Raw genomic sequence first — 113847 nt, forward strand, 5'->3', positions numbered from 1 at the left:
CCCGTCGACGAACCCGCCCAGCCCGATCCCGAGGACGAGACCGGCCCGGACGAGCGGTTTCACCCGTTCGTGCAGTCCGAACCACGTGTTGCCGTCGCTGGCCATACCGAACCCTCGCGGGTGAGCAAAAAGCGTACACTGCTGTCTGGTGCAAGCGTTTATCGGACGCGAAGAAATCGCGCTCTCGAGTTCCGATCACCGGTCACCGGGTGACCGAAGTCCCGTATCGGATCGCGACAGTGCCTGCTCGGGCCTCGACGTCACCCTCGAGGGCGGCGCTATCCCCCGGCGGGAATCTCGGTGCCAGCGTCGGCGTCTTCGTACTTGTCCTCGAACTCCTGGATGAGCTGGCCCATCTTCGCGTACCAGTCGTTGAGCTTGCGCTGCATGTCGTCGGCGATCTGGGACGGGTCCGTCGGGTAGTAGACGTGGTAGTAGCCGCCCTTGTCGTAGTTGATCTGTTCCTTCTGGATGAAGCCGCTCTGGAGCAGTCGCTGGATCGAGCGATACGCGGTCGAGCGTTCGCGGTCGACCCGCTCGGCGACCTCGTCGATCGTCAGGGCCTCGTCGCTCTCGACCATCACCCGGAAACACTCCTTGTCCAGTTGTTTCAATCCGTGGATACACTCCAGCAGACCCTCACACTCCATGTCTTGCTGAAGCTGTTCCGCCATCGAACTAGCCATCTTACCCGAGGTAGGGGCCGAGCCGGTATAAGGGTTGTGCGAATATTGTACAACCTCGAGAAACCGCTTAAATAGCGGTGAACGACGTCGAATCGGATCAGTCCGCGGAGGCCGCGGACGTCTCTGCCTGGCGCCGCATCGTCGCGACCGTGCTGTAGATCACGGCACCGCTGACCATGAACGCCGAGAGCAGGATCAGGGCGAAGCCGACCGTGTTGAACAGCTCGATCCCGAAGTAGTCACCGGCCTGCTGGAACGCAACGGCGACCGCGCCGCCCAGCAGCATCAGCCCGAAGTAGATCTTGATGTCGTCCTCGTTGACGATGCTGGTCGCGGCCGAGCCGATCCGTGCGCCGAGCGCGCTCCCTGCGAGCAGCGGCGCGACGATCGAGAGGTCGACGCCACCGTTGAGCCCGTAGGTGAACGCCCCGAACCCGCCCGAGAAGACGATCTCGAACAGGTCGGTCCCGACGGCCACGGGCACCGGCACCCCGATGAGGTAGAACATCGCGGGCATCCGGATGAATCCGCCGCCGACGCCGAGGAAGCCAGACAGCAGTCCCGTGGCGAACGCGACGCCGAGCACCATCCACAGCGAGACCTGGATGCCGCCCGCGATCGTCATCATCGGCGGCACGCGGTACGACTGGATCTTCTTCGCGATGTCGGGGATCGCGTCCGGATCGATCTCGTCGTTCGCGGCTTCGTGGTGGCCGCCGCCGGAGTCGTCACTACCGTCGTTTTTGAGTGCGTTCCGGGTGACGAACAGTCCGATCGTCCCCAGCAGCCCGACGTAGGTGATGCCGATGACCCCGCCGGCGAGCCCGAGATCCTCGAGCCGGTAGACGAGGAGGCTGCCGACCTCGATGCCGGCGGTCGTCCCGAGGATCATCAGCCCGCCGAGCTTGTAGTCGACCTGCCCGAGGTCGTGGTGTTTCAGCGTCGCGATCACGGCCGTCCCGAAGACGAAGGCCATGCCGCTCCCGACGGCGACACGGGCGGGATACCCCATCACGAGCAACGCGGGCGTGACGAGGAACGAGCCGCCCATGCCGAAGAAGCCAAACAGCACGCCGACCATGAACCCGAAGCTCACGAACAGTGCGAGCGTCGTCAGTGCGATTCCAAACGGTTCCATCTATGCGTGCTTGAGTCGGTCGACGACTGGCATTGCGACCCGCTCGAGCGCGCCGTACCCCACGTAGAGGACGATCGCCTCGAGGAGGACGGCACCCACGAGAGCGCCTGCCTGTACCGGTTCCGAATACGTTGCGAGATCGATCATCGGTCTCGACCTCCGCGACTTAGTTGTGTGCGGATCATGGTTTTCTGCTCAGTTCCGTCTACCCGTGGGATGCCTATAACGCTTTTGGGCTAAGCGCACAATATTACTGCCATCAATCACACGGCTATCCAACGGAGATATTCGGATAAGTTATGGAGATACCGGGGGTCGACTTTCGCCGGCACCTGACCGTCGCGCGCGCCACCCAGGGAAAGGGTATCGAGCCGCGGAAAAAAACCAGTCGAGTTACAAACCAGTTCGCCGTCGTCCGGTCGGACTGAACGGCTGTCGTGGCGAATTGCTGCACCAGTATTGACCTACCGAAACAATATTGTTACGTCGTCACGTACTACGCGTATGAAAGCGCTCTGTGCAACCGACCTCTCGGCCGCCAGCGAGGCGACGATCGAGAACGAAACCTGCCTCGAGTGTCTCGGCCGGATCGGCGTCGAAGAGATCCATCTCGTGACCGTCATCCCGTCGAACGTTCACGTGGGGATGCCCGGGATGGACTTCGAGAACCGGCGCGAGCGGGCGCTCGAACGGTACCGACGCGTCGTCGAGGACGCCGGCTTCGACGTCGAAACGCACGTCGTCCGGGGAACGCCCCACCGGCGGATTACCGGCATCGCCGAGACGATCGGTGCGACCATGACCATCGTGGGCTCGCGGGGGAAGAGCCCGCTCGAGAACCGGGTGATCGGCTCGACGGCCCGCAACCTCGCCCGGACGACGGTGACGCCGCTGCTCGTCAACCGGGTCGAACGCGAGGCCGACGACCCGGACGTCGTTCGCCAGCACCTCTTCCAGCGGATGCTGTACGCGACGGACTTCTCGGAGAACGCCGATCGGGCGTTCGAGGCGTTCTCGTACCTCCGTCACGCGACCGAGGAGGCGACCCTCGTTCACGTCGACACGCCGAAGGATCCCGGCCTCCCCGAGGACCAGGAGCCGGCGGACCGGCTCACGGAACTCGCCGGTCAGCTCGAGGACTGGGGGATCGAGACGCGAACGGACGTGCGGACGGGGGATCCAGCGGACGAGATCCTCGCCGCCGAAACCGAATACGACCCGACGACGATCCTCGTCGGCTCCCGCGGACACAGTCGGCTCCGACGCCTGCTGCTCGGCAGCGTCTCCGAGGACATCGTGGCTCGAGCCGACGGCAACGTGTTGCTCGTGCCGCCGGAGCGGACGGCCTGAAGGCCGTCAGCGGCGGCCGACGACCGCAAGCGTCTCCGGCCGGTCGTGGACCCGCTCGACCGTGAACCCCGCCCGCTCGAGTTGTGCCACCACCTCGTCGGGACCGAACCGCTCCTCGACCGGCGGCCCGTCCTCGCCGTCCCCCGTCGCGGACCAGTCGACCGTGACGAGTCGCCCGCCCGGACGGATCGCCCGGGCGAGTTCCGCGAGCGTCTCGTCGTCGGCGTACTCGTGGTGGGTCATCGTCGAAAACGCGCCGTCGAGTTCGTCGTCGTCGAACGGTAGCGTGGCGACCCCCGCGGCGACGAGTTCCACGTTTTCCGCCAGTCCAGCCTCGCGGTGGTACTCGTGCATCTCCTCCTGGACGTCGACCGCGTACAGCGTCCCGACGAAGGGAGCGACGTCCCGCGAGTAAAAGCCCGTCCCCGATCCCAGGTCGGCGACGACGTCGTCGGCCTCCGGATCGAGCATCTCGAGCAGTTCCTCCCGCGAGCAAAAACGGTACCGCGACGGGTCCTCGAGCGCGTCGGCACGATCGACGGGGAACGTGTGAAAGCCCATGCGTGGTAGTCGAGGGCCGAGTGCAATACGGTACCGATACCTGGTGGGACCGAACGGTCTCACCGTCACTCGGGAGCGCGGGTGCTCGAGGCGCGAAGCCATCCCTTGACGAGCTCGTTTACGTTGTGGAGGACGATACCGACGGTGAGCAGCGACGCCGCCAGGTAGATCACGAACCCGGGCGGTCCCTCGACCGCGGCCCCGAGAAATCCGCCGGCGAGGCCGACGAGGGTGAGTTCGAACCAGGTCATCAGGATCCGGGAACTCAGCCGCGGAGGTGTGGCGACGGACTCGAGCGACGATCCGTCCTCGGGGCCAGTGGGGGCGTCACCGCGGTCGGTGTCGGGACACATCAGTACGACTCACCCGCTTCGATCGGGCCGCTGAACGCCGAGTAGAGGACCGCGAAGTAAACGAACACGAGCGGAAGCAGGACGGCCGCCCCGATCGACATGAGGTTGAGCGGCAGCGTCGAGACGACGGCCGACTCGACAGTCAGCCCCGCGACCGGATCGATCGTCGGATACAGCAGGCCGGCGACGAGCGCAACCAGGGCGAAGACGAGCCCTGCGACGGCGCCGAACGCGACGTAGTAGCGATCCGTTCGGGTCGCCGCCGCGTACACCCCGGCGAGCGCGAGCGTAACGGCGACGAGTGCGGCGATCGGAACGGAAAGCAGGTCAGGGCGCAACGCGGGTGCCGTCCAGTAGACGGCACCCAACGTCACCACGACCAGCGCGAGGTACGCCGCGAGCGCGTAGTAGCCGTCCGGCTCGAGATCGTCGCGGAGCTCACCTCGCGTCTTCAGCCGGAGGAACGCGACGCCGTCGACGACGGTCAGCGCGACGACGGTGAGGCCGACGACGATTCCGGGGAGTGTGACGATCGTCGTCGCGCCGAACAGCCAGTTCGCGGTGAACATGCCCAGGAAAAACGGAGCCGTGAGACTGCCGGCGACGAAGGCTCGGCCCCACCAGCGTTGCCAGGCCTCGTCGTGGCGCTGCTCGTACATCTCGGGGGCGAGTCCCCGGAGGATGAGCGCCCCCAGGATGGCGAACATCAGCAGGTAGTGGCGGCTGAACAGGTTGGCATAGACCGCCGGGAAGGCCGCGAACATGGCGCCGCCGAAGACGACGAGCCACACCTCGTTGCCGTCCCAGAACGGCCCGATCGCGGCCAGCAACCGCTCCCGCTCCTCCTCGTCGTCGCGGGTCGCGAACAGGACGCCGACGCCGAAGTCGAACCCGTCGAGAAACAGGAACAGAGCGAAGATGAAAAACAACAGTCCGAACCAGAGGTCGGGGAGGGGGAGCCCGAACAGCGGCTCACTCGAGAGCGACGCCGGATCAGTCATCGCCGCTCACCTCCGGCGCGGTCGCGTCCGATCCCTCGGTGGGGGTCACCGACGCCACGTCCGGCGGACCGGCCCGGACGATACGGACGACGACGTACGTATACAGCGCGAGCAGTCCGAGGTAGACGACGGCGAAGCCGACGAGTGTCACCGTCGCTTCGGTCCCGCTCAAGCCTGACGAGACGCCCTCGCTCGTCCGCAGCACGTCCTGAATGACCCACGGCTGGCGGCCGACCTCCGTGACGATCCACCCCAGTTCGACCGCGACGATTCCGAGCAGCGTCGATCCCATCAGCGCCTTGTGGAGCAGGTCGTCCTCGAGCAGTTCGCCACGCCACCAGCGGTAGCCGCCCCAGACGGCGAGCAGGACGAACCAGAACCCGAGCGCGACCATGAGCCGAAACGCCCAGAAGACGAGTGCGACCGGCGGCTGCGGACCTTCGAACTCGTTCAGTCCCTGGATCGTCGCCTGCGGATCGCCGCCGCTGGCGAGCCACGACGCGCCGCCGGGGATGCCGATGCCGAAGATATCCTTGGCTCGCGGATCGAGCAGGTCCTGAAGGCTCGTCGGAAAGGCGACGATATACTCCGGAACGTACGCATCGGTCTCCCAGACGGCCTCCATCGCGGCGAACTTCTGGGGCTGGGTCTCGAAGATGTGTCGTGCGTAGAGGTCGCCGTGTAGCACCTGCAACGGCGCGGTGATGAGCAACGCGACGATCCCGATTTTGAGCGTCACTTCCCAGAACTCGACGTCCTCGATGGGGTAGCCCCAGACGTGGTGGCGGAAGACGAAGTAGGCACCGAGTCCCGCCATGAACAGCGCGACCGACTCGACGGCCGCGTTCTGCATGTGAACGAACATCCACGGGAACCTGGGGTTTGCGTAGGCGGCGATCGGATCGACCAGATGAACGATCGTCTGCCCGTTCTCCGTCGCCAGTTCGTAGCCCCTCGGCGTCTGCATCCAGGAGTTGGCGATCAGGATCCAGACGGCCGAGAGCCACGTTCCGACGCCGACCGCGACTGCCGAAATCATATACAGGACGTTACCCACCCGGTCACGTCCGAACACGAAGATGCCGAGGAACGTCGCCTCGAGCATAAACGCCATCATCCCCTCGAGAGCGAGCGGACCGCCGAACAGTTCCCCGGCGGTCGTCGAGAACGCCGCGAAGTTGGTTCCGAACTCGAACTCGAGGACGATGCCGGTTACCGTGCCGACGACGAAACTGACGGCAAAGATCCGCGTCCAGAACCTGCGCAACTGCTCGTAGATCGGCTTCCCGGTTCGAATGTCTTTCCACGTGAAGTAAACGAGGAACGGGGCAAGCCCCATGCTCATCACGGGAAAGATGATGTGCACGATGGTCGTGAGCGCGAACTGCAGCCGACTGCCGGTGACTGGATCGATCATGTCGTGAGTGTGAACCTTGGCCGGAAACGATGCGATTGGAATCGGAACTGCCGACGGCTAACGGTAGGGATCGGCCGGGAGTAGCGTTTGGGGTTCGAACGTCGAAATAGGCAGTTCTGACGCCCTACACGGGAGGTTTGTCCGACGGCCGTCAACGAGTGGTGGGTGAAATCAGGAGAACTGGCGGAATAGCGGGTAGTGGCCCAACCGCTGAACTATCGACTGAGCCGTTTCCCGATCCCGCGGGCGACAGCAATCGCGAACCCGAGGCCCCGGCGGACGTTCAGATCCCGGAGGGCGCTCACCAGCCCGCGGAACCCGACCGGTTCCGGTGGGTCGGCACTCGCCTCGCCGACGGCCTCGAGCAGCGACTCGAGCGTTCGAACCGTGTCTTCGTCGCTCGCGGTGTCCGCCAGTTCGCCGAGTCGCGTCCCGGTCGCCGCGAGGTCGGTCACCATCCCGTCGTCCATCGCGTTCGAGGCCAGCGCGGCGAGGTCCGCCAAGGCGACGAGGTCGTCGAGCGTCCCCGATCGCTGTAGCCGGGCGAGCGTCTCGAGTGCGTCCGCGAGGTCGTCGGCGTTCTCGCCGGTCGCCTCGCCGAGCCGTGCGACCTCGTCGGTCGCCAGCCCGTCCGCCGCGGCACCGAGGTTCGTCGCGGTACCGGACAGCTCCTGAACCATGCGGTCGTCCATCGCGGCCGTCGCCAGGTCCGCCGTGTCGAGCAGGTCGTTGACGACGTCGAGTCGCTCGAGGAACCGCGCGACTTCGTCGGGGTTCTCGGCGACCAGTTCCTCGAGTTCCGCCGGCGGTTCGTTCCCGGCGTCGGTCCCGGGTTCGGGTTCGGATTCGGGTTCGGACTCGGGTTCGGACTCGGTCTCGGACATCAGAGTAACCCCCGTGCGGTCAGCCAGTAGGACTCGTTGTACCCCAGTTTCGCCCAGTGCAGCGGCTTCGACGGCTCGCGGACGTACGGCTCTTTGCCGTACTCGAACTCGACGAACGTCGCCTCGTCCATCCCGGCCTCGAGGAAGCAGACGGTCTTCCCGTCGTAGGTCGCCGTCGGAACCGTCCCGCGGACGCGGCTGGCGATCCGGTCGGCGACGACGCCCGCCTCGTAGTGGGCGACGCTACCGGCCTTGCTCGTCGGGACGTCCGCGGTGTCGCCGATCGCGTAGACGTCCTCGGCCCCCGTGGCCTCGAGCGTGTGCCTGTCGACGTCGACCCACCCGTCCTCGCCGAGGCCGGCCGCGGTCACGAGGTCGCTCCCCCGGTGGGGCGGGATCGCTACGAGCAGGTCGTACTCGAGTTCCTTGCCTTCGACGGTCTCGACGACCTCGGCGTCGGGATCGACCTCGTCGACGTTGAAGAACGTCTCGAGGTTCACGTCGCGGTCCTCGAACAGGTCGCTCGCCCAGTCGGCGATCGACTCGAGGCCGTGGGCGCGGTTGATGGGGTAGGTGTAGGTGAGTTCGACGTCCTCCCGGAGACCGCGCTCGCGGAGCCAGTCGTCGACCATCAGGACGAACTCGACGGGCGCGGCCGGACACATGTGCGGGACGCCGACGACGCTCAACACGAGGTGGCCCTCGGTGAACGCGGCCAGTTCGTCCCGCAGCGCCTCGGCACCGTCGGGGCCGTAGAAGTGGTGACCACCCTCCGCCAGGCCGGGAACGGCCTCGGGCTCGAGGGTCGCACCGGTCGCCAGCACGAGGTGATCGTAGGATAGCTCGGTCGCCCTCTCGGCAAGCGATAGCCGCTTGCGCTCCGTGTCGACGTCGGTGACTTCGTCGATCGTCAGCGTCACGCGGCGGTCGACAAGCTCCTCGATCGGCCGTTTCGCGTCGTCCACCGTCTTCTTCCCGAACGGGACGTACAGGAAGGTCGGCTTGTAGACGTGGTTCTCGTCGGCCGTGATCAGCCGGACGTCGACCTCGCCGGCCTCGATCTCCGACCGAAGTTCGTCGGCGAGGCGGTTCGCGAGCACGGTGCCGCCGGTTCCGCCGCCGACGATGGCGACTCGGTGCATCTCAGTTCACCTCCAGGTAGATGCGCCACTCGTCGTCCAGTTCCTCGATCTCGAGCAGGTCGTGGCCTGCCTCCTCGAGCCACTCCGGAACGTCGGTCGTGGAGTTGCGGGCCGTCGTTTGCAGTTCGACCACGGTGCCCGGCTCGAGCGTTTTCACCTTCCCGATGAGGTCCATCAGCGGGCCGGGACACGTCGCACCACGCGAGTCGATCGTCACGTCAGGGGATATTGCGTCGGACATCGTCGATCACGTTTACATCTATAGTTTTGTGCAATATAAACAAATCCAGTAACCCCTGGCGACTGGAATCGTCGAAGGGTATATGAGGCCCCACCCGGGTAGCAGGAACAGCCACGGATACGGTGGGCTGGATGGGGCGGCTGCATCCCCGGTCCGTTTCCGCGCCATGTATTGTTTTATTTGTACACAACCGTTATGGTGGTCGAGTGCGAACGACTGCGTGATGGCTGACTCCAAGGACGGAAACCTCGACGACGAACGACAGCGGATTCGCGAAAAGAAAAAGCGCGAACTCCAGAAGCGCCTCGAGGACGGCGAGAAGTCGCTCGAGGACGCCGACGGGGCACCCGAGGAGCCGATCCACATCGAGGGGAGCGACCACCTCGACGAGGTCGTCGACGAGTACGACGTCGTGCTCGTGGACTGTTACGCCGACTGGTGTGGCCCCTGTCAGATGCTCGAGCCGACGATCGAGGCGCTGGCCGCGGAGACCGACGCCGCGGTCGCGAAAGTCGACGTCGACGCTCACCAGCGACTGGCCCAGCAACTCGGCGCGCGCGGGGTCCCGACGCTGGTCCTCTACGCCGACGGCGAGCCCGTCGAGCGGATGGTCGGGGCACAGAACCGCGGGACGCTCGAGGGCCTGATCGAACAGCACACGTAACGGCGAGGGCTCGAAGCGGCCCGAGGAACGAATCGGACGGACGACCGACGATACGACCACTCCACCACCATGACCGACGACTGGCGACGGGCGCTCGAGACGCAACGCGAGGAGAAAGACCAGTACTTCGGCGAGAGCCGTCACTCGCCGCTTCCGCCCGACGAGCGCGAGTCGTTCGACGGCCTCGAGTACTACCCGATCGACGGCGACTACCGGTTCGAACTCCCCCTCGAGGAGTACGACGATCCCGAACGGGTCACCGTCGGGACGAGCACCGACGGCGAACGGGAGTACCTGCGATGGGGCCAGTTCCGGTTCACTGTCGACGGCGAGGACGTCTCGTTGCAGGCTTACAAGGCCGATCCCGACGACGACCGGCTCTGGGTCCCCTTCCGGGACGCGACGAGCGGGGACGAGACCTACGGCGCAGGTCGATATCTGGACCTCGAGGCCGACCGCCACCGCACCGACGACGGGACCTGGATCCTCGATTTCAACGAGGCGTACAACCCGACCTGTGCCTACTCGGACCGGTACGAGTGTCCGCTCCCGCCGACGGAAAACTGGCTCGAGGTGGCGATCGAGGCCGGCGAGAAGGCCTACTGATTCAGCCCGGGAGGAACAGGTTGAGAATCGCGACGACGATACCGGCCAGCCCCATCCTGACCCCGGCGACGATCCAGTTCTGCTTCGAGATCGAGCCGAGGTAGGCCCCGAACGTAAAGAGGAGGGCGACGCCGACCCCGACGGCGACGAGCGTCGCCTCGAGCAACGAGAAGACGACGCCGTGGCCGAGAAACGGCACTAGCGGGAGGACGATCCCGATCAGGGGGCCGATGCCGCTGGCGACCGCGTTGATCTTGCGTGCACCCTTGCGGCGTTCCTGTACTTCCGTCCCCTCGAGGTCGGTCAACATCGCGCGCTCGATCCGCATCAGTTCCGCCTGCTTCTCGGCGCGTTCGATCTCCCAGACGCTCCAGACGCCGGAGGTTCCGAGCCCGACGGCCGCCCCGAGTCCGATCGTAACGACGGTGAGCCCCTCGTCGACGCCCGAGAGATACGCGCCGACGACGACCCCGATGCTCGTCAGCGTCCCGTCGAACCCGTTGGAGATGAAGTACCGCCGCGAGATGGATCTGACGTCGTCGTCCTCGAGGAGGGTGCGGATGGCGTCCATGCGGTGGCCTCACCGATCCTGCGGCGTGCCGCTTTGCTCGACGAGCCGATCGCCACAGACCACCTGATCGATCGAGTGGACGCTCCCGCCGACGGTCTCGACGGTCCCTTCGACCACGTCCGTATCGACGTCGTCGCCTTCGATCGTCAGCTTGAGCGTCTGGACCTCGCGGTCGGTCTCGACGAGCACGGCGTTGACACCGTCGACGCTCTCGCAATCGGCGACGGCGGCCGTGAACTCGAGAATGTCGGGCTCGTACGGTTTCAGGACGTCGAGGACGACTCGCCGGATCGGCGGTGTCATGCGCGTGAGGTTCGCGCCGGACGACCTTAGTGGCGGGGGACGGGTTCACCCCCGGTCCCGACCGTCCCGTGAGGAGGAGGGGGCGGTTACCGCTCCAGTCGCCTCGCGACCGACGCGACCCCGAGGTAGCCCGGCAGCGCGACCGCGAGGACGACGGCGAGGATTCCCCAGTCCGTCGGCTCGAGCGGTACCGTCCCGAAGTAGCGGTTCAGCGGCGTGTAAAGCACGGCGAGCTGGAGGGCGATCGAGGCCGCGACGGCCGCCCCGAGCCAGCGGTTCGACAGCGTCGGCGTCTCCCGCAGCCAGCGGATCACGTAGAGGCCGACGAACTCGAGGAAGACGAAACCCGTGAACACCATCGTCATCGCGTACGGCGTCGTTTCCGGCGCGCCCTCGAGCGTCGCGAACATGAGCACGAGCAGGACGACGGTCGTGACGGCTCCCATCCCACCGATCAGGGTGACCATCTGCCGGCCGATGATCCCGCCCTCCGGATCGCGGGGCGGCCTGTCCATCACGTCCTCTCCCTCGGGGTCGGCACCCAGTGCCAGCGCCGGCAGCCCGTCGGTCAGCAGGTTGATCCACAGCAACTGGACGGCAGGGAGGATGAGGTAGCCGTACAGCGAGGCGACGAAGACGATCGCCACCTCCGCGACGTTCGCGCTCAGGAGGTAGGCGACGAACTTCCAGACGTTGTCGAAGATCGCCCGCCCGCGTTCGATCGCCCGCTCGATCGTCGCGTAGTTGTCGTCCAGCAGGACCACGTCCGACGCCTGCCGCGCGACGTCAGTCCCGCGGATTCCCATGGCGACGCCGACGTCGGCGTTTTTCAGCGCCGGGGCGTCGTTGACGCCGTCACCTGTCATCGCGACGTCGTGGCCACGGTCCTGCAGCGCCCGGAGGATGCGGACCTTGTGCTCCGGCGACGTTCGCGCGTAGACGTCGACCTCGGCGACCCGCTCGCGGAGCGTCTCGTCGTCCATCCCCTCGATTTCCCGCCCCTCGAGCACCTCGGTGCCGATCCCGAGCGAGTCGGCGATCGCCCGCGCGGTCCGGACGTTGTCGCCGGTCACCATGTTGACGGCGATGCCGGCCCGTTTCGTCGCCGCGATCGCGTCGGCGACCTCCGTCCGCGGCGGGTCGATCATCCCGACCAGCCCGACGAACGTGAGCCCGTCCCCGAGGTCGTCGGCCCCCTCTGGGTCCTCGCGGTAGGCCGTCGCCAGCACCCGGAGCGCGTCGTCCCCGAACCGACGGACCGCGGCCTCGATCCGGTCCCGGCGCTCGTCCGTCAACGCCGCCGGCCCGTCGTGGGTCAGGACTCGATCGCTGTGCTCGAGGACGACCTCGGGAGCGCCCTTGACGTAGCCGACGGTCCCCTCGTCCGTGCGGTGGACCGTCCCCATCCACTTGCGCTCGGAGGAGAACGGCACCTCGTCGGTCCGCGGGTAGTCCGCCGCGAGACGATCCTGCTCGAGGTCGGCCCGATCGGCGGCCTCGAGCAGCGCCCGCTCGGTGGGGTCCCCCTCCTCGAGGGTCGCGTCGTTACAGAGCGCCCCGATCCGCAGGAGCAGTCGCTCGCGCTCCTCGAGATCGGCCGGGGCGGGCGAGTCGTCGAACTCACGAACGGCGTCGTTCACCCAGAGTCTGCTGACCGTCATCCGCCCCTCGGTGAGCGTGCCGGTCTTGTCCGTACAGACGACGTCGACGGCACCGAGCGCCTCGACGGCCGGTAGCCGTCGGACGAGCGCGTTCTCGGCCGACATCGTCCGGACACCCAGCGCGAGCGTCAGCGTGACCACCGCCGGCAACCCCTCCGGGATGGCGGCGACGGCGAGCGACACGGCTGTCAGTGCCGCCTGAACCGGTTCCGTTCCCCGCAGGATCAAAAGCGGCGCGACGAGCGCCGAGAGCACGAGGATGCCGAGTCCGAGGGTCCGCCCCAGTCGATCGAGATCCGTCTGCAACGGCGTCTGCGTCTCCTTCGTCGCAGCGAGTTCCCGGGCGATCTCTCCGACCTCGGTTTCCATCCCGGTCCCGGTGACCACTGCCTCGCCCTTGCCGCGGGTGACGTTCGTCCCCTTGTAGACCAGGTTCGTCCGATCGGCCAGCGGCGCGTCCGTCTCGACCGCTTCGGTCGACTTCCCGACGGGAACGCTCTCGCCGGTCAGAGCCGCCTCGTCGACCTCGAGTTCGGTCGCCTCGAGTAGTCGCCCGTCGGCGGGCACGACGTCACCGCCCCGGAAGACGATCACGTCCCCGGGGACGAGTTCCGTCGCCCCGATTTGGACCTCCTCGCCGTCCCGTCGAACGGTCGCCGTCGGCGCTGCCAGCTCCCGCAGCGACTCGAGGCTTCGTTCGGCCCGGTAGTCCTGGACGAAGCCGAAGATCCCGTTGGCCACGACGATGATAGTGATCAACACGGCGTCGACGGCCTGACCCGCCCAGACCGACAGGACGGCCGCAACGAGCAGGACCCAGATCAGCACGCTGTCGAACTGCGCGACGAGGATCGTCGACGGCGACCGGCCGCCGCCCCGGACGATCTCGTTCTCCCCGTACTCCTCGAGCCGTCGCCGGGCCTCGGCGTCGGAGAGACCCTCCGGACGAGAGTCGAGGGTTTCGAGCACCGCTTCCGGAGAAGCGTCGTGTGGCGACCTCATCCAGTGGACGTTTCTCCCGGAAACCCATAGTGGTACGCCGGTCGGGCCGGTGAAGGCGAGCCACACCGTGAACACGAAGTCGTGGCGCGCAGTAGCCAACGGCAAGCGGTCGATACGGTTCCCGGTTGCGCGGCGATCCGCTGTGCAGCGATCCGTTCGACCGAACGGGCGACCCAGAGGGGACCACGATACCCATGAGTCAGGAACAAGTCACGGTCGATACCGAGGAAACGGGGCCGATAGACACGTTCAGGCAGTTCTTCGCGCTCGAGCGGGACGTGCTGGTGCTCTCGTTGGCGATGTTCGCGTTCAGCCTCGGCTTCCAGATGACAAACCGGTTCATCCCGGAGTACATGGTCGCGCTCGGCGCATCCGGCTTCGTCGTCGGGCTCTTCGGGACGTTCGGCAATATCATCTCCGCGCTGTACCCGTACCCGGGCGGCGCGATTTCGGATCGCATCGGCTCCCGGTACGCGCTGACGCTGTTCGGGCTGGTCTCGACGGTCGGGTTCGCCGTCTGGCTGTTCGCGCCGACGATCGGCGCGTTCACCGTCGCGGGCGTGACGATCGAGCCGTGGCTCTGGATCTTCGTCGGGCTGGTGCTCGCGCAAGCGTGGAAATCGTTCGGCCTCGGCGCGACCTTCGCCGTCGTCAAACAGGCGACCGATCCCTCGCGGCTGGCGGCCGGGTTCGCCAGCACCGAGACGTTCCGCAGGACCGCGTTCCTGATCGGCCCGGTGCTCGCCGCCGTCCTCATCGACCTCCACCCCGAGTTCACGGTGAGTTTTCGGTACGTGCTGGCGGTAGCGGTCGTCTTCGGGATCGTCGGGACCGTCGTCCAGCACCTCCTCTACGACGTCGACGAGTGGAACTCGTCGGGCAATCAGAACGCGGAGAGTTCTGATGACGCCAGCGAGGATACGTTCGGCGGCGCGTTCGAGGGAATCGGCCGGATCCGCCGGGACCTCCGGGAGATGCCCGCGGAACTCCGGCCGCTCCTGGTCGGCGATACGCTCGTACGCTTCGCCAACGGGATGGTCTACGTCTTCTTCGTGCTCGTCGTCACCCAGTTCCTCGAGGTCGGCCTCGAGACGACGATCGCAGTCGGCGGGTTCTCCTATGCGGTCGACCTCTCGCCGGCGGCGTTCTTCGGCTACCTGCTGGGCGTCGAGATGTTCATCGCGCTGTTGATCATGGCACCCGCCGCGAAAGCCGCCGAGTACGTCGGGCTCAAGCCCGTCGTCGCCGTCGGGTTCGCGGTCTATGCGATCTTCCCGGTCGTGCTCATCAACACGCCGGCAAGCGCCGCCGCGCTCGTCGCGGTGTTCGCGTTCTCCGGGCTCCGGTTCGCCGGCCTCCCCTCGCACAAGGCGCTGATCGTCGGCCCGGCCGAACGGGGGGCAGGCGGGCGCGTCACCGGGACCTACTACCTGCTGCGGAACACGATCGTCATCCCGAGCGCGGCGCTCGGCGGCTACCTCTGGGACTTCGTGAGCCCGGAGGTCGCCTTTACCATCGCCGCCGCGATCGGCGTCGTCGGCACCGCCTACTTCCTGGTCTTCGGGAAGGAGTTCGAGGCCTACGCCTGATCACGGCTCCGACCTGCCCCGCTCGACGGGGATAGGCGTATACGACCGGCGGCCGAAGGATGAGGTATGTACGACCTCGTTCTGGTCCCCGTCGACGGCAGCGACGCGGCGATGGCGGCGCTCGAGCACGCCCTCGAGATCGCGACCGACCACGGGGCGACGGTTCATCTCCTCTACGTCGCCGACACGAACCGACCCAGCCTCGCCCGCCAGGGACGGACGGTCGTCGACGCCCTCGAGCGGGAGGGTGCGGACGTCATCGCCGACGCCCGGGAAGTGGCCGACGGATACGACGCCGCCGTCGTCGACGACATCGTGCAGGGCGATCCGCGATCGGTCATCCTCGAGTTCGCCGACTCGGAGCCCGCCGACCTCGTCGTGATGGGAACTCACGGGCACCGACCCGGGAAGTACGTTCTCGGCAGTGTCACGGAGGGTGTCGTCCACGAAACCGAAACGCCAGTGCTCGCGGTCCGCGCCGACGACGAGGTCCCCGGAACGTATCCCTACGGCGGCGTATTGGTGCCCACCGACGGCAGCGACCTGGCCCTGGCGGCGGTTCGCCGCGGGGGCGAACTCGCGGCCCGACACGACGCGTCGGTCACCCTGCTCTCGGTCGTCGACGAACCCGCGCTGGGGATCGCCAGCGGCGTCGATTCGATCGCCGATCGACTGGCCGACGACGCGCGGGATCACCTCGCGGAGGCGGCGACCGTCGCGAGCGACGCGGGGGCAGACGAGGTCGAGACCGAAGTCGAGTTCGGTTCGCCCTCGCAAGAAATCCGCTCGCGCGCGGCCGAATCGGACGTCGATCTCGTCGTCATGGGAACCCACGGCCGGACCGGCCTCGAGCAGCGTCTGCTCGGTTCGGTCACCGAGCGAGTGCTCAGGACCGCGCCGGTCCCCGTCCTCGTGGCGAAGCCGAAGATTACCGAGGAATAACCGGCTTCGCTGGTGATTTATACGTCCCGTTCGAGGGTCGAGGTACCGATGGGACTACTGGAGAACCTCGGGTTCGTCTTCGTCGCCGGATTCATCACCGCCCTCGCGACCGGCGTCGGCGCGCTGCCGTTTTTCTTCTTCGACGACATCAGCGACAGGGGAAACGTCGTATTGTGGGGGCTCTCGTCGGGGATCATGGTCTCGGCGTCGGTGTTCGGCCTCATCGAGGAGGGGCTGGCCGAGGGAACGCCGCCCCAGATCCTCGCCGGAATGGCCGTCGGCGTCGTGCTGGTCGTCGTCGCCCACGACGTCCTCATGGACGCCGACATCGACCCCCGCGAGTACGAGGAGGCCGACTTCAAGAAACTCGTGCTCATCCTCGGTATCCTGACCGTCCACAGCTTTCCCGAGGGGATCGCCGTCGGGGTCTCGTTCGCCGACCTCGGTCTCGAGGGCGGGACCCAGATCCTCGGCTTTACGGTCCCGGTGCTGGCGATCTTCATGACGATCGCGATCTCGATCCACAACGTCCCCGAGGGGACCGCCATCTCGATCCCGCTGAAGGCCATGGGGGTCTCCAAGTGGAAGATGGTCTGGTGGGCGGTCTTCTCGAGCCTCCCACAGCCGATCGGAGCGGTCATCGCCTTCGCGTTCGTCCGCGTCGCACGGGAACTGCTCCCCTACGGCTTCGGCTTCGCGGCGGGGGCGATGATCTATCTGGTCCTTTCGGAGTTCATCCCCGAGGCGCTCGAGATCGGCGATCGGCTCCCCAACGGCGGGAAGCCGGAACTCGTCGCGGGGATCGTCCTCGGCGTGGCCGTGATGGTGCCGCTTGCGTTCGTCTGATCAGCCGACGACCGCCATCGAGGCGTAGCCGAGCCCGAACGCCAGGACGAACGACGCGATCCAGGCCCCGACCGTGACCGCGAGCTTTCGCGGGCTGACGCCGGCCCCGCCGACGGCGAGCCCCGCGCCGACGATCGCGCTGACGACGATCTCGTTGAACGAGACCGGAACCCCCAGCAGGACCGCCGTCTGGGCGATGAGAAACGAGGGGGTAAGCGTCGCGATCGACCGACGCGGACCGAGCGAGGCGTACTCCTGGGAGATCGCCTTGATCATCCGTGGCGCGCCAGTCCAGGAGCCGACCAGGATGCCGACGCCGCCGCCGAACAGGATGGCAAGCGGCGACACCACGGCGGCGTCGAACAGCGGCAACAGCGGGCCGACCGCGAGGCCGACCTGGCTCGCACCCGCGGAGAAAGCCACGAGTCCGCCGAGTACGAGCAGGAACCGGCGTAACCCGCCGGCTTCGTCCCGGGAGACGTCCCAGCGGACGATGCCCGCGGCGAGCACGCCGGCAGCTACCGTCACGACGGCTGTGCCGGTCGTCCCCTCGAGCGGCAGGACGCCGGTACCGGCGGCCGCGAGTGTCCCGCCGACGCCCGCGAAGAACGCGAACTCGAGGTTCGCGACGACGGCCCCGACCAGCCCCGCGAGGAGGGGGACGCTGACACGTTCGGGGACGTCGGGTCGCGGGAGGAGACTCGCAATGCCGTAGGCGACACCACCGCCGATAAACGGCGTCAGGAGCCACACCGCGCCGATCTCGGCGTACTTTCCCCAGGCCGGATCGCCGCCGAGAGCGAACCCGACGCCGACGACCGACCCGGTGACCGTGAACGCGGTCGCGATCGGGTAGCCGGTGACGATCCCGATCGCCATCAGGCCCGCGCCGATCAGCAACACGACGATGACGGCGGTCGGCGGGAGCGAGACACCGGCGATCAGATCGCGGCCGACGGCCTTGGAGACGCTCGCGCCCTGCGTGACCGCGCCGGCGAATCCGAGTATGCCGACGAAAAAGGCGGCCCGCATCGTCGAGACGGCGTTCGCGCCGACCGCCGGGGCGAACGGGGTCGCGCCGCTCGAGCCAGCGCCGATGGCCCAGGCCATGAACAGACTCGAGAGCGCGGCGACGACGAACGTCAGTAGTGTTAGGGGTTCCATTGGAGGGGCGAAAATACGGTTGTCGGTTCGGGGGGAATCAGTCGGCGCCCGCGGGAGCGGTCTCGCTCCCGGTCCGGTGACTGCGCCAGTACCCCTGGAGGTACGCGCCGACGAACATGCCGGCGAGCGCCCAGAGGATGGTGACGTTGCCGATGCCGAGGCTGGCGTAGGCTGCGCCGGGGCAGATCCCCGACAGCCCCCAGCCGACGCCGAAGATCGCGCCGCCGATCAGGACGTTGCGATCGAACGGCTTCAGCCGGCGGCCGTAGGTGTTGCCGGTCAGGGGTGCGCGGTCGAACAGCCGCGGCATCACCGCGAAGGCGATGCCGGAGACGATCGCTGCACCGAACATGACGAACACCAGCCCGAAGTCCTGGAACTGCAGGAAGTTCAGGACCACTTCCGGCTGGGCCATGTGGCTGAACCCGAGGCCGAACCCGAAGATCAGGCCGCCGACGAAGATCAGCGGCATGAACAGGGGATGTCGGTCCTCGCTCATGGTTCGTCACCCCAGTGATCATCTCGATCGGTTCGTCCGGGAATTACGTCCGTCATGGACTCACCCCCAGTGCCATCACCGTCTGGGCCGTCAGGATCGCCACGAGCATGAACGTCACCACGCCGACGATCGACGTCTTCGAGGCAGAGCCGACGCCACAGACGCCGTGGCCCGACGTACAGCCCTTGCCGATCCGGGTGCCGATGCCGACCAGCACCCCCCCGAGGAACAGCCGCCAGGGCTGGACCTCGGTCAGCCAGATCGTGAAGCCGCCGATCTCGCGCAACTGGCCGGTCGTCCCGGGCTCGTAGAGGCCGCTCGAGACCAGCCCCGACTGGAACGACATCGCGTACGCCGCCGCGCCCGCGATGATCCCGAGCGTGAAGACGACGCGCCAGTCCCGGGAGCCGCGGTACCGCTGGAACCGCGGCTGGTCCGAGACGTACGACAGCGTCGACTCGAGGAACGTACTCGCCCCCGCCGGGATGCCGGTGCCGAGGTAGATGACGACGGCTCCGAGGCCGACGAGCAGCCCCCCGACGGCGTAGCGGCTGATCCCTTCGGGGAAGAGGGTCTCGAACAGCGCCGGGTCGATGAGTTCGGTTACCATTCGGGTAGGGCGGCGTTAGTCACCGGCCAGCGACTCCTGGCTGGCGGCACAGTTGTTCGGGCCGAGCTCGAGTTCGAACGCCTCCTCGTCGTCGGCCTCCTGCTGGCCGAGGTTCGTCGGGATGATGTCCTCGTAGTTGGCCGGACGGGGCGGCATGTCCGAGAGGATCAGCTCGACGAAGTCGTCTTCGTCCATCGTCAGCGCGTCCATCTCTTCCTCGAGCTGGCCGATCGGTGCGGTGTAGGTGCCGTCCTCGGCTGGCTCTGCGGCGTCGCTGAAGTGTGCGCCGCCGATCAACGTGTCGTCGGGCAGCGTGAGCACGCGTTCCTGCAGCGACTCGTAGAGCTGTGCAGCGGCCTCGGGCGCGCCGTCGTCGCCTTCCTCTAGGTCGGGGCGAGCGACGCTCTCGACGAACAGGCCGTCGCCCGTCGCGAGCAGCGAGCCGTCGATCAGGTACGAGGTCATCCCGGAGGTGTGTCCGGGCGTGTAGACGGTCTCGATGGTGGCGTCGCCGACTTCGAACTCGTCGCCGTCCGCCGCAAGGGTCATCTCGTCGGCGTAGGTCACGCCGCGGTCGACCGACGCCTCGGGAATGACGCCCTCGACGCCGACCGCATCAAGCGCGCGGACGCCCGAGATGTGGTCCGCGTGAATGTGCGTGTCGATCGCGTAGGTCAGGTCGACGTCGAGGTCGTCCACGTCGTCGAGGTATCGATCCGTGAACGCACGCAGCGGGTCGATCACGGCTGCCTCGTCGCCGTCGACGACGAGGTAGCCGAGACAGCCGCTCGAGGGGCGCTGGTACTGGTACAGCGTCCCCGAGCCGTCGTAGCGGTCGACCTCGACGCGCTCGTAGATGCGCGCCCAGCCGTTCATCCCGTCCTCGAGGTGTTCGACCTCGTAACCGCGCTCTTTCAGCGTGCCCGCGACGTACTCGCTGGCGCCGCCTTTCGCACAGAGGACTGTGATTTCGCGGTCGTCCGGAATCCGTCCAAGAACGTCGTCGTCGATCTCGTCCTCGAGGAATTCGAAGTACGGGACGTTGATCGACTCGACGTTCTCGCCGTCGATCCGCCACTCCTCGTAGTCGCTTTGCATCCGCGCGTCGAGGATCGTCAGTTCCTCGCCGGCGTCGATTCGGGCCTTCAACTCTTCCGGCGTCACGGAGTCGACCGTCACGTCCGGAGTCGGGAAGTCCATTTCGTCCATGTTGTACAGTTCCCCGTATCGGCCGCTTCCACTTAAGAGTTTGTATAGTATTTCGTTTACTGCACAATACAAGCAACGGGCGTGCATGCATAAACAGCCCTCAAACGACCCTCATGTGCCGATGTTCCTTCAAAATAGTTTTCCGTCGAATAGCGGCTATTCACATACTAAACAATAACCGATACGCTTTTATGGGCACAGTCAATATTGTGTGATAGCTCCAATACAGAGCAACAGATCACACATGAGTTCGGAATACGAATCCACCGAGACCCTAGACGTGAAAGGACAGTCCTGCCCGATGCCCGTCGTCAAGACCAAGCAAGCGATCGACGACCTCGAGGCCGACGAGGTGCTCGAGGTCGTCGCCACCGACTCGGGAAGCATGAGCGACATCCAGGGCTGGGCGAAAGGAACCGACGGCGTCGAACTCCTCGACCAGGTCGAGGGGGACGGCACGTACACGCACTACGTGAAAAAGACCAACTAAAATGAGCACGGACACCCAGCCGTCATCGATCGACGGCGACGAGGATGCCGCCGCCGAACTCGAGGCCCTCCGCGAGCGCGTCGCGGAACTCGAGGAGTCGGTCGCCGACGCGGCCGACGACGACGGCGGAAAGAAGATGACGATCATCGCCACCCAGGGGACCTTCGACATGGCCTACCCGCCGCTGATCCTCGCGAGCACGGCGGCGGCCTTCGACTGGGACGTCGTCGTCTTCCACACCTTCTGGGGGCTGGACATCCTCCACGAGGAGAACTCGAAGAACCTCAAGCTGAGCGCCGTCGGTAACCCGAACATGCCGATGCCGAACGCCCTCGCGGCCCTGCCCGGGATGGACGCCATGGCGACGAAGATGATGCGAAAGCGCATCGACGAGAACGACACGGCGACCATCGAAGAACTGATCGACCTCTCGCTGGACCAGGGCGTCGAACTGCAGGCCTGCCAGATGACGATCGAGTTGATGGACTACGACGAGGACGACTTCTACGACGGCGTCACCACCGGCGTCGGCGCGGCGACCGCACTCCAGCACATGGCCGAATCCGACGTCCAGTTGCTCGTCTAACGCGCCGACACCACTTCCCAGTATGACCGACAGTTCCCATCGGCTCTCCCTGCGGGTCGTCGAGACCGTCGCCGACGCCGAGGACGTCGCCCCCGCGGAGTTGCAACCACCGATCAACGACGCCGTCGACGCGTCCGCGCTGAACCGACTGTTCGACGGAACCGCCTCCGGGGACTCGAGTCCCGCTGATTGCGTCACCTTTCGGTACTGCGGCTACGACGTGACGGTCCACGCGGACGGACGCGTCGACCTCTCTTGAAGCCCCGAAACGGATTTCTCGTCGCGGAGACGATGCGACCGTCTCTACGGACGGACCTTATTTGTTTTTAATATTGGGGAATCTGCGAAATACTTTACTCGTCCGCCGTGCTAGTCCCGGGTATGACCGATCCGTTCGTCATCGTCGGCGGCGACGCAGCAGGAATGAGCGCCGCGAGCAAAGCCAAGCGCGAGGACCCCGACCGTGAGGTCGTCGTCTTCGAGAAGGGCGAGTGGGTCTCGTATGCGGCCTGTGGCATGCCTTACTACGTCAAAGGAGAGGTCGACGACCTCGAGGACCTCGTGGCAGTCACGCCCGAGGAGTTCCGCGAGGAGCGCGACGTCGACCTGCGGACGAACCACGAGGTCGTCGCGATCGATCCCGAGGCCAAGACGGTCACCGTCGAGGCCGACGGCGAGCGGTTCGACCAGCCCTACGGCGACCTGCTGATCGCCACCGGCGCGCGGGCGGTCGAGCCGCCGTTCGAGGGGTTCGACCTCGAGGGCGTGTTCACGCTCCGGAGCATGAACGAGGCGGACGCGATCGAGGACTACGTCGACGAGCGGGAGCCCCGGACGGCGGCCATCGTCGGCGGCGGCTACGTCGGCGTCGAGATGGCCGAGGCGCTCGTCGAACGGGGGATCGACGTCTCCGTCTTCGAGATGCTGCCACGAATCCTCCAGCCCTTCGGCGAGACGACCGCCAGCACCGTCGCTGACCACCTCCGCGAACAGGGGGTCGATCTCCACCTCGAGACGGCGGTCGAGGGGTTCGGCGGCGTCGACCGGGTCGAGACGGTCGAACTCGAGGACGACGCCGTGTCGGCCGACCTGGTCGTCGTCGGCGTCGGCGTCGCCCCCAACGTCGAACTCGCCGAGGAGGCGGGGATCGACCTCGGACCGACGGGGGCCATCGCGACCGACGAGTACGGCCGCACGAACTACGAGGACGTCTACGCGGCGGGCGACTGCGCGGAGGACGACCACGTCGTCACCGGCGACCCCGATCACGTCCCGCTCGCGCTCACGGCCAACCGCGCGGGACGGGCGATCGGGACGACGGTCGCGGGCGATCCCACGCCGACCGGCGGCACCGCCGGCACGGCGATCGTCAAGGCCTTCGACCTGGGCGCGGCCCGAACGGGCATCCTCGAGGACGACCGGGCGCGCGAGGCCGGCTTCGACCCCGTCTCCGTGACGATCAATGCCCCGACGCGACCCCACTACTACCCCGGGGCGACCGAACTCACGGTGACGCTGGTCGCCGACGGCGAGAGCGGGCGCGTCCTCGGCGCGAGCGTCGTCGGCGAGGACGGAGTCAAGCGGATCGACACGGTCGCGACGGCGGTACACGCGGAGCTGACCGTCGCCGAACTCCGGAACCTCGACCTGGCGTACGCGCCGCCCTTTAGCCCCGTGTGGGACCCGATCCTCACCGCGGCGAAGGTCCTCGAGGGGAAAGTCGACGGGTAACGGCGAGGTGACTTCAGGCTGTGAGAACAGTCGCAACATATGACCTGACTCGGTGCCAAAGGGCGACTATCAGGAGACGACGATGAGCGAACAGGACACAACCGAACCGAAGCAGTCGGACCCGTACTGCAACCGGGACGACCTCGAGCGACTCGAGGAAGCGACGGACTCGGACGTCGCGGACGCGATCGCCGAACTCGAGGGCGCGGAGTCGGACGACGAGTAGGCGTTTCGCCGCTGCCGCCCCGTCTCCTTTCTCCTCCGACCCCGCCTCGCCCCCGTCGACCTCGTTCCCGTTCCGCCGCTCAGAACAACTCGACGCGTATCCCCGCGTCCTCTACGTCAGACGCGAACGCCTCCGGATCGGTCTCGATCGGGTCGAACGTATCGTAGTGTACCGGCAACACCAGCTCCGGGTCCACGCTGCGTGCGAAGTCCGCGGCCTCGTGACGGTCCATCGTGAAGTGGCCCCCGATCGGCGGGACGAACACGTCGGCCCCGATCCCCTCGTGATGCGGAAGGAAGTCCGTATCCGAGGGGACGTAGACGCTCGTCCCCTCGAGATCCAGGAGCAGGCCGATCACTTCCCCGTCGGCGTGGAACGGCTCGCCGTCGTCGTCGACGTGGTCCCCGCCGGGGTCGTTGTACGCCGGGACGGTTCTGACGTCGATCCCGTCGACGGTTACCTCGCCCTCGTAGGGGAGGTCGACGACGTCGAACGGGAGGTCGGCGGTGTCGACGTCTTCGTAGACGGCGACCGTCGCATCCTCGCCGGCGACGGCCTCGATGGCGTCGGGATCGTAGTGATCGAAGTCGTCGTGGGTGACGAAGACGACGTCGCCGTCACCGGGTTCGCCCTCGAGTACGTCGCCCCACGGATCGACGTAGACGACGGTGCCGTCGTCGGTTTCGATGCGGACGCTGGCGTGGCCGAGTCGCTCGAACGCGAGCGAGTCGTAGTCGACGGACATCAGTGGTAGCTGCACCGCGCTAGGTCTTAGTACCGCCGCCCGGCCGACGCCCGGCGTCGTTAAGCCGGAAAAACGGGAGCGAGGGCGGGCCGATTACGCCGGAACGATCCAGGCCAGCGTCGCCCCGCGTTCTACCTCGTCGTCCTCCTCGAGGACGATTTCGGCGAGTTCCCCCGCGACGGGCGCGGGCACGTCGACGCTGACTTTCTCGACCTGGTACTCGCAGATCGTCTCGCCCTCCCTGACGTGGCTCCCCTCGCGGGCGAACCAGTTGACGACGACGCCCTCGTCCTCCTCGGCGTCGTCCGGCCAGACGGCGTCCGTATCGACTGCGACGCGGTCCTCGCCCGCGCTCATTCTGCCCCCGATTCGGTCGATCGAACGCTCCTGACCGCCGCCGCGACGTCCTCGACGCTCGGGATCACTTCGTTCTCCATCGGCCGTGAGTACGGCAGGGGCACGTCCGGCACCGCGACCCGCTCGACGCCCTCGAGGTCGGCCAGCCGGTCCTCCGCGACGGACGCGATGATCTCGCCGGTGACGCCGTAGGAGCGGTAGTCCTCGTCGACGACCACGAGATGGCCGGTCTTCGCTACCGACTCGCGGACGGTCTCCGTGTCCAGCGGCACCAGCGTCCGCAGGTCGATCACCTCGGCGTCGATGCCGTCGTCGGCGAGCTCCGCCGCGGCCTCGAGCGCGCGGTGGACGTGCAATCCGAGCGTGACGACCGTGACGTCCTCGCCCTCGCGTTTCACGTCGGCGCTGCCGAAGGGGATCGTGTACGCCTCCTCGGGTACGGGGGTCTTCGGCCCGTCGGGAGCGGGCATCCAGCCGATCCCCATCAGGCGTTTGTGGAACATGTAGACGACGGGGTCGTCGTCCCGGATGGCGTTGTGCATCAGTCCCTTCGCGTCGTACGCCGTCGAGGGGACCACGACCTTCATCCCCGGCAGGTGGGCGAAGGTGCCGTACAGCGTCTGGGAGTGCTGGGCGGCGTCGTTGTAGGTCCCGCCGACGGCGGTGGTCAGGACCATCGGAACCGACACGCTCGCTCCGCTCATGTACGTGTTCTTCGCCATCTGGTTGTAGATCTGGTCCATACAGACGCCGAAGAAGTCGACGAACATCAGCTCCGCAATCGGACGCATCCCCTCCTGTGCGGCCCCGACGGCGGCCCCGATGTAGGCCGTCTCGCTGATCGGCACGTCCATGATCCGGTCGTGGCCGAACTCCTCGAGCAGCCCCTCGGTGCTGTCGAAGATGCCGCCGTAGTCGGCGACGTCCTCGCCCATGTAGAAGACCTCCTCGTCCTCGCGCATCTCGTGGGCGATCGCCTCGACCATCGCGCGGCTCATCGTCAGGTCGCGTTCGACGACCTGTGGTTCGGCGTCGTCTTCGGTCTCTGGTTCGGGCTCTTGTTCGGGTTCGGGTTCGGATTCCGCCATCAGTCATCACCCCCGCTTTCCGCGCCGGCTCTCGCGTCGGTCCCCAGGTCGTACGCCGGTTCCTCGTCGGTCACGCCCGACGGCGGGTTCGCGAACACGTCCTCGTAGGCGTCCTCGGGCGACGGTTCGGGCTGGTCCTTGGCCCACTCGATCGCCTCGTCGACCCGCTCGTGGGCGTCCTCCCGGATCGACTCGAGAGTCTCGTCCTCGACGCCGCGTCGGCGCAGTTCCGCCGCGAGCCGTTCGATCGAGTCGCGGTCGGCCGCCGCCTCCTGGTCGGCCTCGGGGCGGTAGGTCTGGGGATCCCCCATGAAGTGACCCATCCGCCGGTGGACCTGTACCTCGAGCAGCGACGGGCCGTTGCGGTCCCGGGCGCGGCCGATCGCCTCCTTCGCGGCGTCGGAGACGGCGATAGCGTCGTCGCTGTCGACGCGGGTGCCGGGCATGTCGAACCCCTCGGCCCGCCGGGAGCCGTCCGCGACGTCCGAGACGCGCTCTTTGGGCATGCTGATCGCCCAGTCGTTGTCCTCGATCACGAAGACCACCGGGAGTTCGCGGACCGCCGCGAGGTTCAGCGACTCGAGGAAGCCGCCCTGGCTGATCGCGCCCTCCCCGAGGAAGGCGACGGCGACGCTGTCCTCGTTTCGCTTGCTCGCGGCGAGTCCGGCCCCGACCGCGGGCGGACACCCCTCGGCGATGATCCCGCTGCAGGCAAAGCCCGCGTCGGGATCGAACAGGTGCATGTGCCCGCCCTTGCCGCCACAGAGGCCGGTCTCGCGGCCGAATATCTCCGCGGTCATGCGCTTCAGGTCGACCCCCTTCGCGATGGCGACGTGGTGTGGCCGGTGGGGCGCGGTCACCGTGTCGTCGTCCCGTAGGTGCCGGCAGACCCCCGCGGCCGCGGCTTCCTGGCCGGCGGCCAGGTGCAGCTCCCCCGGGATCGGGCCGGCCGAGATGTCGAAAGCCGGCTGTTTCCCCTCCAGGTACTCCTCCTGGAGTCGTTCCTCGTAGTATCGGGCCGTGACCATGTCCTCGAACATGGCTTGTAGTTCGGTAACTCCTCCCATGGATACCCGAGCGGGGGTTCCACACGAGGGTAGTTATAGGTATCTCGCGGGGCCCGACGCCCGCCTCCGAGGAACGCTTTTGTGCCGGCCGTCGCTTGTCCCCGTATGAGCGAGTCGGAGCCGGAGTCGGGCACGGACCGCGGCGCCGACGGACCAGGCGACCGCGAGGGCGAGTCCCGCGGAGAGTACGCGCTCGAGGAGGACGACCGGGACGCCGTCGACGTCGACGACGTCCTCGAGCGTCTCGACGAACTCGAGCGGTCGGTCTCGAGCCCCTCCGAGCGGGCCGACGTCCGCAGCGTCCGGCGGATGCTCGAGCGGGTCCCGGGTGGTCGGTCGGTCAGCAACGGCATCCAGCGGTACACGACCCGGGACGTCGCCGAGGGGTTCGTCGGCGGCGTCCTGCTGTCGCTGCCGATGGTCGTCGAGGACGGCGTCTTCGAGATCGCCGCGTGGTTCCTCGAGGCGACCGTCGCCGGGGTTCCAGTCGCACTGGTCGCGAACGTGACGTTCATCGTACTCCTGACCCACGGGTTACTCTACTGGACCGATTTCCGGGACGTGGAGGTATCGAAACCCTTGCTGGGGATCGTCCCGCGGCGACTCCTGGGGGTCCTCTCGGTGTCGTTTCTCACTGCCGTGTTCCTGCTGGTACTGTGGGGCCGTCACGAGGCGGGCAACCCGACGACCCTCGAGTTCGTCGCGCGGGTCACGGTCGTCTGGGCCGCGGCCGCCATCGGTGCGTCCCTCGGAGACATTCTCCCGGGGGAGAGCCAGGGGACCGAAATGACGATCGACTCGATCGACGACCTGACCGGACAGGGCGACGGTGACGACTGAGACGGATTGCTGTACGCATACACCGGCGCAATCGCCGCCCGGCGGCGGTTGGATCGGAACTGACGGACAGGAACCCGTACGAGGGGTAAGGAAGAGCCAACCGACACGCACCGGCGGTCGCAGTCCTATTCGTCCGGAAGCGGCGAGATCGCGACGACGGCCTCGCCGTCGATTACCGTCCGACCGTCGTCGTTCTCGTCGCCGTCGTCGCTGGCCGCCGAAACCGTCGTTCGAACCCGATACCGATCGTCACCCAGGTCCTCGAGGAGTTCACACTCCGCGGTGACCGCGTCGCCGATCTCGACCGGCGCGAGGAACTCGAGGTCCTGAGACAGGTAGACCGTCGTCCCCGGGAACCGGGCCAGCGCGGCGCTGATCGTCCCGGCGACGAGCGTGCCGTGGGCGATGCGCCCGCCGAACTGCGTCGTCTCGGCGAACCCGTCCTCGAGGTGGAGGCGATTGGTGTCGCCGGAGGCGGTCGCGAACGCCGAGACGTCGGACTCGGAGATCCGTTTGGTGAACCGCACGTACTCGCCGACGCCGAGTTCGTCGTGTTCCTCGACGGAGCGTTCGGTCAGCCACGCCTCGTCGGCGAACGCGAGTTCGGCGAGCGGCGACTCGACGGTCGTCGAGGCCCCGCAGTCGCGATCCGCGTCGGTCGTCTTGGACGCCGTCGGCGGCTGGACGCCCATCGACGCGAGGAACGCGTTGTTCGCCTCGAGGTAGCTGTTGAAGACGTGTTTCGAGATGCTGGACCACTGCTCGCGTACCGGTGTGGCGGTAGGCGTCTCGGAGTCCGGACTGTGAGTGCTCATGGTGAGTACGTGGCTGGCTCGCTCGAGAGCGGTGCCAGCGAAGCGACGGCGACTAGTTTGCGATAGGGTCCCTTGGCGTCGTTGCCAAATCGTATTGTCCCTGCGATCGTGACCGTTCACGTTCCGAACCGGTCGAACGGGGGCTGCCAGCTAAAGCGCCGCGATCCCACCCAGGAATTTGGCACTCACGTCGTTGAACGCCCGCGGCCGGTCCTGGTTGACCAGATGGCCCGACCGGTCCAGCGTGAGGTGCCGGCCGTCGTCGACGGTCGCTGCGATGCGCTCACCCTGGCGAACGACCGGCGGGGCCTCCTGTTCGCCGTGGACGACGAGCGTCGGCGTCGAGACGCCCGACAGCGACGGGGGATCGTACCGGAAGAGCGCGTCGAAGACCTTCCGGAACTCCGCACTCGAGACCTCGCTGACCGCCTCCATGGCCGCCGACTGGATCGCCGGATCGACGGAGAGCCACCGCTGGCCAGTCGTCGCGCGGATCGAGTACAGCAACGAGCGAAAGGTCGTCCGCGGGCCGGCCACGGACAGGGAGGTCGACACCGCCGGCAGCGGCGAGGCGAACCCCTTGACGCCGGACGGCAGGTCGACCGGCGGCATCGAACGCAACGCGCCCGCGAGGATCGCACCGGCCGCCCGGTCGGGATTACGGTGGAGATACTCCTGGACGACCATCGATCCGAGCGAGAGACCACAGAGGACCGGCGCGCCGTCGCTGTTCCCGCCGTCACCATCGGCCGCCAGATGCGAAAGCAGCGCCTCGAGGTCGTCGGCGAAGAGTTCGATCGAGTACCGATCGCGGTCGGTCGCGCCAGTGTTGCCGTGGCCCCGGACGTCCATCGTGACGACCCGGTAGTCGTCGGCGAAGTGTTCGACCTGTGGCTTCCAGGAGCGGCCGTTCATCCAGCCGCCGTGGACGAACACGAGCGGCCTGCCGTCGCCGCGGACGTCGTACCAGAGGGAACCGGAACCGTCGTCGAGCGGGAGGGTTGCCATCGACATCGTCTGTGTGCCGAGCACATATATACTGTCTGCCGGACCTACCGCGAGTCGTCGTCACCGCCGCCCTCGAGCCAGCGGTCCCAGAACGGTTCGAACTCGGAGTCGTCCTCCGCGATCCGGCTCCACTCCGCGAGGCCGCGCTCCTCGCGGCTCCCGGGGATCGTGTTGTCGAGCACGAGCGCCGCCAGCCCGCCGACGGCCATCCCCGTCGATCCGACGATGAAGACGGTGTCGACGACGGCGAGCGCCGCGGCCTCGAGCCAGGCCGCGAGGGCCGTACCGGCGACGGGGCCCGCCTCGAGCAGCGGCGCGAGCGTCGCCTCGGGGGCGACCGCGGCGCGGAACGCGAGCGTGCTCTCGAAGTTCGCCATGTACTCGGGAATCGCGAGTCCGACGAAGAGAGCGAAGCCGACGACGAAGACGTTTCTCGAGGAGTCGAGGTCCACGTGTCGCAGGTTCGAGACGCCGACGGCGACGATCTGGGCGAACATCGCGACGAAGAGCCCGCCGATGATCGGGTCGGGGATCGTCGCGATGAGCTGGCCGAAGTAACCGACGAAGCCGGCAAGGAGCATGACGACGGCCCCGATCTGGACGACGTACCGCGAGGCGACGCCGGTGAGCCCGATCGCGCCGATGTTCTCGGAGTAGGAGGTCGAGCCCCCGGTTCCCATCAGGCCGGAGAACACGTTCATCAATCCCTCCATCCCGATCCCGTGGTTGATCCGCTTCTCGCTGGGCGCGGCCGATCCGGTCAGGTTCGCGACCGCGTAGTAGTCGCCGATGCTCTCGACCATCGAGGCGAGCACCCCCGCGAACATGCCGACGACGAACGGGGTCGTCACCTGCGGGGTCCCCCACTGGAGCGGGTGGATGGGCAAAAGCAGCGACGCGTCGGTCACCACGCCGAGCGGGACGTATCCCGGGTGACCGGTGCTCAGGACGCCGAGCCAGGACAGCGTCGCGGCGACGATCCAGGCGATGCCGATCGCGAGCAAGACCGGATACAGTCTGAACGCCCGGTGCTGGAACTCGAGGTACTGGGAGAAAAGCAGGATGAGCCCGAGGGTGAGCCCGAGCAGCCACCAGCTCTGGTCCGGGCCGGTCACCTGCGGCGCGTCGAACAGCGCCAGACCGATCAGCGCGATGGTCGGCGCGATGACGACCGGCGAGAGGTACCGTCTGAGCTTGCCCACCAGCCCCAGATAGCCCATCGCGACCTGGACGAGCGCGGCGACGACGATCGCCCCCTGTAACTGGAGCAGGGCCGCTTGCCAGGCCGGTTGCCCCTCGAGACCCCCGAGGTCGCCGGCCGTGACGACCGCGACGATGGCGAGGGCCGGTGCGAGCATCGAGAACGGCGCGCCCTGGACGATCGGGTACCGGTTCCCGAACGTCGTCTGGGCGAGCGTCGCGATCCCCGAGACGACGAAGAACGTGCCGATGAACTGGGCGCGGATCCCGTCGGGCATGCCCATCGCCTCAGCCAGGATCAGCGGGACCGCGATGTTGGCCCCGACCATCGTCAGGTAGTGCTGGATCCCGAGCACCGCCGATTCGCCGAGGGGCGGTTCGTCCTCGATTCCGTACGCGATCTCGTCCGTGGTTCCGGTGGCCGCCTCCTTTTCCTCAGCCGCCGCTGGATCGTCCTCCTTCATGCTCGATGTGATCTCGTCGGAGAAGGGAAGGGGGCCCTCAAGTCAGTGTTGATATGCGTCCGAACCCTGCCGCCGTCCGTCGGTATCGTGGCCCGTTCGACTCAGTCTCTTTCGACCGCCGCGTTCGCCGCCGTTCGGACCGCGTCGGGCGACAGCGCCGACAGGTCCACCAGCCGACCGTCGGTCTCCTCGGCGATCACGTCCGTCAGATCGGCACGACGGTCTTCTCCCCCGGCGTCGACGACGAGCACACGCGCGTCGCTCTCGGCCAGTCCGCGGGCGGCCTGCCGGGTCGCCGCCGTGGGACTGCCGTCCGCGACGTTCGCCCGGCCGTCGGTAACGAGGACGACCACCGAGGCCTCGGTCTCAGCCCGCTCGAGGACGCGCCGCGAGGTCTCGAGGCCCGCCGGAAGCGGCGTCCGGTCGCCGGTCGGGAGCTCCTTGAGGTGGCGCGCGGCGAGGGAGACGCTGTCCGTCGGCGGCAGCAGGACCTCCGCGTCGTCGCCCGCGAACGCGACGAACGCGACCCGGTCACGCTGCCGATAGCTATCGCGGAGCAGTTCGAGCACGACGCCTTTCGCGGTCCGCATCGCCGGCCGCATCGAGGCGCTGGCGTCGACCGCGAAGACGACCGTCGCCGCCGCGTCGCCGGCCCGGACCGACTGCCGGAGGTCCCGCTCGCGGACGCTCGAGTCACCTCGAGCGGCCGCTGCGCGAACGGACGGCGCCGCGTCGACGGGGCCGTCACCCGAGGCGCGTTCGGTCCTGACGCGTGCACCCCGGTTGTCCGGGCTCGGGGTCGCGGCCCCCCTGTCGCCGGCCCCGGCGGCCGCCGCGTCGGGCGAGTCCTCGAGGTCGGTCGACTCGAGGTCCGGAGCCGCGGCGTCCCCGATCTCGGCGCGCCGCTGGCCCGGGACGATGGGGGTCGCGTCCTCCGCGTCTTCGCTCCGGTCGGTTTCGTCGTCCCCGCTCGAGTCGCTCGAGTCCGACGGGTCACTCGAGTCCGAGCCATCCTCGAGCGTCGTGGGCGCAGGGTCGGCCTCTCCACCCCCCTCACCCTGTTCGTCCCCGCCCGGATCGCCGTCACCGGGCCGCTCGGAGCGGTCTTCGGATCCATCGTCCGCATCCGTATCGCTATCGTCGGGGTCGGCGTCGTCGGGCGGGCCGGAGCCGTCACTGCCGTCGCTCCCGTCGCGATCGCCGGTCGCCCCGTCCTCGTCGTCCGATCGTTCCTCGCCGTCGGCGTCGTCCTCCGGGTCACCGTCCTCCCGCTCGTCGAACCGCTCCTCGAGCAACTCCTCGAGATCCGGGGGCTCCTCGAACGGATCGCTGCGGAGCCGATGCGGGAGCGCGTACCGGGCCGCCTCGCGGACGTCCGACTCGATGACCGTCGTCCGGCCCTCGAGCGCGGCCAGCGTCGTCGCGGTTCGGGCGATGGCCACGTCGCCGCGATGGCCGTCGACGCCCGCCTCGAGACAGAGGCGGGCGATTTCCTCCTTGAACTCCCTCGGGAGGGTAACCTCGGGAAGTCGCTCGCGGGCCTCGCGGAGGTCAGTCCGGAGCGTGACGACCTCGGCCGCGAACGCGGTCGACGGGTCGCCGCCGTCCCCCTCGTCGCCGTCCTCGAGCACGCGGTCCATGACCTCGACGCGGTCCGCCACGTCCCGACACCCCTCGACGGCCGCCCGGAGGGCGAACCGGTCGCGCAACTGCGGCCGGAGGTCGCCCTCCTCGGGGTTCATCGTCCCGATCAGCGTGAACTCGGCCGGATGCGAGACGCTCACGCCGTCGCGTTCGACCGTGTTGACGCCGGTCGCGGCGGCGTCGAGGAGCACGTCCACGAGGTGGTCCTCGAGCAGGTTCACCTCGTCGACGTAGAGGATCCCCCGGTGGGCGCGGGCCAGCAGGCCGGGATCGAAGTCGGCCTCGCCGGCGAGCGCGTCCTCGACCGAGAGGGTGCCGACGACCCGATCCCGCGTCGCGCCGAGCGGGAGCGTCACGAGCGGCACCGAACGGGTTTCGACCGGGAGTTCGTCCGGCTCCCGGTCACGGCAGTCCGCACACTGCAGGGCGGGCTCGGTGGGATCGCAGCCGTACGGACAGTCCGCGACCGCCCGCTGTTCCGGCAGCAAGTCCGCGAGCCCGCGGACCGCCGTCGACTTCGCGGTCCCCTTCTCGCCGGCGATCAACGCCCCGTCCAGGTCGTCGTTGACCGCGACGGCGAGCAACACTCGCTTGAGCTCCCGCTGGCCGACGATCGCCGGAAAGGGGAGCGACGATAGCTTTTTGTCCCCGGCGTTTGCAACCATGCTTGAGCTAATACAATAGAGGTTTAAAAACTCGATGACACGGATCGGGATCTACACGGCGACGGAGAACGAACTCGGATCGATCGGGCGGGCCGCCCAGCGGCTCGCCGACGAACGAACGGACGTCGAGTTGGTCGTCCGCTCGGAGAGCGACCTCGAGGAAGAGGCCGACGTCGAGGCGTTCGTCGACGACCTCCGGGACGCCGCGGCGGCGATCTTCTGGCTGCACGGGGCCGAGGACAGCATGCCCGGCTACGAGTACGCGACGGGGACCCTCGAGGAGGCCAGCGTTCCGCTGATCGTCAAGGCGACCGGCGACGCGTTCGCCCTCGAGGACACGACGGTCTCGACCGAACATCGGGACCGCGTCTACGACTACCTCGAGCGCGGCGGGACGATCAACGTCGAGAACCTGTGTCGGTTCCTCGCGGCCGAGTACGAGGGCCGGGACCTCGAGTACGACGAACCCGCCGACCTCCCCACGGAGGGCGTCTACCATCCCGATCACCCCGGAATCGGGTACGAGGAGTTGCTCGAGACCCACGACCCCGGGAAGCCGACGGTCGCGATCTGGTTCTACGAGTCCCACTGGACCCACGAGAACACCCGCTACGTCGACCGGCAGGTTCGGGCGCTCGAGGAGCAGGGCGCGAACGCGCTGCCGATCTTCTGTAACCCCGCTACGGACACCGACGAGCAGGAAGACGCCGAGTGGGTGACGGACAACTGGCTGCTAGACGATGCGGATCAGCCGGTCGTCGACGCCGTGCTCTCCTCCTTTATGTTCTCCCTCTCGATGGACGAACGCGGCCGATCGGCCAGCGACGAGGGCGAGTCGGCCGAGGACGTCTTCCTCGACCGCCTCGGGGTGCCCGTCCTGCAGACGGTGACGACGATGCGGTCCCGGTCGCGGTACCAGTCCAGCGATACGGGCGTAATGGGCTTCGAACTCGCTCTCTCCGTGGCGCTGCCGGAGTTCGACGGGAACGTCATTACCCACCCCATCTCGGGGAAAGAACGCACCGACGACGAGGCCGGCATCGGCAGCGCGCCGAAACACCACTTCCCGATCGAGGACCGGATCGACCACGCGACCCGTCTCGCGGTCAACTGGGCCCAACTCCGCCACACGCCAAACGAGGAGAAGAACGTCGCCGTCGTCCTGCACAACTACCCGCCGAGCGACGACGGGATCGGGACCGCGTTCGGCCTCGACAGCCCCGAGTCGACCGTGAAGCTGCTCGAGGAACTCGAGGCCCGCGGCTACGACCTGGGCGACGACATGCCCGAGGACGGCGGGACGCTGGTCGAAAAACTGACCTCGCAGTTGACCCTCGATGACCGCTGGGTCGCGCCGGAGGACGTCCGCGACCTCTCGGTCGACACCGTCGCGCCGGACACGTACGAGGAGTGGTTCAGCGAGGCCGACGAGCGGTTCCGGGAGAACGTCGTCGAGGAGTGGGGCGACGTACCGGACCGCCCGTTCGCGATTCCCGGCGTCGAGTTCGGCAACGTCCTCGTCACCGTCCAGCCTCCGCGCGGGTTCGGGATGGACCCCTCGAAGGTCTACCACGACTCGGATCTGCAGCCGCCCCACGACTACTACGCGTTCTACGGCTGGCTCCGCAACGAGTTCGGGGCCGACGCGGTGGTCCACCTCGGGACACACGGCAGCCTCGAGTGGCTGCCCGGCAAGACGGTCGGCCTCGACGGGGAGAGCGCGCCCGATCAGCTGATCGACGATGTCCCGAACGTCTACCCCTACATCGTGAACAACCCCGGCGAGGGCACCCAGGCCAAACGGCGTTCCTACGCCGCCGTCGTCGACTACCTGACCCCCGTGATGCGGTCGGCCGGCACCTACGACGAACTCTCGGAACTCGAGGACCTCGCGAACCAGTACCGCGAGGCGGGGATGGAAGACGCCCGGGCGGACGACGGCGAGCACCTCGAGACGCTGATCCGCGAAACGGTCGAGGAACTAGATCTCGCAGTCGAACTCGGCATTGCGGGCACCGTCGACGAGAAAGCCGACGTCCGCGGCCCCGACGAGGCCGGTTCGACCCTCGCCGAGGGCGACGTCGCAGGTGACGAGGTCGACATCGACGAACTCGTCGAACGCGTCCACGAGTACCTCACCGACGTCAAGACGACCCAGATCCGGCTCGGGCTCCACACCATGTCCGAGCCGCCGGAAGGCGAGCGCCTCGTGGAGTACCTCGTCGCGCTCACCAGACTCGAGAACCCCGGCGCGCCGAGCCTGCGCGAGAGCGTCGCCGGCGCGCTGGGCGTCGATTACGACAAGATGCTGAACGCGCCCGGCGAGTACGACGAGGCGCTGGGCATGACCTACGCCGAGGCCGCCGACAGGGTCCGCGAGACCAGCGTCGACCTGATCGAGACGCTGGCGGCGAACGACTTCGACGTACCCGTGTCGGAACTCGAGAGCGGTCCCGATGCTGAGGTCAATATCAACCTCATGATCGTCGACCTCGAGACGATCGGCGATGCGAAGGCGAAACCGGGTGCTCACGACGACCTCCGCGAGGTGCTGGCGTACGTCTGCGAGGAGGCCCAGCCCCGCGTGCAGGGGGCCGAAGACGAGATTCCCCGGACGGCGGACGCGCTCTCGGGCGAGTACGTCCCGCCGGGCGGTTCCGGCGCGCCGACCCGCGGTGGCGTCGACCTGCTGCCGACGGCGCGGAACTTCTACACGCTCGATCCCCGCAAGGTACCCGCGAAGCCGGCCTGGCAGGTCGGAACGGAGGTCGCCGAGGGCGTGCTCGAGCGCCATCGCGACGAGGAGGGCGACTATCCGGAGGAGATCGGTGTCGTGGCGTGGGGCACCCCGACGGTCCGCACCCGCGGCGAGACTATCGCGCAGGTGCTCGCCACGATGGGCGTCGAACCCGTCTGGACCGACGCCGGCCGGATCGACGACGTCGAGCCGATCCCGCTCGAGGAGCTCGGTCGACCGCGGATCGACGTGACCACGCGCGTCTCGGGCCTGTTCCGCGACGCGTTCCCGGCCGCGGCGGGCGTGATCCACGACGCGGTGGACGCGGTGGTCGACCTCGACGAGCCGCCGGAGTTGAACTACGTCAAGAAACACGTCGAGGAGGAGGCCGAAGAACTGCAGGACGAGGACGGGCTGGACGAGTCGGACGCCAGGAAGGCGGCGAAACGCCGCGTCTTCACGACCAGGCCCGGCGGCTACGGTGCCGGGACGAACAAGGCCGTCGACGAGGGCAACTGGGACGACCGCGCGGACCTCGCCTCCGTCTACGTCCAGTGGGGCGGCTACGCGATGGGCTCCAGGGGACGGGTCTCGGACGCCCACGACGCCTTCGAGCGGCGGCTCTCGAACGTCGATGCCACCGTGAAGATCGAGGACACGATGGAACAGGACGAGTTCGACTCCTCGGACTGGTACGCGTTCCACGGCGGGTTCATCTCCGCGGTGAGCGAGGTTTCGGGCGAGGAGCCCGCGTCCTACGTCGGCGACTCCTCGGACCCGGACAACGTCGACGTCTACACGAACGAGGAGAAAGTCCGCAAGGCGATGCGCTCGCGGGTGCTCAACCCCGACTGGCTCGAGTCCATGGAGGACCACGGCTACAAGGGCGCTGGCGACCTCTCGACGACGGTCGACGTGACGCTTGGCTGGGACGCGACGGCCGGCGTCGTGAGCGATACGCTGTGGGCGGAGGTCGCCGAGAAGTACGCCTTCGACGAGGACCGCCAGGAGTGGCTGCGCGACGTCAACCCGTGGGCGCTCGAGTCCATCACGGACACCCTGCTCGAGGCGGTCGAGCGCGACCTCTGGGATGCCGACGACGGGACGGTCGACCGACTACGGGACCTGAACCTCTCGGTCGAGGGCGACCTCGAGGCGCGGACGAGCAACGAGGCGGTGAGCGCGGAGGTATCGGACGATGACTGACGAAGACGTTCGCCCGCCGACCCGTATGGAGCGTGATACCCGATGAGCGATAGCGACGACGATCAGGAGTTCGAGGAGGAGTACGCCGACCTCGGCGCGACCACCCAGAACGCGATGGACATCGCCGAGACGAGCATGGACATCGTCCGGGAGTTCGTGCCCGACGAGACGCTCGCGGACCGGATCCGCCAGAAATCGGTTCACTCGATGGGCGACATCGAGTTCCAGCACCTGATCCGCTTTACCGGCACGGACGGCCTCGGCGACGACGAGGACGCACCCGTCCGGGCCGGCGCTCGAGCCGTTCTCGAGGAGGCGGACGTGATCACCGATATCACGATGGTGAAAGCCGGCGTCACCGGCCGCGGCCACGACTGCGAGGTCTCGAAGGCTATCGGCCACGGGAAGGAACTCGCGGAACGGACCGGGATGACCCGTACGGCAGCGGCGATGCTCGAACTCGACAGGGAGGACGCCTTCGAGGGAGCGATCGTCACGATCGGCAACGCGCCGACGGCGGCCCTGACCCTCGCGGACTGCATCGAGCAGGGGACCCGGCCGGCCGTCGTCGTCGCGAACCCGGTCGGGTTCGTCAAGGCCGAGGAGAGCCGGGAACGGATCCGCGAGGTCAGCGATGAGTACGGCGTCCCGGCGATCACCCACGTCGGCCGTCGCGGCGGCAGCGGCCTGGCCGCCGCGCTGACGAACGAACTGATCCACGTCGCGACGGACGTCCGGGCCGAGGGCCTCGAGTTGGACCGCGAGACAGCGGCTCGAGCAGCGGGGGGTCGGGCCGGCGACGGCGGCCGCGCCGATGAGGACGAGGACGAGGACGAGGACGGGGACGGCACATGAGCGACGACTACGACCTCGAGTCCGGCCCGGACCCGACGACGTTCGCGGCCGCCGAACCGGAACCCGACGTCGACGAGAGCAGCACGGACCCCGTCTACGTCGTCGGTATCGGCCCCGGGAACCGCGAGTACCTGACCCCGAGGGGCGAGCGGGCGCTCCGCGAGGCGGACGTCGTCGTCGGGTTCACGACCGTCGTCGAGTTCGTCGAGGACGTGACCGACGGGAGCACCGACCGCCTGACCTGTGGCTACAGGGACGAAGCCGACGCCCTCGAGGCGTTCGGCCAGCGCGTCGCGGCCGGCGAGTCGGGTGTCGCCGTCGCGATGGGCGATCCGAACCACTCGGGGTACCAGTTCGTCGGGAAGGTCCAGAACGCCGTCGCGAGCGCGGCCCCCGAAACCCCGGTTCGCGTCGTGCCCGGCATCTCCTCGCTCCAGGTGGCCGCCAGCCGCGCCCGGACGCCCATGGAGGAAACCGAGTTCGTCACGCTCCACAAGAGCGGCGACCTCGAGTCCGAGATGGAACGGCTGGCCGACGCCGTCGGCGACCGGCACCTGCTCGTGCTCCCACGGCCCTACGACCGGATGCCCGGCGACGTCGCCGCGTTCCTGCTCGAGCGCGGGGCCGATCCGGATCTCGAGGCGCTGGTGCTCGAGAAGTTGACCCACGCCGACGAGACCGTACACCGGACGACGCTGGCGGAGCTATCGGAGCACGCCGGCGGCGACGGGAAAGAAGACACGCCGTTTTCGGATCTGGTCGTTCTCGCGGTTCGCCGGTCGTAAGAAGAGTCGGCATCGCGCCCGACCGGACGGGCCATCACTGCCCGTCCTGGTCGTACTCGTTGAGGACGGACGCGACCGTGTCGGAGACTTCCTCGAGCGCGACGTCGTTCGTCTTCCGGAGATCGCCCGTCTCCCGCGCCTCGTTGAGGTGGCGAAGCGCCTCTCGGAGGTGGTACTCCGCTCCGTGATCGGCGTCGTCTCCGGTCATAGTGATCGGAACCGGAGTACGTGATCGAAACGGGTAAGCGCGTCGGTGGTCGGCCCGGTCGTTCCCGTTTCCCTTCCGGGTCCCGGGCCAGTGACGTAATCACGGACCCTCGGTCGAGCGAGCTGTCAGCGTCGAAGACATTATACCGATGCCCGTGCAATCGAACCGTAACAGCGGTCGATCCATGACCAACTAACTTCTCGGTCGGCGCTCGATTGCGCCCGCCACCGTCGCCGTCGTTTCGCTTCCCCGAACGTAGCTACCGACGTATCCAGAGAGACGAATGAATCTACCATCCCGAACCGAGATCGACCCGAAGTATCGCTTCGACCTGACCGAAATCTTCGACGCGCCGGCGGACTGGAGTACCGCCCGCGAGGACCTCCATGACCGACTCGAGCGACTGGAGTCGCTGGCGGCCGACACCCCGGAGACAGCCGCGGAACTCGAGGAACTGCTCGCCGAAACGGAGGCGTGTTACGAGCGCCGACAGCGGTTAGAGCTCTACGCCCAGTTGTCGAAGAACGTGAACACCGACTCGGAGTCGGCAGCGGACCGCGAACGCGCGCTGCGTGAGACGATGGCCGCCTTCGAGCCCGTGGCCGCGACCGTCCGCCGAGCCCTCGGAGACCTTTCCGAGGAGACGTTCGAGGACCTCGGAGGATCGCTCGAGGAGTATCGCTACTACGCCACCAACCTGCGGCGACAGGCGTCACACGTTCGATCGCCGGCCGTCGAGGACGTGATCGCGGACCACGAGGAAGCGCGCTCGGGCTCCGATCGAATCCTCAGGGAGATCACGACCACGGACTTCGACCCGCCGACCCTCGAGCGTCCCGACGGCGAGACGGTCGACGTTCGGATGGGGAACTACCGGACGGAACTCTCCAACCCCGACCGGGACTACCGACGGCGAGTGTACGAGGCCTACCACGCGGAGCGAAACCGGTTCGCCGCGACGATCGTCCGGGCCTCCGCGGAGAAACTCGCCGCGGCGGCGACGGAGGCCGACCTCCGCGGCTACGAGTCGATCCGGGATCGGGACCTCCGCGGGACCTATCCGGAGTCGGGACTCGAGCCGGCGCTCCCGGAATCGGTCCACGATACGATCCTCGAGGCCGTTCGGGCGAACCTCGAGCCCTACCACCGCGCCCAGCGCGTTCGACGCGAGAAGCTCGGCCTCGAGACCCTTCGACCGTGGGACCGCCGTGTCTCGCTGGCCGACTCGCCCGCTCCCGACCTCGACTACGAGGAGGCGCGGGAGCTGATCCTCGAGTCGCTTGCGCCCCTCGGCGAGGAGTACGTCGCTCGAGCGCGGACGTTCCTGGACGACCGTCGGATCGACGTCTATCCGACGCAGGACAAGCGGACCGACATCCCCGCGTACTGCCCCTCGTCGGCGGTGGACGGCGCGTTCGTCCTCGCGAACTTCCGTGAGGACGTCAGGACGACGTTCTTCGTCGCCCACGAACTGGGACACGCCCTCGCCGTGGCGTACAACCGCGAGGGGCCGACGCGGTACGCGACGTGTCCGACCGCGGTCTGTGAGATCCCCTCGATCCTGCACGAACTGCTGCTCGCGGAGCACTGCCTGAAGCGAGGTGGCCCCCTCGCCGCCCACGCCCGGAACCGCCTGATCGAGTGTCTCGCTGGGAACCTCTATCGGAACGCCCGCACCGCGGCGTACAACCACGCACTGGCGACGACGGTCGAGTCCGGCGAGGAGCTAACCGTCGAACGCGCCCGGAGCGCCTACGCCGACCTGCTCGAGGAGTTCGACCCGGTGTACGACCGCGACGGCGTCCCAGAGCGGACCGAGGGGACCGGACTGCGGATCCCCTACTCGAGTTATCAGTACGTCCTCGGCGCGACGGGGGCGCTCGCGGTCCGCGACCGGCTTCGCGATGGAACGCTCGCGGCGGACGAGTATCGAGGATTCCTCGGTCGAACGGGTCAGCGGCCGCCGCTCGAGTCGTTCGCGGCGCTGGATCTCGACGTTCGATCGCACGAACCGTTCGAACGCGCCGCGGCGACGTTCGACGGCTACCTCGACGAACTGGAATCGATATAGCGCATATCGATTTACTCCGACGAATACTCGAGAAACCCCCCACGAGAGACGGAAAGCGACCGCGAGCGGACTGCTTCGGCCCGGCACGCTACGCCTCCGGCAGCCGTGCCCACCGACGGATTCAAGTCTACTTGTCGTAACGCAAGCGACAACGATGGAAGACGCTACGCCGGCCGTGTGCGGACGCATCGCCTCGCACGACAGGGAACGAGCGCCGACTGGGGGCAGTGTCCGATGAAGGGGTTCGTCCTGGGAGGCGTCAGCTCCGGCGTCGGCAAGACGGTCGGGACGCTGGCGATCATCCAGGCCCTCGAGGACGCCGGCTACGGCGTCCAGCCCGCGAAGGCCGGCCCCGACTTCATCGATCCGAGCCACCACGAGGCGATCGCGGGCCGACCCTCCCGGACGCTCGACCTGTGGCTCGAGGGCGAGGACGGGCTGCGGCGCAACTACGCCCGCGGCGAGGGCGGCGTCGACGGGTCACACCCGTCTGCCCGGGGGACGTCGTCCCCCGCTATCTGCGTCGTCGAAGGAGTCATGGGGCTGTACGACGGCGACGGCTCGAGCACGGCGATGGTCGCCGAGGCGCTCGATCTCCCCGTCGTCCTGGTCGTCGACGCCGCGGCGGGGATGGAAAGCGTCGCCGCGACCGCGCTGGGGTTCCGGGAGTACGCCGAGCGGATCGGCCGCGAGATCGAGGTCGCCGGGGTCGTCGCCCAGCGCGCCCACGGCGGCCGACACGAGGAGGGAATCCGCGACGCTCTCCCGGCAGAACTCGAGTACTTCGGGCGGATTCCGCCGAACGACGACCTCGAGATCCCCGATCGCCACCTCGGCCTCGAGATGGGCGACGAGGCGGCGCTGCCCCGGGAGGCGCTTCGGGAGGCCGCCGAGTCGATCGCGGTCGAACGGCTCGTGGCGGCGGCGAGCGAAGCCGCACAGCCGGACGCGTCGGCGGCGCAGCCCGACCCCGTCGATGCGACGGTCGCGGTCGCCAGCGACGCCGCCTTCGCCTTCCGGTATCCGGCGACGATCGAACGGTTCCGCGAACGGGCGGCAGTCCGGACGTTCTCCCCCGTCGCGGGCGATCCCGTCCCCGACTGCGACGGGGTCTACCTCCCCGGCGGCTACCCCGAACTCCAGGCCGACGCGCTCGAGTCTGCCGGCACGCTCGCCGAACTGGGAGAACTCGCGAGCGAGGGGCTGCCGGTCTTCGGCGAGTGTGGCGGGCTCATGGCTATGAGCCGTTCGCTGACGACCGCGGACGGCGACCGCCACGAGATGGCCGGAATCCTGCCGGCGGACGTGACCATGCACGACCGCTACCGGGCGCTCGATCACGTCGAACTACAGGCCCGCGAGGGGACGCTCACGGCGACGGCCGGCGACCGGCTCCGCGGCCACGAGTTCCACTATTCGAGCGCGGCCGTCGACGGCGACGCCCGGTTCGCCTTCGAGACGGTCCGGGGCGACGGAATCGACGGGGACCACGACGGCCTCCTCGAGTACGAGTCGCTCGGGACGTACGCCCACGTTCACCCGGAGAGCGGGGCGTTCGATCGGTTCCTCGAGGTACTCGAGTCGGGCGCTGGCCACCGGTAGCGCTGGTTTTCCGTTCGGCCCCGTCGTGGACACCCGTTTCATAGTGAAAGCCCTCGCTTAGAGACAGTTTCGCGGCCTTTAGAAACCAGTATTGGACTAACACAACCGAGAATTCGCAACCGAATTTGCTCTACACCAAACACAATTGTTTTAGGGGCGGCTACTGTTCTCACGGCTGATGTCATCCATCGCGTTGCCACACGACGCGAAGGCCGGACCGACGAAACCCGAGGTTCGGGCCGTCCTCCAGTCGAAACTCGCGCTCGAGGAGGACGACCACTTCGCGGAGGTCGGCTCCTGTACCGGGGCCGTCACGATCGACGCCGCACGGAAGGCGGGACGCGTGACTGCCCTCGAGCGGAAGGCCGACCGGCTCGAGACGACCGAGAAGAACCTCGCGGCGAACGCCGACTCGACGCGGGCGGAGGTCGAGTTGCGAAACGCGGAAGCCCCCGCGGGGCTCCCGGACGACGCCGACGCGCTCTTTCTCGGCGGGAGCCGCAACTTCGAGGCAGTGCTCGATCACGCCGTCGAGACTGGAATCGACCGGATCGTGATGAACGTCTCGCGGCTCGAGGTGGCGGGCGCCGCGGCGGAGGCCTTCCGCGAGCGCGACCTCCTCGAGGAGGTCGTCCAGTTCCAGGTGAGCCACGGCTACGAACTCGCCGGCGCGACGAGTTTCGACGCGGACAACCCGGTGTACATGCTCGTCGGGAGCGCGAGCGAGGGGTGCGCGGACGGAGGTGACCCGCGATGACGCTGTACGGCGTCGGGCTCGGCCCCGGCGACGCCGACCTCGTGACCGTCCGCGGGAAGCGCGTCCTCGAGCGGGCGGACGTCGTCTACTCGCCGGGACGGCTCTCCCGGACGGTCGCGCTCGAGCACGTCGACGAATCGACGATCGGCGACCTCGAGTTCCCGATGACCAGAGACGAGGAGAAGCTCCGCAGCGCCTGGAAAGCGGCCGCCGAGGAGGTGGCGTCGACGGCCGCCGACGGCGACGTCGCGTTCGTCACCCTCGGCGATCCGAACGTCTACTCGACGTTCGGCCACCTGCGCCGGACGATGGCGGCGTTTCACCCGGACGTAGACCTCGAGATCGTGCCCGGGGTCAGCGCGGTGACCGCGTTCGCGACCGCACTCGGCGTCGAGATCGAGGCCGGGGCGGGACTCGCGTTGCGGGAAGCCGCCGGCGGCGCGAGTCCGACCGGCCCGGACCGGATGATCCTGTTCAAGGTCACCGACGCGCCCGCGACCCACGAGGGGCTCGCCGAGGCCGGCTACGAGGTGACCTACGGCCGGCGCCTGTTCATGGAACAGGGCGAGACGGTCGTCACCGACGACCCCGACGCGATCGCCGAGCGGGACTACTACACGCTCGCCTACGCCGAACGGGCCGACCTCGAGGTCGAGCCGGCGACGGCGGCCTTCGAGACCGAGATCGAGACCGAGTCCCCGAGCGGCGACGGCGCGACCGATCCCGAGTCCGGCGCGGAGACGGACGCGAGCGCGACGCTCGAGACGACAGAGCCGATCCGACCCGAGTCTCGGGGCTCCGACCTGGCCGACCTCGAGCGCAGCGAGGCCCTCGAAGGCGGCGACTGGCACCGAGACCGGGACTGGTACTGATGACCGGAAACACGGACGCAGACGGCGAGGATCGTATCGATACCGACGGGGAGCCCGGCCTCCCGGGCGACCTCGACGAGCGGATCCGCGATCACAGCGCCGGCGACGAGCAGGAGGGGATCCCGTTCGTCGGCGCCGGCCCCGGCGATCCGCGGCTGCTGACCGTCGCCGGGAAGGAACTGCTCGAGGACGCGGACCTCGTGGTCCATGCCGGCTCGCTGGTCAACAGCGAACTCCTCGAGGCCTACTGCGACGACGCCGACCTCGTGAACTCCGTCGGCAAGGACCTCGAGGAACTCGTCCCCCTGATGCGGGACGCCTACGAGGAGGGCCGGACCGTCGTCCGCCTCCACAGCGGCGATCCCGCGATCTACGGGGCCGCCCTCGAACAGATGGACGCCCTGGAGAGCGAGGGTGTGCCGACCTATTTCGTTCCGGGCGTCACCTCCGCGTTCGCGGCAAGCGCGACCCTGCGGACGCAACTGACGCTCAACGAGGTGGCGAACCACGTGGCGTTCACCCGCCCGCAGGGCAAGACCCTGAGCGAGGAGGAAGACCACGTCTCCGAGTTCGTGGAGATGGGCGACGTGACGACCTGCATCTACCTCGGGACCCACGCCGTCCGGGAGACGATGGAGCGGCTGCTCGCGGACGGCCACGACCCCGAGACGCCGGTCGCGGTGGTCTATCACGCCTCCTGGCCGGACGAGGACGTGATCGTCGGAACGATCGACGACATCGCGGACAGGGTCGAGGCGGCCGGCTACCGCGCCTCGGCACTGGTCGTCATCGGCGAGGCCGTGACGGGCGCGGGCTACGAGCGGTCCTACCTCTACGGCGACTGGGCGAATCGCGGCTCGAACGACGCCGACGAAGCCGAAAGCGACTGACATCGACATGAGTACGGACGACACCACTGAGACGGAAGACGGATCGGACGGCGGTCACTGCTCGACGCCGGACTCGGACGGCGAGGTGGCCGAAGAGATCGCGATCGTCGCCTTCGAGCGCAAGCTGGCGACCGCCGAGGAGATCGCGGCCGAGCTCGCGGACCGCTACGAGACGATCGAGATCCTCGAGTACCACGGCGACGTCTTCGAGGAGCACTGGGGCGAGTACGACTGTTTCGTCGGTCTGATGGCCTCGGGCATCGCGATGCGGAAGACGGCCCACCTGCTCGACGACAAGTGGGAGGACCCCGCGATCTGCGTCGTCGACGAGGAGTTGACGTGGGCGATCCCGATCACGGGCGGCCACCACGGCGCGAACCAGGTCGCACAGGATCTGGCGACGATGGGTGCCGTGCCGGCGATGACGACCGCGAGCGAGGCCGCCGGCAAGCAGGGCGTCGAGTCCCGCGCGAAGGCGATGGACGCCCACGTCGTCAACGGCGACTCGACCGTGCAGACGAACCTCGCCGTGCTCGACGACGAACTCGGCCCCGTCGCCCGGCTCGACGGCCCGAAGGCAGTGCTGGTCTGCGACGACGTGACGGTCCTGAAACGGAACACGGACGAGGGCATCGTCATCGGTACGGGCAGCGTCTCCGGCGCGAGCAGGGAGGCCTTCCTCGCAGCCTGGAAGGAGGCCCTCGAGCGAACCGAGTACGGGTTCGCGGACGTCGAGTTCGTCGCCACCGCGACGCGGAAGGAAGACGAGGAGGGGCTGCTCGAGGCGGCCCGGGAGCGCGACCTGGGCGTCGTCACGTTCGACAAGGAGACGCTGCTCGAGCACGAGGGGCCGACGCCCTCGAAGTCGAAGGAGCTGATCGGCTGGCCGGGCGTCTCCGAAGCGAGCGCGATCGCCGGGGGACGCGAGCAGGAACTCGTGCTCGAGAAGATGGGTTACGAGGACGAGGTAACGGTGGCGATCGGCCGATGAGCGCCGAGAACGCCGCCGCGGACACGACCGGGGGCACCCCCGACGACCACGGCACCCTCTACGTCGTCGGCATCGGCCCCGGACTGCCCGCTCACATGACCCAGCGCGCGAAGTCGGTCATCGAATCCGCGGACGTCGTCATCGCCTCGAGCCTCTACCAGGAGTTCCTGCGCGAGGACGGCACGATTCCGCCGGAGTCACGGACCGACGAGGACGGGGTCGCGACCCGGGAGGACGGGAGCCAGCAGGAGATCGTCCGATCGACGATGGGCCGCCAGATCGAACTCGCCCGCGCGGCGTTCGACTACGTCCGCGAGGGGAAGACGGTCGCCCACGTCTCCGGGGGCGATCCCTCCGTCTACGGCAAGTCCGACCTCATCTTCAAGATGGCCGAGGAGGAGTCGGCGACGGACGTCCCGATCGAGATCGTTCCCGGAGTGACGGCGGCGCTCGGCGGAGCCGCAAACGTCGGCGCGCCCCTTTGCAACGACTTCTGTACGGTCTCGCTGTCGGACAAGTGGCGCGGTTGGGACGAGATCGAGGAGAAACTGCGGGCCGCGGCGGTCTCTGACTTCGTGATCGTCCTCTACAACTGCTGGCGCAACTACGAGCGGGCGGTCGAGATCGTCCGCGAGGAACGCACGGACGACGCCCTCGTGGCGATCGTCAACGACGCGGGCCGTGCGGACGCCGGCCGTAACGGCGAGAGCCAGCACGTGACGACGCTCGGCGAGGCGGCCGACCACGACGACAAGGTGTCGGGGATGGGCACTTCGCTGATCATCGGCACCCACGAGACCGCGACCTGGAGCAACGACGACCGAACGTACCTCGTCACCCCGCGCGGCGGGCGTGACGTCGACGATTTCTGACCGACACATGAGCATGGAGACAGACACGGATACGGACGCGGACGCCGACACCGAAACGGGCGAATCGACATCGAACTGCGGCGCGTCGAGCGCCGATTCGGAGACCGACCGCTCGAGTTCGAAGTGTGGCGCCTCGAGTTCCGACGACTCGAGCGGGTCGAAATGCGGCGCCTCGAGCGGAAGCGACGACGACTCGAAGGAACAGGAGGTCGGGGCGACCGTCGAGGACTTCGACGCCGATCCCGGCCAACTCGTGGCCGTCGGCCTCGGCCCCGGCCAGCCGGAGGGGATGACCGAGCGCGCGAAGACGGCGCTGCACGAGGCCGAACACATCGTCGGCTACACGACCTATATCGAACTGCTGCCCGACGAGATCACCGAAGGAGCCGACGAGATCTACGACACGCCGATGTGCGGCGAGGTCTCCCGCACGGAGGAGGCGATCGACCGGACGCTCGCGGGCAACGACGTGGCGATCGTCGGCAGCGGCGACCCCAACGTCTACGCGCTCGCCGGGCTGGCACTCGAGATCCTCGAGTCCAAGGGCGCGACGGCGACGATGGTCGACTTCGAGGTCGTCCCGGGCGTTCCCGCGGCCCAGTCCTGTGGCGCCCGGCTCGGCGCGCCGCTGGTGAACGACACCGTCTCGATCTCGCTGTCCGATCACCTCGTGCCGATGCCCGAGATCGAATCCAGGCTCCACGCGGCCGCGAAGGAGGGCTTTACGATCACGATCTACAACCCCTGGAGCCGGAAGCGCCGCGAGAACTTCGAGAAGGCCTGCGAGATCCTCCTGACCCACCGCGACGAGGATACCCCGGTCGGCATCGTCCACGGCGCGGGCCGCGAGGACGAAGCGGTGGTGATCACCGAACTGGGCGAGCTCGAGGAGTTCGGCGAGCGCGATATCGTCGACATGACGACGACGATCGTCGTCGGGACCGAGGACACCTACGTCTGGGACGACCGAATGGTACGGCCCCGCGGCTACGAGACGAAGTACGACTACTGACTCCATAAACCACATGCCACGATACGAAATAACGATCGAGAAGGACGCCTGCGACGGGATCTTCGCCTGCCTCACCCGGGACCCGCGCTTCGTGGAAGCCGCGGACGGACTGGCGACGATCGATCCCGACGCGGACCCGGTCTACGACTGCGACGGCGAGGTCAGCGACGACGGCGAGCGCGTGGTGGCCGCGTTCGACGACGAACGTATCGACGAGGCCAGACGGGCGGCGGCCGCCTGTCCGACGGACGCGATCGTCGTCGAGGAGGTGGACGAATGAGCGAGACCGACGATACGGACGAACCGGTCGAGGCCGGCGCTCTCGAGGTCGAGGTCCCGGCCGATCCCCTCGCCGGCCACCCGGCGTCGGCGTACTTCTGGGGACAGGTCGCGGGCGGCGGTCGCGTCTCGGAAGACGGCCTCGAGGTCGTCACCGGCGACGAGCGCGCCGCCCGCGTGCTCGCGGCGATCGCGGGGGCGGACGGGGACGATCTCGACCGCGAGACCACGAGCCGCGAGTACGCCCACGATGCCTCGATCACGCGGACCGAAGAGGAGTACACGCTCTCGCTTTCGCGCGCCGGAGACGACGGAAAGTTGCTCGGTCGCCGCTCGCCGCTCGGGCTTCCCGTCGACGGCCGCGGGAACTACCGGTTCGGCGCGTTCGCCGATTACCGGCGCGAACTCCTGCGGGGTCTGCTCGAGGGCTGTGGCACGATCTGTTTCAAGTCCTCGAGCGGGACCGTCGGAGTCTCGTTCGTCCACGAGGACCGGGGGCTCCTCGAGAGCGTCCGCGATCTGATCGCCGACTGCCCGATCGACGCACCCTGTGACGACGTCGCGGAGACCTCCTCGGGGAGCTACTGGTTCGGCGTCGCCGACGACGCGGTCCCCGCGTTCGGACGCTGGCTCTACGAGACCGCCGAGGAGACCGGCCTCTACGCGCCGAGTCGCTGCCGAAAACTCGAGCGCAGCCTCGAACAAGCGGGCGTCGCCGACGGTAACGGTGCCGACGCGGGTTCGGGAGGTGAACGGGCGTGACGGACGCGGCGGCGACCGGCGTCGACGACGAAGCCGTCCTCCTGGTCGGGCACGGCTCGCGACGCGAGAAGTCCAACGAACAGGTCCGGGAACTGGCCGCCGGCCTCGAGTCGCGACTCGGCGTCCCCGTCGACGCCGCCTTCCTCGAACTCGCGAAGCCGTCGATCGAGGACGCGATCGCCGACCTCGCGACGGTCGTCTCGGAACTGACGGTCGTTCACTGCTCGCTGTTCGCCGCGAGCCACGTCAAGAACGACGTCCCGGTCTCGATCGAGCAGGCGCGTGCGGAACACGACGGCCTGACGATCAACAACGGCAGGCACCTGGGGATCCACCCGGCCATGCTCGAGGTGCTCGACGACCGCGCCGCCGCGGTCGAGCGGGACCTCGGCGTCGACCGCGAGGAGGACGAGGTCGCGGTCGTGCTCTGTGGCCGGGGCTCGAGCGATCCGGACGCAAACGCCGACGTCCACAAACTCGCTCGCCTCCTGTACGAGGGACGGGGGTTCGGCCGCGTCGAGGCCTCGTTCGTCGGCGTCACGGAGCCGACCCTCGAGGAGACGTTGCACGACCTCTCCAAACACCGGCCGGACGCCGTCGTCGTGCTCCCCTACATGCTCGGGGACGGCGTCCTCACCCAGCGGGTACGGGACTGGACGGCCGACTTCGACGAGGACTACCCTTACGTCGACGCACTCGCGGGCGAGCCGCTCGGGACCGACTCCCGGCTGCTCGACGTCTTCGCCGACCGGTGGCAGGAGGCCCGCACGGACAGCGTCGAGATGTCCTGTGACACGTGCAAGTACAAGGTCGGCCTCGAGGGCTACGAGGAGGACGTCGGCGGCGCTCGCGCCATGCTGCGTGCGCTGACCCACCGGGAGAGCCACGCCGACCGCGACGACGTCGACGACGAACCCCACAGCCACGACGCGCCCGCGAAACACGTCGCCGTCTGTACGAACCGGACCTGTGCCGAGGCGGGCGCGCCGGCCGTCCTCGAGCGCCTGCGGCAGGCGGTCCGGGACGCGGACGACTGCGACGCACGGGTCACGCGCTCGTCCTGTCTGGGACGGTGCGGCGACGGCCCGATGGTCGCGGTCTATCCCGACGGGATCTGGTACGGCGACGTCGCCGAAGACGACGCCGGCCGGATCGTCGGGGAGCACCTCACCGACGACCGGATCGTCAGCGACCTCGTCGACCAGACGCTGTGAGTATCGAACGCCAACCGACTTCGACTACACGACGAAACCACACGACGAAACCACGAGATCAGACATGAGCTGCCACGAAATCGAAGCGCTACGACTCGGACTGATGAACGTCCTCGGCGTCGGGGACGACAGTGACCGCGAACACGCACGACAGGAACTCGAGGGCCACCTCGAGGGGCCGATCGAGGGACTCGTCGAGGCCGACAGCCTGGCCGAGATCGAACGCCACCTCGACGCGGCCCTGGTCGACCTCGAGAGCGACCTCGCCGCGACGGAGGCCGACGACCCCGCCTACGACTACACGCGGGGGCGACTGCTCGAGCTTCGAAACGCCGAGCGCGCGGTAAAGCGGTTACGAACGCAAGGCGAGAGCGTCGTCGATGGGCTCGGCGAGGCCCACGACGCGCTCCACGAGACGTTCCCGGTCGAAGAATGAGCGCGAGGGACACCGGGACGGGCGACCGGCCGCTCGGCGGGGAGTTCCGTCGACGGTCGCTCGGCGATATCGAGCCGGCTCGTACCCGCCACATGCGGACGCGGTCGGCCGTCCGCGTCTCGGACGAGGGGATCTTCGCGGGGACGCGGGACGGGACGGTGACCGCGTACGGTCGGGACTCCCTCGAGCCACAGTGGTCTGCGACCCACCCGGGCCGGCCGGTCGGAATCGCGACCCTCGAGGGAGCGGACGAACGGACGGTCATCGTCGCCGGCCGCGGCGAACGCGGGGCAATCGTCGCCTACGACGCGGAGACGGGCGACTCACGCTGGCGATACGACGCGGCCGAGGACGTCGGGGATCCCGCCGACACGGGGGTGTTCGCCCTCCCGTACGTCGTCGCGCTCGAGTCCGACGGCGACGGCGGCCTGTACGCCGCGGCCAGGCGCTACGAGCGCGACGGCGACGAGCGCCGCTGGGAGAGCGTCGTCTACGCGTTCGGGGCCGACGGGACGGTCCGCTGGCGATACGGGACCGACGCGTCGCCGATCGCGATCGACCTGGATACTGCCGAGGGGGCGGATCGGGTGGCGGTCGCGTACAACCGCTGTCCCGGCCGACACGACAACGGCCTGGTCGTCCTCGGGGCCGAGACGGGCGACCTCGCCTGGACCTGGGACCCCGGAACCGACGGCGAGCGCCGCGTTGGCGACGTCTCCCTCGAGGGCGGCCGCGCAGCGGTCGCGAGCCACGGGGACAAGCGCGGCTACCTGCTCGAGTCCGGCGGAGCCGAACGGTGGCGGGTCGACCTCGCCGTCGAGACCGAAATCGGCGCGGAGACGCTGTACGCCTATCCGAACCACGCGTGTCTCGCGGACGGCACCGTCGCCTTCGCGACCGGGAACACGTACGCCGAAGAGGGTCGCGGGACGGAGCACCGGCACCCGAACGAGCATCGCCTCGCGGTCGTCGACGCCGAGACGGGCGACCCGCTGTGGGACGCCGATCTCGGCGGGTTCGTGAACGGGCTCGCGTCCGACGACGGGACGCTCGTCGCCCCCTGTGCACAGAACTTCCGCGTCCGCGATCCTGACACCCACGCGGTGCGCTGGTTCGACCTCGAGTCCGAGTCGGGGGGCGCGGCTGGCACGGAGCGATTCGACGGGATCGCTGCGGCGGCCGCGATCCACGACGGGACGATCGCCGCGATCGAGGAGCCGGTCGAGTACCACGACGAAGGAGAGACCCGCGGCGAGTACGCCCTCCACGTCGGATCGGTCGTCTGAGCGGCGTTCTTTTTTGCCCTCTCCCGTCCGCGCGGTCGCCTGTACGGACGCACACGCAAGCGAAACCACCACAACGCTGTCGCTTGTGAATCTTCCCGCTAACAATGGGCTACGGCGACCACGGCTCCGGAGGGCGTCCGGACCTCGGGCCACCTCCACGCGGCGGCGATAGGGCGGATCGAACGAGTCGGAGGCTACTCCCCGACGGCGGACAGGCGGAAGTCGAAGAACCCGAGGAGGAGGAAGGCGACGACGAACCCTCCGAACCTGAAGCCAGCGGAGAGGACGAGAGCGACGAGCACATGGGCGAGGAACCGACTGCGGAAGACGACGAAGCGGAACCGGAGGAAGACGAATCCGAACCCGAGGCAGAACCGGACTCCGCAGACGAATCGACCGACGAGGAATCAGCAGACGAGGAATCGGCAGACGAGGAATCAGCAGATGAGGAATCGGCAGACGAGGAATCGGCAGACGAGGAATCAGCAGATGAGGAATCGGCAGACGAGGAATCAGCAGACGAGGAATCAACAGACGAGGAATCGGCAGACGAGCGAGAGGAGGGCCACGCTGACGATGCCGAGGACGTCTACGAGGGCGACGACGCCTCCGGCGTCCTCCATCTCGACCTCGACGGGCTCTTTCTGGATCTGCTCGGCCTCGAGGTCAACCTGAACCAGGTCACGCTCGACGTCTCCGCTCGGCCGGGAGGGAACAACCTGCTCGGGAACCTGCTCTCGGCAGTGACGGGCCTGCTCGACGGTCCGAGCGCCCTGGTGAACAAGGCGAAATCGATGCTCGGCAAACCCGCGGCGTGGCTTCGATCGTTGGCCGGTGGCGTCCGGGACCGACTCGGGTCGCTGGCGAGGAAGCCGGGGCAGTTCCTTCGCGGGTTGGTTCGCAAGCCGATGGAGCTACTCCGTGGACTCGGTAGCGGCGAGACGGAAACGCCGGAAGAACCACCGGAGGAAGCGGACGTCGAGGCCGACGAGGAGGAGCCCGAACCCGAAGAGGGTGACGAGGAGACGGCCGAAGGCCCGGGTCCGATCTCCAGAGTCATGGGCTGGATACGGGATCGATTCGCCGCGGCCGGAGGCTGGGTAAAGGAGAAATTCGCCGGCCTCGTGCCCGGCTTGCCGGTCGAGGAACTCATCGCGACGGTCGTCCGGGAGGTCGTACAGGCGCTGCTCGAGCAGGCCGAAGGCGAGGACGGTCGTGAACGTGAACGGGCGGACGAACAGCCGGAAGCGGACACGCAGGCGGAGGCAGGATCATGAGTGAGGAATCTACTACCGGTACGAGCACGAGTACGAGTTCGGCCGCGGAATCGTTGACCGGGCGTATCGACTACGAGGAGATCACCCAGAACATCGACGTCGGCGAACTCGTCGAGGGCACCCAATGGGAGGACGATATCGACGACGAGCAGCCGCTCGGTGAGGCTCTGGGCGGCCTGATCGGCGCGATCATCGGCCGAAAGCTCGGCGAGACCCTCGGTCGGATGATCGGCGAGATGACTCTCGACGAACTGCTCGGAACGGATAGCGAAGCGGAGGAGGAAGAGGAGGAAACCGCCGAAGAAGACGAGGAGACCACGGAAGAAGAGGAGGAAGCCGGGGAGGAAGAAACCGACGAGGGAGACGAGCAAGTCGAAGCCGAATCCGAATCCGAGTCCGGAGGCGAGGGCGAAGAAGCCGAAACCGACGAGGAAGGTTCGGAGAGCAACACCGACGCCGACGCCGACGCCGACGGCGACGCCGACAGCGAACCGGAATCCGCCGAAGAAACCGACGAGGACGACAACGAGGAGGCGTAACCCCGTGCCCGTGACGCACCCACTCACGTCCTGGCGGCGCTCGAGGTGGTCCCCGTGACCGACGGAACGGACCTGAAGGGGATGATCGCCGACGAGGTGAGCAACCAGGTCGGGGTCGGCGATCTGCTCGGCGACGGCAGCATCGAGGACGAGGTCGACGCGGGCGAGATCGGTGCGGCGGTCGGCCGGCAGTTCGGCGAGAGCCTCGGTCGGGAGATCGGCGCCTCGATCGGTCGCAACGTTCACGAGGCACTTGCGACCGAGTTGGCCGGGACCGAGGAGGACGCGGAAGGCGACGAACACGAGGGAGAAGGCGAGGGCGACGACGAGACCGGAGAACCGCTGCGAACGACGGTCACGACGGCCGTCCGAGATGGGGTCAGCGAGGCGTTCGAGGACAGCAGCGTGCGGGAACCGCTCGAGTCGGTGGCTGATAGCGCGACGGGTGAGACGGATCTGCTGGGCGAGGAGGCGGCAGAAGAGGAGGCGGCCGGAGAGGGGGCGGAACCGGACGAACCAGAACAGCCGACAGAGGAAGCCGAGGAACCCACGGAAACCGACGAAGACGAAGGGGAAGCCGAGGCCGAGGACGGCCCGTCCGCCGACGAACTCGAGGACCTCAGGCGCGAGACGCTCGAGGATTTCCTCGGGGTGATGTCCTACGAGGACCTGCAGTCGGTCGCAAAGGACGTCGACGTCAAGGCGAACCTGAGCCGCGAGGAGATGACCGAGGAGATCATCGAGGCCGTGACGGGCGAGGAGAGCGAAGGAAGCGACGGGGACGACGGGGACGACGAGGAAGAGGCAGACGCAACGGCGAACGCCGAGTAACTGTTGCGGTTCCCGGCAGACTCGAGGCGAGACGATACACCGAGCGAATCGAGAACGACCGCGAGGATACACAGTGACAGACCCCACGCGCGAGCAGGTGACGGAGATCCTGGACGAGACCGACGCGGCGAGCGCCCGGCTTATGACGGCCGGGGACGAGGGCGAGGACGAGGCTCCCGCCGACGCCGACGAGTTCCGCGAGGCGGCCCGGAAGGCGAACGAACTCGTGGCGTCGGCCGATCCAGACGCGTTGCTCGAGGCGGTCGGACTCGACACCCTCCCCGACGGGTCGGAGCCGTCGTCGATCCCCGAGGCGATCGCCGAGGGAGACGCCGACGCGGTCGAGGACCTCGAGCGGTTGCTCCGGCTCGCCGATCTCGGAGAGCGGGTCGACGAGGGCGAGGAGGGGAGCGACCTCGACGCGGCCGTAGGCGGGCTGCAAGCGGCCGCACGCGAGAGCGACTCCGAGAGCGAGTCGGAGAGCGAGTCGGGGGCGACGGACGACGCGGGCGGGGAAAGCGACGAGGAGTCCGCGGGTTCGACGGACGACCTCGAGGACCGACTCCGCGAAGCCGTCCAGTCGAACGTCACGGAGTTCAGCGACGGCGTCGAGCAACTCCGGGATCGGCTCGAAGCGGCGGTGGAGGGAGGCGACGAGGGGCCCGATACGGACGAAGGCGAAGGCGAAGGCACCAGGGAGCCAGGGGCCGTCGCGGAAACGGACCGCGAGGGGGTCACGGACGAGGACGACGACCTCCTCGAGTCGGACCTCGGAGCGGGCGGGCGCGACTCCCCCGGCGGCGCGACCCGCCACTCGACGATGGCCCCGTCGCCCTCGAAGCGGGCGGATCTGCGTGCCGTGCGCCGGTTCTCGACGATGCCGGAGCGGAACCAACTGTTCGACGAAGACGAGGATCAGGACACGGACTGACGGGACGGTCGTCGATCGCCCGGCGGGACGGGATGGGGCGGGGACGGGCGGGGACGGGGGCGAGGACGGGGGTACCACTTTGGTCGTCGCGCCCGCAGGGTCCGGTATGTACGACGCCATCGTCGTCGCGACCGACGGGAGCGAGACCGGAACCGCCGCCGTCGATCACGCGATCGGGCTCGCGAGCCGGTTCGACGCCGACCTGTTCGGCCTGACGGTCCTCGAGAGCCGGACCGACTACGACAACGCGATCGTCGATCCCGAGGAGGTCGACCGTCGGCGACGGGAGCAAGCCGAAGAGGTCATGGCGGACCTCGAGTCGGCGGCGGCCGAAGCCGGCGTCGACGTCGAGACGGCCGTCGAGTCGGGCGTCCCGTACGAGGAGATCATCGCGGCCGCGACGGCGCGGGACGCGGACGCGATCGTCGTCGGCTCTCGTGGGCGATCCTCGTTCAAACGGGCGCTGCTCGGCGGGACCGTCGACGCGGTCGTCAGGTACGCCGACCGGCCGGTGGTGGTCGTCGACGGCCCGGACGAGGACGGCGACGGGAGTGAGACCGGAAACGACTCGGTCCCCGAGTAACCTGACTCCGTCCGGAGGGCGAAGGTTTACTTTCGCTGTCGTATCATACCGTGGTATGTCACTGCTCGTTCCGTTCGACGGCTCCCCGCTCGCGGAGAAAGCACTCGAGAGGGCGGCCACGTTCGGCGACCACCTCGAGGAAGACGTGATCGCACTGACAGTCATCCCGGACGATGCGGACTACGCTCGCGACCGCGGCTGGATCGCGCCCGGCGAACCGTTCGACCCCGATGCGATCGCCGCGGGCATGGAGACGCGGGCCCGGGACGTCGCTCCAGAGGCCACGTTCCGCGTCGAGCGGGTCAGCTCCGACGAACCGACGGCGACCTCGACGACGAACGTCGTCCGCGAGATCCGCCGCGTCGCCGGCGAGGTCGAGGCGACCGTCGTCTTCATCGGGTCGGAGAACGCCGGGTCGGTGATCTCGCCGCAGTCCAGCGTCGGCAGTCCGGTAGCCAACGATCAGCGGTACGACGTGTACGTGGTCCGCCACCCGGACGAGACGAGCGACGCGGACGAGGTGTCCGACGTCGACTCGCTCGAGTGATCCAATAACTGGGTCGATATTTTCCGGCAAAATCGACGTGCGGCGGCCCGGAATCGATCCGATTCGGAGGAACGTTTATCCGCTTGACTCGCTTCGGTTCGAACGACATGGTCGATCGGAACGGGTGGGAACGGGGCCGGTCCGTCCCCACCGGGTCGCCCCGGGAGCCCCCCGAGGCGTTCGTCGAGCAAGCGAACGTAACCGACGAGGGCATCTACGAGGCGTTCGACGAGGAGTGGCCGAACTGCTGGGAACGAGCGGCGGATCTGCTCTCGTGGGACCGGTCGTACGGGACGGTCCTCGAGGACGACGAGCCGCCACACTACCGCTGGTTCACGGGTGGCCGGCTGAACGCCGCGTACAACTGCATCGACCGCCACCTCGAGGCGGGCCGGAAGACCCACGCGGCGATCCGCTGGGAGGGAAAGCAGGGCGAGCGGGAGACCTACACCTACCGGGATCTCTACGTCGCGGTCAACGAGTTCGCTGCGGCGCTGCGGGACCTGGGCGTCGGCGAGGACGACGTCGTCACGCTGTACCTGCCGATGATCCCCGAGTTGCCGATCGCGATGCTGGCCTGTGCCCGCATCGGCGCGCCACACAGCGTCGTCTTCGCCGGACTGTCCGCGGACGCGCTCGCGACCCGGATGGACGCCGCCGACAGCGAGTATCTGGTGACCTGCGACGGCTACTACCGACGGGGCGACGCGTTCAACCAGAAGAGCAAGGTCGACAACGCCCGCCTCGCGCTCGAGCACGACGTCGAGACGGTCGTGGTCGATCGCCTCGGCGACGAACTCCCGCACGTGCTCGGCGACGACGAGTGGGACTACCACGACCTCCGCGAGGAGTTCGCCGGCGAGGAGGTCGAGCCCGTCTCCCGGGACGCCGAGGATATGCTGTTTCTGATGTACACGTCGGGAACGACCGGCGAGCCGAAGGGCGTGGTCCACACTACGGGCGGCTACCTCGCGCACGTGGCCTGGACGAGCAATGCGGTACTGGACGTCGAGGCCGAGGACACCTACTGGTGTGCGGCCGACATCGGGTGGATTACGGGCCACTCCTACATCGTCTACGGCCCGCTCGCGCTGGGGACGACCACGGTGATGTACGAGGGGACGCCGGACTACCCCGACCGCGACCGGCTCTGGGAGATCGTCGACCGGAACGCCGTCGACGTCTTCTACACCGCGCCGACGGCGGTCCGCGCGTTCATGAAGTGGGGCGAGGAGTACCCCGAGCGTCACGACCTCTCCTCGCTGCGCCTGCTCGGTAGCGTCGGCGAACCGATCAACCCGCGAGCCTGGGAGTGGTACTACGAACACATCGGCGACGAGCGGTGCCCGATCGTCGACACCTGGTGGCAAACCGAGACGGGAGCGATCATGGTGTCGACGCTCCCCGGGGTCGACGGGATGAAACCCGGCGTCGCCGGCCCTGGCCTGCCCGGAATCGACGTCCAGGTCGTCGACGATGACGGCGACCCGGTCGCACCCGGACAGACCGGCTATCTCACCGTCGACCGTCCCTGGCCCGGCATGGCCCGGACGCTGTACGACGGCGACGACCGGTTCCGGAGCGAGTACTGGGAGCAGTTCTCCGACCCCGACGGGGACGACTGGACCTACTTCAGCGGCGACGCCGCCTCGATCGACGAGGACGGTTACGTCACCGTCCTCGGGCGCGTCGACGACGTGATCAACGTCTCCGGCCGTCGCCTCAGCACGATGGAGATCGAGGGCGCGGTCACCGACGCCGACGGCGTCGCCGAAGCCGCGGTCGTCGGCCGCTCGAGCGAGACCGCCGGGACCGAAATCTACGCCTACGTCAGCACCGAGAACGACTGTGACCCGGACGAGGACGTGCGCCGGGCGATCGAGGACGCCGTCGAGTCGACCATCGGCGAGATCGCCGTCCCAGCGGAGATCGTCTTCACGCCCGAACTCCCCAAGACCCGCTCGGGCAAGATCCTGCGGCGACTGCTCGAGGACGTCGCGAACGGCGAGGAACTGGGGGACACCAGCGCACTCAGGAACCCCGAAATCGTCGGAGAGATCCAGTCCGAGAGCGGCGCCGTCGACGCCGACGAGTGACTCGTTTCGGAGTTTCGAATATCACGAAACGCCGCCGACGAGGTCGAATCCGTACGATCACGGAAGCGGCTGGAACAGTCGCCGACAGTCGGTAGAATTATATTCGCAAGACCAGAAAACGCGAAACAACCCATGAGCGTCGACGCGGGGGAAGCCGACGTCCTCTCGAAGCGACAGTACGAGTCCCTGCTCGACGCCGCCGAAACGTACCGCGAGGCGCTGGTCGTCCGGCTCTGCGGGGACGTCGGCCTGCGCCCCGCGGAACTCGCCCGACTCACGATCGACGACGTCGAACAGGCGCGGATCGACCCGCCGCGATATCTGGTCCGCGTGCCGGGAACCGAGGAGGGACGTGACGGCCGGACCGCGTACCTCCCGACCAGGGTCGAGCGCGAACTCCGGCGGTACGCCAGGAGCAACGACCTCTCCCCGGCGGATCGGATCTTTTCGGTGACACCGCGTCGACTCCAGATGCTCGTCTCCGACGTCGCCGACCGCGCGGCCGACCTGTACGACGACCCCGCGCTCGCGGACGTGTCGACGGGAGACCTCCGTCATTACTTCGCGTACCGCTCGCTCGTCGACCGCGGGATCAACCCCCGCGTCGTCAAGGCCGCCGGCGGCTGGCGCAGTTTCGAGGCCCTCGAGTCGTACCTCCCGGAGCCGACTGAGGCCGAGATCGTCGACGCCTTCGAGGCCATCGAGCGGCCGTCGGACCCGCGAGGCCGCGACCGGTCCCGGGGGGGCGACAGGGCGGACACGGTCGGCGACGATAGCGTCGTCCGGCTCTTGCTCGCCGCGAGCGACCAGTACGCGCTCGTCCGCCTCGACGAGGACGGCTACGTCGAACGCTGGAACCGCAGCGCGGCCGCCATGTTCGGCTACCGGGCCGGCGAAATCGTCGGCACGCACGTCTCGGCGTTCTACCCGGACGACGCCGTCGACGAGGGAGAGCCCGAGCGGGTGCTGTCGGCCGCCCTCGAGGACTCGGGCCACGAGGTCGAGGGCTGGCGCGTCCGCAAGGACGGGTCGACGTTCCGCGCGACGACGGTCGTCACCCCGCTGCGGGACGACCGGGGGCGACACCGCGGCTACGCGCTGTTCGTCCGCGACGTCTCGAGTTACTACGACGAACTCGCCGACCTCCGCAGCCGCCGGGCGGAACTCGAGCGCCGGTACGCGCTGGCCCGGCGACACCGCGAACTGACGGAGTCGCTGCTCGAGGCCGACGACCACGAGGGGGTCGAGACCGAGACCTGCGAGACGCTGGCCCGGGGCGACGGCTACGAGTTCGCCTGGATCGACCGGACGACGATGGCCGACCGCCGCCGGGAGTGGCGCGTCGCGAGCGGGATCGAGCCCGACGCGATCGACCCGCTCGCACCCGAGACGTGGGAGGCCGGGTCGGTCGAGGAAGACGACGCGGACCCCGGCGTACGGGTCGCCGAGCGCGACGACCGGACGTTCGCGCGCGTGCCGCTCGCGTACGGTGAGACGACGTACGGAACGCTGACGGTCGCAACCGACCGGGAGTCGGCCTTCGACGGGGACGAACGCGCCTGGCTCGGAACCATCGGCCGCCAGGTCGGCTACGCGATCACCGCCGTCCGCCGGCGGAACCTCCTGCTGTCGGATCGCGTCGTCGAGTTCGACCTCGCCTGTCGGGACGACCGCTCGTTCCTCGTGGACGCCTCCGAGCGGCTGGACTGTCGGTTCGAACTCGACTCGCTGGTGCCGACCTCGGAGTCGACCCAGCTGTACTACCTCCGGCTCGAGGACGCCGAACCCGCGGACGTGTTCGACCTCGCCCAGGAGAGCGATAGCGTCACGGACTTCCGGCTAATCGAGACCTACGAGGACGGCTGGCGCGTCGAGTTCGTCGTCGAGGGCTCGTCACCGCTGTTGACCCTCTCGGAGTACGGCGTCACCGTCCGTGCGGCGACGGTGGAGTCGGGGACGGCGACGATCACCGGCGAGTGCGCCGGCGACGCGGACCTGCGGACGATCGTCGACGGCTTCCGGGCCGCGTTCCCCGACTCCGAACTCGTCGGCAAGCGCGAGGCCGAGCGGACCGTCCGGACCGCCCGCGAGTTCCGCGAGGGCCTCGAGGAACGGTTGACCGACCGCCAGGTCGCCGCGTTGCGGGCGGCGTACTTCGGGGGGTACTACGACTGGCCTCGGGAGAGTACGGCCGAGGAGATCGCCGACGCGATGGGCATCTCCTCGCCGACGCTACACAACCATCTCCGGAAGGGCCAGCACGAACTCCTGCGGACGTTCTTCGACGACCCCTCCGACGACCTCCAGGAGTCCGACGGCGAGCGGGCCGCGACGACCGAGTGAGCAGCCATCGCTGTGAGACCCCTAAGCCTCTAGAGCGTTCGCGGGACGGATCGAACCGCCCCCCGCTCGAGACCCGTTCCGACCGTTCGATCGCGCGTTCGGGGATCGGTCGGGCGCGATGACCGGCGACTGTTCGGATTATTTCGATATACAATAGTGGAAATATTCGGATACCCGTCGGTTCGGCGACCCCATTTGGTACAACTAGAGGCCGCCTTTACTATGGTCCTTGCAGATTGGTTGTGTGTATCATGTCACAGGAGGATGCCAGTCTCGAGGCACGGCTCGAGGAGCAAGAGACGTTCGAACCTCCCGAGTCGTTCGTCGAGCAGGCGAACGTCTCCGATCCGGGGATCTACGAGGAGTTCGAGGAGAACTGGCCCGAGTCGTGGGAGCGGGCAGCGGAGTTCCTCGACTGGGACGAGCCCTACGACGAGGTATTGGACGAGTCCGACGCGCCGACCTACCAGTGGTTCACCGGCGGGGAACTGAACGCGTCGTACAACTGTCTCGACAGGCACGTCGAGAACGGTGCGAAGAACCGGGCCGCGATCAAGTGGGAGGGCGAACTCGGCGAGACGCGGACCTACACCTACGGCGACCTCCTCAACGAGGTCAACGAGTTCGCCGCGGCGCTGCGGGACCTCGGCGTCGAGGAGGACGACGTCGTCACGATGTACATGCCGATGGTCCCGGAGCTCCCGATCGCGATGCTGGCCTGTGCCCGCATCGGCGCGCCACACAGCGTCGTCTTCGCGGGCTTCTCCGCGGACGCGCTCGCGACCCGGATGAACGACGCCGACAGCGAGTACCTGATCACCTGTGACGGCTACTACCGGCGCGGGGACGCGCTCGACCACATCTCGAAGACCAACGAGGGTCTCGAGGACGTCGAGCACGGGACCGAGACCGTCGTCGTCGACCGGCTGGGCGACGACCTCGATCACTCCCTTTCCGAGAGCCAGCACGACTACGACGAACTGGTCGAGGCTCACGCCGGAGAGACGGTCGACCCCGTCTCCCGGGACGCCGAGGACATGCTGTTCCTGATGTACACGTCGGGGACCACCGGCAAGCCGAAAGGCGTCAAGCACACGACCGGCGGCTACCTCTCGTACGTGACCTGGACGAGCCACGCGGTGCTCGACCTCGAGCCGGAAGACACCTACTGGTGTTCGGCGGACATCGGCTGGATCACGGGCCACTCCTACATCCTCTACGGGCCGCTGGCCCTGGGGACGACGACGGTGATGTACGAGGGGACGCCCGACTACCCGGACAAGGATCGCTTCTGGGAGATCGTCGAGAAAAACCGCGTCGACGTCTTCTACACCGCGCCGACGGCGATCCGCGCGTTCATGAAGTGGGGCAAGGAGTACCCCGAGCGCCACGACCTCTCGTCGCTGCGGCTGCTGGGGACCGTCGGGGAGCCGATCAACCCGCGGGCCTGGAAGTGGTACTACAAGCACATCGGCGGCGAGGAGTGCCCGATCGTCGACACCTGGTGGCAGACCGAGACCGGCGGCCACATGATCACGACGCTGCCGGGCATCAACGAGATGAAACCCGGCTCCGCCGGCCCCGGCCTGCCGGGGATCGATGCCCAGATCGTCGACGGGGCCGGCGAGGAGGTCAACGCCGGCGAGGCCGGCTACCTGACCGTCCAGAAGCCCTGGCCCGGGATGCTCCGGACGCTCTACCGGAACGACGAACGATTCGTCTCCGAGTACTGGGAGGAGTACTCCGACCCCGAGGCCGACGAGTGGGTCTACTTCCCCGAGGACGGCGCGAAGATCGACGACGACGGCTACATCACCGTCCTCGGCCGCGTCGACGACGTGATCAACGTCTCCGGCCATCGGCTGGGGACCATGGAGATCGAATCCGCCGTCGTCGGCGTCGAAGGGATCGCCGAGGCCGCGGTCGTCGGCGGCGACCACGAGGTCAAAGGCGAGGCCGTCTACGTCTACGCGATCCCCGAAGACGGCTACGGCGGCCAGGAGGACGAACTCGAGGAACGAGCCATCGAGTCGGTGGAGGACTCGATCGGCCCGATCGCACGGCCCGAGGAAGTGGTTTTCACGCCAGAACTGCCCAAGACGCGGTCGGGCAAGATCATGCGCCGACTGCTCGAGGACATCGCCAGCGGCAACGAACTCGGGAACACCTCGACGCTGCGTAACCCCGATATCGTCGATCAGATCGCCGACCAAGTCGAGACCGACTAACCGACCACAGCTTCGGTCTTCGGTTTTCCGCGAATCGACCGGAACCGGAACCGAGACTACGCGAAAGAATATGAGAGATAATAACACTCAAGATTCGGACGACGAACTCGAAACGGACGGTGGGGTGGCCGGCGGACACGGACAGGCCCATCGAAACACCGACTACCTCAACCAGGAGGTCAACCTGCTCAAGCCCAGCACCCCGTTCATGCGCGACCACCTGCGGGTGGTCTGGACTGGCTTCGTGATCTGGGTCGTGGCCGTCTTCGGGCCGGTGACGCTGACGTACCTGGCGACGGACGTGATGACGACCCAGATGCCGGTGCTCGGCTTCCCGTGGCACTACTTCCTGGTCGCGTTCGGCGCGCCGACCAGCGCCTTGCTCCTGTCGGTGTGGTACTCGCGCAAGCGGGACGCGCTCGACGAGAAGTACGGTATCGATCATACGACCCCCGAAGGAACCGAACACGGCGGGGCGACGGCCGCCGACGGAGGTGTTGACGAATGACTGGGACCGGGATGCCGGAGCTCACGGCCCTGCCCTTACAGGAGAGTTTGCTCCCTGAATCGCTGGACATCTCGTTCAAGGTGGTTCCGGCCGTCCTCGTGCTGGGGATGCTGGCGCTGTTCCTCGCGATCGGGTTCGTCTTCCGCGTGGCGGACACCGAAGACATGTGGGTCGCCGGCCGCTCGATCGGGAACGTCGAGAACGGCATGGCCATCGGCGCCAACTGGATGTCCGCCGCGTCCTACCTCGGGATGGCGGCATCGATCGCACTGGCCGGCTTCTACGGGCTGGTGTTCGTCGTCGGCTGGACGACTGGATACTTCATCCTGCTCATCTTCCTGGCGGCCCAGTTGCGCCGGTTCGGGAAGTACACCGCACCGGACTTCGTCGGCGACCGATTCAACTCCGACGGCGCCCGCGCGATCGCCGCGGTGACGACGTTCCTCATCGGGTTCGTCTACGCCATCGGCCAGGCGAAGGGCATGGCGCTCGTCGGTCTGTACGTCTTCGGTGACTTCGGGTTCCTGCTGCCCGGACTCGACGGCTACCAGGTGATGGTCATCTTCATGATGGCGATCACCGTCGGCTACCTGACCCTCTCCGGAATGCTGGGCGCGACGAAGAACCAGGCGGTCCAGTACACCATCCTCATCGTGGCGTTCCTGGCCGGCCTGTTCGTCGTCGGCTACACGAACGGCTACTCCACGGTGCTGCCGCAACTCGAGTACGGCATGCTGATCGACGACCTCGGCAGCGAGTTCTCCGAACCGTTCGTCACCTCGAGTTACTACCTGTGGATCGCGACGACGTTCTCGCTGATCGTCGGGACCTGCGGACTGCCCCACGTGCTGGTGCGGTTCTACACGGTCGAGAGCGAGCGGACAGCCCGCTGGTCGACCGTCTGGGGGCTGTTCTTCATCTGTCTCCTGTACTGGAGCGCGCCGGCGTTCGCGGCGTTCGGGACCGACCTCTACACCACGAACGTCCGCCCGACGTACGGTGATCCCGGCATGGCGAGTGCGGCAAGCGAGGTCATCGTCGTGTTGGCCGCCCAGCTATCGAACCTGCCCGAGTGGTTCGTCGGCATCGTCGCCGCGGGCGGGATCGCCGCGGCCATCGCGACGGTCGCCGGACTGTTCATCGCCGGCTCGTCGGCGATCAGCCACGACATCTACACGAACATCATCAACGAGGACGCGACCCAGCGTCAGCAGATCCTCGTCGGTCGCCTCTCGATCGTCGCGCTGGGCGTGCTGACCACGCTCGCGGCGCTCGACCCCGCCTCCTCGATCGCCGCACTGGTCGGCTACGCGTTCGCACTGGCCGGCTCCGTGCTGTTCCCGATGTTCTTCATCGGGATGTGGTGGGAGAACGCCAACCGCCAGGGTGCCCTCGCGGGCATGACCACCGGGCTGGTCCTCTGGTCCATCCCGATGATCAACGAGATCGTTCCGACGTACGTCTCCTCGCTCGAGGCGCCGCTGTCGGCGGGTCTGGCCCAGTGGATGCCGGCGATCGGATCGGCACTCATCAGCCTGCCGATCGTCTTTGCGGTCACGATCATCGTCTCGCTGGTGACGGACGACCCGCCGGCCGAAACCAAGCGTATCGTTCGCCAGTGTCACAGCCCCGAACCGATGGGCCAGCAACAGACCGCGGAAGACGTCGTCGCCGACGGGGGCGAAAGCCAGACCCCCGCGGATGACTGATCCATGTACGAGAAAATCCTCATTCCGACCGACGGAAGCGATACGGCAGCCGGTGCCGTCGACCACGGCATCGATCTCGCCGAGAAGTACGACGCCGAGGTTCACGCCCTGTACGTGGTCGATACCGACTCGATGAGTATCACCCTGGGTGGCGAACAACTCGATCGCATCGAACAGGGGCAGTTCGACGAGATGGACGAGGTCCGGGAACGGGCCGAAAGCGCCACCGGATACGTCGCGGACCGGGCCCGGGAACGTGACATTCCGGCCGTCGAGCACATCTCGGCGGGACGCCCGCACTCGCTGATCGGCGATTACGTCGAGGACAACGGCATCGACCTCGTCGTCATGGGCTCACACGGCCGTTCGGGCATCACGCGGGCGCTGCTCGGCAGCGTCACCGAACGAACGCTCCGGTCGACGCACGTGCCGATCCTGGTCGTCGACGCACAAGCGGAGTAGGCGGTCGCCGACCGCACCGATTTTTCGCCGAGCCGGGCGTTACCGGCTCGAGCGCTGCCGGCTGGTCGCGAGTTCGAAGTTCCAGACGAACCCGAAATACGCCACGACGCCGGCGAACATGCACGCGTAGTACGCCCACGTCGGTCCGTCGACGAACGTGAAAAGCACCTCGACCATCGTCACCCAGACGACCGCGAACGCGAGGTCCGCCAGGATCCCCCAGCGTTCCTCCCGTGCCGTCGCGAGTCGTTCACGGATGTCGCTCATCGATCGCTCACCCGTCGGTTCGCCGGTTCGACGCCGACTAGCTCCATCGTGCGAACGTTTCGCAGGCAGTGGAAAAAGCCTATCGGGAGTCCCGAAGCGAAACCCCCTAACCGACCCCGCTCCGAGGTCCGCTATGCACGACGACGAACCCGAGGTCGCCGTCCTGCGGCTCGGCCACCGCCCCGGCCGGGACGATCGGATGACGACCCACGTCGGACTGACGGCCCGCGCGCTCGGGGCCGACCGCGTGTGGTTCCCCGACAACGCCGGCCAGTCGCTCGAGACCGTCGCGGACATCACCGATCGGTTCGGCGGCCCCTTCGAGGCCGAACTCACCGACTCCCCGAAGGCGCTGCTCCGCGAGTGGGACGGCCGCGTCGTTCACCTCACGATGTACGGCGAACGCGTCCAGGACGTCGAGGGCGAGATCCGACGCGCCCACCGTGACGACGGCGAACAGCTCCTGATCGTCGTCGGCTCCGAGAAAGTGCCGTTCGACGTCTACGAGCTGGCCGACTGGAACGTCGGCGTCACGAACCAACCTCACTCGGAGGTCGCGGGTCTCGCCGTCTTCCTCGACCGGCTGTTCGAGGGTGAGGAACTCGAGGCCGAGTGGGAGGACGCAGACCGCCGGGTCGTCCCGATGGAGACCGGGAAGCGAGTCGAGTCCCCCGACGAAACGGGGACGGACGCGACCGACGATCGGTAACTGACGGGGCCGACTCGAGGCACGAACAGGACAGTCGCGAGGCCTGCCACTTCGCGGCCAACCTATTTGACCGCGTTCGTGGCAATGCGCCTGTGAGCGAAACCACCAGCTACGAGGAAGAGGTCCCACGCGAAGAGGCGGCCGACCTGCTACAGGCGCTCGCCCGCGAGGTCCGCGGCGACAGCGGGGACATCGCGGAGGTACAGGTCGGCAACAAAACCCTGACGCTCCGTCCCGGTGCGACGGTCGAGTACGGTATCGAGATCGAGGAACGCTCGCCCATGCTCGGCGGTGACCGCGAGGAGATCACGGTTACCCTCGGCTGGGAAGCCAGCGAGGGGGAGTAACCGGTTCGCGTCGCGAACTCGAGTCGTCCGTCGCCGGTCGTCCGTCGGCGGTCGTCCATCGCCGGTCGTCCGTCGCCGGTCGTCCGTCGCCGGTCGTCCGTCGCCGGTCGTCCGTCGCCGGTCGTCCGTCGCCGGTCGTCCGCAGCCAGGGACGTCCGGAGGCAGTTGACAAGACTTAATGGCCGGATGGCGTTATACGTAGGTAATGGCTTTTGAGGACCTGCTCGAGGATCCGGTCGTCCAGAAGTACTTACACGAGCTGGTCGGTCCCAAGGGGATGCCCGTCGCGGCGGCGCCGCCGGACGGGGAAGTGACCGACGAGGAACTCGCCGAGGAGCTCGATCTCGAGCTGAACGACGTGCGCCGGGCGCTGTTTATCCTGTACGAGAACGACCTCGCCAGCTACCGACGGCTGCGCGACGAGGACTCCGGCTGGCTCACCTACCTCTGGACCTTCGAGTACGACAACATCCCGGAGAACCTCGAGGAAGAGATGTACCGGCTCCACGACGCCCTGGAGGAGCGCCGGGAGTACGAGCGCAACCACGAATTCTACCTCTGTGAGATCTGTTCGATCCGGTTCGAGTTCGGCGAGGCGATGGACTACGGGTTCGAGTGTCCCGAGTGTGGCTCGCCGGTCGAATCGATGGACAACGATCGACTGATCAACGCGATGCACGACCGGATCGAGGCGCTCGAGGACGAACTCAACATCGAGAAAACGGACGCGGAAGCCTGATGGTCGTACTTGCAACCAAACTCTACGTCGACGGCGACGCCCGCGAGCGGGCGCTGGATTCCCTGCGGTCGCTCGTGGACAACGAGATCGGCGAACTGGCCGTCGAGTACGAACTCGGCGTCCGCCACGACGACTTCCCCTCGGTCACGATCGAGGGCGACGACGCCACCGTCGCACGCAACGTCCTCCGCGAGGAGTTCGGTGAGATCGTCCCCGATCTCGAGGACGGCGAGACCCACGTCGGCACGCTCGAATCGTGGGACGAGGAGGGGATCGCCCTCGACGCCGGAACGGCGGTCCGGATCCCGACCGACGAACTCGGGCTCGGGCCCGGTTCACCGACGCAACTGCGCGAGCGGTACGGGCTGGTCCAGCACATGCCCCTGCGGTTCGTCTACGACGCCGACGGCGCGTCGCGACTGGCCGACGAGGAGCGGGACCGCCTCTACGACTGGACCCGCGGCAACGGCCGCCTCAACGTCAACAGCGCCACCCGAGCGGAGGTTCGCGCGACGCTGAACCGCGCCGGTCACGCCCAGGACTACGTCACGGTCGAACGGCTGGGCCTCCTCGAGCAGAGCGTGATCTGTACCGAAGATACCGACCCGCCGGGGCTGCTGGCCAGCGTCGGCGAGTACCTCCCGGCGGAACTGCGCTGTGTCGTTCCCTGATCCCGGTAGATCTAGATACGTATGAATCGACGCCTCCTTCTCGCCGTCGTCGCGGTCGCACTGCTTGTCGGCTTCGCCGGCTGTTCGACGATCTTCGGCGGCATCTCCGACGAAGAACTCGATCGAGAGGTCGAGTACGACGACCTGCGCGACAGCGACGCGGACGTCGCCATCGAGATCGAAGACGCCGGTCTGATCACCAACGGCGAGTTCCGCGCGGTGTACGACCTCAACGGCACCGAGGAACTGTCGCTGTACCGCTCGTCGTTCTACCGCGACGAGGCGCTGGACGTCTACGGGGTCCGGTACTACCACCCGAACGGGACGGAAATGACGGGCTCGGAACTCGAGGTCGATCAGAGCCGCTCGAGCACCGAGATCACCGTCCCCGACGGGAACGGGACGCTCGCGTTCTCGGGGAGCGCCGGGAGCCGGACGTTCCGGCTGCCGGCCTTCGTCGAGGGATCCTACGAAGTGACCCTCCCCGAGGGGTACCGGACGTCGAACTTCCTGTTCGGCGACGTCAACCCGGGCGGCTACGAACGGGAGATCGTCGACGATCGGGAGCGACTGGTCTGGGATCAGGTCGATAGCACGATCTCGCTGCGGTTCTACCTGACCCGGGACATCACGCTGTTTACCGGCCTGATCGGGATCGTCGTGGTGCTCGGAACCCTCGGTATCGGCTATTACTACCTGCAGGTCAAGCAACTGCGGGAGCAACGCGAGGAGATGGGGCTAGACGTCGAGCTCGAGGACGATTCGGACGACGGGCCGGGGCTACTGTAGGGGGCGCGACTGGGCTCGATAGTCGGTTCCCGGCTGCCGGTTTTCTTCCGTTTCCGTCCCCTTTCACGCTCGTTTTCGGAACCGACGACGAGTCAGGGGACCGCTCCGTCACCGTCGATCAGCCGTGGATCGCCCGCTCGTCGAGCAGGATCGCGCCGCCGTCCTCGAGGGTGAACCGGCCCTCGACGTGGCTGGTGGCGACCCGCGGCGGTTCGAGGGCGTCGCGCTCGATCGTCCTGGTCCTGCCGACGCGATCGACGAGCCACCCGTAGTAGGCGCCGTCGCCGTCCGTCACTCCGAGAACGAGCAACGTCGGCTCCGCCGGCTGGGGGCGGTCGCTGGACCCGGCTCCGACGCCGGTGAAGATCCGCGCCAGGTCGACGATCCGGACGCGTTCGCCGTCGACGGTGATCGTACCCGCGTTCCACGGCTCCGGAGCACTCATTACGGGTTCGGGGTCGGACACGCCGAGCACGGTCGCGATAGCGTCCGTCCGGACGCAGTAGCGGTCATCGGCGAGGCCGAACGTGAGGACCCGGAGCGGACCGGCGTCGCGGTTCGAACCGTGACTCGAGTTCGCGTCCGGGTGCCGGTCGTCGTCAGGGACCGGATCGTCGACGTCGGAGGGCGGGGTCATTCTCCCGCAGCTACTCAGTTAGCGAAAATAAGGGTTGGGGACGCCGGAGCGTCCGTTCGCTGGGGTTCGATAGCCGATCACCGCCCCGTCGACGGCCGGGACGAACCGGCCGAGCGCGGTGAACGTTTTTATCGCTGGACTGGGATACCCGAACGAAACCAATGGCGGAGCTACCCGACAAACTCCTCGGCATCGATATCGACGGGAGCGACGGCTCCCGTTCGGGACGAACCCGCAGCGCGGACGATCCCGGCCAGGACGCGGAGGAACGGATCCGCGTCGTCCTGTTCCGGGTCGGCGACCACCGGTTCGCGGTGCCGGTCGACGACGTTCGGACGACGACCGAACTCCAGGAAGACGTGACGCCGGTTCCGCGAGCCGCCGACGTCATCGAGGGCGTCGTCGACCTCCGCGGGGAGGTTACGGCGGTACTCGACCCGTCGGTTCACTTCCCGCCGGCCCGGGTCGATCCCGACAGCGACCAACTGCTCGTCTTCGAACGCCCCGCCGACCTGCAGGCCGCGGCGATCCGCGTCGACGACGTCCTCCGCGTCGAACCGGTCCCGGAGTCGAAAGTCCACGACGAAGAGAGCATCGCGGACTCCCCGTTCGACGGGGACGCACTCGAGCACCCGCTCGTCGCAGCGCTGCTCGAGCGTGAACGACGGCCGACGCGGCGGCTCGAGGACCCGGTCGTCACTCCCGAGCCGGTCGACGGGGCGGGCGAGGCCGGAAGCGATCCCGAACGCGAACGGACCGGATCCGGGGCGGACGCGAGCGACCCCGCCGTGGAGTCGTTCGACCTCGAGGAGGACGATGGGGCCGCCGACGTATCCGCGACGGGAGCGACGGCCGATCGGGTTATCGTCGAGGGAACCCCGTTGATCGACGTGGAGGACTTCCTGGCGGCGTCCGGGCAGCGCGGCGATGCGCAACCGGCCCTCGAGACTGACCGAGCATAGCGACTCGAGGTCGGGAGTCAGCGTCGGCGGTCCGACGACAAGACGGCCGCGGCTCGCGAGGGAGCCCCGGATGCCCCGTCGAATACACCGTGTGTATAACCGTTCGTGGTACCCCCGCTTTCCCCGGTCGTCGACCCGGTATCTGTGCCTTATCACGATTGATAATCGAGAGACAGCATTTATGGTAATCGTATTTCTATCAGAATTTGGTGTACTACTGAATGTCGACAGGGGTGCTCATCGTGGACGACTCACATTTTATGCGGAATCTACTGCGACAGATCCTCGAGGAGGATTACCGCATTCTCGGCGAGGCGTCCAACGGTGCCGAAGCGGTCAAACTGTACAAGGAACACGAACCCGACATCGTAATGATGGACATCGTGATGCCGAAGTGTAACGGCATCAAGGCGACGGCCGCCATCAAGAAGATCGACCCGGACGCCCGGGTGATCATGTGTACGAGCGTCGGACAACGCGAAAAGATGAAACTGGCCGTCAAGGCCGGCGCGGACGGCTACGTCACGAAGCCGTTCGAGGAACCGAGCGTCAGAAAGGCGCTTACGGACGTCGTCGCGGCATGACGCGCGCACTCGTTGTCGACGACTCGCAGTTCATGCGAACAGTCATCGGCAACGCGCTCGCCGACGCCGGCTACGACGTCGAAACGGCCGCGAACGGACGCGAGGCCCTCGAGACGGTCGACGGGTTCGAACCGGACGTCGTCACGATGGACGTGAAGATGCCCGAGATGGACGGCATCGAGGCCGTCGAACGGATCATGACGACGGATCCGGTGCCGATCCTCATGCTGAGTGCCTACACCGAGGAGGGCGCGGAGGCGACCTTCGACGCACTCGAGAGCGGTGCGGTCGATTTCCTCCGAAAACCCGACGGATCGGGGTCGCGGAACATCGGCCATCTCGCGAGCGAGGTCATCGAGAAGGTGACCGAACTCGCAAACGCCGACGTCTCGTCGCTGGCGGTGGCCCGAACGGCGGCGGCGGCGAACGCGACCGCCGCCGTCCGTGCCGATCGGGCGGCCGCGTCGGGACCCGACTCCGGCGGATCGGTCGCCGCCCGGAGCGACGCTGGCCCCGGTGACGGCCCCTCGAAAGCGGAATCGGCCGGACCGCAGTCCCGATCGAACTGGCGGCCCGATCCCGATTCGTCCGACTCGAGCGCCGACCGCGCACCCGTCACGGTCGACGGTCGGCCCGAGGACGGAGACGCACCGACGATCGTCGTCGGGGCCTCGACCGGCGGCCCCAGGATCGTCGAACGGTTGTTCGAACGACTGCCGGCCGCCCTCGAGGCATCCGTCCTCGTCGTCCAGCACATGCCAGCGGCGTTTACCGGGCGGTTTGCCGATCGACTGGACGCCGCAGGCGAGTACGCGGTCCGCGAGGCGACTGACGGCGACCGCGTCGGGCCCGGCGAGGCCGTCGTCGCGCCCGGCGACGCCCACCTCGAGGTGACCGGCGACGTCGGTCGATCGATCGGGCTGTCTCTCACCGATGACGACCACGTCCACGGCGTTCGCCCGTCGATCGACGTCACCATGCAGAGCGTGGCCGATCGCGTCTCGAGACCACTCTGCGGCGTCGTCCTCTCCGGGATGGGACAGGACGGCGCGGCGGGAATCGAAGCGCTCGACGCCGCCGGCGGGTATACGATCGCACAGGACGAGACGACGAGTCCCGTCTTCGGCATCCCCTGTCAGGCGATCAAAACCGGCTGCATCGACGAGATCGCGCCGGCCGACGAGATCGTCGACGGGATCGTCGACGCTTGCACCGTCGACGCCGTCGACGCCGTCGACGAGAATACCGGAGGTGACCCATGACCGAGTACTGGCCCGACTTCGTCCGGGAGAGCGAGGAACGCATCACCGAGTTGAACAACGCCCTGCTGACCCTCGAGCGCCACCCCGACGACGAGGAAGCGATGGAGAACATCTTCCGGGTCGCCCACACGCTCAAGGGTAACTGCGGCGCGGCCGGCCTCGAGCGCGCGAGCGACCTCGCCCACGCCATCGAGGACGTCCTCGACGCGGTTCGGTCGGGCGATCTCGAGGTCTCGCCGGAGCTGATGGACGCGATCTTCGACGCCGTCGACGAACTCGAGACGATGGTCCGGGAGGTCGACCGCCACGGCGAAATCGAGACCGATCCGTCGGAGCGGATCGACGCCCTGCGGGACCACCTCGACGGCCCGGCCGGGCTCAGATCCCCCACCGAGGCCGAGATCGACGACGTGGTCGCGGACCTCGCGCGGCCGGCCAACGACGATCACGAGGCCTACCTCGCGCGGCTCTCGATCGCCGACACCGGCGAGGGCGTCAACGACGGGATGCTCGTCGTCGAGGCGCTGATCGACGCGTTCGAGCTGATCGGCACCGAACCGTCCCGCGAGACGATCGCGGCCGGTGACTACGGCGAGCTGATCGACGCCGTCTTCGCCAGCCCCGTCAGCGAATCCGCCATCGCCTCCGGCCTCGAGCCGGTCGAGGAGGTGGCGGACTTCGAGATCATCCGCGTAACGGATCGGATCGGTTCCGGGTCGACGTCGGGCGAAACGACCGCCGCAAGCGCGGCCGAAGACGATCCGTTCGCCGACCTCGAGCCCGGTACCGCGCCCAGCGCGGATCTCTCGCCCGACGAAGCACAGGAACTCGAGGTCGACGAACTGCTCGACGAGTTCAACGAGTTCGACGACCTGGACGAACTGGTCGAGGACGTCGAGGAGGACGACGATCTGGAGGCCTTCGAGGAGATGGGCGAGGCCGGATCGTTCGACGACCTCCTCGAGGACGTCGAGGCCGAGACGGAGGCAGACGCCGCCGACGCCGCCGACGCCGGGACCGCCCCTGAACCGGCCGACGAACCGCAGTCGGCCGCCGACGGGACCGATACCGACGACGCGGCGACCGGAGCCGACGAGGATGCGGCCGACGAGCCGACGACGGCCCCGGCGGACGACGAAGTCGAGGACGCGAGTGCCGTCTTCGAGGAACTCAAAGACGAGGTCGAGATGGTCGGCTTCGACGAACTCCAGGACGAACTCGAGGAACTCGAGTTCGACGAGTTCGACTCCGACGAGGAGGTCGGCATGGACGAACTGCTCGGCGACGAAGTCGACGAGGGCTCGCCGGCCGACGATCCGTTCCTCGAGAGCGACGACAGCGAGGGGTCGTCGACCGCCGCCGATCTCGAAGCGGACACGGATGTAGACGAGGGGGAGGGAGAGTCGGGGACAAAGGCGGAGGCGGAACTGGAACCAGAAACGGAGCCGGAATCCCCGACTCCCGAACCCGCTGCAGAGACCGGTTCCGAGGCCGTCGCGGGAACCGACACCGACACCGCAGCCGAAGCCTCGAACGACGCCGAACCGATACCGGCCGAAACCGAAACTGCCCCCGACTCGGCGGGAACAGCCGGGGACGAGCAGGAAGACGCGGCCGGCGAACTCGAGGACCCGAGCGTCGGCAGCGGACCGTTCCCGGGCGTTGCACCGGACGCCGAAAGCGAGGCTGCAGAACGTCCATCCCCGGAGAGTGTGGACGACGGGTCCGAACCCGAACCTGAATCCGAACTCGAGCCCGTAAACGCGGACAGTGACCGCGAGGCGGACGCGAGCGATGGGGAGCCAGACGCCGACGGAATCACCGCGGACGTTAGCGAAGACGAAGCCGCCGCTGCGACCGAAGGCGACGAGCCGGTCGAAGCGGACCCCGCGTGGGCTGCGACCGAGGACGAGATCGTCGACTTCGGCGACGAACCGGAAGCCGACGCTGCCGAGGAAATCGACGAACCAGGCACAGAAGATCTGGAGGCCAACCTCGAGGACGCGACCGAAGGGGAAGTCGGTCCAGCCGAAGTGGAGTCCGACCTCGAGGACGCGGCCGACGACGATGTCGATAACGACGATCTCGCGGACCCCGACACGGAATTCGAGTCCGAGGAACCGGATCCCGTGGAGGCCGACATCGATTTCGAACCAGAGTTCGGCGACGACGGGTTCGACGACGCCTTCGGCGCGGACGCGGACGCGGATGCGGATGCGGACGCCGACTTCGAGAGCGAAACGACGTTGGACACCGGGGCCGACGAACCGGAACCCGAACCGGCGGAGTTCACTGGTACAGACCTCGAGCACACCGACGGGTTCGACGACACGGAGTCCGAATTCAGCGTCGAGACGAGTTTCGATGCCGACGAGTTCGGTAACGACGGCGTCGCCGAGAGCGACGTCGACGACGCGACGCCGGTCGATGCGGGTACTGTGGACGAACCCGAGAACGACGAGGGCGACGACGAGGACGAGGAGGGCGAGACCGGTGGGTTCCAGTTCGAAGCGACGGTCGAGTCGGCGGAACCGACCGACGATACCGACTCCTCGGACGCCACCCCCGTCGACGAGTCGATTGACGAAACGCTCGAGGCGGGCGACGGAACCGACGATACCGACTCCTCGGACGCCACCCCCGTCGACGAGTCGATTGACGAAACGCTCGAGGCGGGCGACGGAACCGACGTTATCGACGAGATCGACCTCGACGACTCCGGGATCGACTCGGACGTGGACGTGAGCGTCGACTCCGCCGGGGAGTTCGATGCGTCGGGCATCGACGACGAGGGCCCGGGAATCGAACCGGGGGTCGACAGCGGCTTCGGCGACATCGAAGCCGGACCCGACGCCCGGACGGAGGGGGTCGATCTCGAACGCGATGCCGAGCCCGAACGCGTCATCGAGGAACCGGACCTCGAGATTCCGGATCTCACCGTGCCGGAACCGGCCAGTCGAGACGAGCCCGCCGACCGGACCGAGGAGATCCAGTCGGTCCGGGTGGACGTGGACAGGATCGACGAACTCCGGACGCTCGTCGAGGGGCTGGTGACGACCCGTATTCGGCTCCGGCATGCGGCCGACGCCGGGGAGGACATCTCGGAGATCGAGCCCGAACTCGACGACCTGACCGATCTGACGACCGACCTCCAGGAGACCGTGATGGACGTCCGACTCGTCCCCCTCGAGACGGTCGTCAACCGGCTCCCCCGGATCGTCCGGGACATCGCCCGGGAACAGGAGAAAGACGTCGCCTTCGAACTCTCCGGCGAGGGTGTCGAACTCGATCGGAGTATCCTCGACCGGATCCGCGATCCACTGATCCACCTCGTTCGAAACGCCGTCGATCACGGGATCGAACCACCGGAAAAACGGGAAGCTGCCGGCAAACCCCGTGAGGGGTCGGTCGAAGTCACCGCATCGCGGTCCCGGGGCCGGGCGACGATCACGGTGTCCGACGACGGTGCGGGGCTGGATCCCGACCGGCTCCGTTCGGAAGCCATCGACGCCGGCATCCTCGAGGAGGACGCGGCCGAGGAGTTGAGCGACGACGAGGTTTACGACCTCGCGTTCCACCCCGGATTCACGACGGCCGACTCGGTGACCGACGTCAGCGGCCGCGGCGTCGGGATGGACGTCGTCAAGCGAACCGTCGAAGACCTCGACGGCACCGTCGAGATCGAGAGCCAGCCCGGCAAAGGGACGACGGTCACGATGACCCTTCCGGTGTCGATCGCCATCGAGGACGTCCTGTTCCTCGAGGTCGGGGACGCCGAGTTCGGCATCCCGACCAAGGTGGTCCAGGACGTCGAGTCGACGGCGATGGTACAGGCCGTCGACGGCGAGCCGGCGATCGTCGACGGCAACGAGGAGTACCGGGTCGTCGAACTCGGATCCGAACTCGGATTCGACGTCGAGCACGAACTCGAGGTCGACGAGGGAATCGGTGCCGAGGCGGCCGTCGCGTCCGATGGCGCGTCCGGCGGGGACGTCGGAGCGACCGCCGTCGGTGCCGGGGCCGGAACGGGGACCGAACCCGCCGTCGGCTCCGAACCGACCGGCGACCGGGGAATGATCGTCCGGATCCGCGACGACGTTCGGCCCATCGCCCTTCACTGCGACCGGGTCCGAGACCAGCAGGAGGTCGTCGTCAAGCCGTTCGAAGGGTTCATGGGCGGCATCCCTGGGCTCAGTGGGGCGACTGTACGGGGGCGGGGACAGGTGGTCAACATCCTCGACGTAACGACGCTATGAGACGGAACACACAGCCAGACGGAGGCGTTCAGCCGTATCGACGCCCGCACCGACAGTTACAGTCACGGTCATACCGACACCGACACCCACACCCACACCGACACCCACGGAAACGGAGGAACACATGACGATGAAAGTCGATATCCGCAAGCTGAGTTTTATAAACGAGATGGCGAAAGTCGGGACGAACGGCGTCGCCGACAACATGAGCAAGCTGACCGGCGAGGACGCGCAGATGGAGGTGACGAAGACGAACTTCATCGACGTCGAGGACCTCGAGGGACAACTCGACGACGGCAAGCGCGTCGGCGTCCGAGTTCGGCTCCACGACCCGCCCCACGGTCACATCCTCATCCTCTTCCCCGAGACGAGCGCCAAGAAGATCACGGCGATCATGCTCGACGACGTCGTCGACGACATGTCCGACGTCTCCGGCAAGATGGCCCGAAGCGCCGTCGAGGAGATGGGGACGATGATGGCAAGCGGCTTCATCGACGGCTGGGCCGACGTCCTCGGACGCGTGATCGACATCGCCGCGCCCCAACTCGTCTACGCGCCCGGCGGCGAGATCGTCAGCCGGACCGCGGGACTGGGCGGCGACGATCTCGCCCTGTTCTTCGACTCGGACCTGACGGTTCCGAGCTACCAGATCGAGGCCGAGATCTACGCGTTCCCCGACCTCGAGACGTTCGTCGAAATGGTCAACGCTATGGACGTCCCCTCGAAGAGTTCGACGCCCACCTCCCACTCGTCATGAAACTCGACGTTAACGCGCTCGGAACGTTCTACCGGATGGCTCGGGAAGGCGCCGGGTTGGCCGCGGGTCGACTGACTCACATGACCGACGTCGAAACGCGGGTCGGCGTGACGAAGCTCAACTTCATGCGCGGCCGGGAGATCCGCCGCGACTTCGAGGACCCGACCGAGAAAGTCGGCGTCCGTGTCGAACTCGGCGGTGCGATCGAGGGCTATTCCATCGTCGTCTTCGACCGAGAGAACGCGCTTCGCATCGTCGAGACGATCGTCTCCGAGTCCGATGCCGAGGAGTTCGACGAGATGAGCCGCAGCGCCGTCACGGAAGTCGGGCACATCATGAACAGCGGCTTCATCGACGGCTGGGCCGACGTGTTAGAGACCGTCATCGACGTTTCCACCCCCGAGTTCGTCGAGGGCGCGTCGGCGGACGTCTTCTTCAACGACCTCGAGGAAGCGCCGGACGACGACGACCTCGCCTTGCTCTTCCAGAGCCACATCGAGGCCGTCGACACCGAGGTGGGCTTCAGCCACTACCTGTTCCCCGAGCGGGAGTCGATGTCTCAGGTCCTCGAACAGCTTCGCGACAGCGGCGGCATCGAGTACGACAAACTCGAGGGGTTCGACCGGATGGCCGAACGCGGCGCGGAGGAGGTCGCAAACACCGCGACGACGCTGACCGGGATCGACACGAGCGTCGAGATCCGCCGGCTCAACTTCGTCTCGCTCGAGGCGATCCCGGAGGAGGTCCCCGACGAGCGGCTGGTCGGCGTCGCCTTCGAGTTCGACGGGGTGCCAAGCGGCTATCTCCTGTTCCTGTTCGACGAGGAATCCGCCAGGGAAATCGTCGACGCGATGGTCCCGATGGCGACCGGCGACGGCGACGCGGACGAGGGCCCCGAGAGCTTCGACGAGATGGGGACGAGCGCGATCAAGGAACTCGGCAACATCATGGCAAGCGGGTTCCTCGACGGCTGGGCGAACGTCCTCGACACGACGATCGACCACTCGACGCCGGAGTTCGTCCACGACATCGGCACCGCCGCAGTCGACCCCGTGATCGTCCAACTCGGCGAAAACCAGGAGTTCGCGTTCGTGTTCGATACCCTCATCACGGCCGACGGGAAGGAGTTCGACTGCGAAGTGTACGCGATCCCGGACGAGGCCGACCTCGAGCGGGCATTGAACGACTTAGACGTCGGCCGGATCGAGGACGCACCGACGACCGCCGACTTCCAGGAAGTCGATAACGCATGAAGACGTACGGAACAGAACCAGGCGCGCCAACGCCGGTCCAGGTCGGTATCTCCGAGCTGGCTGTGAGCGACGGCGACGAGACGCTCAGGTCGTACGGTCTCGGCTCCTGTCTCGCGATCGCCCTCTACGACCCCGACAGCGAGATCGGCGGGCTCGCCCACGCGATGTTACCCGACGGTGACGCGGCCGAAAACAGCGATCGAAAGCCCGGCAAGTACGCCGACACCGCGATCCGGGCCTTGCTGCGGCGGATGGTCGAAAAAGGAGCGAGTTATACGTCCGTCGAGGCAAAGATCGCAGGAGGAAGTGATATGTTCGAATTCGACAGTTTCGGGGACGGGGTCGGTCAGCGCAACGTCGTTGCGGCACGCGACGAACTCGAGAAACTCGGCGTGCCACTGGTCGCCGAGGACGTCGGCGGCGATCGGGGGCGAACCGTCGAGTTCACGCCTGGCTCGGGGACGCTCCTCGTGAAGATCTCCGAGTCGGACGGAACCACCGGAGTGACGGAGCTATGAGCGACGACGCGTTCGACGACCTGCTTTCGTTCGTCGAGGACGAACTGCAGTTCGCGACCAGCCACTACAACGACAGCTACCTCGACCGGCGGGTCTCCTCCCGGATGCGCCGAACCCAGAGCGACGACTACGCCGACTACCTGCGGACGCTGCGATCGGATCCCGACGAGCAGGAGGCGTTGCTCGAGGCGATGAGTATCAACGTCACCGGCTTCTTCCGGAACCCCGACGTCTGGTCGGGAATTCGGGAGGTGCTCCGGACACTGTCGGCCGACGCCGACGGACGGACCGATACCGTCGATGTCTGGAGCGCCGCCTGCGCCGACGGCCGCGAACCCTACTCGCTGTCGATGCTCGCTCACGACGATCGGCGGATCGACGAGTCGGCGATCGAGATCCTGGGAACCGACATCAGCGAACCGGCCCTCGAGACGGCCGAGGAGGGCGTCTACGAGGAGTCACGGACGGTCGACATGGACGACCAACTCTCCTTTCTGGACGATTACTCGCGATACGTCGACCGAGACGGCCGCACCTACCGGATCGGCGACGACGTCAAGGAGATCGTGAATTTCGAACGCCACGACCTGATCAACGACGATCCCAAATCCGGGTTCGACCTGGTCGTCTGCCGGAACCTCTTCATCTACATCGACAACGAGTACAAACGATCGATGCTCGAGGTGATCGCCGAATCGCTCCGCCCCGAAGGGTACCTCGTCATCGGCAAGGCCGAGACGATTCCGCCCAACCTCAAATCCGCCTTCTCGGTCCACGACGCCCGACTGCGGATCTACCAGCGCGACGACGAGTAACGTCGGCCTCGTTCGGTACGGATTCCGATGCCTCCTCCCGCCTGCCGCCTCCCGTCGCGTTCTCGCGATCCCATGTCACGGGACCCGATAGCGACGATCGCATCTTCCCTGCCCGTTCGGATACGCTTACGTAGCCGGGTTCGAATGCTGGTGGTATGACCGATTCCGGTTCCGGACCCGGCCCTGGAACGGACCCCGGAACGAACGACGGTTCCGATCCCGACATCGGCGACCTCCCGGCCTACGTCGCACGCTCGCGTGCACTTCTCGAGTCCTCGACGCCGACGACCCAACGGGAGACCCGTACCTGGCTCGTCGAACCGTTCCTCGAGACGCTTGGGTGGGATACCACGGCCGATTCGGAGACCCGGAGGACGGATCGATCGATCGGCGGTATCCGCCTCGAGTACGTACTCTCCATCGGCGACGTTCCAGCCGTTTTCGTCGCCGTGGAGGCCGCCGACGAGACCCTCGACGAAACCCGAGCAGCGGCGCTCGAGCGAGCCATGGATCGATCCGGCGTCGATCGGGCGCTCTATACGAACGGTCGGGAGTTCCTCCTGCTTGCCGGCGGTGATGGTGGAACCGAACGCCTGGGCTGTCGACTCCCCTCACTGGTCGAGCGCGAGTCCGCGCTCGAACACTACGCCCGTCCCGTCGTCGCCAGACGGCTCGAGCGCCACGCCCGTCCCTTCGTGGCGAGACGGCTCGTCCTCGAGCGGGAGTCGCTGGCCGAAGCGATCACCGACGAGTTAACGGAGACGGTACCAGGCGGTGAAACCCACGCCGGCGAGTTCGCGTCGGCGGCCGAGGAGTTCCTCGACGGCTTGATCGACGCGTTCGCCGGCTCCGGTTCCGTCGAAACCCTGGACGCCGACAACAGCGAGGATGAGAAGAACGGGCTCACGCTCGAGTTCAGCGACGACGGTTACGGACACGAGAGTCCGGCAAGACCGGAACCGGAGGACCACAGAGACCGAGACGGAGGGAGCGACGAGAACCGCGACGAAACGCGGTCGGGAGAGGACGCCGACGACGTCGACGGAACAGAACCGGAACCCGGGACGAACGATCTCTCGCGCGAGGAGGACCCGAAGGACTCCGACGATGGGGCCGAGGACGGCGAGTACGTCGTCCGGTTTTTCAACGACCGCGGATCGATCGGTGCTATCGGGCACTCGAGTTCCGACCGCGCCCTCGTCGCCGCCACGGAGTACCTCTTCGAGCGGGGACTTTCCGGGGTGTCAGTCCCCTGGAGTCCGGAGGAGGGATCCGAATCGACGGTTCTGAACGACGACCCCGTTCGCGCCGACGGCACGCCGATGGCCGAACCGCAGGAACTCTCGAACGGCCTCTACCTCGAGACCGGGGGTGATACCGAAACCCACGCCGAACTGGTAGAGCGCTTGACCGCTCGAGCGGGTTTGCGGGCGATGGTGACGGGCGACTGGGAGTAACACGGCGAACGGAGAGGACCGCGAAAACACGTCAGTACGAGATATCGACAGTAACGACCGTAATTACGGCTCGGTCGACGTCGTCGCGTTCTCCCACCTCCCAGTCCTCGAGTGTGCGTTCCCACGCGTCCTCTTTCGCGTCGGATTCGGCAGTCGGGACTTCGACAGAGACGGTGCCCGGATCGTCGACGACCTCCGTCGTCCGATTTTCGACGGAGAGCGTGAATCCCGTGCTCTCGCTGCTCTGGATCGATCGGTCGTCACCGGCGATCCGTACGAGCGAGATAATCGCCGTATCGGTTTCTTCGTTGTACGTCAAGAGGGGATCCTCGAGAACGACGGCGCCGCCATCGCTTTCGCGAATCACCGCACCGCCCTCGTACGAAAGCGTATCGGAGCCGGATTCGTAGCTGAATTCGCCGAGTTCGAGGCTATCACCGTCGATGCCGCTCTCGTCGAACGCGCTTCGGTCCCCGATGAACTCGCCGTTCACGCTGACGTTGATCGCCGTTCCCCCGCTACCAGTCCTGATCGTGCCACCCCGAAGTGACAGTTCCCCGTATCGCTGATCGATCCCGTCGTACCGGAGCACGTCGTTGAAATTCTCCGCGAGCGCGCCCATCGCCCGTTCGCCGTTTCGCTGCTGTTCGATCTCCTGGTAATCGTCCATCGCCTGGAAACCGGTTACCGAGAGCAACGCGATCGAACTGAGGATGATGCCGAACACGAGAACGAACGCGACCACCTCGGATACGGCTCGGTCGTCGCGGTGCCACCGCGATCGAATACGCCCAGTTCGTGAGTTCATCGGCTCACCTCCTTGAGTTCGAGTTCCTCGCCGGAGTTTCCGTCGTACACGATCTCGATCGTGCCACCGTTTACCGGGCCCTCATCGCCGATATCAGTCTCGACGACGACCGGAACGTACACCGGCCGCTCGATTTCGTCGGCAGTCAGTCGGAGACACTCGGTCGAACCGTCGAGCAGCGGCGCATCGTCGTCCTCACAATCGTCCGATCCCAGCAGTTCCACCGTATACCTCGAGTTCGCGACCGTTCCAGGATGCTCCGTCGTAACGCGCACCGAGTGAGTGTCGCCGTGTGCCATCCGGTCGACGTTTTCGATCTCGTCCGCGAGGCGTTCGCCGATCGTCTCGAGCGACGACTCGGCCGACCGCTCGGTTTCCGACTCGAGCAGCGTCGCCCCGCTGGTTAGCAACATCGCGATGAGGATCGTCGTAATTCCGATCGTGAGGACGTGGGTGACGGCGACCGAGACACCGCGTTCGTGTTCCGTGCCCGTGTCCGTGTCCGTGTCGAACCCGTCGCCGATCATGGTTCCTCCGGACAGTTTCCGTTGCCTGGATCGATCTCCCGTGTCTGGTTGTAACTGAACTCGTGTGTGTCGTAGGTGATCGTGACGTTGATTGGCCCGCTTGCGTCGATAGAATCGTCGGCGACGCTGACGTTCGTCACTCCTGCCGACGACTGCGAACTTACGTTTCTGTAGGCATCGGTGTAGGCCTCCAGGTCGTTCTCGACTCCACTCGAGTCGTCGTGAGTGGCGAGGAGGCACTCGAGGTGTTGTTCGACCTCGTAGCCGGTGACGTCCTCGGTCGTCGCCGACTGACTGGATGCACCTGACGAGATCGTTTCCGTGTAGAGAACGCCGTTGAAGACGACGACGACACCGAGGATTATAAACGCCAACGTGATGGCACCGATCAGGATGATCTGACCACGATCGGTCCCCTCGAGATCGGTCACCATACGATCACCCGTACTTCGACGACGTTGTACAGCTCTTCCCCAGTATCGTCGAGCCGTGGTATCGACTCTGAATCGTTGTCCGCAGCCTCGCGTATCGTATCAGCGGCCCCCTCGTTAGAGGTCACCGACTGATTATCGAACAAACTGACCGTGTAACTCGCGGTTACGGCGTCCGAGGAGGGGCTTCCCTGTACGACGAGCGAGCGGTTTTCGTGGACCCGGTCGCCGGTTGCGGTCTCGTTCAGGTAATGCAGTTCGACGTTGTAGTTCTGCCCGGCTTCGGTAAATCGCTTATCGAGCACTTTTCCCAGCACGAATTTCTCGCTAAAATCTTCGACAGTGTACACTTCCTCCTCCGGGCCAGGCTGGTCGGTACCGTTGAAGCCGCCGTCTCCGTCCCAGTGGCGAACCATGGCCGAGAGGTTAGCCTCGTCGTCCGTGGCGGCAGCGACCACGAGTGCGTCCTGAGTCTCCTGTTGGATCTGTGCCTGCACGGATCGATCCGCGGCTCCGCCCGTCGTCGGTGTGATAACAACCGACTGCAAAGCGAGCAACACCGCTGTGAGGACGATCATCGCGCCGATGAATCCCTCGAGGGTGTACGCCTGGCCACGCTCGTTCGACGTCGACGTTCCTTGTCGCATATCACCACACCCTCACGACAAGTCTGTAAGGCGGTTCTTCGCCGTCTACGAACGTTTCGTCCTCAAACGTGACGACTCGAGCCGAACTGGCCGCCGCTTGGTCGTCGTACTCAGTCGTCCTCGCAACGAGGTCTTCGCTCCCTGACTCGAGCGGACCCTCGTCGGATCTCGAAACATTGAGCGGTTCGACGCGGATGGATACGTGATCGTAGTGAATGTCCTCCGACGTATCGGCTCGAAGACCGACCAGTTCGGCGAGATCGCCGTCGATATACACGTCTTCGAATTTGTCTCCATCGAGTTCATTCGGCGATCCTCCCGTCGAGAGGTTCTCGACCACCCTGTCCGCGATCCGGTCCGCCTGGGCCGTCTCGGCCCCGCCCGTCGAGGTGTCGTACGGCGTCACGATCGACGGCAGGAAGGCAAAGACGAACGCGATCGCGAGGATGAAGATTCCGATCCCGACCGCGAAGTCCTGGGTCGTCTGTCCGCGGGTCCGCGTACGCGATGGACTCGAGACGGATGGAGATACGGAGTCGGAACCAGCCACCTGGGTTCGGTCGCTCTCGTCTCGTTCGTTCACCCGTCCGCCCGTTCGGCGTCGATTGCTCCCCCCGATCATGTTAGGCCACCAGCGTCCAGCCGACCAGTGCGATCGTCGAGAGCGCAACCGCGTACTTCAGGCCGCTCAGGATGTCCGCGTCCCGCATGTATCCGCAGATGAACCCCGAGATGATCCCCTGTAACGTCACTGCATGGAAGAACAACACCGACAGCATATCGACGTTGATGTTGTCGCTCAGGTCCGCCTGGGCGAGTTCGCCGCCGCCACCCGCCGCGTCGACGTCACCACCGCCGGCCTCGAGACCTGCCATCGTATCGATGAACTGGGTCTTGAGGATCGCGATCACCGCCAGGACGGTCATGAACGTCATGATGATGATGACGACCTGCATCCGAGTTCGGGACTTGCGTTCCCGTTCGATGTCGTCGTGATTCTCGCTTGCGCGGGCCGCGGTTCGGAGCACGTCGGTGATCTGGTTCGAGGCCTCCTGTGCTTCCGTGATCAACCGTGTCGTCCGGGCGAGCCGCGGAATGTGGTACTTGTTATTGAACTCGATCAGGGCCGCCTTCAGGCTCGTCCCGTAGTTGACCTTCGTGTGCATCATCTCGAACTCGCGGGCGAGTTTCCCGCTCGTCGTCTCCGCGACGGATTTGAGCGACTCGAGCAGCGTCAGCCCGGTATCGTTCGCGCTCGAGAGTTTCCGGAGATCCTCCGAGAGCTGGTTGACGACGGTGTTTCGGTGCCGGACGTTCCACTCACGGAAGATCGAGAGCGGGATAGCGACGATGTACAGCGGGACGTAGACGTAGACGAACGTGCCCCAGATGGGGTTGGCGACGAGTCCGTCCCAGGAGGTTGGCGCCGAGCCGTTCACCATCGCCGTCGCCACGACTACGAGCGCCGTCGGGACCGTCAGCGCCAGGGTAAACAGCGGATTATCCCGGAAGAAGATATGCGGTTGTTTGAGCACCTCGAGCGTCGCGTGGGTTCCCTCGCGGTTCTTGATCCGGGCGAAGACGCTGTAGTCACCGGTAAACTGTTCGACCAGCCCGAGATCGAGCACGCCCCCCTGCTGGCCGGTCTCGGTCCGGTCGCCGGCTTCGCCGACGTTCATCGAGAGGTAGCCGTCGCCGGGTTCGTCGTGTTTGACCGTCGAAACCAAAACGAGAAACCCGATCCCCGTCAGCGGAATGAGGCCGTAAACGGTCATATACAGCATCTCGTTGGTCACGTCCGCCTGCGGGATCATCTGCATGACGACCATGATAATGATCAAAAGCAGTGGGAAAAGCGACAGCGTCATGTACATCTCGCCGAACAACTCGAGCGTTTCGAGGGTGAGTTCCTGTTCCTGCTTGGCGGTTCGCATGTGCTTTTCTTTCTTGTCCTCGAGGAAGCTCTCCATGTCGCCGCCGCTGTTGACGATCGAGAGCATGTCGGTCAGGAACTGCGAGAGTTCGTCGCTGGGCGTCTCGAGGGCCTGTTTCCGGATGGCGGTCCGGTAGTCGACGTCGAAGTACTCGGTCTCTTTGACGATGCTCTGGAACTCCTTTGCGACCTCGCCGTAGGTGTCGTCGGCCTGGGCCATCGCGTCGATGATCTCGAGCTGGTTCAGCCCGCCGACCGACAGCGCGTACATGAAGGAGACCGAGTCGGTCAACAGCATGTTGATCTCGCGCTTGCGGGCCGACGCACGCGAGTACGGGATCGCGACCAGCGAGCCGAACCCGAGCGCGAACCCGATCGTCCCGAAGACCAGCCCGGTAGAGAAGACCAGCGCCGGGACGCGAAGCGCGTCGAGGATCTCGATCAGCGTCTGGTTCTGCATCGGAATCCCGAGCAGTTCGTTGACTGTAACGAGCCCGGTCGCGAAGATGCCGTAGCCGAGCGTCAGCCCGATCAGCCACAGTGCGAGGCCGCTGATGAATCCGATCCCGAGCGCCCGGGAGAGGTAGAGTTCGACCGTATCCGTCATCCGGGCCTGCCCGAGTTTGGTTTCGACGTCGGCGACGAACTCGCCGTCATCGTCGAACAGCCGATCGTACAGCGGATAGAACGCATCGCCGAGTCCGTCCGCGCTGCTCGCGCCGGATCCGCTGGCGCTCACTCCGGATCGAGCGCCATCGTCGGTTCCTAGACTCATGCGTCGTCCTCGTCGGGGTTGCGTTCGCCGTCGTCGGTCGAGTCACCGCTGCCGTGGAAGATCGACTCCTCGCCGGCCTCGGATGGGTCGTCGAACAGGGACTCGTCGTCGCCGTCCGACCCGGCGGAATCGGCCGCGTCGTCGAATACGGGGTCGCGCTGGCCGCCGAACGTGTCGTCGGAGCCGAAGATCGAGTCGTTGTCGTCGTCGATCTCCGTTTCAGTTTCATCTCCGGAGTCAGTGTCGGTGCCGGTGTCGGTGTCGGAGGCCGATGAATCGGTGTCGGCGGTTTCGTCGACCGGTCCGGCGGCGACCACGTCCACGTCCTCGTCCTCGTCTTCGTCCTCGTCCTCGTCCCCGTTTCCGTCGGAGTCGTGGTCCGGCCTCGACCGGTTTCGCTCGTCGTCGGGCTCTCCCGGTGCGGAACCGTCGTCGCCTGCCCGTTCGTCCGGCCCGTCGTTGTCCTCGGCTTCCTCTTCGTCGATCTCGATCGTCGGTGGCTCACGACCGTACTCGGACGAATCGTCCGAGTCATCGGACTCGTCCGTGCCGCCGGACTCCGTCGACTCGGTCGCGTCCTCGTCGATCTCGATCGTCGGTGGTTCCCGGTCGGTGGTCGATCGACCGGTGCTTTCGTCGTCGGAGCCAGAGCCGGTGCTGGAGTCGCGGTCGGCATCGGTGTCAGTGTCAGTGCCAGTATCGAATCCTCGCACGGATTCCGACCCCGAGGGGGCTTGCTCGGCCCTGTCGTTCTCGAGTTCGTCCGTAAAGTCCGTCGAGGTCCCGTCGTCGGAGTCGGGATCGAAGATCGACTCGAAGTCACCCTCGGAGACGGAGAAGACCGGTGGATCCCCGGTTTCCCCCGAGCCTCCGTCGTCGTGATCCGACCCGTCGGTCTCGGCGGTCTCGGCGGTCTCGGCGGTTTCGAGTTCGTCCAGCGTCTCGCCCATGTCGTCGAACAGGCCGCCAAAGTCACTTTCTTCCGGATCGTCGGAGGGGAAGACCGTAGAGTCGTCGGCGGAACTCGAGTCGTCCCCGGCTTCGATGCCGGTGGCAGGGCCGGAGAGCGTCGAACCCGTCGATCCCGCCGAACTCTCGAACGGACCGGTTTCCTCGTCGGTTTCGGTCCCACCGCCGGCCGTCTCGACGCCGACGACGGCTCCGGTCTCGGACCCGCTCTCGTCGGCGACATCGAGTTGCGTCTCGGCTTCAGTCTCGGCCTCGACCTCGGCGTCGAACGCCCCGGTCGCGTCCGCCTCGGCTCCGCCGATGCCACCGGCGCCGGCGTCGTCCGCCGATCCCGAAGCGGTCCCGGCATCCGCGGTCACGCCGCCGTCGCTGCCGTCGCCACCGACCTCGAACCCGTTATCCTCGGACAGCCAGGCCGGCGACTCGTCGCCCCCACCGGCTCCGAACGCCGTCGATCCGTCTTCCGGGTTCCAGGCGTCCGTCTCGAGGGCATCATCCAGGTCCTCGGGTTCGAACGGGCCGGCGTCCGCGTCGGCTTCGGTCCCGGTCTCGGTCTCGGTCTCACCCTCGACCTCGATCGTGTCGGCGTCGTCGACGTCCGAGAGCGCACTGGCGAGACCGCTGGGAACCCTGCCGCGGTACTCCTCGAACAGCGATTCTTCGGCCCGCTCGAGGATGTCCATCGACGTGTTGTAGGTCTCGGTCGTCGCCTCCGGCCGGGGAACCAGTTCCTCTTTCTCCTGGTCGACGTCGATGAGGACGCTCTCCATCTCGCGGAGGTCCTCGAGGCTCTCCTCGAGTTGGCCGTTGGCGATCAGGGTGAGGATGGTGTCGGGGTCGTTGATGAACGCCTGGACCGTCGCCGCGACCTCGGCGTAGGTATTCAGTTCGTTTTTGATGAGGTAGGCGAGGATGACCTCCCGTTTGAACAGTTCCTCCTCGAGTTTCTCCGTGCTCCAGCCCCGGTCGAACTGGATCTCCTCGAGGGTGTTCGAGTCACCCATCTTGAGGAACTCGTCGGTTTCGGCCTGCCACTGGTAGACGTCCTGGACGTTGATCTCGTCGTTTTCGGCCTCGTAGTGGTTGATTTCGGTCAGGGACTTGTTCCGGCGGACCTTCCGGCCCTGCACCCGCGTCTGGGTCTGGATCGAAACGAGATCCAGCGCGGTGAACATCGTCTTCGAGACGTTGATCGGGTCCGTCGTGAACCGCTTGAGCACCTCGTCGACGGAGTCGGCGTGGAAGGTCGTATAGGTGGTGTGACCCGTCGACATGACCTGGAACAGCGTTCGACCCTCCTCGCCGCGGATCTCACCCATGACGATGTAGTCGGGCCGCTGGCGGAGCGCGGCCTCGAGCAGGTCGAACTCGTCGACGTCGCCCTGTTCGTCGTCCGCGAACGAGGGACGGGTGACGCTGGCGATCCAGTTTCGCTGGGGGAGTTCGACCTCGCGGGTGTCCTCGATCGAGACGATCTTGGCGTTGCTCGGGATGAAAAGCGAGACTGCGTTCAGCGAGGTCGTCTTCCCGGACGCGGTCCCGCCAGCGAAGATCAGACTCTTGTGATTCTCGATACAGAGCCAGAGGAACGCCATCTCGTCCAGCGAGAAGGTGTTCCAGTTGATGAGGTCGATCGGGGTGAAGGGCACGTCCTTGAACTGGCGGATCGTGTAGTTGGTCCCGTGATCGGAGACCTCCTGACCGAGCGTAAGCTGGGCACGTGAGCCGTCGGGAAGCGTCGCGTCGACCTGCGGGAGCCGTTTGCTGATCCCCTTCCCGGAACGCTGGGCGAGTTTGACGACGAAGTCGTCGAGTTCGTCCTCGCCGTGGTAGATGTTCGAGATGATCTGCTCGTACTCGGAGTGGTAGACGAAGACGGGCGAGTTGTATCCGTCACAGGAGATGTCCTCGACGTTGATGTCGTGTTTGATGCCGTCGATGCGCTCGTAGCCGATGAAGTTCCGTTTGAGCAGGTAGAGCAGTTTCTCGACCTGGTACTCCGTCAGCGTGTCCGGATCGTCTGCGAGGATCGCCGGCTCCGGGCGGACGGAGATGCCCTCGAGTTCGGCCGGTCCGTCGTCCTCGTCGTCCTCGTCCTCGTCGTCGTTGAGAAGGCGTTTGACCGTCTCAATGATACCGGCGTCGGTGCTTCCGGACGTCTCCTCGAAGAGGTCGTACCGCTGTAAGAGCCGACGGGTTTCGTCCTCGATGACCGTCCGCCGGCCGTCTTCGTCGGCTTTCTCTTTGACTCCGTCGTCGGAATACTTGATCGCCGTCCTGAGTTTGCCCGAGAGGAACTCCTGGAGCTCCTCCTCGATCTCGTTCAGGTACGGCTCGATCACGTAGTACTTCTTCTCGTTTTCCTTCTCCGAGTGGAAGATAACGACGTAGGCGTAGGGTTTGTTCACCCAGTAGCGCTCGACCTCGCGGAAGTGTTTCTTCTTCTCCATCGGAACCGCCTTCTCCAGATCGTAGCGGTTCGACAGCGTCGTGTTCCCCGCGGCGGTCGAGAAGAACTCGTCCTCGTCGATGTCATCCTGGACGTTGACCGTTCGCTCGTCGACGACGTCGTCCAGTTCCATCGCGATGTCCTCGCCGATCGACAGCCGCTCCTCGAGCGTGTCCGGGTCGAACCCCAGCGCCTCCTCCTTGTCGTGGGGGACGACCTCGCCGTCGCTATCCCGGGGTCGATCGCCGTTCTCGTCGTAGTAGTACACCCATTTGTAGTGTTCCCAGGTCCAGACGTCCTTGACGACCGGCGTGGTCTCGGGATCGACGTACTCGAGGAACTCGGTCTCGAGGAGGTCGTGGTTGTCGCCGGCGATCGGGAGCACGCGGTCGACGAGGTCGTCCGGATGGTAACCCAGGTAGGCTTCCGGATCGAACTCGACTGCGTCCCAGTCGTCGCCGCTTGGGGGTGACGGCTCGATTTCCTCGTCGGTCTCGAGTCCGAGCTGGTCGCCGCCTTCACGGCCCGGATCCGGGTCGTCGGGATAGAGAGAGGAGACTTCGTCGCCGTAGCCGTACTCGTCCATGAAGTCCGCCCACGTGTACTCCCCGACCCGGGCCGACGGTTCCGACTCGCCGCCTTCGGGGGTTCGTTCCGCCTCCGACACAGCGTCGGACGCCTCGCCCTCGGAGAAGTCCCCGGCGTCCGACCGGTCGGCCTCGTCAATAGCCATTACATTCAAGCAAATACTCACCCTTCAAAAAGGTCACGTGGCCATTACCATATCTGATAACGGAAACGCTGTCGGCCGTCATCGGGGATGAAACGCCGGATTCCGTCACTTCGATGGCGCTGCCAGTGACTATTGGTATCGGACATCTCCAGATCATATCATTCCCACAATGATTTCTATCAGACATTATACGGGAGAGCGACCCGCTGAAACGAACGCGGACGGTTCGGCGGGCAAACAGCCCGGATCGGCCCAAATCTGACGGCGAAGCGTGGTTCGGCGGCGCGCGGGCCGGTCATCCAGGACATCGATGTAAATCTAAGTTAAATATATCCATGTTTTGTTAATCTATTTCGCTCTTTCACTTTCAGATGGCAGCCAGCAACTATACCATCGGCGGACCGAAAGCCAACGTATGGAGTACGCAGACTCGAGTCAGGCGCAGGCGGTCGCCGAGCGGGCCCGCGCACTGATGGAAGAGGTCGTCCTCCCGATCGAACGCGAACGGGCCGGTGGAATGGCACTCTCGAGCGGAACCATCGCGGAACTGCGCGAGGCCGCACGCGAGTACGACGTCTACGCGCCCCAGATCCCCGAGGAGTACGGCGGGATGGGCGTGGGCTTTCGGGACTCCCTCCCGGCCTTCGAGGAGGCCGGCCGGAGCCTGCTGGGACAGGTCGCGATGCGCGTCGACGCGCCCGACGAAGGGAACATGCACCTGCTGGAACTGGCCGGGGACGATCTCCAGAAGGAGACCTACCTCGAGCCGCTGGTCGCCGGCGACATCCGTTCGGGGTTCTCGATGACCGAACCGATGCAAGGGGCCGGATCGGATCCGAAGATGATCCGGACGACCGCGGAGAAGGACGGCGACGAGTGGGTCATCGACGGCCACAAGTGGTGGACCACCCAGGGCGTCGAGGCCGACGTGCTGATCGTTCTCGCCCGGACCGACGAGGACGCCCATCCCTACCAGGGATGCTCGCTGTTTCTCGTTCCCGCGGACGCCGACGGCGTCGAGGTCGTCCGCGACATTCCCCACATGGGCGGCGGTTCGCTGGGCGTCTCTCATGCCGAAATCCGCTACGATGGAGTCCGGGTCCCCGAAGAGCACCTGCTGGGCGAACGGGATCAGGGATTCGTCCACGCACAGGAACGCCTCGGACCCGCGCGTCTCACCCACTGCATGCGCTACTCGGGGATGGCACAGCGCTCGCTCGAGATCGCGAAGGCCTACCTGAGCGAGCGCCAGGGGTTCGACTCGACGCTCTCGGAGAAACAGTCGCTTCGCCACCGGATCGCCGACGCCGAAACCAGGCTCCACGTGGCCCGGACCGCGATCCGGGACGCCGCGGACCGGATCGCCGCGGGGAAGGAGGCCCGCGTCCCCGTCTCGATGTGCAAGGTGTTCACCGCGAACGTCACCCAGGAGGCGATCGACCTCGCGGTGCAGTGTTGCGGGGCCAACGGCATCGGGAAAGACCTCCCGCTGTCGGACTTCTACGAGTCGGTCCGCCAGTTCCGGATCGTCGACGGCGCGGACGAAGTCCACCGCCGCGTCATCGCGCGTGCCGCGTTCGAGGACGTGAACGAGGAGGAACTCGAGCCGCTGACGCGGTTCGGGGAGCCGAACCGACGGTCGGAGTGAGATATGAGGTAGCCGTCCGGCTGCTCGACCGCTCGAGGTCGATAGTCGGCCTCGAGAGATCGGGACGCTGGTGGGAGCGAGGGGGCGTGGCGGGATTCGAACTACGCGAACGGCTCGCTTCGCTCGCCGTTCTCTCGTTCGAACTCCGTGCTCGTTCACTCCTCACGTCCGTTCGTCGCAGAACGGGCGTGGCGGGATTCGAACTACGCCCAGACGTGCTCGCTCCGCTGCGCGCGTCCGGTCTACTTAGAATCCCACCATGCCGGTTCGCTCCCGTCGGTCGCTGCACGGGCGTGGCGGGATTCGAACCCACGATCAGAAGGTTAGGAACCTTCTGCCCTCTCCGCTAGGCCACACGCCCCGAAAAATACGGTTAGTTGGTTTCCGTTTCCGTTTCCGTCTCGGTCTCGTCTTCACTCGTGACTGGCTCGGTGTCGACGAAGTCGTCGTCGTCCTCGTCGACGCCCTCGAACTCGCCAGATTCACGCATCTCCTCGAGTTCCGTTTCGACCTTTTCACGCCCCTTCTGGAATTCGCCCATGGCCTCGCCGGTCGACCGGGCCAGCTTCGGGATCTTGTTCGCCCCGAACAGCAAGATGGCGATGAAAAGGATGATCAGTAGTTCCGGACCCCCGGGTGCGCCGGGGATGAACAGCGGTGCGATTTCGGCTACCATCTCTATGCGTGGCTTACCCGCTGGCAATTATAACCTTTTTGGACCGCTCAGTTAAACAAGAGTCCGCGACGCCCTCATGAGGGCGGAAATCCGTCCGAAAACGTTCGGTCGGTCTTCGGTAGCGACGATTCATACGGATTGCTGTACCGATGAACCGGCACAACCGCCGCCAGGGTCGCGGCTGCGCCGGGAATGACCTACAGTAAACCGTATCAGTTCACATGTCCGTCCATGCTCGGCCTGCACGGGCCGGCATCGATCCGCGTCGTTCTCGCGCGCGCTACTCTAGAACTCGCCCGAGAGGCCGAACGACGCGCGCGATTCGGCGATCCGCCAGTTCCCGTCGACGCGCCGATACTCGTCGACGTACCGACCCTGTCGCCACCCCTCGTTGCCGTCGGCGTCCCGATAGCACAGGAGGAGGTACCAGCGACCGGTCGCTTCGTCGCCGGCCTCGAGTTCGACGACGGGGTTCGCGACGAAATGCGCCGAGTAGTCATAGAGCGAGTCGAACGTCCCGGTAGCGAACGCCTGGAGTTCCTCGTGGCCCTCGTAGGACTGCTGGCCCTCGAGGACGAATCGACCGTCTTCGGTGAACAGCGAGACCCACCGATCGTAGTCGCCGTCGTCGATGGCATAACAGTAGTCGTACTTCAGCCGGTGGATGGCCTCGCGCGTCGACGTGGTCATACTCATAGCGGAAGGCTCGAACGGCGAGGGGGATAAGCGTGGGCGGTCTTCCGGTGGAGGACTCGGGGTCTCCGATACCCTCTCGAGCACCGTATCGACGCGCTCCAGACCCGACACCGCCTGGACTCCCGAACCGATTTGGTAACGAAACAGTCTTTCACGCCGAACCGAAACTAGCCATCGATGGTAGAAACTGGAGACGCTGCACCCGATTTCACCGCACCGCTCGCAAACGGCGACGTCGAATCCTTCACGCTCTCCGAGCGACTCGAGGACGAGGCGCCGATCGTCCTCGCTTTCTTCCCCGGCGCCTTCACGAGCGTCTGCACCGAGGAGATGTGCACGTTCCAGGACCGACTGTCCGCATTCGACGATGTCGACGCCGAAGTGTACGGCGTCAGCCGCGACTCCCCGTTCACGCTCAACGAGTTCCGCGCACAGAACGACCTCGAGTTCGGCCTCATCAGCGACCTCAACAAGGAGGTCGTCGACGAGTACGGCGTCGAGATGGACTTCGCCGACCTGGGCGTCTACGGCGTCGCGAAGCGGTCGGTCTTCGTGATCGACAGCGACGGTGAGATCACCTACTCGTGGGTCAGCGACGACCCCGGCGTCGAACCGGAGTACGTCGAGGTCGAAGCGGCCGCCGAAGACGCCGCGTAAGCCGGTCGACGATCCCCCGATTCCGTCCTCCCGTCGACGCGGAAATTTCGTAGCCGGCACAGGGTTTTTCTAACCGGCCGCCGTCGTTTGGCTATGAGCGACTCTGGTACCGAAGCGGACTCTCGTCGCATCTATTCTCCCGATGCCGAACACGAGTTCCCCGACGAGAAACTGAACCGCGTCCTCGAGTTCGTCGAGGACGACGAAGAGATCCAGACTTACCTCGAGGCCCAGAACGTCAACGCGGTCGACCGGATGCGGTACAACGATCACGGCGTGAAACACATCGAGATCGTTCGCAACCGCGCGCTGTGTCTGTACGATCTGCTGAAAGGCGGCGACGTCGAGTTCCACGCCGGTCAGCAGGGACTCGAGGAGGAAGACGAGTCAGTGGTCGTCGCGCTGGCTGCGACGCTGCACGACGTGGGCCACGTGGTCCACCGCGACGAACACGTCTACTACTCCATCCCGCTGGCCGCGGACATCCTGGATCGGATCCTCCCCGAGTTCTACGACGTCGCGGAGACGGTCCGGATGAAAGGCGAGATCCTCCACGCGATCCTCTGTCACCACACTGCGGAGACGCCGCTGACGACCGAGGCGGGCGTGATCCGGGTCGCCGACGCCCTGGACATGGAAAGCGGTCGATCCCGCATTCCCTACGAACACGGCGGCCGCGGGATCAACACGCTCTCGAGCCAGGCGATCAAGCGAGTATCGCTCCACGAGGGCGACACCCGGCCCGTGATGGTCGAAATCGCGATGACCAACGCCGCGGGGGTCTACCAGGTCGACAACCTGCTGAAGGCCAAACTCCGGGACTCGGGACTCGAGGACGAGATCCGGATCGTGGCGGTCAACACCAACGAGAACCGGGAGCAACTGGTCGAACGGATCGAACTCTGAGCCGACGGATCGCGTCGTTTCCGCCGTCCTCGCCGAGTACGTCCCCACTCCTGGTTTTCGTCGTGTCGTACCCGACGGGTCGTCCACCCGTTCGCTTCGGCGGCAGGTCCCTCTCGAAAATCCGAGTTACGTTCGAGCCAGTTCGAACCCGTCGTCCGTCCGTTCGAGGTGTCCTCGCTTGCGGAGCGTCCCTGTAATCGAGAGGACCGTACTCTTCGAGAGGTCGAGATCCGTACAGAGCCGATCGGCGGGACACCGTCCGTGGGACGCGAGATAGAGGTAGACGAGTTTCGCGCGCGGCGACTCGAGATCCGCCGGCATCGATACGTACTGGGTCGACGTCGCAGTCGTCTGCATACGAGACAGTCCTGTTTTCGACAATAATAAAGTTGAGTGTCGACGATAGTCGAAAACTCGGCGGCGGAGGGACGATCGACGGCACGAAACGCGAAGGGATGGATCAGGGCGGCCCGCGACTCCAGGTCGGAGGATTTTCGTTCGTCCCGCCCCGTTGACCGATATGAATTACGAGCTCATCTTACTCGGTCTTGCTACGGGCGCAGCAACGGGCGGCTTCTTCGCGTTGTTCGACGTCCCGATCCCTGCACCGCCCGAACTGCCCGGACTCATGGGTATCGTCGGAATTTACCTCGGATACAAGCTCGTCGACGCGGCGGGGATCACGGCAAACGTATCGAGCTGGCTCGGACTGTAAGGCGGTCGTCGATCGTCGAAGGACTTTTCGTCGACCCGTTAGGGAGCGACCTCGAGGTCGGCCGCGAATTCGCGGGCGCGCTCGCGGATCGCGTCGGCGTCGGCGGCGAGTACCTCCCCGTCGTCCAGCAGGACGTTCCCGTCGACCATCGTGAACTGGACGTCGTCCCCGCGGGCGGCAAACACGAGATGCGAGAGGACGTCGTGGATCGGCGTCGCGCGCGTCAGGTCGGTCTCGAGGCCCACGATGTCGGCTTTCCACCCCTCGCGGAGCGCGCCGACCCGGTCGAAGCCGGCCGCGCGGGCGCCGTTTATCGTCGCCATCTCGAAGACCGTCGGCGCGGGTAGCGCCTGGGGCTCGAGCCGTTCGACCTTCTGGAGGAGGCTGGCCTGTCGCATCTCAGTGAACGGGTCGAGCGTGTTGTTACACGGCGGGCCGTCGTTGCCGAGCGCGACGTTGATGCCCCGATCGAGGTAGTCGTGGATCGGGGCGACGCCGCTCGCCAGTTTCATGTTCGAGGACGGGCAGTAGGTGACGTTGGTACCGGTTTCCGCGAGCACCTCCCGCTCGCTCTCGTCGGTCCAGACACAGTGGGCGAGGACGACGTCCTCGCCGGTCAGTCCGACCTCGTCGAGCCAGTGGACGTTCCGCCGACCGGTCTCCTTCTCGACGGTGGCGACTTCGTCCCGGTTCTCGCTCGCGTGCGTGTGAATCCGAACGCCGTCGTACTCGTCCGCGAGGGCCCGCGACCCCCGGAGACACTCTTCGGTACAGCTGACGGCGAAGCGCGGGGTCAGCGCGTAGCGGATCCGGCCGTCGGCGGCGCCGTGATACCGCTGGATGAGCCGCTCGCTCTCGGCCAGCGCCTCGTCGGTGTCCTCGAGCAGTCCGTCGGGGGACTCCTTGTCCATCATCACCTTCCCCAGCCGGCCGCGGATCCCCAGATCGCGGGCCGCTTCGAAGGCCTCCTCGGCGTGATGCACCGAGAGGTGGTCGATGCAGGTCGTCGTCCCGCTCTCGATCATCTCGAGGTAGCCCAGTTCGGCCGCGGTTCGCATCTCCTCGGCCGACAGCGAGGCCTCCATCGGCAGGACGTAGTCGAACAGCCACTCGAGCAGGGCGGTGTCGTCCGCGATTCCACGACCCAGGCTCTGGACGGAGTGGACGTGTGCGCCGACGGTTCCCGGCGCGAGCAGGTCGTACGAACGACGTTCGTGGTCTGGATAGCGTTCGATACAGTCCGAACGGTCCCCGACTGTGACGATTCGGTCGTCCTCGACGACGACGGCACCGTCCGCGATCACGGTGTCCGCGTCGGCGATGACTGTCCCCGACAGCAACATACCGAACCACGATAGCCGTTCGCGGCTCTTATCTCTATGGATTCGTCGGGCGATGTTCAGAACTCGGCGAGAGACACAGAGAAGACGGGTTCGAACCGTTACGACTCGAGCGCCATCGACAGCTTCGATAACCCCCACGCAAGCGAGACGAGGAACACGAAGGTCAGGTATCCCACCACGAGCGGGACCGCGATCACCGGCAGCGACTCGTAGAATACGTAGGCGGCCGCGACGAGCAACGGGACGAAAACGAGATTCGCGTAGACGAATCGCGCGATACTCATTTGGCGACGCTACTCCGGGGAGACGGATAGCCCTGCTGGTCTCGCGGTTGGAGCGAAACGGGAAGGGACGAAAGGAGAGCAAAGCACCGACCAGGGAATCGGCCGACTCCGACTGTGGAACCGCCAACTACGAGTATCGAGCCGTAAACGGCGCAGTCAGTAACTGCGCTCTTTCGGCTCGTAGGTCTTGTCCTGGCCCTCGAGGATGACCGGACGGTACCAGACCGACGGCTCGCCGCCGTCCCACGAGACCATCGTGTGCTTGAGCCAGTTCTCGTCGTCGCGGATCTGGTTCTCCTGGCGCCAGTGGGCCCCGCGGAACTCGTTGCGGACCAGGGCACCGAGCGCGATCGTCTCGGCGACGTCGATCAGGTTCCGCGTCTCGATCGTGTGCTGGAGGTCGGTGTTGAACGTCCGCGATGGGTCGTCGACGTAGACGTTCTGGTACTCCTGGCGACACTCGCGGATGATCTCGAGTGCCTTCTTGATCCCGTCTTCCGTGCGGAAGACGTTGACGTAGTCGGTCATCGCCTGCTGGAGCTTCGAGCGGATCTCGGCGTGCTGGACGCCCTCGTCGCGGTCCAGCAGTCGGTCGACGCGGGCACGCTCGCGCTCGACGGCGCGCTCGAGCAGCCCCTCGGCGTCGGCGGCGACGCCGCCGTCGGCCGCGATGGCCTCGTCGACCTCGTCGAGGCCGGCCTTGCCGGGCGTGACCGGGAACTCGGTGTCGTCCTCGTCCTCGGCGTCGTCGCCGTAGCCGGTCCGGATCTCGGCCTCGCCCAGGTCCTCGCCGGCGGCGTGACGACCGGCGCGCTTGCCGAAGACGATCAGTTCCGGGAGGGCGTTCCCGCCCAGGCGGTTGCCGCCGTGGACCGAGACGCAGGCACACTCGCCGGCCGCGTAGAGACCGTCGATACAGGTCTGGCCGTTCTCGTCGGTCTCGATGCCGCCCATCGCGTAGTGCTGGCCGGGCTTGACCGGCATCGGCTCGACGAGCCCGTCGACCCCCTCGAAGTCCTCTGCCAGGTGCAGAATGTTCTCGAGGCGGTCCATGATGCGCTCCTCGCCGAGGTGGCGCATGTCGAGGTGGACGTACTCGTCCTCGATGCCACGCCCCTCGTCGACCTCGGTGAGTTCGGCCCGGGCGACGACGTCGCGGGAGGCGAGTTCGCCGGAGTTGTTCGCGTAGCCGTACTCGAACATGAACCGCTCGCCCTCGCTGTTGTAGAGGATGCCGCCCTCCCCGCGGACGCCCTCGCTGATGAGGACGCCGGTCGACGGCAGCGAGGTGGGGTGGAACTGGATGAATTCCATGTCCTCGAGCGGGGCGCCCGCACGGTAGGCCATCGCGTGGCCGTCGCCGGTACAGGAGACGGCGTTTGTGGTGTGGTCGAAGGCCTGCCCGGGACCGCCGGTCGCGAGGACGACGCCCTGGTTGGCTTTGAAGCCCTCGATGTTGCCGGACTGGACGTCGTAGGCGACGACGCCGTGACACTCCCGATCGTTGGGATCGGGCTCGTCCGTCGTCGCGAGGTTCATCACGTACCACTCGTCGTACACCTGGATGCCCCGCTTGACGACCTGCTCGTACATCGTGTGCAGCAGGTGGTGGCCGGTTTCGGCACCGGCGTACGTGGTGCGGGGGTACGAGAGCCCGCCGAACGGGCGCTGGGAGACGCGACCGTCCTCCTCGCGGGAGAACGGCATCCCCCAGTGCTCGAGGTGCATCGTCTCCTCGGGGGCGTCCTGGGCCAGCGTCTCGACAGCCGGGGCGTCGCCGAGGTAGTCCGACCCCTTCATCGTGTCGTAGGCGTGCAGTTCCCAGTCGTCGCCCTCCTGGAGTGCGGCGTTGATCCCGCCCTCGGCCGCGCCGGTGTGGCTGCGGACCGGATGGAGTTTCGAGACGAGTGCCGTGTCGGCTCCCGCCTCGTGCGCTGCGATCGCGGCTCGGAGGCCGGCGCCGCCCGCGCCGACCACGATGACGTCGTGTTCGTACATATTACCAGAATTTGAGGTTCTTCTTGACGGCCTCCCGCTTGAGTTCCTGGATGTGCTCGGTTAGCGGGATGTCTTTCGGACACACTTCCGTACAGGAGAACTGGGTCTGGCACCGCCAGACGCCGTGTTCCTGCTCGAGAATGCGGAGTCGGTGCTCTTTGATCTCCTCGCTCTCGCGGTCGTCCATCGCGAACTTGTAGGCCTTGTTGATCGCCGCCGGGCCGAGGTACTTGTTGTCGCCGGCCGCGATGTTACACGAGGACATACAGGCGCCACACCAGATACACCGCGAGGACATCTTGATCTTCTCGCGGTTCTCCGGACTCTGGCGCTGCTCCTCGAGGTCGTTGACGTCGGGCGTGTCTTCGTCCTGGAAGTACGGCTCGACGGCGTGCATCTGGTCGTAGAAGTGGCTCATGTCGACGACCAGGTCCTTGACGACCTCCTGGTGGGGCAGCGGTTCGATGCGAACCGGCTGCTCGAGGTCGGAGATCTGGGTCTTGCAGCCGAGTCGCTGTTTGCCGTTGACGAAGAAGGCGTCGGAGCCACAGACCGCCTGTCGACAGGAGTGACGGAACGTAAGCGAGGAGTCGTACTCGTCGCGGGCGTACATGACCGCATCGAGGACGGTCATCCCCTTCTCGAAGGGAACGTGGAAGTCGTCGAAGCGGGGCTCCTGCTTGCCCTCGACTTCGGGGTCGTATCGGAACACTTTGATGTGAACCGTCTCCCCCTCGAGTTCGGCCTGTTTCTCCGACTCCTCGTCGATCGCGCCCGACTCTTTCTCGGCGAGGCGGCGGTCCTGGGGCGACTGGGCCCCCTTCATGTCCGGATCTTTCGGTGCTTCCTGCGTCTCGGGTTCTTGTTGTTGCGTACTCATGTTAGGTCCACCCGGCCATAGCGAGTGCGACGTAGATTCCCTGGACGATCAGCGCGCCACCAGCGATAACAAGGACTGCGAGTACTACTTTCTTCGGGGTTCCGTCGAGACCCTGGTTGACGAGTGCGTTGTAGACGCCGTTGACGCCGTGGAACGCCCCGGCGATCAGGAACAACACCATCGTCAGGAAGTAGCCGACGTTTTGCATCCGCGCCTGCGTGCCGAGGAAGGTCACTTCGTAGGCGTGGTTGACGAAGTGTAGCTGGAAGAAGTGAAACGCGAGGACGACGACGAGAAACGCCGCCGTGATTCGCTGGAGCAGCCACGCGGTCCCGCCGGGGGCGAAGGAACTGTAGCGTTCGGCCATTAGATGCCCACCCCCGAGAGGAACGTCGGAACGCTCGCGACGGTGATGACCCCCGTCAGGATCAGTGAGGCGTAGAAGCTCTTGTCCTGTGCCTCGAGTCCGATGCCGAGGTCGACCATCAGCAGTCGGAGCCCGTTCAGGATGTGGAAGACGGCGACGGCGAGCAACCCGACCTCGAGGACGCGGATGATGAACAGGTCCTCGAGCCCCTGTAGCGTCGTCGTGTAGACGTCCGTCTCCGCCTGAATCATCGCTGGATCACCGCTCGCTGCGCCGATTGACGTACTCAGCACGGCGATGTGGGTGAACAGGTAACCGATCAGCATCCACCCCGTGAACTTGTGGAAGATCCACGCCCACATCCCGGCCTTGAATTCTTTCCAGCGGCCGAAATCCTCGATGAGGCCGCGGTTGTAAGACTGACTCATGCGCTCATGTGGACCGTTTGACCGTGAGGGTATAGAAGTTACTTTTGTCGCTTCCAATTACCGCCACTACCGAGTGGCTCGGGTCGGAAACTCGCGGTGTGCGTGAGCGCGAACCGAACCCGTTCGGGTCGAGCGCGTATCGAACCGGCGATGTCACGCGTCGGATCCGTGCGGCCGGAGAGACCAACCCCTGTCCAGTCAGTCCCGCAGTCGGGACCGGGACCGCGCCCTGCCCTCGCCCCGTTCCCGCTCGAGCGCGGTCAGGGTGTCCTGTGAGAGGCCGACGAGGTGACACAGCGGGTTGCCGGGGTAGACGACGGGGTTCTCGAGAACGCCGACGATGAGGCCGGTAAACGGCGCTTCGACGGTCTCGATGTCGTCCTCTTCCTTGAACGGGTTCGTGATCGAGCAGATCACCTCGCCCTCCCGAACGAGTTCGCCGCGGCCGCGTTTCATGTCGACGATGCCGCCCGCGTCGGCGCGGATCCAGGTCTTCTCGTCGTCGTCGTCGATGACGGTGCGCCAGCCGGGCCAGTGAACGGCCGAGTCGCGATGACAGCCGAACTCGGCCAGCACGCTCGCGACGCCGGTCAGTGCGCGGTCGATGAGGCGTCGCTGGAAGCGGTGGGCCTCGCCCATCTCGACCGTGATCGTCGGCACGCCCGCGTCGGTCGCCTCGCGGCGGAGGGTCCCCGACGGCCCCTCACCGGCGATGATGACGTTGGAACTGAAGGCGTTGGCGACCCGGGCGACCGTCGGATCGTCCATGTTCGCCCGGACGTGGAGCATGTTCGTCCGGCCGCGGGTGGAGGTGTGGAAGTCGAGCCCGAGGTCGCAGGGCTCGATGAAGTTCGTGAAGATGCGGTGGGCCATCCGCCTGGCGCTCGTCGATCCCTCCCGGCCGGGGAACGACCGGTTGAGGTCCCGGTCGTAGATGGGCAGGTATCGCTCCTGGGCGAGGAAGCCGGGGACGTTCATCACGGGCAGGCAGACGAGCGTCCCGTGGAGGTCGGCGTGGTTCCAGTCGTGGGCGACCTCGCGGACGACCTCGATGCCGTTCAACTCGTCGCCGTGGGCCGCCGCCGACAGGAAGACCGTCGGGCCCGGCTGCTCGCCGTTGACGATCGTCACCGGAATGCGGACGGGATCACCCAGGTACGTCTCGCTGATACCGTACCGGATGTTGGCCGATTCGCCGGGGTCGACCCGGCCGCCGTTGTACGTGAACGGTTCGGGATCGTCTCCACTGGCGTCCAGATCGGGGGGCGTGACTGTTGCCTCGTCGGGGGGCTCGAGGTCGTCGCGGGGGACGTCGTCGCTCATATCCCCCGCTGGACGGGACGAAACGTGAATCTTGCCCTCCGAATTACGTCCCCGTATCGTCGCGAGAGATTTTTGGACGAACGGACACTGGATGGCCGAGGTGGTGGAAAATCTCTCCCCGTAACCATACGTTTTATACGAGGGGGTGGTACGCCTCCGCATGGAAATTCGCGAAGCAACTACCACGGACGTCGACGCCGTCCGCTCGATCGCCGAGGAGTCGCTCAACTCTACGTATACGGACTTCCTCGAGGAGGAAACGATCGACGAGGCGATCGAGCAGTGGTACGGGGAGGGGTTCGCGGACTTCCTCGAGGACGACCACGCGCTCGTGCTCGTCGTCGAGCGCGACGGCGAGGTCGTCGGCTTCTCCCAGAGCGAACTGGTCGGACAGCGATACGGGACGGGACAACTCCAGTGGCTCCACGTCGCCCCCGATCAGCGCGGCGACGGCACCGGGGTCCGACTCCTCGTCCGGACCCGCGAACGGCTGCTCGAGGAGGGGGCGGATCAGGTCGTCGGGTTCGTTCTCGCCGACAACGAGGGCGGCAACCAGTTCTACCGGGACCACGGCTTCGAGCGAGCGGGCCAGCGCGAGGTCGAAATCGGCTCCGAAACGTTCACCGAGAACGTCTACGTCGAGAGCGACCTCGAGGACGAGGGCTGGGGTGCCGTCGACGAACTCGAGGTCGACGGCGAAAGCGTCTACGTCAGCTACGGAGAAGCCGCTCGCGGTGCCAAAGCCCCGTTCTACAGTACCTACAGCACGGCGGATCGGGAGGAGGTGTACGCGTGGCTCTGTGGAAACTGCGACTCGCTGGACAACGCCATGGACACGATGGGGCGTATCGAGTGCAACGTCTGTGGCAATCGGCGGAAGGCGACTCGGTGGGACGCCTCGTACCTGTAGTCGGGTGAGGCCTACTGTTTTGTCGGTACGGCAACTGAAAGGCGGTATGGGCGATACCGCCGATACCGGACGGCTCGGACGACTTCACCACATCGAACTGTACGCTTCCGAGTTCACGACGACGGTCGAGTTCTGGGCGTGGTGGCTCACCGAACTCGGGTACGAACCGAAAGACGACTGGGACGGCGGTAGATCCTGGCGGAACGGCCCGACGTACGTGGTACTCGTCGAGGCGGACGACGGGACGTCCCCGTTCGACCGGCGGTCGCCCGGCCTGAATCACCTCGCGTTCCACGCCGATACCCGACAGCGGGTCGACCGCCTTACCGACGGCATCCGTCGCCGGACGGACGCGAAGGTGCTCTACGAGGACCAACACCCCTACGCAGGCGGCTACTACGCGCTCTACTGCGAAGGACCCGAAGGAGTCAAACTCGAGGCCGTGGCGTCCGACGCGGCGCGACGGGCCGAGTAGGACGAGCGTATCCTTCGAATAAGCACACGTTTCGCCCGCAAGCGGGCGGCTTGCTCGTTGTTTACCCCGCATTACAATTGCCCGATCGGGCGTCGGTCGGGGATGACGACCGCGGCGGCGTCGGTCGTGCGCTTCTCTATGAGTTCGAGTACACGCAACCGGATCGTTCGCGGGTTCAAGGCGACGCTCGTCTCGAGGGCGGTCTACATGCTCTCGAGCGCGCTGTTGATGTTCGTCCTCGCGCGCATCCTCGAGCCCGACGGCTACGGGGCGTTGTACTGGGCGATCGGGGTTCTGATGGTCGTCCAGTTGCTCGCCGATCTCGGCATCGGGAAGTCCACGGCGCGGTACATCTCCGAATACAGCGAGAAAGACGAAGGACAGATCCCGCACCTGCTACGGTCGGCCGTCGCGTACAAGCTGGTAGTTCTCGCGGTAGTCGCGTACGCGCTACTGGTCTTTCACGATCGGATCGCGGTCCTGCTCGGGGACCCGGAGGCGGCCCCGTTCCTGGCGGCCGGCGTCCTCTTCATCGTGGCAAACTCCGTTAGCGGCTTCTCGATGATGGCGTTTCAGGGGTTCAATCGCCTCGGTTACAGCGCCGCGGTGCAGGCGGTCAGCGGGGCGACGCGGCTCGTCTTCGCCGTAGGGTTCGTCCTGCTCGGGTTCGGCGCGCTCGGTGCCCTGTTCGGCTACATCGTCGGCTACGCCATCGCCGGGGCGTTCGGGGTCGGCGTTCTCTACTTCAAGTTCTATCGAACCTACGAACCCGCCGAGGAGTACGAAGAGGGACTCTCCAGGCGACTGGCCGAGTACAGCGTGCCGCTGACGGCGACCCGCAGCGCGAACGTCATCGACAAGCGCCTCGACATCGTTCTCGTCGGGGTCTTCCTCCCCTCGGCGGCCGTCGGGTTCTACCAGCTCGGGAAGCAGGTCGTCGACTTCGTGCTCGCCCCCTCGGAGTCGCTCGGGTTCACTATCTCTCCGAACTTCGGCGAACAGAAAGCGAACGACCAGCTCGAGCAGGCCCGCCGGATCTACGAGGAGTCGCTGACCCACACGATGCTGGTCTACATCCCCGCGGCCGTCGGACTCGTGCTGGTCGCCGATCCGTTCGTGACCATGGTCTTCCCGGAGTACGAAGGGGCCATCCCCGTGCTGCAGGTCCTCGCGGGGTTCGTCGTCCTCCAGGCGATCACGAACCTGACCAGCGACAGCCTGGATTACCTCGGCCGCGCCCGCTCCCGCGCGATCGCGAAGGGGGTCACCGCGGTCACCAACTTCGGGCTGAACCTGGTGTTGATCCCGACGATCGGGGTCGTCGGCGCGGCGCTCGCGACGGTCGCGACCCACTCGGTGTACGTCGCGGTCAACCTCTACATCGTCCACGAGGAACTGTCGCTCCGGCTCGGCCGGCTGGCACGGTCGATCGGGACGATCTGTGCGATCACGCTCGTGATGGCCATCGCCGTCTCGCTCGTGACCCCGCTGGTCTCGAACCTCCCCATGCTGGTCGGCGCGATCACGCTCGGGGCGGCGACGTGGGCCGTACTCGCGGTGGCCAGCGGCCTGCTCGATCCCACCGAAGTCCGAGCCGTCATCCGGTCCGAGGGGAGCCACTGAACCGGCCGCCTCGAGAGGTCGACCGTGAATCTTCGGCGACGACCGAGGACGGGCGCGTCCGCTTGCGGTTCCCTATCAATACTTATCCCGGCGGTCGGCATCTAGTGTGTATGATCGACGACCCCGTCACCGTCGGCGTCCTGAGTTTTCACACGAGCAAAGAGACGAAAGCGATCCTCAACGCGGTGGAGGAACTGGGCCACGACACGGCGTGGCTTCGAACCGAGAACACCTCGGTTAGCATCGTCGACGGGAGCGTCGTCTTGGAACCCGACGTCGACGTGATCGCGAACCGAATGCTGCTGTCGAACACCGAACAGCCCTGCGAGGAACTGGGACTGGCGAACACCTTCGCACAGCTCGTCCCGATGCTCAACGAGCCGACGAGCGTCCTCACCGCCGTACACAAGCTCTCGACGGCGACGGCGCTCGCGAGCCGGGACGTTCGCACGCCGAACGTGACGCTCGCGCTCAGCAGCGACACCCTGAACGCCGCCCGCGACCGGTACGGCGAGGAGGCGGTCTACAAGACCGCGATCGGCACCCACGGCGGCGGCACCTGGAAGGTCGGGCCGGACGAGCCGGTCAACGCTCGGGTCGGGAACCGCTATGCCTTCCTGCAGGAACTCGTCGATCGCGAGGACGTTCGCCACCGCGACCTCCGGGTCTACGTCGTCGACGGCGAAATCGTCGCCGCGATGTATCGGTACGCGCCGGACAACGACTGGCGGACGAACGTCGCACTCGGCGGCTCCGTCGAGGACGCGACCGGAGACCTGCCCGACGAGGCCGCGGAGATGGCGGTCCGGTCGGCCGAGGCGATCGGACTCGACTACGCGGGCGTCGACCTCGTCGAGGGCGACGAGGGCTGGTTCGTCCTCGAGGTCAACCCGACGGCCGGATTCAAGGGGCTCTACCAGGCGACGGGCGTCAGTCCCGCTCCCCGGATCGCGAAACTGGCGATCGAACGGGCGGGCGGCGACGTCGACGACGAGCGGGTCGACGAGCTATCGCGTGTGCTGGACGACTCGCGGCCGACGGCCCAGCCGGTCCAGCAGACGCCGACCGACACCGAACCCGCCGTCATCGGCTACATCGAGGAGGTCGTCCTCTCGGGTACCAGCGGGTCGTCGACGGTCCGTGCGAAGTCGGACACGGGAGCCACACGGACGAGCATCGACACGGGCCTCGCCGCGGACATCGGTGCGGGACCGATCAAGTCGATCACCCGCATCAGGTCCGGGAGCAGCAAGACCGCGAAGAGCCGTCCCGTCGTCGACGTGGTCGTCGGGGTCGGGGGGAACCAGCACACCGTCACCGCGAGCGTCGAAGACCGGAGCCACATGGACTACCCAGTCCTGCTCGGCCGGGACATCCTCGAGAACTACCGGGTGGACGTGAGTCGGCGTATCGACGGTGGTGACGGCGACACGCCCGAGGAGTAACGGATCACGGAAAACTGGAACGGCGACCGTCCGGGGCCGACCCGACCGACCAGTTGTTTTATTTATCTTTCCGCCGAACCGACGAGTTATGACGACGGTCCTCGCTTCGACGCTCTCCGACACTCCAGTGCTCGGCTCCGACGGAACCGAGATCGGAACGGTCCACAACGTGACGATGGACGTCGAAACCGGCCGGCTGGCGCACCTCCTCGTTTCGCCGGCGACGGAACGGAGCTACGGGTTCGCACGGACTGAAGATGGACGGCTCCGGGTTCCCGCGGGTCGAATGGTGGACGTCGGCGACTACGTGGTGATCGACCGTTCCGTCGAATGAGAAAGCGCGAGGCGGTCACCGCCGGCGCCGACCACCCCGGATATGCTCCCCTGGCCTTCACACGGACAAACTTTCATTTTCACTCCCGGAGATCCAGAGGGAGTAACGGGAAACGATGTTCGGGGCCGGTCCATCGAATTTACGGATCCGATATCGACGACTACCGACGAGACCGGCCGTCAGTGTGGGGGCGCTCGTCAGGGGGATCGATCGACCGAGTTCCTGAGACCGACGTCGAAGTCGTTGCAGACGGCGGACAGCGAACCCACTATCAGCACCTGAGTCGGCGGAATTCTCGAACCAGAAGCCGGAACCGACCCCTGGCCGCCACCGTTCGAGCGAACAGACGGGCCGACCGGAGCGACGGGAGCCCCGATCTATAACGGACTCATCGGGGTCGTGCCGGCGACACGTCGCGAGCCCGGCGTCGACCACGATTCCTAATTCGATAATATTTTTTGGCTACTCACGAACACTTCCTTTCTCGATTAGACAATCTTAATAGGCAAAAGTAGCAATCGTCTGATGATGATAGGCTCTGACCAAGACTGGTGGCCGAACCAGTTGGACCTGGAGGTTCTCGACCAGAACGCCGAACAGGTCGATCCACGGGGCGAGGATTTCGACTACGCCGAGGAGTTCGAAAAACTCGACCTCGAGGAAGTGAAAGCAGACATCGAAGACGTCCTGACGACGTCCCGGGAGTGGTGGCCGGCGGACTACGGCCACTACGGCCCGCTGATGATCCGGATGGCGTGGCACAGCGCCGGCACGTATCGAACCAGCGACGGGCGCGGCGGTGCCGACGGCGGTCGACAGCGGCTCCCACCGCTCAACAGCTGGCCCGACAACGCGAACCTCGACAAGGCCCGACGCCTGCTCTGGCCGGTCAAACAGAAGTACGGCCGCAAACTCTCGTGGGCCGACCTGATGATCCTGGCCGGCAACGTCGCCCTCGAGTCGATGGGCTTCGAAACGTTCGGCTTCGCGGGCGGACGCGAGGACGAGTTCAAGCCCGACAAGTCCGTCTACTGGGGCCCCGAGAACAAGATGGAGGAGTCCGACCGGTTCAGCGACGAGGGTGAACTCGAGGAGCCCCTGGGCGCCACCGTCATGGGCCTCATTTACGTGAACCCGGAGGGCCCGGACGGCGAACCCGACCCGGAGGCCTCCGCCGAGCGGATCCGGGAGTCGTTCGGCCGCATGGCCATGAACGACGAGGAGACGGCCGCGCTCATCGCCGGCGGCCACACCTTCGGGAAGGTCCACGGTGCCGACGACCCCGACGAACACGTCGGCCCCGAACCCGAAGCGGCCCCCATCGAACAGCAGGGCTTCGGCTGGGAGAACGAGTACGGCGAGGGCAAGGGTCCCGACACGATTACCAGCGGGATCGAGGGCCCGTGGAACACCACGCCGACCCAGTGGGACACGAGTTACATCGACAACCTGCTCAACTACGAGTGGGAGCCCGAGAAAGGTCCCGGCGGCGCGTGGCAGTGGACCACCAAGAGCGGCGAACTCGACGAGGCCGCGCCGGGCGTCGACGACCCCTCCGAGCGGGAAGACGTCATGATGCTGACGACGGACGTCGCCCTGAAGCGCGACCCCGACTACCGGGAGATCCTCGAGCGCTTCCAGGAGAACCCCATGGAGTTCGGAATGGCCTTCGCGAAGGCCTGGTACAAGCTGACCCATCGCGACATGGGCCCGCCGGAGCGGTTCCTCGGTCCGGAGGTCCCCGACGAGGAGATGCTCTGGCAGGACCCGCTCCCCGACGCCGACTACGACCTGATCGGGGACGAGGAGGTCGCCGAACTCAAAGAGGAGATCCTCGCGTCGGACCTCTCGGTCTCCCAGCTGGTCAAGACTGCCTGGGCGGCGGCGTCGACCTACCGCGACAGCGACAAGCGCGGCGGCGCCAACGGTGCCCGCATCCGCCTCGAGCCCCAGCGTAGCTGGGAAGTCAACGAGCCCGACGAACTCGAGACGGTCCTGTCGACCTACGATGGGATCCAGGAGGAGTTCAACGCCTCTCGATCGGACGACGTGCGCGTCTCGCTCGCGGACCTGATCGTGCTCGGCGGCAACGCGGCCGTCGAACAGGCTGCGGCGGACGCCGGCTACGACGTCGAGGTTCCGTTCGAACCGGGCCGTACCGACGCCACGCAGGAGCAGACCGACGTCGACTCGTTCGAGGCGCTCAAGCCCGATGCGGACGGGTTCCGTAACTACCTCCCGGACGACCTCGACTACCCCGCGGAGGAGGCGCTGGTCAACAAAGCCGACCTCCTCGACCTGACGGCCGACGAGATGACGGTGCTGGTCGGCGGTCTGCGCGCGCTGGGCGCGACCTACCAGGACACGGACCTCGGCGTCTTCACGGACGAGCCGGAGACGCTGACCAACGACTTCTTCGACACCGTCCTCGACATGGACTACGAGTGGAAGCAGGTCTCCGAGGGCGAGGAAGTCTACGAACTGGTCGACCGCGAGACGGGCGAGGTCGAGTGGCGGGGCAGCCGCGTGGATCTGATCTTCGGTTCGCACGCCCGACTCCGTGCCATCGCGGAAGTGTACGCGGCCGAAGACGGCGAAGAGCAGTTCGTCGAGGACTTCGTCGACGCGTGGAGCCACGTGATGCAGGCCGACCGCTTCGACCTCGAGTAATCGGAATCGAGAGTCTCCCCAGAGCCGAGTTCGACGGCAGTGCCGACGTCGGTGCCGACCGCCTGGGGTAGTCGGTTGCCGACGGCGGATGGCCGTTCTACCGCTTCCTGGGTCCGTTTACCGTTCTTTTCGTTCGCAGTTACTACTCGTCGCCGTACGTATCGAAATCCGTCGCCGTACGCGTCGAAACGGCGTTTGATCACCCGACTCGAGTCGGCAATCCTCGACGCATCGACGTGCTCCGATCGGAACGAACGGAACGAACGGAACGCTCGAGAGCCTGCTATCACCTCGATGGACGCCCAAAGAAGGTCGAATCGAACGCCGGGACGACCTGACGGGACGTATCGATACCGACGCGGCGAGAGGGGAAAACGGACTATCCGAAGATGCCGTCGTCGTCGTCTTCGTCCTCTTCTTCTTCCGGAGGTTCTTCACCGGCCGGTTCGTCTTCGGTTTCGGTGTCTTCTTCGTCTTCGGTTTCAGTTTCGTCCTCGGTTTCGTCCTCGGTTTCGTCCTCGGTGTCGTCCTCCGTGTCCTCTTCCTCGTCGTCGACCTCACCTTCCCCGATGCTGACGTCGACCTCGAGCAGGTTCGCCTCCGCGTTGCGGAAGGAGGCGTCGCTGGCCAGCGTCACCGTGTCCCCTTCGCTGACGTCGGCCTCGTCCTCGTCGACGATGAGGTGCCCCAGCACGGTTCCCGCACCGATGTCGAACTGGACGATGTACAGGTCCCAGTCGTCGACGGGATCGAACTCGTCCTCGAAGTTCTCCAGGACGTTGTCCCGATTGGAGGTCTGCAGCTCGGCGAGAACCTCGGCGTCGACGTCAGGGTAGTAGTCCCTTCCGGTGATGACGACCTCCCCGTCGCCATCACCGTCGTCTTGCTGTGCAGCCGCCGTGCTCGCGCTGGCCCCGGCACCTACCGCGAGCGCGGTCGCCGCCAGTGTTCCCTTTTTCATAAACGAACGACGCGAATCTCCACTGTCGAACTGATCTTCCTCACTCATGTCTCTCATGCCCCTGGGGGCAAGCGAAGTTGGCCGATGGCACGTATAAAGCGACTCGTCCGTTTCGTCGGCCATGCGACCGTTTCGGCCGGTAATACCGGAACTAGTCGCGCTACACGCCCGGCGTCGTGGCCGCGAGGCTGCGAGACGCCGAACGGGGAACCGGCCGATCGTCGTCGACACCCGTCGGTGCGCTGTTCGTCTCGAGCGGTTATGGAAACGGCCCGATCGGATGGATGAAAGACCGCCGAAAGCGGCCGCGTCGAAAGCAACTGATCGAGCGACCACCGTGCCGTCGAACGAAAGGACTGTTTCCCCGGAAAACGAGCGATTTTATCGGCAGAGAACCGGTAAAAGTCAATTGCTGCGGGGAGCGTACCGCTACGCTCCGTCGCTTTCGTCGTCGCCCATGCCGTCGTCTTCGGTCTCGTCGTCCATCCCGTCGTCTTCAGTCTCGTCGGCTCCCATGTCTTCGTCTTCGTCTTCGTCCTCGTCCTCGTCCTCGTCCTCGTCGTCGCTAGCGCCCCCTCCTCCGGTACTGACCTCGACCAGGTTCGCCTCCGCGTCGCGGAAGGAGGCGTCGCCGGAGAGCGTCACCGTGTCGCCTTCGCTGACGTCGGCCTCGTCCTCGTCGACGAAGAGGTGACCCAGCACGGTCCCCGCGCCGATGTCGAACTGGACGATGTAGACGTCCCAGTCGTCGACGGGGTCGAACGTTTCCTCGAAGTTCTCGAGGATCGTATCGCGCGTCCCCGTCTCGAGTTCGGCGAGGACGTCGGCGTCGACGTCCGGGTAGTAGTCACTGCCGGTGAGGACGACTTCGCCCTCATCGTCTTGCTGTGCAGCCGCCGTACTCGCGGTGGCACCGGCACCGACCGCGAGCGCGGTCGCCGCCAGTGTTCCCTTTTTCATAAACGAACGACGCGAATCTCCACTGTCGAACTGATCTTCCTCGCTCATATCTCTCATGCCCCTGAGGGCAAGGGGAATTGGCCGATAGCGTGCATAAAGCAGACAGTCCGTTTCGGACCTCAACGCGACCGTTTCGCGGATTAATTCCGAAAAAAGCCGAGATGACGGTATGAGAGGCTCGTATCGACTCTCTCGACTCAGCGAAACGCGGCGTTTTCGTGATCGACTCGAGTCGCCAGGCAGCAAATACGTGATTTCGGAAACGGGAGTCGCACGAGGGAATTTCGGGCTCTCGAGGTATGGGTGACGGCGTACCCCGGTTGCGATCCCGGCGGACCTCCTGGCGGTTCTCCGCTGGCGGGACCCGAGACCTCGGGTCGAGGTCGACGGTCGGTCTCGGGAGTGGCGGAAGTGGATCGTCGAACCCGGAATAAGCGACTTTTGACGACCGTTGTCCGCGTATTACCGATCGATAGCCGCGTGTGCAAGCCCCATCCTTATCCGACTGTTTGGCGCTCATCATTCTGGCTTTCCCGGGTGCCGAGATGGGCGTATCCGGGGGAGCCGTTCGGTCGTGAAACCGCCTGCCGACTCCGTGTAGAGCGTGTCTCCCTCGGAGTCGGCTTTCGCCTGGCGGCGGCTCGGGTCACGAGTCGGACTCGTACTCCGCCCAGATGTATCGCGTCGCGACGCTTCGGTACGGTCGCCACGGTTCGGCGATCTCGCGCATTTCCGCACGGGTTAGCTCCTCGCCGTCGGCGTACAGCGCCTCGATCCCCCGCCGAACCGCGAGGTCACCGAGCGGCAACACGTCGGGGCGCTCGAGAACGAACAGGAGGTACATCCGCGCGGTCCACTCGCCGACCCCCTTGATTTCGGTGAGATGGTCGATCACCTCGTCGTTGTCGTAATCGGCGAGTCCGGCCCGGGTGTAGTCCCGCTCCTGGAACGCGCGGGCGGCGTTTCGCATGTATTCGATCTTGCTGCGAGAGAGGCCGG

General features: G+C 66.6%; 113 protein-coding genes and 1 tRNA gene (2 of these 114 running past the window's edge). 64 read left to right on the plus strand and 50 right to left on the minus strand.

The features are described 5' to 3' along the window. The 4 genes from BM113_RS10060 to BM113_RS22285 form a co-directional block, all read right to left on the minus strand. Positions 1 to 105: the beginning of a DUF2243 domain-containing protein gene (locus BM113_RS10060; protein ID WP_089787619.1), read on the minus strand. 429 nt of this gene lie to the left of the window's left edge; the window shows 105 of its 534 coding nt (coding positions 1–105); its start codon is at positions 103 to 105; its stop codon lies beyond the left edge, outside the window. A 173-nt stretch (positions 106 to 278) separates the two neighbouring features. Then, positions 279 to 686 (minus strand): helix-turn-helix domain-containing protein, encoded by a 408-nt coding sequence (locus tag BM113_RS10065; protein ID WP_089787621.1) that lies wholly within the window; start codon positions 684 to 686, stop codon positions 279 to 281. Positions 687 to 783: 97 nt separating this feature from the next. Further along, on the minus strand, positions 784 to 1824 hold the full coding sequence (locus tag BM113_RS10070) for a sulfite exporter TauE/SafE family protein (protein ID WP_089787623.1): 1041 nt from the start codon (positions 1822 to 1824) through the stop codon (positions 784 to 786). Continuing rightward, positions 1825 to 1971 carry a DUF7512 family protein gene (locus BM113_RS22285; RefSeq protein WP_177209142.1) on the minus strand — a complete coding sequence of 49 codons (147 nt, stop codon included), beginning with the start codon at positions 1969 to 1971 and terminating at the stop codon, positions 1825 to 1827. Between the two features lie 357 nt (positions 1972 to 2328). Here BM113_RS22285 and BM113_RS10075 point away from each other — a divergent pair, with 357 nt between their 5' ends. Further along, complete coding sequence (locus BM113_RS10075; RefSeq protein WP_089787624.1) at positions 2329 to 3174, plus strand: universal stress protein; 846 nt, start codon at positions 2329 to 2331, stop codon at positions 3172 to 3174. 6 nt (positions 3175 to 3180) lie between these two features. On the opposite strand, the gene BM113_RS10080 is transcribed toward BM113_RS10075, so the two are convergent. From BM113_RS10080 to BM113_RS10110, 7 genes are all read right to left on the minus strand, one after another. Continuing rightward, complete coding sequence (locus BM113_RS10080; protein ID WP_089787626.1) at positions 3181 to 3735, minus strand: class I SAM-dependent methyltransferase; 555 nt, start codon at positions 3733 to 3735, stop codon at positions 3181 to 3183. Positions 3736 to 3800: 65 nt separating this feature from the next. Further along, positions 3801 to 4088 (minus strand): hypothetical protein, encoded by a 288-nt coding sequence (locus BM113_RS10085; protein WP_089787629.1) that lies wholly within the window; start codon positions 4086 to 4088, stop codon positions 3801 to 3803. Next, a complete protein-coding gene (locus BM113_RS10090) occupies positions 4088 to 5089 on the minus strand; it encodes a cytochrome d ubiquinol oxidase subunit II (RefSeq protein WP_089787631.1) in 1002 nt (333 codons plus the stop codon). Before BM113_RS10090 ends, BM113_RS10085 begins: the two co-directional genes overlap by 1 nt. Next, positions 5082 to 6506 carry a cytochrome ubiquinol oxidase subunit I gene (locus BM113_RS10095; protein ID WP_089787633.1) on the minus strand — a complete coding sequence of 475 codons (1425 nt, stop codon included), beginning with the start codon at positions 6504 to 6506 and terminating at the stop codon, positions 5082 to 5084. Before BM113_RS10095 ends, BM113_RS10090 begins: the two co-directional genes overlap by 8 nt. Positions 6507 to 6721: 215 nt before the next feature. Beyond that, entirely contained in the window at positions 6722 to 7390 is a 669-nt protein-coding gene (locus tag BM113_RS10100; protein ID WP_089787636.1) for a helical membrane plugin domain-containing protein, read from the minus strand. Further along, positions 7390 to 8532, minus strand: a complete 1143-nt coding sequence (locus BM113_RS10105; RefSeq protein WP_089787638.1) for an NAD(P)/FAD-dependent oxidoreductase — start codon at positions 8530 to 8532, stop codon at positions 7390 to 7392. Before BM113_RS10105 ends, BM113_RS10100 begins: the two co-directional genes overlap by 1 nt. Before the next feature lies 1 nt (position 8533). After that, positions 8534 to 8773, minus strand: a complete 240-nt coding sequence (locus tag BM113_RS10110; protein WP_089787641.1) for a sulfurtransferase TusA family protein — start codon at positions 8771 to 8773, stop codon at positions 8534 to 8536. A gap of 223 nt (positions 8774 to 8996) precedes the next feature. On the opposite strand from BM113_RS10110, the gene BM113_RS10115 reads away from it, so the two are divergent. Further along, the gene (locus BM113_RS10115; protein ID WP_089787643.1) at positions 8997 to 9437 is read left to right on the plus strand and encodes a thioredoxin family protein; all 441 of its coding nucleotides are present in this window, start codon (positions 8997 to 8999) and stop codon (positions 9435 to 9437) included. 69 nt (positions 9438 to 9506) lie between these two features. Then, on the plus strand, positions 9507 to 10043 hold the full coding sequence (locus BM113_RS10120; RefSeq protein ID WP_089787645.1) for a DUF1684 domain-containing protein: 537 nt from the start codon (positions 9507 to 9509) through the stop codon (positions 10041 to 10043). Position 10044: 1 nt separating this feature from the next. Here the strand turns inward: BM113_RS10120 and BM113_RS10125 are convergent, their stop codons facing one another. From BM113_RS10125 to BM113_RS10135, 3 genes are all read right to left on the minus strand, one after another. After that, positions 10045 to 10614, minus strand: a complete 570-nt coding sequence (locus tag BM113_RS10125) for a VIT1/CCC1 transporter family protein (RefSeq protein ID WP_007140763.1) — start codon at positions 10612 to 10614, stop codon at positions 10045 to 10047. Between the two features lie 9 nt (positions 10615 to 10623). Further along, on the minus strand, positions 10624 to 10917 hold the full coding sequence (locus BM113_RS10130) for a DUF211 domain-containing protein (protein WP_089787647.1): 294 nt from the start codon (positions 10915 to 10917) through the stop codon (positions 10624 to 10626). Between the two features lie 86 nt (positions 10918 to 11003). Further along, positions 11004 to 13580, minus strand: a complete 2577-nt coding sequence (locus BM113_RS10135) for a calcium-translocating P-type ATPase, PMCA-type (RefSeq protein ID WP_089787649.1) — start codon at positions 13578 to 13580, stop codon at positions 11004 to 11006. Between the two features lie 194 nt (positions 13581 to 13774). Here BM113_RS10135 and BM113_RS10140 point away from each other — a divergent pair, with 194 nt between their 5' ends. From BM113_RS10140 to BM113_RS10150, 3 genes are all read left to right on the plus strand, one after another. Continuing rightward, positions 13775 to 15169 (plus strand): MFS transporter, encoded by a 1395-nt coding sequence (locus tag BM113_RS10140; protein WP_089787651.1) that lies wholly within the window; start codon positions 13775 to 13777, stop codon positions 15167 to 15169. A 66-nt stretch (positions 15170 to 15235) separates the two neighbouring features. Beyond that, entirely contained in the window at positions 15236 to 16111 is an 876-nt protein-coding gene (locus BM113_RS10145; protein ID WP_089787653.1) for a universal stress protein, read from the plus strand. A 48-nt stretch (positions 16112 to 16159) separates the two neighbouring features. Beyond that, complete coding sequence (locus tag BM113_RS10150) at positions 16160 to 16957, plus strand: ZIP family metal transporter (protein WP_089787655.1); 798 nt, start codon at positions 16160 to 16162, stop codon at positions 16955 to 16957. On the opposite strand, the gene BM113_RS10155 is transcribed toward BM113_RS10150, so the two are convergent. From BM113_RS10155 to BM113_RS10170, 4 genes are read right to left on the minus strand one after another with little or no spacing between them, the layout of a single operon-like run. After that, positions 16958 to 18121: an inorganic phosphate transporter gene (locus BM113_RS10155; RefSeq protein WP_089787657.1), complete on the minus strand. Its 1164-nt coding sequence runs from the start codon at positions 18119 to 18121 to the stop codon at positions 16958 to 16960. Positions 18122 to 18158: 37 nt separating this feature from the next. Beyond that, positions 18159 to 18620 (minus strand): YeeE/YedE family protein, encoded by a 462-nt coding sequence (locus BM113_RS10160; protein WP_007140756.1) that lies wholly within the window; start codon positions 18618 to 18620, stop codon positions 18159 to 18161. 52 nt (positions 18621 to 18672) lie between these two features. Then, a complete protein-coding gene (locus BM113_RS10165; protein ID WP_089787659.1) occupies positions 18673 to 19230 on the minus strand; it encodes a YeeE/YedE family protein in 558 nt (185 codons plus the stop codon). A gap of 15 nt (positions 19231 to 19245) precedes the next feature. Next, positions 19246 to 20439, minus strand: a complete 1194-nt coding sequence (locus BM113_RS10170) for an MBL fold metallo-hydrolase (protein ID WP_089787661.1) — start codon at positions 20437 to 20439, stop codon at positions 19246 to 19248. Positions 20440 to 20683: 244 nt separating this feature from the next. Between BM113_RS10170 and BM113_RS10175 the strand changes: the two genes are divergently transcribed. From BM113_RS10175 to BM113_RS22290, 5 genes are all read left to right on the plus strand, one after another. Beyond that, complete coding sequence (locus BM113_RS10175) at positions 20684 to 20929, plus strand: sulfurtransferase TusA family protein (RefSeq protein ID WP_007140753.1); 246 nt, start codon at positions 20684 to 20686, stop codon at positions 20927 to 20929. Between the two features lies 1 nt (position 20930). After that, positions 20931 to 21515, plus strand: a complete 585-nt coding sequence (locus BM113_RS10180; RefSeq protein ID WP_089787663.1) for a DsrE/DsrF/DrsH-like family protein — start codon at positions 20931 to 20933, stop codon at positions 21513 to 21515. A 22-nt stretch (positions 21516 to 21537) separates the two neighbouring features. Next, complete coding sequence (locus tag BM113_RS10185; RefSeq protein ID WP_089787665.1) at positions 21538 to 21774, plus strand: HalOD1 output domain-containing protein; 237 nt, start codon at positions 21538 to 21540, stop codon at positions 21772 to 21774. A gap of 122 nt (positions 21775 to 21896) precedes the next feature. Then, a complete protein-coding gene (locus BM113_RS10190; protein WP_089787667.1) occupies positions 21897 to 23246 on the plus strand; it encodes an FAD-dependent oxidoreductase in 1350 nt (449 codons plus the stop codon). Between the two features lie 82 nt (positions 23247 to 23328). Further along, positions 23329 to 23472, plus strand: a complete 144-nt coding sequence (locus tag BM113_RS22290; protein WP_177209143.1) for a hypothetical protein — start codon at positions 23329 to 23331, stop codon at positions 23470 to 23472. A gap of 79 nt (positions 23473 to 23551) precedes the next feature. On the opposite strand, the gene BM113_RS10195 is transcribed toward BM113_RS22290, so the two are convergent. From BM113_RS10195 to BM113_RS10210, 4 genes are all read right to left on the minus strand, one after another. Next, the gene (locus BM113_RS10195; protein WP_089787669.1) at positions 23552 to 24217 is read right to left on the minus strand and encodes an MBL fold metallo-hydrolase; all 666 of its coding nucleotides are present in this window, start codon (positions 24215 to 24217) and stop codon (positions 23552 to 23554) included. A 93-nt stretch (positions 24218 to 24310) separates the two neighbouring features. Beyond that, the gene (locus BM113_RS10200; protein ID WP_089787671.1) at positions 24311 to 24574 is read right to left on the minus strand and encodes a lipoyl domain-containing protein; all 264 of its coding nucleotides are present in this window, start codon (positions 24572 to 24574) and stop codon (positions 24311 to 24313) included. Next, positions 24571 to 25662, minus strand: coding sequence for an alpha-ketoacid dehydrogenase subunit beta (locus tag BM113_RS10205; RefSeq protein WP_089787673.1), 1092 nt, complete (start codon positions 25660 to 25662; stop codon positions 24571 to 24573). Before BM113_RS10205 ends, BM113_RS10200 begins: the two co-directional genes overlap by 4 nt. Continuing rightward, complete coding sequence (locus BM113_RS10210; protein WP_089787675.1) at positions 25662 to 26702, minus strand: thiamine pyrophosphate-dependent dehydrogenase E1 component subunit alpha; 1041 nt, start codon at positions 26700 to 26702, stop codon at positions 25662 to 25664. The genes BM113_RS10205 and BM113_RS10210 overlap by 1 nt, the downstream gene beginning before the upstream one ends. A gap of 132 nt (positions 26703 to 26834) precedes the next feature. On the opposite strand from BM113_RS10210, the gene BM113_RS10215 reads away from it, so the two are divergent. Further along, positions 26835 to 27569, plus strand: a complete 735-nt coding sequence (locus BM113_RS10215) for a DUF2391 family protein (protein ID WP_089787676.1) — start codon at positions 26835 to 26837, stop codon at positions 27567 to 27569. A 125-nt stretch (positions 27570 to 27694) separates the two neighbouring features. Here BM113_RS10215 and BM113_RS10220 read toward each other — a convergent pair whose 3' ends face one another. The 4 genes from BM113_RS10220 to BM113_RS10235 form a co-directional block, all read right to left on the minus strand. Beyond that, complete coding sequence (locus BM113_RS10220; protein WP_177209144.1) at positions 27695 to 28384, minus strand: MaoC family dehydratase; 690 nt, start codon at positions 28382 to 28384, stop codon at positions 27695 to 27697. A gap of 150 nt (positions 28385 to 28534) precedes the next feature. Further along, positions 28535 to 29392 (minus strand): alpha/beta fold hydrolase, encoded by an 858-nt coding sequence (locus BM113_RS10225; protein WP_089787878.1) that lies wholly within the window; start codon positions 29390 to 29392, stop codon positions 28535 to 28537. A 44-nt stretch (positions 29393 to 29436) separates the two neighbouring features. After that, positions 29437 to 31056 carry a uracil-xanthine permease family protein gene (locus BM113_RS10230; protein ID WP_089787678.1) on the minus strand — a complete coding sequence of 540 codons (1620 nt, stop codon included), beginning with the start codon at positions 31054 to 31056 and terminating at the stop codon, positions 29437 to 29439. Positions 31057 to 31157: 101 nt separating this feature from the next. Continuing rightward, complete coding sequence (locus BM113_RS10235) at positions 31158 to 33365, minus strand: VWA domain-containing protein (protein ID WP_089787680.1); 2208 nt, start codon at positions 33363 to 33365, stop codon at positions 31158 to 31160. 34 nt (positions 33366 to 33399) lie between these two features. Here BM113_RS10235 and cobN point away from each other — a divergent pair, with 34 nt between their 5' ends. The 3 genes from cobN to BM113_RS10250 are packed head-to-tail and all read left to right on the plus strand — an operon-like array spanning position 33400 to position 38948. Further along, positions 33400 to 37308: a cobaltochelatase subunit CobN gene (gene cobN / locus BM113_RS10240; RefSeq protein WP_089787682.1), complete on the plus strand. Its 3909-nt coding sequence runs from the start codon at positions 33400 to 33402 to the stop codon at positions 37306 to 37308. A gap of 42 nt (positions 37309 to 37350) precedes the next feature. Further along, positions 37351 to 38163, plus strand: coding sequence for a precorrin-8X methylmutase (locus tag BM113_RS10245; RefSeq protein ID WP_089787684.1), 813 nt, complete (start codon positions 37351 to 37353; stop codon positions 38161 to 38163). Beyond that, positions 38160 to 38948 (plus strand): cobalt-precorrin-7 (C(5))-methyltransferase, encoded by a 789-nt coding sequence (locus tag BM113_RS10250; RefSeq protein ID WP_089787686.1) that lies wholly within the window; start codon positions 38160 to 38162, stop codon positions 38946 to 38948. The genes BM113_RS10245 and BM113_RS10250 overlap by 4 nt, the downstream gene beginning before the upstream one ends. A gap of 34 nt (positions 38949 to 38982) precedes the next feature. Here the strand turns inward: BM113_RS10250 and BM113_RS22295 are convergent, their stop codons facing one another. Further along, positions 38983 to 39156, minus strand: coding sequence for a hypothetical protein (locus tag BM113_RS22295; protein ID WP_007140737.1), 174 nt, complete (start codon positions 39154 to 39156; stop codon positions 38983 to 38985). Positions 39157 to 39439: 283 nt separating this feature from the next. On the opposite strand from BM113_RS22295, the gene BM113_RS10255 reads away from it, so the two are divergent. The 25 genes from BM113_RS10255 (at position 39440) to BM113_RS10375 (ending at position 66254) form a co-directional block, all read left to right on the plus strand. Then, a complete protein-coding gene (locus BM113_RS10255) occupies positions 39440 to 41227 on the plus strand; it encodes a M3 family oligoendopeptidase (RefSeq protein WP_089787688.1) in 1788 nt (595 codons plus the stop codon). Between the two features lie 234 nt (positions 41228 to 41461). Then, a complete protein-coding gene (locus BM113_RS10260) occupies positions 41462 to 42829 on the plus strand; it encodes a cobyrinic acid a,c-diamide synthase (protein ID WP_089787690.1) in 1368 nt (455 codons plus the stop codon). Positions 42830 to 43007: 178 nt separating this feature from the next. Further along, complete coding sequence (gene cbiT / locus BM113_RS10265) at positions 43008 to 43586, plus strand: precorrin-6Y C5,15-methyltransferase (decarboxylating) subunit CbiT (RefSeq protein ID WP_089787692.1); 579 nt, start codon at positions 43008 to 43010, stop codon at positions 43584 to 43586. Continuing rightward, complete coding sequence (locus tag BM113_RS10270; RefSeq protein ID WP_089787694.1) at positions 43583 to 44458, plus strand: cobalt-factor II C(20)-methyltransferase; 876 nt, start codon at positions 43583 to 43585, stop codon at positions 44456 to 44458. The genes cbiT and BM113_RS10270 overlap by 4 nt, the downstream gene beginning before the upstream one ends. Then, positions 44458 to 45348: a cobalt-precorrin-4/precorrin-4 C(11)-methyltransferase gene (locus BM113_RS10275; protein WP_089787695.1), complete on the plus strand. Its 891-nt coding sequence runs from the start codon at positions 44458 to 44460 to the stop codon at positions 45346 to 45348. Before BM113_RS10270 ends, BM113_RS10275 begins: the two co-directional genes overlap by 1 nt. 7 nt (positions 45349 to 45355) lie before the next feature. After that, positions 45356 to 46339: a cobalt-precorrin 5A hydrolase gene (cbiG, locus tag BM113_RS10280; RefSeq protein ID WP_089787697.1), complete on the plus strand. Its 984-nt coding sequence runs from the start codon at positions 45356 to 45358 to the stop codon at positions 46337 to 46339. Continuing rightward, the gene (locus tag BM113_RS10285) at positions 46336 to 47211 is read left to right on the plus strand and encodes a precorrin-3B C(17)-methyltransferase (RefSeq protein WP_089787699.1); all 876 of its coding nucleotides are present in this window, start codon (positions 46336 to 46338) and stop codon (positions 47209 to 47211) included. The genes cbiG and BM113_RS10285 overlap by 4 nt, the downstream gene beginning before the upstream one ends. Before the next feature lie 7 nt (positions 47212 to 47218). Further along, positions 47219 to 48223: a precorrin-3B C(17)-methyltransferase gene (gene cobJ, locus BM113_RS10290; protein ID WP_089787701.1), complete on the plus strand. Its 1005-nt coding sequence runs from the start codon at positions 47219 to 47221 to the stop codon at positions 48221 to 48223. A gap of 13 nt (positions 48224 to 48236) precedes the next feature. Next, entirely contained in the window at positions 48237 to 48503 is a 267-nt protein-coding gene (locus BM113_RS10295; RefSeq protein WP_089787703.1) for a ferredoxin, read from the plus strand. Beyond that, positions 48500 to 49264 (plus strand): cobalamin biosynthesis protein, encoded by a 765-nt coding sequence (locus BM113_RS10300; RefSeq protein ID WP_089787705.1) that lies wholly within the window; start codon positions 48500 to 48502, stop codon positions 49262 to 49264. The genes BM113_RS10295 and BM113_RS10300 overlap by 4 nt, the downstream gene beginning before the upstream one ends. Then, complete coding sequence (locus BM113_RS10305; RefSeq protein WP_089787708.1) at positions 49261 to 50478, plus strand: CbiX/SirB N-terminal domain-containing protein; 1218 nt, start codon at positions 49261 to 49263, stop codon at positions 50476 to 50478. Before BM113_RS10300 ends, BM113_RS10305 begins: the two co-directional genes overlap by 4 nt. 64 nt (positions 50479 to 50542) lie before the next feature. Then, on the plus strand, positions 50543 to 50914 hold the full coding sequence (locus BM113_RS10310; RefSeq protein WP_089787710.1) for a DUF3209 family protein: 372 nt from the start codon (positions 50543 to 50545) through the stop codon (positions 50912 to 50914). After that, on the plus strand, positions 50911 to 52200 hold the full coding sequence (locus BM113_RS10315; protein WP_089787712.1) for an outer membrane protein assembly factor BamB family protein: 1290 nt from the start codon (positions 50911 to 50913) through the stop codon (positions 52198 to 52200). Before BM113_RS10310 ends, BM113_RS10315 begins: the two co-directional genes overlap by 4 nt. Positions 52201 to 52304: 104 nt before the next feature. Further along, positions 52305 to 53477: a hypothetical protein gene (locus BM113_RS10320; RefSeq protein WP_089787714.1), complete on the plus strand. Its 1173-nt coding sequence runs from the start codon at positions 52305 to 52307 to the stop codon at positions 53475 to 53477. Continuing rightward, positions 53474 to 54016 carry a hypothetical protein gene (locus BM113_RS10325; RefSeq protein WP_089787716.1) on the plus strand — a complete coding sequence of 181 codons (543 nt, stop codon included), beginning with the start codon at positions 53474 to 53476 and terminating at the stop codon, positions 54014 to 54016. The genes BM113_RS10320 and BM113_RS10325 overlap by 4 nt, the downstream gene beginning before the upstream one ends. A gap of 54 nt (positions 54017 to 54070) precedes the next feature. Beyond that, on the plus strand, positions 54071 to 54847 hold the full coding sequence (locus tag BM113_RS10330; RefSeq protein WP_089787880.1) for a hypothetical protein: 777 nt from the start codon (positions 54071 to 54073) through the stop codon (positions 54845 to 54847). Between the two features lie 73 nt (positions 54848 to 54920). Next, positions 54921 to 55778, plus strand: coding sequence for a hypothetical protein (locus BM113_RS10335; RefSeq protein WP_089787718.1), 858 nt, complete (start codon positions 54921 to 54923; stop codon positions 55776 to 55778). A gap of 106 nt (positions 55779 to 55884) precedes the next feature. Beyond that, the gene (locus BM113_RS10340) at positions 55885 to 56361 is read left to right on the plus strand and encodes a universal stress protein (RefSeq protein WP_089787719.1); all 477 of its coding nucleotides are present in this window, start codon (positions 55885 to 55887) and stop codon (positions 56359 to 56361) included. Positions 56362 to 56416: 55 nt separating this feature from the next. Continuing rightward, the gene (locus BM113_RS10345; protein WP_089787721.1) at positions 56417 to 56908 is read left to right on the plus strand and encodes a universal stress protein; all 492 of its coding nucleotides are present in this window, start codon (positions 56417 to 56419) and stop codon (positions 56906 to 56908) included. A 107-nt stretch (positions 56909 to 57015) separates the two neighbouring features. Beyond that, the gene (acs, locus tag BM113_RS10350) at positions 57016 to 59004 is read left to right on the plus strand and encodes an acetate--CoA ligase (RefSeq protein ID WP_089787723.1); all 1989 of its coding nucleotides are present in this window, start codon (positions 57016 to 57018) and stop codon (positions 59002 to 59004) included. Between the two features lie 132 nt (positions 59005 to 59136). Next, entirely contained in the window at positions 59137 to 61347 is a 2211-nt protein-coding gene (locus BM113_RS10355; RefSeq protein ID WP_089787724.1) for a bacterio-opsin activator domain-containing protein, read from the plus strand. A gap of 251 nt (positions 61348 to 61598) precedes the next feature. Beyond that, entirely contained in the window at positions 61599 to 63575 is a 1977-nt protein-coding gene (acs, locus tag BM113_RS10360) for an acetate--CoA ligase (RefSeq protein ID WP_089787725.1), read from the plus strand. A 70-nt stretch (positions 63576 to 63645) separates the two neighbouring features. Then, entirely contained in the window at positions 63646 to 64083 is a 438-nt protein-coding gene (locus tag BM113_RS10365; protein ID WP_177209145.1) for a DUF4212 domain-containing protein, read from the plus strand. After that, positions 64080 to 65792 (plus strand): VC_2705 family sodium/solute symporter, encoded by a 1713-nt coding sequence (locus tag BM113_RS10370; RefSeq protein ID WP_177209146.1) that lies wholly within the window; start codon positions 64080 to 64082, stop codon positions 65790 to 65792. Before BM113_RS10365 ends, BM113_RS10370 begins: the two co-directional genes overlap by 4 nt. A gap of 3 nt (positions 65793 to 65795) precedes the next feature. Continuing rightward, the gene (locus tag BM113_RS10375; protein WP_089787730.1) at positions 65796 to 66254 is read left to right on the plus strand and encodes a universal stress protein; all 459 of its coding nucleotides are present in this window, start codon (positions 65796 to 65798) and stop codon (positions 66252 to 66254) included. Positions 66255 to 66293: 39 nt separating this feature from the next. On the opposite strand, the gene BM113_RS10380 is transcribed toward BM113_RS10375, so the two are convergent. Beyond that, positions 66294 to 66521, minus strand: coding sequence for a DUF8119 family protein (locus BM113_RS10380; RefSeq protein WP_007140711.1), 228 nt, complete (start codon positions 66519 to 66521; stop codon positions 66294 to 66296). 133 nt (positions 66522 to 66654) lie between these two features. Between BM113_RS10380 and BM113_RS10385 the strand changes: the two genes are divergently transcribed. The 5 genes from BM113_RS10385 (at position 66655) to BM113_RS10405 (ending at position 69776) form a co-directional block, all read left to right on the plus strand. Next, a complete protein-coding gene (locus tag BM113_RS10385) occupies positions 66655 to 67230 on the plus strand; it encodes a tRNA (cytidine(56)-2'-O)-methyltransferase (RefSeq protein WP_089787732.1) in 576 nt (191 codons plus the stop codon). Between the two features lie 92 nt (positions 67231 to 67322). Then, on the plus strand, positions 67323 to 67577 hold the full coding sequence (locus tag BM113_RS10390) for an amphi-Trp domain-containing protein (RefSeq protein WP_089787734.1): 255 nt from the start codon (positions 67323 to 67325) through the stop codon (positions 67575 to 67577). A gap of 205 nt (positions 67578 to 67782) precedes the next feature. Continuing rightward, positions 67783 to 68316 (plus strand): transcription factor E, encoded by a 534-nt coding sequence (gene tfe, locus BM113_RS10395; RefSeq protein WP_089787736.1) that lies wholly within the window; start codon positions 67783 to 67785, stop codon positions 68314 to 68316. Beyond that, positions 68316 to 68987: a DUF2110 family protein gene (locus BM113_RS10400; RefSeq protein WP_007140707.1), complete on the plus strand. Its 672-nt coding sequence runs from the start codon at positions 68316 to 68318 to the stop codon at positions 68985 to 68987. The genes tfe and BM113_RS10400 overlap by 1 nt, the downstream gene beginning before the upstream one ends. Positions 68988 to 69008: 21 nt before the next feature. After that, positions 69009 to 69776 carry a DUF5803 family protein gene (locus BM113_RS10405; RefSeq protein ID WP_089787738.1) on the plus strand — a complete coding sequence of 256 codons (768 nt, stop codon included), beginning with the start codon at positions 69009 to 69011 and terminating at the stop codon, positions 69774 to 69776. A gap of 118 nt (positions 69777 to 69894) precedes the next feature. Here the strand turns inward: BM113_RS10405 and BM113_RS10410 are convergent, their stop codons facing one another. Continuing rightward, a complete protein-coding gene (locus tag BM113_RS10410; RefSeq protein WP_007140705.1) occupies positions 69895 to 70413 on the minus strand; it encodes a chemotaxis protein CheW in 519 nt (172 codons plus the stop codon). Positions 70414 to 70574: 161 nt separating this feature from the next. Between BM113_RS10410 and BM113_RS10415 the strand changes: the two genes are divergently transcribed. From BM113_RS10415 to BM113_RS10455, 9 genes are all read left to right on the plus strand, one after another. Continuing rightward, positions 70575 to 71375: a chemotaxis protein CheW gene (locus BM113_RS10415; RefSeq protein ID WP_089787740.1), complete on the plus strand. Its 801-nt coding sequence runs from the start codon at positions 70575 to 70577 to the stop codon at positions 71373 to 71375. Positions 71376 to 71596: 221 nt separating this feature from the next. Then, positions 71597 to 71959 carry a chemotaxis protein CheY gene (gene cheY, locus BM113_RS10420; protein WP_006671731.1) on the plus strand — a complete coding sequence of 121 codons (363 nt, stop codon included), beginning with the start codon at positions 71597 to 71599 and terminating at the stop codon, positions 71957 to 71959. Continuing rightward, positions 71956 to 73221: a chemotaxis-specific protein-glutamate methyltransferase CheB gene (gene cheB, locus BM113_RS10425; protein WP_089787742.1), complete on the plus strand. Its 1266-nt coding sequence runs from the start codon at positions 71956 to 71958 to the stop codon at positions 73219 to 73221. The genes cheY and cheB overlap by 4 nt, the downstream gene beginning before the upstream one ends. After that, a complete protein-coding gene (locus BM113_RS10430; RefSeq protein ID WP_089787744.1) occupies positions 73218 to 77477 on the plus strand; it encodes an ATP-binding protein in 4260 nt (1419 codons plus the stop codon). Before cheB ends, BM113_RS10430 begins: the two co-directional genes overlap by 4 nt. A 124-nt stretch (positions 77478 to 77601) precedes the next feature. Beyond that, positions 77602 to 78234: a chemotaxis protein CheC gene (locus BM113_RS10435; RefSeq protein ID WP_007140700.1), complete on the plus strand. Its 633-nt coding sequence runs from the start codon at positions 77602 to 77604 to the stop codon at positions 78232 to 78234. Further along, positions 78231 to 79487: a chemotaxis protein CheC gene (locus BM113_RS10440; RefSeq protein ID WP_089787746.1), complete on the plus strand. Its 1257-nt coding sequence runs from the start codon at positions 78231 to 78233 to the stop codon at positions 79485 to 79487. Before BM113_RS10435 ends, BM113_RS10440 begins: the two co-directional genes overlap by 4 nt. Beyond that, positions 79484 to 80005: a chemotaxis protein CheD gene (locus BM113_RS10445; RefSeq protein WP_089787748.1), complete on the plus strand. Its 522-nt coding sequence runs from the start codon at positions 79484 to 79486 to the stop codon at positions 80003 to 80005. Before BM113_RS10440 ends, BM113_RS10445 begins: the two co-directional genes overlap by 4 nt. Beyond that, the gene (locus BM113_RS10450) at positions 80002 to 80820 is read left to right on the plus strand and encodes a CheR family methyltransferase (RefSeq protein ID WP_089787750.1); all 819 of its coding nucleotides are present in this window, start codon (positions 80002 to 80004) and stop codon (positions 80818 to 80820) included. The genes BM113_RS10445 and BM113_RS10450 overlap by 4 nt, the downstream gene beginning before the upstream one ends. 155 nt (positions 80821 to 80975) lie before the next feature. Beyond that, entirely contained in the window at positions 80976 to 82277 is a 1302-nt protein-coding gene (locus BM113_RS10455) for a hypothetical protein (RefSeq protein ID WP_089787752.1), read from the plus strand. Positions 82278 to 82308: 31 nt separating this feature from the next. On the opposite strand, the gene BM113_RS10460 is transcribed toward BM113_RS10455, so the two are convergent. From BM113_RS10460 to BM113_RS10490, 7 genes are read right to left on the minus strand one after another with little or no spacing between them, the layout of a single operon-like run. Beyond that, positions 82309 to 83085 carry a DUF7289 family protein gene (locus BM113_RS10460; RefSeq protein WP_089787754.1) on the minus strand — a complete coding sequence of 259 codons (777 nt, stop codon included), beginning with the start codon at positions 83083 to 83085 and terminating at the stop codon, positions 82309 to 82311. Continuing rightward, on the minus strand, positions 83082 to 83612 hold the full coding sequence (locus BM113_RS10465) for a DUF7266 family protein (protein WP_089787756.1): 531 nt from the start codon (positions 83610 to 83612) through the stop codon (positions 83082 to 83084). Before BM113_RS10465 ends, BM113_RS10460 begins: the two co-directional genes overlap by 4 nt. Next, a complete protein-coding gene (locus BM113_RS10470; protein WP_089787758.1) occupies positions 83609 to 84046 on the minus strand; it encodes a hypothetical protein in 438 nt (145 codons plus the stop codon). Before BM113_RS10470 ends, BM113_RS10465 begins: the two co-directional genes overlap by 4 nt. After that, on the minus strand, positions 84040 to 84690 hold the full coding sequence (locus BM113_RS10475) for a DUF7288 family protein (protein WP_089787760.1): 651 nt from the start codon (positions 84688 to 84690) through the stop codon (positions 84040 to 84042). Before BM113_RS10475 ends, BM113_RS10470 begins: the two co-directional genes overlap by 7 nt. 1 nt (position 84691) lies before the next feature. Continuing rightward, positions 84692 to 85273 carry a DUF7287 family protein gene (locus BM113_RS10480; RefSeq protein WP_007140691.1) on the minus strand — a complete coding sequence of 194 codons (582 nt, stop codon included), beginning with the start codon at positions 85271 to 85273 and terminating at the stop codon, positions 84692 to 84694. Between the two features lie 40 nt (positions 85274 to 85313). Then, on the minus strand, positions 85314 to 87398 hold the full coding sequence (locus tag BM113_RS10485) for a type II secretion system F family protein (protein ID WP_089787763.1): 2085 nt from the start codon (positions 87396 to 87398) through the stop codon (positions 85314 to 85316). Beyond that, positions 87395 to 91549 carry an ATPase, T2SS/T4P/T4SS family gene (locus tag BM113_RS10490; protein WP_089787765.1) on the minus strand — a complete coding sequence of 1385 codons (4155 nt, stop codon included), beginning with the start codon at positions 91547 to 91549 and terminating at the stop codon, positions 87395 to 87397. Before BM113_RS10490 ends, BM113_RS10485 begins: the two co-directional genes overlap by 4 nt. A gap of 415 nt (positions 91550 to 91964) precedes the next feature. On the opposite strand from BM113_RS10490, the gene BM113_RS10495 reads away from it, so the two are divergent. Further along, positions 91965 to 93197 (plus strand): acyl-CoA dehydrogenase family protein, encoded by a 1233-nt coding sequence (locus tag BM113_RS10495; protein WP_089787767.1) that lies wholly within the window; start codon positions 91965 to 91967, stop codon positions 93195 to 93197. A gap of 288 nt (positions 93198 to 93485) precedes the next feature. On the opposite strand, the gene BM113_RS10500 is transcribed toward BM113_RS10495, so the two are convergent. The 3 genes from BM113_RS10500 to BM113_RS10510 form a co-directional block, all read right to left on the minus strand. Then, positions 93486 to 93558, minus strand: a tRNA-Arg gene (locus tag BM113_RS10500). A gap of 12 nt (positions 93559 to 93570) precedes the next feature. Then, positions 93571 to 93873, minus strand: a complete 303-nt coding sequence (tatA, locus tag BM113_RS10505; RefSeq protein ID WP_089787768.1) for a twin-arginine translocase TatA/TatE family subunit — start codon at positions 93871 to 93873, stop codon at positions 93571 to 93573. 285 nt (positions 93874 to 94158) lie between these two features. Then, positions 94159 to 94569: a nuclear transport factor 2 family protein gene (locus BM113_RS10510; protein ID WP_245758020.1), complete on the minus strand. Its 411-nt coding sequence runs from the start codon at positions 94567 to 94569 to the stop codon at positions 94159 to 94161. Between the two features lie 177 nt (positions 94570 to 94746). Here BM113_RS10510 and BM113_RS10515 point away from each other — a divergent pair, with 177 nt between their 5' ends. Both BM113_RS10515 and BM113_RS10520 read left to right on the plus strand, forming a co-directional pair. Continuing rightward, positions 94747 to 95226: a redoxin domain-containing protein gene (locus BM113_RS10515; RefSeq protein ID WP_089787773.1), complete on the plus strand. Its 480-nt coding sequence runs from the start codon at positions 94747 to 94749 to the stop codon at positions 95224 to 95226. Between the two features lie 93 nt (positions 95227 to 95319). Continuing rightward, positions 95320 to 96132, plus strand: a complete 813-nt coding sequence (locus BM113_RS10520) for an HD domain-containing protein (RefSeq protein ID WP_089787775.1) — start codon at positions 95320 to 95322, stop codon at positions 96130 to 96132. 126 nt (positions 96133 to 96258) lie between these two features. Here BM113_RS10520 and BM113_RS10525 read toward each other — a convergent pair whose 3' ends face one another. Beyond that, complete coding sequence (locus BM113_RS10525; protein WP_089787777.1) at positions 96259 to 96489, minus strand: helix-turn-helix domain-containing protein; 231 nt, start codon at positions 96487 to 96489, stop codon at positions 96259 to 96261. 163 nt (positions 96490 to 96652) lie between these two features. Here BM113_RS10525 and BM113_RS10530 point away from each other — a divergent pair, with 163 nt between their 5' ends. Then, the gene (locus BM113_RS10530; RefSeq protein WP_007140682.1) at positions 96653 to 96847 is read left to right on the plus strand and encodes a XapX domain-containing protein; all 195 of its coding nucleotides are present in this window, start codon (positions 96653 to 96655) and stop codon (positions 96845 to 96847) included. Positions 96848 to 96885: 38 nt separating this feature from the next. Here the strand turns inward: BM113_RS10530 and BM113_RS10535 are convergent, their stop codons facing one another. The 7 genes from BM113_RS10535 to BM113_RS10565 all read right to left on the minus strand — a co-directional run bounded on the left by BM113_RS10535 (position 96886) and on the right by BM113_RS10565 (position 103470). Then, the gene (locus BM113_RS10535; protein ID WP_089787779.1) at positions 96886 to 98190 is read right to left on the minus strand and encodes a 5'-deoxyadenosine deaminase; all 1305 of its coding nucleotides are present in this window, start codon (positions 98188 to 98190) and stop codon (positions 96886 to 96888) included. Positions 98191 to 98288: 98 nt separating this feature from the next. After that, the gene (locus BM113_RS10540; RefSeq protein WP_007140680.1) at positions 98289 to 98474 is read right to left on the minus strand and encodes a hypothetical protein; all 186 of its coding nucleotides are present in this window, start codon (positions 98472 to 98474) and stop codon (positions 98289 to 98291) included. A 156-nt stretch (positions 98475 to 98630) separates the two neighbouring features. Then, positions 98631 to 100472 (minus strand): FAD-binding protein, encoded by a 1842-nt coding sequence (locus BM113_RS10545; protein ID WP_089787781.1) that lies wholly within the window; start codon positions 100470 to 100472, stop codon positions 98631 to 98633. Between the two features lies 1 nt (position 100473). After that, the gene (locus BM113_RS10550; protein ID WP_089787783.1) at positions 100474 to 101352 is read right to left on the minus strand and encodes a succinate dehydrogenase/fumarate reductase iron-sulfur subunit; all 879 of its coding nucleotides are present in this window, start codon (positions 101350 to 101352) and stop codon (positions 100474 to 100476) included. Position 101353: 1 nt separating this feature from the next. Next, on the minus strand, positions 101354 to 101719 hold the full coding sequence (locus tag BM113_RS10555; RefSeq protein ID WP_089787785.1) for a succinate dehydrogenase/fumarate reductase transmembrane subunit: 366 nt from the start codon (positions 101717 to 101719) through the stop codon (positions 101354 to 101356). Then, entirely contained in the window at positions 101719 to 102147 is a 429-nt protein-coding gene (sdhC, locus tag BM113_RS10560) for a succinate dehydrogenase, cytochrome b556 subunit (RefSeq protein ID WP_089787787.1), read from the minus strand. The genes BM113_RS10555 and sdhC overlap by 1 nt, the downstream gene beginning before the upstream one ends. 198 nt (positions 102148 to 102345) lie before the next feature. After that, positions 102346 to 103470 carry a succinylglutamate desuccinylase/aspartoacylase family protein gene (locus BM113_RS10565; RefSeq protein ID WP_089787790.1) on the minus strand — a complete coding sequence of 375 codons (1125 nt, stop codon included), beginning with the start codon at positions 103468 to 103470 and terminating at the stop codon, positions 102346 to 102348. A 160-nt stretch (positions 103471 to 103630) separates the two neighbouring features. Here BM113_RS10565 and BM113_RS10570 point away from each other — a divergent pair, with 160 nt between their 5' ends. The 6 genes from BM113_RS10570 to katG all read left to right on the plus strand — a co-directional run bounded on the left by BM113_RS10570 (position 103631) and on the right by katG (position 110927). After that, positions 103631 to 104380 carry a GNAT family N-acetyltransferase gene (locus BM113_RS10570; RefSeq protein ID WP_089787792.1) on the plus strand — a complete coding sequence of 250 codons (750 nt, stop codon included), beginning with the start codon at positions 103631 to 103633 and terminating at the stop codon, positions 104378 to 104380. Positions 104381 to 104426: 46 nt separating this feature from the next. Then, positions 104427 to 104855: a VOC family protein gene (locus BM113_RS10575; protein WP_089787794.1), complete on the plus strand. Its 429-nt coding sequence runs from the start codon at positions 104427 to 104429 to the stop codon at positions 104853 to 104855. A 138-nt stretch (positions 104856 to 104993) separates the two neighbouring features. Further along, on the plus strand, positions 104994 to 106478 hold the full coding sequence (locus tag BM113_RS10580) for a flippase (protein ID WP_089787884.1): 1485 nt from the start codon (positions 104994 to 104996) through the stop codon (positions 106476 to 106478). A 110-nt stretch (positions 106479 to 106588) separates the two neighbouring features. Next, a complete protein-coding gene (locus tag BM113_RS10585) occupies positions 106589 to 107923 on the plus strand; it encodes a RimK family alpha-L-glutamate ligase (RefSeq protein WP_089787796.1) in 1335 nt (444 codons plus the stop codon). 88 nt (positions 107924 to 108011) lie between these two features. Further along, positions 108012 to 108257 carry a PRC-barrel domain-containing protein gene (locus tag BM113_RS10590; protein WP_089787798.1) on the plus strand — a complete coding sequence of 82 codons (246 nt, stop codon included), beginning with the start codon at positions 108012 to 108014 and terminating at the stop codon, positions 108255 to 108257. 528 nt (positions 108258 to 108785) lie between these two features. Beyond that, positions 108786 to 110927, plus strand: a complete 2142-nt coding sequence (gene katG / locus BM113_RS10595) for a catalase/peroxidase HPI (protein WP_089787886.1) — start codon at positions 108786 to 108788, stop codon at positions 110925 to 110927. 379 nt (positions 110928 to 111306) lie between these two features. Here katG and BM113_RS10600 read toward each other — a convergent pair whose 3' ends face one another. From BM113_RS10600 to BM113_RS10610, 3 genes are all read right to left on the minus strand, one after another. Beyond that, the gene (locus BM113_RS10600; protein WP_245758021.1) at positions 111307 to 111888 is read right to left on the minus strand and encodes a calcium-binding protein; all 582 of its coding nucleotides are present in this window, start codon (positions 111886 to 111888) and stop codon (positions 111307 to 111309) included. Positions 111889 to 112317: 429 nt separating this feature from the next. Further along, positions 112318 to 112848, minus strand: coding sequence for a calcium-binding protein (locus tag BM113_RS10605; RefSeq protein ID WP_245758022.1), 531 nt, complete (start codon positions 112846 to 112848; stop codon positions 112318 to 112320). Positions 112849 to 113494: 646 nt separating this feature from the next. After that, positions 113495 to 113847 carry the 3' portion of a DNA-3-methyladenine glycosylase family protein gene (locus BM113_RS10610; RefSeq protein ID WP_089787803.1) on the minus strand. Its footprint extends 241 nt past the window's final position, so 353 of the gene's 594 nt are visible here — the last part of the coding sequence; the start codon falls outside the window, past its right edge — the gene reads right to left on this strand; its stop codon occupies positions 113495 to 113497.

Source organism: Natronobacterium haloterrestre, from assembly GCF_900112205.1.
In the GTDB taxonomy this organism is placed as follows: Archaea; Halobacteriota; Halobacteria; order Halobacteriales; family Natrialbaceae; genus Natronobacterium; species Natronobacterium haloterrestre.

Coding starts and splice junctions, on each gene's coding strand:
- BM113_RS10065 (WP_089787621.1), bottom strand. CDS start 686: ATGGCTAGTTCGATGGCGGAACAGCTTCAGCAAGACATGGAGTGTGAG.
- BM113_RS10070 (WP_089787623.1), bottom strand. CDS start 1,824: ATGGAACCGTTTGGAATCGCACTGACGACGCTCGCACTGTTCGTGAGC.
- BM113_RS22285 (WP_177209142.1), bottom strand. CDS start 1,971: ATGATCGATCTCGCAACGTATTCGGAACCGGTACAGGCAGGCGCTCTC.
- BM113_RS10075 (WP_089787624.1), top strand. CDS start 2,329: ATGAAAGCGCTCTGTGCAACCGACCTCTCGGCCGCCAGCGAGGCGACG.
- BM113_RS10080 (WP_089787626.1), bottom strand. CDS start 3,735: ATGGGCTTTCACACGTTCCCCGTCGATCGTGCCGACGCGCTCGAGGAC.
- BM113_RS10085 (WP_089787629.1), bottom strand. CDS start 4,088: ATGTGTCCCGACACCGACCGCGGTGACGCCCCCACTGGCCCCGAGGAC.
- BM113_RS10090 (WP_089787631.1), bottom strand. CDS start 5,089: ATGACTGATCCGGCGTCGCTCTCGAGTGAGCCGCTGTTCGGGCTCCCC.
- BM113_RS10095 (WP_089787633.1), bottom strand. CDS start 6,506: ATGATCGATCCAGTCACCGGCAGTCGGCTGCAGTTCGCGCTCACGACC.
- BM113_RS10100 (WP_089787636.1), bottom strand. CDS start 7,390: ATGTCCGAGACCGAGTCCGAACCCGAGTCCGAACCCGAATCCGAACCC.
- BM113_RS10105 (WP_089787638.1), bottom strand. CDS start 8,532: ATGCACCGAGTCGCCATCGTCGGCGGCGGAACCGGCGGCACCGTGCTC.
- BM113_RS10110 (WP_089787641.1), bottom strand. CDS start 8,773: ATGTCCGACGCAATATCCCCTGACGTGACGATCGACTCGCGTGGTGCG.
- BM113_RS10115 (WP_089787643.1), top strand. CDS start 8,997: ATGGCTGACTCCAAGGACGGAAACCTCGACGACGAACGACAGCGGATT.
- BM113_RS10120 (WP_089787645.1), top strand. CDS start 9,507: ATGACCGACGACTGGCGACGGGCGCTCGAGACGCAACGCGAGGAGAAA.
- BM113_RS10125 (WP_007140763.1), bottom strand. CDS start 10,614: ATGGACGCCATCCGCACCCTCCTCGAGGACGACGACGTCAGATCCATC.
- BM113_RS10130 (WP_089787647.1), bottom strand. CDS start 10,917: ATGACACCGCCGATCCGGCGAGTCGTCCTCGACGTCCTGAAACCGTAC.
- BM113_RS10135 (WP_089787649.1), bottom strand. CDS start 13,580: ATGAGGTCGCCACACGACGCTTCTCCGGAAGCGGTGCTCGAAACCCTC.
- BM113_RS10140 (WP_089787651.1), top strand. CDS start 13,775: ATGAGTCAGGAACAAGTCACGGTCGATACCGAGGAAACGGGGCCGATA.
- BM113_RS10145 (WP_089787653.1), top strand. CDS start 15,236: ATGTACGACCTCGTTCTGGTCCCCGTCGACGGCAGCGACGCGGCGATG.
- BM113_RS10150 (WP_089787655.1), top strand. CDS start 16,160: ATGGGACTACTGGAGAACCTCGGGTTCGTCTTCGTCGCCGGATTCATC.
- BM113_RS10155 (WP_089787657.1), bottom strand. CDS start 18,121: ATGGAACCCCTAACACTACTGACGTTCGTCGTCGCCGCGCTCTCGAGT.
- BM113_RS10160 (WP_007140756.1), bottom strand. CDS start 18,620: ATGAGCGAGGACCGACATCCCCTGTTCATGCCGCTGATCTTCGTCGGC.
- BM113_RS10165 (WP_089787659.1), bottom strand. CDS start 19,230: ATGGTAACCGAACTCATCGACCCGGCGCTGTTCGAGACCCTCTTCCCC.
- BM113_RS10170 (WP_089787661.1), bottom strand. CDS start 20,439: ATGGACGAAATGGACTTCCCGACTCCGGACGTGACGGTCGACTCCGTG.
- BM113_RS10175 (WP_007140753.1), top strand. CDS start 20,684: ATGAGTTCGGAATACGAATCCACCGAGACCCTAGACGTGAAAGGACAG.
- BM113_RS10180 (WP_089787663.1), top strand. CDS start 20,931: ATGAGCACGGACACCCAGCCGTCATCGATCGACGGCGACGAGGATGCC.
- BM113_RS10185 (WP_089787665.1), top strand. CDS start 21,538: ATGACCGACAGTTCCCATCGGCTCTCCCTGCGGGTCGTCGAGACCGTC.
- BM113_RS10190 (WP_089787667.1), top strand. CDS start 21,897: ATGACCGATCCGTTCGTCATCGTCGGCGGCGACGCAGCAGGAATGAGC.
- BM113_RS22290 (WP_177209143.1), top strand. CDS start 23,329: ATGAGCGAACAGGACACAACCGAACCGAAGCAGTCGGACCCGTACTGC.
- BM113_RS10195 (WP_089787669.1), bottom strand. CDS start 24,217: ATGTCCGTCGACTACGACTCGCTCGCGTTCGAGCGACTCGGCCACGCC.
- BM113_RS10200 (WP_089787671.1), bottom strand. CDS start 24,574: ATGAGCGCGGGCGAGGACCGCGTCGCAGTCGATACGGACGCCGTCTGG.
- BM113_RS10205 (WP_089787673.1), bottom strand. CDS start 25,662: ATGGCGGAATCCGAACCCGAACCCGAACAAGAGCCCGAACCAGAGACC.
- BM113_RS10210 (WP_089787675.1), bottom strand. CDS start 26,702: ATGTTCGAGGACATGGTCACGGCCCGATACTACGAGGAACGACTCCAG.
- BM113_RS10215 (WP_089787676.1), top strand. CDS start 26,835: ATGAGCGAGTCGGAGCCGGAGTCGGGCACGGACCGCGGCGCCGACGGA.
- BM113_RS10220 (WP_177209144.1), bottom strand. CDS start 28,384: ATGAGCACTCACAGTCCGGACTCCGAGACGCCTACCGCCACACCGGTA.
- BM113_RS10225 (WP_089787878.1), bottom strand. CDS start 29,392: ATGGCAACCCTCCCGCTCGACGACGGTTCCGGTTCCCTCTGGTACGAC.
- BM113_RS10230 (WP_089787678.1), bottom strand. CDS start 31,056: ATGAAGGAGGACGATCCAGCGGCGGCTGAGGAAAAGGAGGCGGCCACC.
- BM113_RS10235 (WP_089787680.1), bottom strand. CDS start 33,365: ATGGTTGCAAACGCCGGGGACAAAAAGCTATCGTCGCTCCCCTTTCCG.
- cobN (WP_089787682.1), top strand. CDS start 33,400: ATGACACGGATCGGGATCTACACGGCGACGGAGAACGAACTCGGATCG.
- BM113_RS10245 (WP_089787684.1), top strand. CDS start 37,351: ATGAGCGATAGCGACGACGATCAGGAGTTCGAGGAGGAGTACGCCGAC.
- BM113_RS10250 (WP_089787686.1), top strand. CDS start 38,160: ATGAGCGACGACTACGACCTCGAGTCCGGCCCGGACCCGACGACGTTC.
- BM113_RS22295 (WP_007140737.1), bottom strand. CDS start 39,156: ATGACCGGAGACGACGCCGATCACGGAGCGGAGTACCACCTCCGAGAG.
- BM113_RS10255 (WP_089787688.1), top strand. CDS start 39,440: ATGAATCTACCATCCCGAACCGAGATCGACCCGAAGTATCGCTTCGAC.
- BM113_RS10260 (WP_089787690.1), top strand. CDS start 41,462: ATGAAGGGGTTCGTCCTGGGAGGCGTCAGCTCCGGCGTCGGCAAGACG.
- cbiT (WP_089787692.1), top strand. CDS start 43,008: ATGTCATCCATCGCGTTGCCACACGACGCGAAGGCCGGACCGACGAAA.
- BM113_RS10270 (WP_089787694.1), top strand. CDS start 43,583: ATGACGCTGTACGGCGTCGGGCTCGGCCCCGGCGACGCCGACCTCGTG.
- BM113_RS10275 (WP_089787695.1), top strand. CDS start 44,458: ATGACCGGAAACACGGACGCAGACGGCGAGGATCGTATCGATACCGAC.
- cbiG (WP_089787697.1), top strand. CDS start 45,356: ATGAGTACGGACGACACCACTGAGACGGAAGACGGATCGGACGGCGGT.
- BM113_RS10285 (WP_089787699.1), top strand. CDS start 46,336: ATGAGCGCCGAGAACGCCGCCGCGGACACGACCGGGGGCACCCCCGAC.
- cobJ (WP_089787701.1), top strand. CDS start 47,219: ATGAGCATGGAGACAGACACGGATACGGACGCGGACGCCGACACCGAA.
- BM113_RS10295 (WP_089787703.1), top strand. CDS start 48,237: ATGCCACGATACGAAATAACGATCGAGAAGGACGCCTGCGACGGGATC.
- BM113_RS10300 (WP_089787705.1), top strand. CDS start 48,500: ATGAGCGAGACCGACGATACGGACGAACCGGTCGAGGCCGGCGCTCTC.
- BM113_RS10310 (WP_089787710.1), top strand. CDS start 50,543: ATGAGCTGCCACGAAATCGAAGCGCTACGACTCGGACTGATGAACGTC.
- BM113_RS10315 (WP_089787712.1), top strand. CDS start 50,911: ATGAGCGCGAGGGACACCGGGACGGGCGACCGGCCGCTCGGCGGGGAG.
- BM113_RS10320 (WP_089787714.1), top strand. CDS start 52,305: ATGGGCTACGGCGACCACGGCTCCGGAGGGCGTCCGGACCTCGGGCCA.
- BM113_RS10325 (WP_089787716.1), top strand. CDS start 53,474: ATGAGTGAGGAATCTACTACCGGTACGAGCACGAGTACGAGTTCGGCC.
- BM113_RS10340 (WP_089787719.1), top strand. CDS start 55,885: ATGTACGACGCCATCGTCGTCGCGACCGACGGGAGCGAGACCGGAACC.
- BM113_RS10345 (WP_089787721.1), top strand. CDS start 56,417: ATGTCACTGCTCGTTCCGTTCGACGGCTCCCCGCTCGCGGAGAAAGCA.
- acs (WP_089787723.1), top strand. CDS start 57,016: ATGGTCGATCGGAACGGGTGGGAACGGGGCCGGTCCGTCCCCACCGGG.
- BM113_RS10355 (WP_089787724.1), top strand. CDS start 59,137: ATGAGCGTCGACGCGGGGGAAGCCGACGTCCTCTCGAAGCGACAGTAC.
- acs (WP_089787725.1), top strand. CDS start 61,599: ATGTCACAGGAGGATGCCAGTCTCGAGGCACGGCTCGAGGAGCAAGAG.
- BM113_RS10365 (WP_177209145.1), top strand. CDS start 63,646: ATGAGAGATAATAACACTCAAGATTCGGACGACGAACTCGAAACGGAC.
- BM113_RS10370 (WP_177209146.1), top strand. CDS start 64,080: ATGACTGGGACCGGGATGCCGGAGCTCACGGCCCTGCCCTTACAGGAG.
- BM113_RS10375 (WP_089787730.1), top strand. CDS start 65,796: ATGTACGAGAAAATCCTCATTCCGACCGACGGAAGCGATACGGCAGCC.
- BM113_RS10380 (WP_007140711.1), bottom strand. CDS start 66,521: ATGAGCGACATCCGTGAACGACTCGCGACGGCACGGGAGGAACGCTGG.
- BM113_RS10385 (WP_089787732.1), top strand. CDS start 66,655: ATGCACGACGACGAACCCGAGGTCGCCGTCCTGCGGCTCGGCCACCGC.
- tfe (WP_089787736.1), top strand. CDS start 67,783: ATGGCTTTTGAGGACCTGCTCGAGGATCCGGTCGTCCAGAAGTACTTA.
- BM113_RS10400 (WP_007140707.1), top strand. CDS start 68,316: ATGGTCGTACTTGCAACCAAACTCTACGTCGACGGCGACGCCCGCGAG.
- BM113_RS10405 (WP_089787738.1), top strand. CDS start 69,009: ATGAATCGACGCCTCCTTCTCGCCGTCGTCGCGGTCGCACTGCTTGTC.
- BM113_RS10410 (WP_007140705.1), bottom strand. CDS start 70,413: ATGACCCCGCCCTCCGACGTCGACGATCCGGTCCCTGACGACGACCGG.
- BM113_RS10415 (WP_089787740.1), top strand. CDS start 70,575: ATGGCGGAGCTACCCGACAAACTCCTCGGCATCGATATCGACGGGAGC.
- cheY (WP_006671731.1), top strand. CDS start 71,597: ATGTCGACAGGGGTGCTCATCGTGGACGACTCACATTTTATGCGGAAT.
- cheB (WP_089787742.1), top strand. CDS start 71,956: ATGACGCGCGCACTCGTTGTCGACGACTCGCAGTTCATGCGAACAGTC.
- BM113_RS10430 (WP_089787744.1), top strand. CDS start 73,218: ATGACCGAGTACTGGCCCGACTTCGTCCGGGAGAGCGAGGAACGCATC.
- BM113_RS10435 (WP_007140700.1), top strand. CDS start 77,602: ATGACGATGAAAGTCGATATCCGCAAGCTGAGTTTTATAAACGAGATG.
- BM113_RS10440 (WP_089787746.1), top strand. CDS start 78,231: ATGAAACTCGACGTTAACGCGCTCGGAACGTTCTACCGGATGGCTCGG.
- BM113_RS10445 (WP_089787748.1), top strand. CDS start 79,484: ATGAAGACGTACGGAACAGAACCAGGCGCGCCAACGCCGGTCCAGGTC.
- BM113_RS10450 (WP_089787750.1), top strand. CDS start 80,002: ATGAGCGACGACGCGTTCGACGACCTGCTTTCGTTCGTCGAGGACGAA.
- BM113_RS10455 (WP_089787752.1), top strand. CDS start 80,976: ATGACCGATTCCGGTTCCGGACCCGGCCCTGGAACGGACCCCGGAACG.
- BM113_RS10460 (WP_089787754.1), bottom strand. CDS start 83,085: ATGAACTCACGAACTGGGCGTATTCGATCGCGGTGGCACCGCGACGAC.
- BM113_RS10465 (WP_089787756.1), bottom strand. CDS start 83,612: ATGATCGGCGACGGGTTCGACACGGACACGGACACGGGCACGGAACAC.
- BM113_RS10470 (WP_089787758.1), bottom strand. CDS start 84,046: ATGGTGACCGATCTCGAGGGGACCGATCGTGGTCAGATCATCCTGATC.
- BM113_RS10475 (WP_089787760.1), bottom strand. CDS start 84,690: ATGCGACAAGGAACGTCGACGTCGAACGAGCGTGGCCAGGCGTACACC.
- BM113_RS10485 (WP_089787763.1), bottom strand. CDS start 87,398: ATGAGTCTAGGAACCGACGATGGCGCTCGATCCGGAGTGAGCGCCAGC.
- BM113_RS10490 (WP_089787765.1), bottom strand. CDS start 91,549: ATGGCTATTGACGAGGCCGACCGGTCGGACGCCGGGGACTTCTCCGAG.
- BM113_RS10495 (WP_089787767.1), top strand. CDS start 91,965: ATGGAGTACGCAGACTCGAGTCAGGCGCAGGCGGTCGCCGAGCGGGCC.
- tatA (WP_089787768.1), bottom strand. CDS start 93,873: ATGGTAGCCGAAATCGCACCGCTGTTCATCCCCGGCGCACCCGGGGGT.
- BM113_RS10510 (WP_245758020.1), bottom strand. CDS start 94,569: ATGAGTATGACCACGTCGACGCGCGAGGCCATCCACCGGCTGAAGTAC.
- BM113_RS10515 (WP_089787773.1), top strand. CDS start 94,747: ATGGTAGAAACTGGAGACGCTGCACCCGATTTCACCGCACCGCTCGCA.
- BM113_RS10520 (WP_089787775.1), top strand. CDS start 95,320: ATGAGCGACTCTGGTACCGAAGCGGACTCTCGTCGCATCTATTCTCCC.
- BM113_RS10525 (WP_089787777.1), bottom strand. CDS start 96,489: ATGCAGACGACTGCGACGTCGACCCAGTACGTATCGATGCCGGCGGAT.
- BM113_RS10530 (WP_007140682.1), top strand. CDS start 96,653: ATGAATTACGAGCTCATCTTACTCGGTCTTGCTACGGGCGCAGCAACG.
- BM113_RS10535 (WP_089787779.1), bottom strand. CDS start 98,190: ATGTTGCTGTCGGGGACAGTCATCGCCGACGCGGACACCGTGATCGCG.
- BM113_RS10540 (WP_007140680.1), bottom strand. CDS start 98,474: ATGAGTATCGCGCGATTCGTCTACGCGAATCTCGTTTTCGTCCCGTTG.
- BM113_RS10545 (WP_089787781.1), bottom strand. CDS start 100,472: ATGTACGAACACGACGTCATCGTGGTCGGCGCGGGCGGCGCCGGCCTC.
- BM113_RS10550 (WP_089787783.1), bottom strand. CDS start 101,352: ATGAGTACGCAACAACAAGAACCCGAGACGCAGGAAGCACCGAAAGAT.
- BM113_RS10555 (WP_089787785.1), bottom strand. CDS start 101,719: ATGGCCGAACGCTACAGTTCCTTCGCCCCCGGCGGGACCGCGTGGCTG.
- sdhC (WP_089787787.1), bottom strand. CDS start 102,147: ATGAGTCAGTCTTACAACCGCGGCCTCATCGAGGATTTCGGCCGCTGG.
- BM113_RS10565 (WP_089787790.1), bottom strand. CDS start 103,470: ATGAGCGACGACGTCCCCCGCGACGACCTCGAGCCCCCCGACGAGGCA.
- BM113_RS10570 (WP_089787792.1), top strand. CDS start 103,631: ATGGAAATTCGCGAAGCAACTACCACGGACGTCGACGCCGTCCGCTCG.
- BM113_RS10575 (WP_089787794.1), top strand. CDS start 104,427: ATGGGCGATACCGCCGATACCGGACGGCTCGGACGACTTCACCACATC.
- BM113_RS10580 (WP_089787884.1), top strand. CDS start 104,994: ATGAGTTCGAGTACACGCAACCGGATCGTTCGCGGGTTCAAGGCGACG.
- BM113_RS10585 (WP_089787796.1), top strand. CDS start 106,589: ATGATCGACGACCCCGTCACCGTCGGCGTCCTGAGTTTTCACACGAGC.
- BM113_RS10590 (WP_089787798.1), top strand. CDS start 108,012: ATGACGACGGTCCTCGCTTCGACGCTCTCCGACACTCCAGTGCTCGGC.
- katG (WP_089787886.1), top strand. CDS start 108,786: ATGATAGGCTCTGACCAAGACTGGTGGCCGAACCAGTTGGACCTGGAG.
- BM113_RS10600 (WP_245758021.1), bottom strand. CDS start 111,888: ATGAAAAAGGGAACACTGGCGGCGACCGCGCTCGCGGTAGGTGCCGGG.
- BM113_RS10605 (WP_245758022.1), bottom strand. CDS start 112,848: ATGAAAAAGGGAACACTGGCGGCGACCGCGCTCGCGGTCGGTGCCGGT.